The organism is Priestia sp. FSL W8-0524 (assembly GCF_038005965.1).
GTDB lineage: Bacteria > Bacillota > Bacilli > Bacillales > Bacillaceae_H > Priestia > Priestia zanthoxyli.
Genome location: NZ_JBBOUG010000001.1, coordinates 2249183 through 2363237 on the forward strand (window position 1 = coordinate 2249183; position 114055 = coordinate 2363237).

131 protein-coding genes, 2 riboswitches and 1 other annotated feature (2 of these 134 cut by a window edge) are annotated in these 114055 nt (G+C 37.0%); of the genes, 42 read left to right on the top strand and 89 right to left on the bottom strand.

What is annotated here, in order from left to right; all coding sequences use genetic code 11:
• Together NST66_RS11355 and NST66_RS11360 are read left to right on the top strand one after the other, a co-directional pair.
• A protein-coding gene (locus tag NST66_RS11355; RefSeq protein ID WP_340843369.1) for a DUF3862 domain-containing protein crosses the window boundary here: on the top strand, nucleotides 1–154 show its final stretch. The gene continues 530 nt to the left of window position 1, outside the view; 154 of the gene's 684 nt are visible here — the last part of the coding sequence; the start codon falls outside the window, past its left edge; its stop codon occupies nucleotides 152–154.
• A gap of 101 nt (nucleotides 155–255) precedes the next feature.
• Complete coding sequence (locus NST66_RS11360) at nucleotides 256–1140, top strand: TIR domain-containing protein (RefSeq protein WP_340843370.1); 885 nt, start codon at nucleotides 256–258, stop codon at nucleotides 1138–1140.
• Here the strand turns inward: NST66_RS11360 and NST66_RS11365 are convergent.
• Entirely contained in the window at nucleotides 1109–1336 is a 228-nt protein-coding gene (locus NST66_RS11365) for a hypothetical protein (protein ID WP_340843371.1), read from the bottom strand. The genes NST66_RS11360 and NST66_RS11365 overlap by 32 nt on opposite strands.
• A gap of 201 nt (nucleotides 1337–1537) precedes the next feature.
• Between NST66_RS11365 and NST66_RS11370 the strand changes: the two genes are divergently transcribed.
• Entirely contained in the window at nucleotides 1538–2728 is a 1191-nt protein-coding gene (locus NST66_RS11370) for a site-specific integrase (protein WP_340843372.1), read from the top strand.
• A 91-nt stretch (nucleotides 2729–2819) separates the two neighbouring features.
• Complete coding sequence (locus NST66_RS11375) at nucleotides 2820–4124, top strand: alpha-amylase family glycosyl hydrolase (RefSeq protein ID WP_340843767.1); 1305 nt, start codon at nucleotides 2820–2822, stop codon at nucleotides 4122–4124.
• Between the two features lie 386 nt (nucleotides 4125–4510).
• Here the strand turns inward: NST66_RS11375 and NST66_RS11380 are convergent, their stop codons facing one another.
• The 14 genes from NST66_RS11380 to NST66_RS11445 all read right to left on the bottom strand — a co-directional run bounded on the left by NST66_RS11380 (nucleotide 4511) and on the right by NST66_RS11445 (nucleotide 14822).
• Complete coding sequence (locus tag NST66_RS11380; protein ID WP_049164699.1) at nucleotides 4511–6079, bottom strand: 2-isopropylmalate synthase; 1569 nt, start codon at nucleotides 6077–6079, stop codon at nucleotides 4511–4513.
• A gap of 57 nt (nucleotides 6080–6136) precedes the next feature.
• Nucleotides 6137–6380, bottom strand: a binding site (T-box leader).
• 454 nt (nucleotides 6381–6834) lie between these two features.
• Entirely contained in the window at nucleotides 6835–7170 is a 336-nt protein-coding gene (locus NST66_RS11385) for a hypothetical protein (protein WP_049164703.1), read from the bottom strand.
• Nucleotides 7170–7325, bottom strand: a complete 156-nt coding sequence (locus NST66_RS29280; protein WP_098113182.1) for an EndoU domain-containing protein — start codon at nucleotides 7323–7325, stop codon at nucleotides 7170–7172. The genes NST66_RS11385 and NST66_RS29280 overlap by 1 nt, the downstream gene beginning before the upstream one ends.
• A 475-nt stretch (nucleotides 7326–7800) precedes the next feature.
• Nucleotides 7801–8070 (bottom strand): CPCC family cysteine-rich protein, encoded by a 270-nt coding sequence (locus tag NST66_RS11395; protein ID WP_034266396.1) that lies wholly within the window; start codon nucleotides 8068–8070, stop codon nucleotides 7801–7803.
• A 379-nt stretch (nucleotides 8071–8449) separates the two neighbouring features.
• Complete coding sequence (locus NST66_RS11400; RefSeq protein WP_049164711.1) at nucleotides 8450–9007, bottom strand: DedA family protein; 558 nt, start codon at nucleotides 9005–9007, stop codon at nucleotides 8450–8452.
• On the bottom strand, nucleotides 8994–10262 hold the full coding sequence (locus tag NST66_RS11405; protein WP_162200726.1) for a sensor histidine kinase: 1269 nt from the start codon (nucleotides 10260–10262) through the stop codon (nucleotides 8994–8996). The genes NST66_RS11400 and NST66_RS11405 overlap by 14 nt, the downstream gene beginning before the upstream one ends.
• Nucleotides 10263–10492: 230 nt before the next feature.
• On the bottom strand, nucleotides 10493–11179 hold the full coding sequence (locus tag NST66_RS11410; RefSeq protein WP_033579080.1) for a response regulator transcription factor: 687 nt from the start codon (nucleotides 11177–11179) through the stop codon (nucleotides 10493–10495).
• Nucleotides 11180–11235: 56 nt separating this feature from the next.
• Entirely contained in the window at nucleotides 11236–11793 is a 558-nt protein-coding gene (locus NST66_RS11415; protein ID WP_049164718.1) for a class I SAM-dependent methyltransferase, read from the bottom strand.
• A gap of 240 nt (nucleotides 11794–12033) precedes the next feature.
• Nucleotides 12034–12501, bottom strand: coding sequence for a CDI toxin immunity protein (locus NST66_RS11420; protein WP_049164723.1), 468 nt, complete (start codon nucleotides 12499–12501; stop codon nucleotides 12034–12036).
• Nucleotides 12502–12605: 104 nt separating this feature from the next.
• Complete coding sequence (locus NST66_RS11425; protein ID WP_049164726.1) at nucleotides 12606–12932, bottom strand: DUF6678 family protein; 327 nt, start codon at nucleotides 12930–12932, stop codon at nucleotides 12606–12608.
• Between the two features lie 49 nt (nucleotides 12933–12981).
• Complete coding sequence (locus NST66_RS11430; protein ID WP_049164730.1) at nucleotides 12982–13329, bottom strand: hypothetical protein; 348 nt, start codon at nucleotides 13327–13329, stop codon at nucleotides 12982–12984.
• A gap of 47 nt (nucleotides 13330–13376) precedes the next feature.
• Complete coding sequence (locus NST66_RS11435; RefSeq protein WP_049164733.1) at nucleotides 13377–13745, bottom strand: hypothetical protein; 369 nt, start codon at nucleotides 13743–13745, stop codon at nucleotides 13377–13379.
• 210 nt (nucleotides 13746–13955) lie between these two features.
• The gene (locus tag NST66_RS11440) at nucleotides 13956–14372 is read right to left on the bottom strand and encodes a DUF7832 domain-containing protein (protein ID WP_049166365.1); all 417 of its coding nucleotides are present in this window, start codon (nucleotides 14370–14372) and stop codon (nucleotides 13956–13958) included.
• Between the two features lie 213 nt (nucleotides 14373–14585).
• Nucleotides 14586–14822, bottom strand: a complete 237-nt coding sequence (locus NST66_RS11445; protein ID WP_049164736.1) for a hypothetical protein — start codon at nucleotides 14820–14822, stop codon at nucleotides 14586–14588.
• A 187-nt stretch (nucleotides 14823–15009) separates the two neighbouring features.
• Between NST66_RS11445 and NST66_RS11450 the strand changes: the two genes are divergently transcribed.
• Together NST66_RS11450 and NST66_RS11455 are read left to right on the top strand one after the other, a co-directional pair.
• A complete protein-coding gene (locus tag NST66_RS11450; protein WP_049164740.1) occupies nucleotides 15010–15849 on the top strand; it encodes a leucine-rich repeat domain-containing protein in 840 nt (279 codons plus the stop codon).
• Nucleotides 15850–15962: 113 nt separating this feature from the next.
• Nucleotides 15963–16235, top strand: a complete 273-nt coding sequence (locus tag NST66_RS11455) for a hypothetical protein (protein WP_049164742.1) — start codon at nucleotides 15963–15965, stop codon at nucleotides 16233–16235.
• Between the two features lie 84 nt (nucleotides 16236–16319).
• Here NST66_RS11455 and NST66_RS11460 read toward each other — a convergent pair whose 3' ends face one another.
• From NST66_RS11460 to NST66_RS11475, 4 genes are all read right to left on the bottom strand, one after another.
• On the bottom strand, nucleotides 16320–16730 hold the full coding sequence (locus NST66_RS11460; protein ID WP_049164745.1) for a hypothetical protein: 411 nt from the start codon (nucleotides 16728–16730) through the stop codon (nucleotides 16320–16322).
• Nucleotides 16731–17189: 459 nt separating this feature from the next.
• Entirely contained in the window at nucleotides 17190–18380 is a 1191-nt protein-coding gene (locus tag NST66_RS11465; protein WP_049164749.1) for an FtsW/RodA/SpoVE family cell cycle protein, read from the bottom strand.
• A 38-nt stretch (nucleotides 18381–18418) separates the two neighbouring features.
• Complete coding sequence (locus tag NST66_RS11470; RefSeq protein WP_049164752.1) at nucleotides 18419–18673, bottom strand: hypothetical protein; 255 nt, start codon at nucleotides 18671–18673, stop codon at nucleotides 18419–18421.
• A gap of 254 nt (nucleotides 18674–18927) precedes the next feature.
• The gene (locus tag NST66_RS11475) at nucleotides 18928–19389 is read right to left on the bottom strand and encodes an AraC family transcriptional regulator (RefSeq protein ID WP_049164756.1); all 462 of its coding nucleotides are present in this window, start codon (nucleotides 19387–19389) and stop codon (nucleotides 18928–18930) included.
• A gap of 251 nt (nucleotides 19390–19640) precedes the next feature.
• Here NST66_RS11475 and NST66_RS11480 point away from each other — a divergent pair, with 251 nt between their 5' ends.
• Both NST66_RS11480 and NST66_RS11485 read left to right on the top strand, forming a co-directional pair.
• On the top strand, nucleotides 19641–20168 hold the full coding sequence (locus tag NST66_RS11480; protein ID WP_080974255.1) for an RNA polymerase sigma factor: 528 nt from the start codon (nucleotides 19641–19643) through the stop codon (nucleotides 20166–20168).
• Nucleotides 20158–21489: a DUF4179 domain-containing protein gene (locus NST66_RS11485; RefSeq protein WP_049164762.1), complete on the top strand. Its 1332-nt coding sequence runs from the start codon at nucleotides 20158–20160 to the stop codon at nucleotides 21487–21489. Before NST66_RS11480 ends, NST66_RS11485 begins: the two co-directional genes overlap by 11 nt.
• Nucleotides 21490–21959: 470 nt before the next feature.
• Here the strand turns inward: NST66_RS11485 and NST66_RS11490 are convergent, their stop codons facing one another.
• The 3 genes from NST66_RS11490 to NST66_RS11500 form a co-directional block, all read right to left on the bottom strand.
• Entirely contained in the window at nucleotides 21960–22424 is a 465-nt protein-coding gene (locus tag NST66_RS11490; protein WP_049164766.1) for a hypothetical protein, read from the bottom strand.
• Between the two features lie 109 nt (nucleotides 22425–22533).
• On the bottom strand, nucleotides 22534–22992 hold the full coding sequence (locus NST66_RS11495; RefSeq protein ID WP_028413207.1) for a GNAT family N-acetyltransferase: 459 nt from the start codon (nucleotides 22990–22992) through the stop codon (nucleotides 22534–22536).
• On the bottom strand, nucleotides 22979–24412 hold the full coding sequence (locus tag NST66_RS11500) for a class I adenylate-forming enzyme family protein (protein WP_049164771.1): 1434 nt from the start codon (nucleotides 24410–24412) through the stop codon (nucleotides 22979–22981). The genes NST66_RS11495 and NST66_RS11500 overlap by 14 nt, the downstream gene beginning before the upstream one ends.
• 153 nt (nucleotides 24413–24565) lie before the next feature.
• Between NST66_RS11500 and NST66_RS11505 the strand changes: the two genes are divergently transcribed.
• The gene (locus NST66_RS11505) at nucleotides 24566–25123 is read left to right on the top strand and encodes a biotin transporter BioY (RefSeq protein ID WP_048019272.1); all 558 of its coding nucleotides are present in this window, start codon (nucleotides 24566–24568) and stop codon (nucleotides 25121–25123) included.
• A gap of 14 nt (nucleotides 25124–25137) precedes the next feature.
• Nucleotides 25138–26232, top strand: coding sequence for an acetyl-CoA C-acyltransferase (locus NST66_RS11510; RefSeq protein WP_028413204.1), 1095 nt, complete (start codon nucleotides 25138–25140; stop codon nucleotides 26230–26232).
• Between the two features lie 11 nt (nucleotides 26233–26243).
• Here NST66_RS11510 and NST66_RS11515 read toward each other — a convergent pair whose 3' ends face one another.
• The 6 genes from NST66_RS11515 to NST66_RS11540 form a co-directional block, all read right to left on the bottom strand.
• Nucleotides 26244–26900 (bottom strand): MtnX-like HAD-IB family phosphatase, encoded by a 657-nt coding sequence (locus tag NST66_RS11515; protein ID WP_028413203.1) that lies wholly within the window; start codon nucleotides 26898–26900, stop codon nucleotides 26244–26246.
• 17 nt (nucleotides 26901–26917) lie between these two features.
• Entirely contained in the window at nucleotides 26918–30124 is a 3207-nt protein-coding gene (locus tag NST66_RS11520) for a DEAD/DEAH box helicase (protein WP_340843373.1), read from the bottom strand.
• Nucleotides 30125–30256: 132 nt separating this feature from the next.
• The gene (locus NST66_RS11525; protein WP_328157033.1) at nucleotides 30257–31474 is read right to left on the bottom strand and encodes an MFS transporter; all 1218 of its coding nucleotides are present in this window, start codon (nucleotides 31472–31474) and stop codon (nucleotides 30257–30259) included.
• Entirely contained in the window at nucleotides 31474–32013 is a 540-nt protein-coding gene (locus NST66_RS11530) for an NADPH-dependent FMN reductase (protein ID WP_340843374.1), read from the bottom strand. The genes NST66_RS11525 and NST66_RS11530 overlap by 1 nt, the downstream gene beginning before the upstream one ends.
• Before the next feature lie 139 nt (nucleotides 32014–32152).
• Entirely contained in the window at nucleotides 32153–32791 is a 639-nt protein-coding gene (locus NST66_RS11535; RefSeq protein ID WP_033579092.1) for a response regulator, read from the bottom strand.
• A 15-nt stretch (nucleotides 32792–32806) separates the two neighbouring features.
• Nucleotides 32807–33925, bottom strand: a complete 1119-nt coding sequence (locus NST66_RS11540) for a GAF domain-containing sensor histidine kinase (RefSeq protein ID WP_335708317.1) — start codon at nucleotides 33923–33925, stop codon at nucleotides 32807–32809.
• A 340-nt stretch (nucleotides 33926–34265) separates the two neighbouring features.
• On the opposite strand from NST66_RS11540, the gene NST66_RS11545 reads away from it, so the two are divergent.
• The gene (locus tag NST66_RS11545) at nucleotides 34266–34604 is read left to right on the top strand and encodes a hypothetical protein (RefSeq protein WP_033579093.1); all 339 of its coding nucleotides are present in this window, start codon (nucleotides 34266–34268) and stop codon (nucleotides 34602–34604) included.
• A gap of 95 nt (nucleotides 34605–34699) precedes the next feature.
• Entirely contained in the window at nucleotides 34700–34984 is a 285-nt protein-coding gene (locus NST66_RS11550; RefSeq protein ID WP_028408390.1) for a hypothetical protein, read from the top strand.
• A 44-nt stretch (nucleotides 34985–35028) separates the two neighbouring features.
• Here the strand turns inward: NST66_RS11550 and NST66_RS11555 are convergent, their stop codons facing one another.
• Nucleotides 35029–35607, bottom strand: a complete 579-nt coding sequence (locus NST66_RS11555; RefSeq protein ID WP_340843768.1) for a helix-turn-helix domain-containing protein — start codon at nucleotides 35605–35607, stop codon at nucleotides 35029–35031.
• Nucleotides 35608–35686: 79 nt separating this feature from the next.
• Between NST66_RS11555 and NST66_RS11560 the strand changes: the two genes are divergently transcribed.
• On the top strand, nucleotides 35687–36664 hold the full coding sequence (locus NST66_RS11560) for a DMT family transporter (RefSeq protein WP_049164797.1): 978 nt from the start codon (nucleotides 35687–35689) through the stop codon (nucleotides 36662–36664).
• A gap of 46 nt (nucleotides 36665–36710) precedes the next feature.
• Here the strand turns inward: NST66_RS11560 and NST66_RS11565 are convergent, their stop codons facing one another.
• Nucleotides 36711–37499, bottom strand: a complete 789-nt coding sequence (locus tag NST66_RS11565; protein ID WP_047750885.1) for a DUF4240 domain-containing protein — start codon at nucleotides 37497–37499, stop codon at nucleotides 36711–36713.
• Between the two features lie 295 nt (nucleotides 37500–37794).
• Between NST66_RS11565 and NST66_RS11570 the strand changes: the two genes are divergently transcribed.
• Nucleotides 37795–38223 carry a GNAT family N-acetyltransferase gene (locus NST66_RS11570; RefSeq protein WP_028413194.1) on the top strand — a complete coding sequence of 143 codons (429 nt, stop codon included), beginning with the start codon at nucleotides 37795–37797 and terminating at the stop codon, nucleotides 38221–38223.
• A 67-nt stretch (nucleotides 38224–38290) separates the two neighbouring features.
• Here the strand turns inward: NST66_RS11570 and ilvD are convergent, their stop codons facing one another.
• The gene (gene ilvD, locus NST66_RS11575; protein WP_013057207.1) at nucleotides 38291–39967 is read right to left on the bottom strand and encodes a dihydroxy-acid dehydratase; all 1677 of its coding nucleotides are present in this window, start codon (nucleotides 39965–39967) and stop codon (nucleotides 38291–38293) included.
• 225 nt (nucleotides 39968–40192) lie between these two features.
• Between ilvD and NST66_RS11580 the strand changes: the two genes are divergently transcribed.
• The gene (locus NST66_RS11580) at nucleotides 40193–41137 is read left to right on the top strand and encodes an alpha/beta hydrolase (protein WP_028413193.1); all 945 of its coding nucleotides are present in this window, start codon (nucleotides 40193–40195) and stop codon (nucleotides 41135–41137) included.
• A gap of 18 nt (nucleotides 41138–41155) precedes the next feature.
• Here the strand turns inward: NST66_RS11580 and NST66_RS11585 are convergent, their stop codons facing one another.
• The 7 genes from NST66_RS11585 to NST66_RS11615 all read right to left on the bottom strand — a co-directional run bounded on the left by NST66_RS11585 (nucleotide 41156) and on the right by NST66_RS11615 (nucleotide 46158).
• On the bottom strand, nucleotides 41156–42082 hold the full coding sequence (locus tag NST66_RS11585) for a manganese-dependent inorganic pyrophosphatase (protein ID WP_014459925.1): 927 nt from the start codon (nucleotides 42080–42082) through the stop codon (nucleotides 41156–41158).
• Nucleotides 42083–42337: 255 nt separating this feature from the next.
• Nucleotides 42338–42796 (bottom strand): hypothetical protein, encoded by a 459-nt coding sequence (locus NST66_RS11590; RefSeq protein WP_340843375.1) that lies wholly within the window; start codon nucleotides 42794–42796, stop codon nucleotides 42338–42340.
• A gap of 104 nt (nucleotides 42797–42900) precedes the next feature.
• Nucleotides 42901–43182, bottom strand: a complete 282-nt coding sequence (locus NST66_RS11595; RefSeq protein ID WP_028413191.1) for a hypothetical protein — start codon at nucleotides 43180–43182, stop codon at nucleotides 42901–42903.
• Between the two features lie 137 nt (nucleotides 43183–43319).
• Nucleotides 43320–43547, bottom strand: a complete 228-nt coding sequence (locus tag NST66_RS11600; RefSeq protein WP_155008086.1) for a hypothetical protein — start codon at nucleotides 43545–43547, stop codon at nucleotides 43320–43322.
• Between the two features lie 224 nt (nucleotides 43548–43771).
• Nucleotides 43772–44845, bottom strand: coding sequence for a branched-chain amino acid aminotransferase (locus NST66_RS11605; protein ID WP_028413189.1), 1074 nt, complete (start codon nucleotides 44843–44845; stop codon nucleotides 43772–43774).
• A gap of 219 nt (nucleotides 44846–45064) precedes the next feature.
• Entirely contained in the window at nucleotides 45065–45550 is a 486-nt protein-coding gene (locus tag NST66_RS11610; protein WP_028413188.1) for a hypothetical protein, read from the bottom strand.
• A gap of 20 nt (nucleotides 45551–45570) precedes the next feature.
• A complete protein-coding gene (locus NST66_RS11615; RefSeq protein ID WP_098626572.1) occupies nucleotides 45571–46158 on the bottom strand; it encodes a lysophospholipid acyltransferase family protein in 588 nt (195 codons plus the stop codon).
• Between the two features lie 271 nt (nucleotides 46159–46429).
• On the opposite strand from NST66_RS11615, the gene NST66_RS11620 reads away from it, so the two are divergent.
• Genes NST66_RS11620 through uraH form a run of 3 tightly spaced genes read left to right on the top strand, consistent with a single transcriptional unit; the run spans nucleotide 46430 to nucleotide 48645 of the window.
• Nucleotides 46430–47752, top strand: a complete 1323-nt coding sequence (locus tag NST66_RS11620) for a nucleobase:cation symporter-2 family protein (RefSeq protein WP_154991276.1) — start codon at nucleotides 46430–46432, stop codon at nucleotides 47750–47752.
• A 12-nt stretch (nucleotides 47753–47764) separates the two neighbouring features.
• The gene (gene uraD, locus NST66_RS11625) at nucleotides 47765–48292 is read left to right on the top strand and encodes a 2-oxo-4-hydroxy-4-carboxy-5-ureidoimidazoline decarboxylase (protein ID WP_028413185.1); all 528 of its coding nucleotides are present in this window, start codon (nucleotides 47765–47767) and stop codon (nucleotides 48290–48292) included.
• Entirely contained in the window at nucleotides 48289–48645 is a 357-nt protein-coding gene (gene uraH, locus NST66_RS11630; protein ID WP_033579098.1) for a hydroxyisourate hydrolase, read from the top strand. Before uraD ends, uraH begins: the two co-directional genes overlap by 4 nt.
• Before the next feature lie 34 nt (nucleotides 48646–48679).
• Here uraH and NST66_RS11635 read toward each other — a convergent pair whose 3' ends face one another.
• Nucleotides 48680–49180, bottom strand: coding sequence for a GNAT family N-acetyltransferase (locus NST66_RS11635; protein WP_033579099.1), 501 nt, complete (start codon nucleotides 49178–49180; stop codon nucleotides 48680–48682).
• Nucleotides 49181–49597: 417 nt separating this feature from the next.
• On the opposite strand from NST66_RS11635, the gene NST66_RS11640 reads away from it, so the two are divergent.
• From NST66_RS11640 to NST66_RS11650, 3 genes are all read left to right on the top strand, one after another.
• The gene (locus NST66_RS11640; RefSeq protein ID WP_033579100.1) at nucleotides 49598–50092 is read left to right on the top strand and encodes a hypothetical protein; all 495 of its coding nucleotides are present in this window, start codon (nucleotides 49598–49600) and stop codon (nucleotides 50090–50092) included.
• 402 nt (nucleotides 50093–50494) lie between these two features.
• A complete protein-coding gene (locus NST66_RS11645; protein ID WP_230624648.1) occupies nucleotides 50495–51433 on the top strand; it encodes a PD-(D/E)XK nuclease family protein in 939 nt (312 codons plus the stop codon).
• A gap of 156 nt (nucleotides 51434–51589) precedes the next feature.
• Nucleotides 51590–52873, top strand: a complete 1284-nt coding sequence (locus tag NST66_RS11650) for an Nramp family divalent metal transporter (RefSeq protein ID WP_154991275.1) — start codon at nucleotides 51590–51592, stop codon at nucleotides 52871–52873.
• A gap of 94 nt (nucleotides 52874–52967) precedes the next feature.
• On the opposite strand, the gene NST66_RS11655 is transcribed toward NST66_RS11650, so the two are convergent.
• The 3 genes from NST66_RS11655 to NST66_RS11665 all read right to left on the bottom strand — a co-directional run bounded on the left by NST66_RS11655 (nucleotide 52968) and on the right by NST66_RS11665 (nucleotide 55278).
• Nucleotides 52968–53477, bottom strand: a complete 510-nt coding sequence (locus NST66_RS11655; protein ID WP_340843376.1) for a hypothetical protein — start codon at nucleotides 53475–53477, stop codon at nucleotides 52968–52970.
• Between the two features lie 184 nt (nucleotides 53478–53661).
• The gene (locus NST66_RS11660; RefSeq protein ID WP_340843377.1) at nucleotides 53662–54285 is read right to left on the bottom strand and encodes a hypothetical protein; all 624 of its coding nucleotides are present in this window, start codon (nucleotides 54283–54285) and stop codon (nucleotides 53662–53664) included.
• Between the two features lie 204 nt (nucleotides 54286–54489).
• Nucleotides 54490–55278 (bottom strand): HAD family hydrolase, encoded by a 789-nt coding sequence (locus tag NST66_RS11665; protein ID WP_154991272.1) that lies wholly within the window; start codon nucleotides 55276–55278, stop codon nucleotides 54490–54492.
• A 198-nt stretch (nucleotides 55279–55476) separates the two neighbouring features.
• Here NST66_RS11665 and NST66_RS11670 point away from each other — a divergent pair, with 198 nt between their 5' ends.
• Nucleotides 55477–55929, top strand: a complete 453-nt coding sequence (locus NST66_RS11670; protein WP_033579104.1) for a MarR family winged helix-turn-helix transcriptional regulator — start codon at nucleotides 55477–55479, stop codon at nucleotides 55927–55929.
• A 36-nt stretch (nucleotides 55930–55965) separates the two neighbouring features.
• On the opposite strand, the gene NST66_RS11675 is transcribed toward NST66_RS11670, so the two are convergent.
• The 9 genes from NST66_RS11675 to thiT all read right to left on the bottom strand — a co-directional run bounded on the left by NST66_RS11675 (nucleotide 55966) and on the right by thiT (nucleotide 66000).
• Nucleotides 55966–56400 carry a hypothetical protein gene (locus tag NST66_RS11675; RefSeq protein WP_013083346.1) on the bottom strand — a complete coding sequence of 145 codons (435 nt, stop codon included), beginning with the start codon at nucleotides 56398–56400 and terminating at the stop codon, nucleotides 55966–55968.
• 141 nt (nucleotides 56401–56541) lie between these two features.
• Entirely contained in the window at nucleotides 56542–57624 is a 1083-nt protein-coding gene (locus NST66_RS11680; RefSeq protein ID WP_154991271.1) for a tyrosine-type recombinase/integrase, read from the bottom strand.
• Nucleotides 57625–58004: 380 nt separating this feature from the next.
• The gene (locus NST66_RS11685) at nucleotides 58005–59201 is read right to left on the bottom strand and encodes a TcaA NTF2-like domain-containing protein (RefSeq protein ID WP_033579106.1); all 1197 of its coding nucleotides are present in this window, start codon (nucleotides 59199–59201) and stop codon (nucleotides 58005–58007) included.
• A gap of 47 nt (nucleotides 59202–59248) precedes the next feature.
• Complete coding sequence (locus NST66_RS11690) at nucleotides 59249–60178, bottom strand: TcaA NTF2-like domain-containing protein (protein ID WP_260506331.1); 930 nt, start codon at nucleotides 60176–60178, stop codon at nucleotides 59249–59251.
• A gap of 142 nt (nucleotides 60179–60320) precedes the next feature.
• Nucleotides 60321–61670, bottom strand: a complete 1350-nt coding sequence (gene eat, locus NST66_RS11695; protein ID WP_034266474.1) for an ethanolamine permease — start codon at nucleotides 61668–61670, stop codon at nucleotides 60321–60323.
• 21 nt (nucleotides 61671–61691) lie between these two features.
• Nucleotides 61692–62405, bottom strand: coding sequence for an ethanolamine ammonia-lyase subunit EutC (gene eutC, locus NST66_RS11700; protein WP_340843378.1), 714 nt, complete (start codon nucleotides 62403–62405; stop codon nucleotides 61692–61694).
• 14 nt (nucleotides 62406–62419) lie between these two features.
• Nucleotides 62420–63790 carry an ethanolamine ammonia-lyase subunit EutB gene (locus tag NST66_RS11705; RefSeq protein WP_340843379.1) on the bottom strand — a complete coding sequence of 457 codons (1371 nt, stop codon included), beginning with the start codon at nucleotides 63788–63790 and terminating at the stop codon, nucleotides 62420–62422.
• Between the two features lie 26 nt (nucleotides 63791–63816).
• The gene (locus NST66_RS11710) at nucleotides 63817–65235 is read right to left on the bottom strand and encodes an ethanolamine ammonia-lyase reactivating factor EutA (RefSeq protein WP_340843380.1); all 1419 of its coding nucleotides are present in this window, start codon (nucleotides 65233–65235) and stop codon (nucleotides 63817–63819) included.
• A 156-nt stretch (nucleotides 65236–65391) separates the two neighbouring features.
• Complete coding sequence (gene thiT, locus NST66_RS11715) at nucleotides 65392–66000, bottom strand: energy-coupled thiamine transporter ThiT (protein ID WP_099331372.1); 609 nt, start codon at nucleotides 65998–66000, stop codon at nucleotides 65392–65394.
• Between the two features lie 32 nt (nucleotides 66001–66032).
• Nucleotides 66033–66133: riboswitch (TPP riboswitch) on the bottom strand.
• Between the two features lie 174 nt (nucleotides 66134–66307).
• Nucleotides 66308–66492, top strand: a riboswitch (Lysine riboswitch).
• Between the two features lie 102 nt (nucleotides 66493–66594).
• Between thiT and NST66_RS11720 the strand changes: the two genes are divergently transcribed.
• Nucleotides 66595–68034 (top strand): amino acid permease, encoded by a 1440-nt coding sequence (locus NST66_RS11720; protein WP_047750873.1) that lies wholly within the window; start codon nucleotides 66595–66597, stop codon nucleotides 68032–68034.
• 113 nt (nucleotides 68035–68147) lie between these two features.
• A protein-coding gene (locus NST66_RS11725) for an IS3 family transposase (protein ID WP_310878861.1) occupies nucleotides 68148–69298 on the top strand; the annotation gives its coding sequence in 2 pieces (ribosomal slippage) (nucleotides 68148–68418 and nucleotides 68418–69298; 1152 coding nt in all).
• Between the two features lie 62 nt (nucleotides 69299–69360).
• Here NST66_RS11725 and NST66_RS11730 read toward each other — a convergent pair.
• The 5 genes from NST66_RS11730 to NST66_RS11750 form a co-directional block, all read right to left on the bottom strand.
• A complete protein-coding gene (locus NST66_RS11730) occupies nucleotides 69361–69729 on the bottom strand; it encodes a hypothetical protein (RefSeq protein WP_033579111.1) in 369 nt (122 codons plus the stop codon).
• A 103-nt stretch (nucleotides 69730–69832) separates the two neighbouring features.
• On the bottom strand, nucleotides 69833–70324 hold the full coding sequence (locus NST66_RS11735) for a GNAT family N-acetyltransferase (RefSeq protein ID WP_033579112.1): 492 nt from the start codon (nucleotides 70322–70324) through the stop codon (nucleotides 69833–69835).
• 94 nt (nucleotides 70325–70418) lie between these two features.
• Nucleotides 70419–71003 (bottom strand): cysteine hydrolase family protein, encoded by a 585-nt coding sequence (locus NST66_RS11740; RefSeq protein WP_033579113.1) that lies wholly within the window; start codon nucleotides 71001–71003, stop codon nucleotides 70419–70421.
• Between the two features lie 21 nt (nucleotides 71004–71024).
• Entirely contained in the window at nucleotides 71025–71333 is a 309-nt protein-coding gene (locus tag NST66_RS11745; RefSeq protein WP_013057236.1) for a cupin domain-containing protein, read from the bottom strand.
• Nucleotides 71308–72075: a YqcI/YcgG family protein gene (locus NST66_RS11750; protein WP_033579114.1), complete on the bottom strand. Its 768-nt coding sequence runs from the start codon at nucleotides 72073–72075 to the stop codon at nucleotides 71308–71310. The genes NST66_RS11745 and NST66_RS11750 overlap by 26 nt, the downstream gene beginning before the upstream one ends.
• 152 nt (nucleotides 72076–72227) lie before the next feature.
• On the opposite strand from NST66_RS11750, the gene NST66_RS11755 reads away from it, so the two are divergent.
• Nucleotides 72228–72869 carry a LysE family transporter gene (locus tag NST66_RS11755; RefSeq protein WP_033579115.1) on the top strand — a complete coding sequence of 214 codons (642 nt, stop codon included), beginning with the start codon at nucleotides 72228–72230 and terminating at the stop codon, nucleotides 72867–72869.
• Here NST66_RS11755 and NST66_RS11760 read toward each other — a convergent pair.
• From NST66_RS11760 to NST66_RS11775, 4 genes are all read right to left on the bottom strand, one after another.
• A complete protein-coding gene (locus NST66_RS11760) occupies nucleotides 72855–73676 on the bottom strand; it encodes an alpha/beta fold hydrolase (RefSeq protein WP_048019242.1) in 822 nt (273 codons plus the stop codon). The two genes, NST66_RS11755 and NST66_RS11760, sit on opposite strands and share 15 nt — an antisense overlap.
• Before the next feature lie 212 nt (nucleotides 73677–73888).
• Nucleotides 73889–76315: a DNA topoisomerase IV subunit A gene (parC, locus tag NST66_RS11765; protein ID WP_154991266.1), complete on the bottom strand. Its 2427-nt coding sequence runs from the start codon at nucleotides 76313–76315 to the stop codon at nucleotides 73889–73891.
• Entirely contained in the window at nucleotides 76312–78288 is a 1977-nt protein-coding gene (gene parE, locus NST66_RS11770) for a DNA topoisomerase IV subunit B (protein WP_028413163.1), read from the bottom strand. Before parE ends, parC begins: the two co-directional genes overlap by 4 nt.
• A gap of 333 nt (nucleotides 78289–78621) precedes the next feature.
• A complete protein-coding gene (locus NST66_RS11775; protein WP_048019240.1) occupies nucleotides 78622–79035 on the bottom strand; it encodes a CoA-binding protein in 414 nt (137 codons plus the stop codon).
• A 205-nt stretch (nucleotides 79036–79240) separates the two neighbouring features.
• Here NST66_RS11775 and plsY point away from each other — a divergent pair, with 205 nt between their 5' ends.
• Complete coding sequence (plsY, locus tag NST66_RS11780) at nucleotides 79241–79834, top strand: glycerol-3-phosphate 1-O-acyltransferase PlsY (RefSeq protein ID WP_014459891.1); 594 nt, start codon at nucleotides 79241–79243, stop codon at nucleotides 79832–79834.
• 379 nt (nucleotides 79835–80213) lie between these two features.
• A complete protein-coding gene (locus NST66_RS11785) occupies nucleotides 80214–80504 on the top strand; it encodes a HesB/YadR/YfhF family protein (RefSeq protein WP_013057245.1) in 291 nt (96 codons plus the stop codon).
• Nucleotides 80505–80539: 35 nt separating this feature from the next.
• Here NST66_RS11785 and NST66_RS11790 read toward each other — a convergent pair whose 3' ends face one another.
• The 3 genes from NST66_RS11790 to tlp all read right to left on the bottom strand — a co-directional run bounded on the left by NST66_RS11790 (nucleotide 80540) and on the right by tlp (nucleotide 82817).
• The gene (locus tag NST66_RS11790; RefSeq protein ID WP_049164856.1) at nucleotides 80540–80968 is read right to left on the bottom strand and encodes an acyl-CoA thioesterase; all 429 of its coding nucleotides are present in this window, start codon (nucleotides 80966–80968) and stop codon (nucleotides 80540–80542) included.
• 78 nt (nucleotides 80969–81046) lie between these two features.
• Complete coding sequence (locus NST66_RS11795) at nucleotides 81047–82462, bottom strand: phospholipase D family protein (protein ID WP_340843381.1); 1416 nt, start codon at nucleotides 82460–82462, stop codon at nucleotides 81047–81049.
• A 112-nt stretch (nucleotides 82463–82574) separates the two neighbouring features.
• Entirely contained in the window at nucleotides 82575–82817 is a 243-nt protein-coding gene (gene tlp / locus NST66_RS11800) for a small acid-soluble spore protein Tlp (RefSeq protein WP_013057249.1), read from the bottom strand.
• A 172-nt stretch (nucleotides 82818–82989) separates the two neighbouring features.
• On the opposite strand from tlp, the gene NST66_RS11805 reads away from it, so the two are divergent.
• Nucleotides 82990–83601, top strand: coding sequence for a hypothetical protein (locus tag NST66_RS11805; RefSeq protein ID WP_340843382.1), 612 nt, complete (start codon nucleotides 82990–82992; stop codon nucleotides 83599–83601).
• A gap of 31 nt (nucleotides 83602–83632) precedes the next feature.
• Here the strand turns inward: NST66_RS11805 and NST66_RS11810 are convergent, their stop codons facing one another.
• The 4 genes from NST66_RS11810 to acnA all read right to left on the bottom strand — a co-directional run bounded on the left by NST66_RS11810 (nucleotide 83633) and on the right by acnA (nucleotide 87692).
• Nucleotides 83633–83776, bottom strand: coding sequence for an acid-soluble spore protein N (locus tag NST66_RS11810; RefSeq protein ID WP_014459885.1), 144 nt, complete (start codon nucleotides 83774–83776; stop codon nucleotides 83633–83635).
• 44 nt (nucleotides 83777–83820) lie between these two features.
• Nucleotides 83821–83964, bottom strand: a complete 144-nt coding sequence (locus NST66_RS11815; protein WP_014459884.1) for an FbpB family small basic protein — start codon at nucleotides 83962–83964, stop codon at nucleotides 83821–83823.
• 212 nt (nucleotides 83965–84176) lie between these two features.
• Nucleotides 84177–84776, bottom strand: coding sequence for a TlpA disulfide reductase family protein (locus tag NST66_RS11820; protein WP_049164862.1), 600 nt, complete (start codon nucleotides 84774–84776; stop codon nucleotides 84177–84179).
• Between the two features lie 195 nt (nucleotides 84777–84971).
• Complete coding sequence (acnA, locus tag NST66_RS11825) at nucleotides 84972–87692, bottom strand: aconitate hydratase AcnA (RefSeq protein WP_033579123.1); 2721 nt, start codon at nucleotides 87690–87692, stop codon at nucleotides 84972–84974.
• A gap of 221 nt (nucleotides 87693–87913) precedes the next feature.
• Here acnA and sspO point away from each other — a divergent pair, with 221 nt between their 5' ends.
• The 4 genes from sspO (at nucleotide 87914) to ku (ending at nucleotide 89993) form a co-directional block, all read left to right on the top strand.
• Nucleotides 87914–88063 (top strand): small acid-soluble spore protein O, encoded by a 150-nt coding sequence (gene sspO / locus NST66_RS11830; RefSeq protein ID WP_013083371.1) that lies wholly within the window; start codon nucleotides 87914–87916, stop codon nucleotides 88061–88063.
• Nucleotides 88064–88275: 212 nt separating this feature from the next.
• Nucleotides 88276–88416, top strand: coding sequence for a small acid-soluble spore protein P (locus NST66_RS11835; RefSeq protein WP_013057256.1), 141 nt, complete (start codon nucleotides 88276–88278; stop codon nucleotides 88414–88416).
• 152 nt (nucleotides 88417–88568) lie between these two features.
• Complete coding sequence (locus tag NST66_RS11840) at nucleotides 88569–89009, top strand: Hsp20/alpha crystallin family protein (RefSeq protein ID WP_033579124.1); 441 nt, start codon at nucleotides 88569–88571, stop codon at nucleotides 89007–89009.
• A 150-nt stretch (nucleotides 89010–89159) separates the two neighbouring features.
• Nucleotides 89160–89993 carry a non-homologous end joining protein Ku gene (gene ku / locus NST66_RS11845; protein ID WP_034266498.1) on the top strand — a complete coding sequence of 278 codons (834 nt, stop codon included), beginning with the start codon at nucleotides 89160–89162 and terminating at the stop codon, nucleotides 89991–89993.
• 22 nt (nucleotides 89994–90015) lie between these two features.
• Here the strand turns inward: ku and NST66_RS11850 are convergent, their stop codons facing one another.
• The 9 genes from NST66_RS11850 to NST66_RS11890 all read right to left on the bottom strand — a co-directional run bounded on the left by NST66_RS11850 (nucleotide 90016) and on the right by NST66_RS11890 (nucleotide 100148).
• Nucleotides 90016–90414: a hypothetical protein gene (locus NST66_RS11850; protein WP_014459877.1), complete on the bottom strand. Its 399-nt coding sequence runs from the start codon at nucleotides 90412–90414 to the stop codon at nucleotides 90016–90018.
• A gap of 187 nt (nucleotides 90415–90601) precedes the next feature.
• A complete protein-coding gene (locus tag NST66_RS11855) occupies nucleotides 90602–92314 on the bottom strand; it encodes a DUF2357 domain-containing protein (RefSeq protein ID WP_033579125.1) in 1713 nt (570 codons plus the stop codon).
• Nucleotides 92268–93902 carry an MrcB family domain-containing protein gene (locus NST66_RS11860; protein WP_155008076.1) on the bottom strand — a complete coding sequence of 545 codons (1635 nt, stop codon included), beginning with the start codon at nucleotides 93900–93902 and terminating at the stop codon, nucleotides 92268–92270. The genes NST66_RS11855 and NST66_RS11860 overlap by 47 nt, the downstream gene beginning before the upstream one ends.
• 420 nt (nucleotides 93903–94322) lie before the next feature.
• Nucleotides 94323–94775: a hypothetical protein gene (locus NST66_RS11865; RefSeq protein ID WP_372454456.1), complete on the bottom strand. Its 453-nt coding sequence runs from the start codon at nucleotides 94773–94775 to the stop codon at nucleotides 94323–94325.
• Nucleotides 94776–94846: 71 nt separating this feature from the next.
• Nucleotides 94847–95326: a (2Fe-2S)-binding protein gene (locus tag NST66_RS11870; protein ID WP_155008075.1), complete on the bottom strand. Its 480-nt coding sequence runs from the start codon at nucleotides 95324–95326 to the stop codon at nucleotides 94847–94849.
• Between the two features lies 1 nt (nucleotide 95327).
• The gene (locus tag NST66_RS11875) at nucleotides 95328–96161 is read right to left on the bottom strand and encodes an FAD binding domain-containing protein (RefSeq protein WP_340843383.1); all 834 of its coding nucleotides are present in this window, start codon (nucleotides 96159–96161) and stop codon (nucleotides 95328–95330) included.
• Nucleotides 96148–98478 carry a xanthine dehydrogenase family protein molybdopterin-binding subunit gene (locus tag NST66_RS11880; protein ID WP_340843384.1) on the bottom strand — a complete coding sequence of 777 codons (2331 nt, stop codon included), beginning with the start codon at nucleotides 98476–98478 and terminating at the stop codon, nucleotides 96148–96150. The genes NST66_RS11875 and NST66_RS11880 overlap by 14 nt, the downstream gene beginning before the upstream one ends.
• Nucleotides 98479–98496: 18 nt before the next feature.
• Entirely contained in the window at nucleotides 98497–99141 is a 645-nt protein-coding gene (locus tag NST66_RS11885) for an NTP transferase domain-containing protein (RefSeq protein WP_340843385.1), read from the bottom strand.
• 2 nt (nucleotides 99142–99143) lie between these two features.
• Nucleotides 99144–100148, bottom strand: a complete 1005-nt coding sequence (locus NST66_RS11890; protein ID WP_155008073.1) for an XdhC family protein — start codon at nucleotides 100146–100148, stop codon at nucleotides 99144–99146.
• Nucleotides 100149–100332: 184 nt separating this feature from the next.
• On the opposite strand from NST66_RS11890, the gene NST66_RS11895 reads away from it, so the two are divergent.
• Together NST66_RS11895 and NST66_RS11900 are read left to right on the top strand one after the other, a co-directional pair.
• Complete coding sequence (locus tag NST66_RS11895) at nucleotides 100333–100563, top strand: hypothetical protein (RefSeq protein ID WP_033579133.1); 231 nt, start codon at nucleotides 100333–100335, stop codon at nucleotides 100561–100563.
• A gap of 12 nt (nucleotides 100564–100575) precedes the next feature.
• Nucleotides 100576–100809, top strand: coding sequence for a hypothetical protein (locus NST66_RS11900; protein WP_013057270.1), 234 nt, complete (start codon nucleotides 100576–100578; stop codon nucleotides 100807–100809).
• Between the two features lie 125 nt (nucleotides 100810–100934).
• Here NST66_RS11900 and NST66_RS11905 read toward each other — a convergent pair whose 3' ends face one another.
• On the bottom strand, nucleotides 100935–101174 hold the full coding sequence (locus NST66_RS11905; protein ID WP_033579134.1) for a hypothetical protein: 240 nt from the start codon (nucleotides 101172–101174) through the stop codon (nucleotides 100935–100937).
• Nucleotides 101175–101244: 70 nt separating this feature from the next.
• Between NST66_RS11905 and NST66_RS11910 the strand changes: the two genes are divergently transcribed.
• The 5 genes from NST66_RS11910 to NST66_RS11930 all read left to right on the top strand — a co-directional run bounded on the left by NST66_RS11910 (nucleotide 101245) and on the right by NST66_RS11930 (nucleotide 104086).
• Nucleotides 101245–101718, top strand: coding sequence for an Hsp20/alpha crystallin family protein (locus tag NST66_RS11910; protein WP_033579135.1), 474 nt, complete (start codon nucleotides 101245–101247; stop codon nucleotides 101716–101718).
• A gap of 147 nt (nucleotides 101719–101865) precedes the next feature.
• On the top strand, nucleotides 101866–102762 hold the full coding sequence (locus NST66_RS11915) for a hypothetical protein (RefSeq protein ID WP_033579136.1): 897 nt from the start codon (nucleotides 101866–101868) through the stop codon (nucleotides 102760–102762).
• A gap of 92 nt (nucleotides 102763–102854) precedes the next feature.
• A complete protein-coding gene (locus NST66_RS11920; RefSeq protein WP_013057274.1) occupies nucleotides 102855–102986 on the top strand; it encodes a hypothetical protein in 132 nt (43 codons plus the stop codon).
• A 78-nt stretch (nucleotides 102987–103064) separates the two neighbouring features.
• The gene (locus NST66_RS11925) at nucleotides 103065–103619 is read left to right on the top strand and encodes a PadR family transcriptional regulator (RefSeq protein WP_034266508.1); all 555 of its coding nucleotides are present in this window, start codon (nucleotides 103065–103067) and stop codon (nucleotides 103617–103619) included.
• Nucleotides 103616–104086, top strand: coding sequence for a DUF4188 domain-containing protein (locus NST66_RS11930; protein WP_033579138.1), 471 nt, complete (start codon nucleotides 103616–103618; stop codon nucleotides 104084–104086). The genes NST66_RS11925 and NST66_RS11930 overlap by 4 nt, the downstream gene beginning before the upstream one ends.
• Here NST66_RS11930 and NST66_RS11935 read toward each other — a convergent pair.
• From NST66_RS11935 to NST66_RS11950, 4 genes are all read right to left on the bottom strand, one after another.
• Nucleotides 104083–104283: a hypothetical protein gene (locus NST66_RS11935; protein ID WP_340843386.1), complete on the bottom strand. Its 201-nt coding sequence runs from the start codon at nucleotides 104281–104283 to the stop codon at nucleotides 104083–104085. The genes NST66_RS11930 and NST66_RS11935 overlap by 4 nt on opposite strands.
• Before the next feature lie 142 nt (nucleotides 104284–104425).
• Complete coding sequence (locus NST66_RS11940; RefSeq protein WP_034269246.1) at nucleotides 104426–105121, bottom strand: SAM-dependent methyltransferase; 696 nt, start codon at nucleotides 105119–105121, stop codon at nucleotides 104426–104428.
• A gap of 67 nt (nucleotides 105122–105188) precedes the next feature.
• Nucleotides 105189–105530, bottom strand: a complete 342-nt coding sequence (locus NST66_RS11945) for a DUF3147 family protein (RefSeq protein ID WP_034269243.1) — start codon at nucleotides 105528–105530, stop codon at nucleotides 105189–105191.
• Nucleotides 105523–105930 carry a MarR family winged helix-turn-helix transcriptional regulator gene (locus NST66_RS11950; RefSeq protein ID WP_154972978.1) on the bottom strand — a complete coding sequence of 136 codons (408 nt, stop codon included), beginning with the start codon at nucleotides 105928–105930 and terminating at the stop codon, nucleotides 105523–105525. The genes NST66_RS11945 and NST66_RS11950 overlap by 8 nt, the downstream gene beginning before the upstream one ends.
• A 170-nt stretch (nucleotides 105931–106100) precedes the next feature.
• Here NST66_RS11950 and pssA point away from each other — a divergent pair, with 170 nt between their 5' ends.
• Complete coding sequence (gene pssA, locus NST66_RS11955; protein WP_182029361.1) at nucleotides 106101–106592, top strand: CDP-diacylglycerol--serine O-phosphatidyltransferase; 492 nt, start codon at nucleotides 106101–106103, stop codon at nucleotides 106590–106592.
• A 32-nt stretch (nucleotides 106593–106624) separates the two neighbouring features.
• Here pssA and NST66_RS11960 read toward each other — a convergent pair whose 3' ends face one another.
• Nucleotides 106625–106852, bottom strand: coding sequence for a hypothetical protein (locus tag NST66_RS11960; RefSeq protein ID WP_047750857.1), 228 nt, complete (start codon nucleotides 106850–106852; stop codon nucleotides 106625–106627).
• A 219-nt stretch (nucleotides 106853–107071) separates the two neighbouring features.
• Here NST66_RS11960 and NST66_RS11965 point away from each other — a divergent pair, with 219 nt between their 5' ends.
• The gene (locus tag NST66_RS11965) at nucleotides 107072–107830 is read left to right on the top strand and encodes a TrmB family transcriptional regulator (protein WP_033579145.1); all 759 of its coding nucleotides are present in this window, start codon (nucleotides 107072–107074) and stop codon (nucleotides 107828–107830) included.
• A gap of 104 nt (nucleotides 107831–107934) precedes the next feature.
• Nucleotides 107935–109104 carry an MFS transporter gene (locus tag NST66_RS11970; RefSeq protein WP_340843387.1) on the top strand — a complete coding sequence of 390 codons (1170 nt, stop codon included), beginning with the start codon at nucleotides 107935–107937 and terminating at the stop codon, nucleotides 109102–109104.
• A gap of 345 nt (nucleotides 109105–109449) precedes the next feature.
• Here NST66_RS11970 and NST66_RS11975 read toward each other — a convergent pair whose 3' ends face one another.
• The 7 genes from NST66_RS11975 to NST66_RS12005 form a co-directional block, all read right to left on the bottom strand.
• Nucleotides 109450–109908: a DUF523 domain-containing protein gene (locus NST66_RS11975; RefSeq protein ID WP_340843388.1), complete on the bottom strand. Its 459-nt coding sequence runs from the start codon at nucleotides 109906–109908 to the stop codon at nucleotides 109450–109452.
• Between the two features lie 83 nt (nucleotides 109909–109991).
• Nucleotides 109992–110432 carry an Asp23/Gls24 family envelope stress response protein gene (locus NST66_RS11980; protein WP_034269226.1) on the bottom strand — a complete coding sequence of 147 codons (441 nt, stop codon included), beginning with the start codon at nucleotides 110430–110432 and terminating at the stop codon, nucleotides 109992–109994.
• A 27-nt stretch (nucleotides 110433–110459) separates the two neighbouring features.
• Nucleotides 110460–110669, bottom strand: a complete 210-nt coding sequence (locus tag NST66_RS11985; RefSeq protein WP_033579149.1) for a DUF2273 domain-containing protein — start codon at nucleotides 110667–110669, stop codon at nucleotides 110460–110462.
• Nucleotides 110670–110684: 15 nt separating this feature from the next.
• Nucleotides 110685–111227 (bottom strand): alkaline shock response membrane anchor protein AmaP, encoded by a 543-nt coding sequence (gene amaP / locus NST66_RS11990; protein WP_034269223.1) that lies wholly within the window; start codon nucleotides 111225–111227, stop codon nucleotides 110685–110687.
• 147 nt (nucleotides 111228–111374) lie between these two features.
• Nucleotides 111375–112205 carry a YihY/virulence factor BrkB family protein gene (locus NST66_RS11995; protein ID WP_033579151.1) on the bottom strand — a complete coding sequence of 277 codons (831 nt, stop codon included), beginning with the start codon at nucleotides 112203–112205 and terminating at the stop codon, nucleotides 111375–111377.
• A gap of 281 nt (nucleotides 112206–112486) precedes the next feature.
• Nucleotides 112487–112849: a YidH family protein gene (locus NST66_RS12000; protein WP_340843389.1), complete on the bottom strand. Its 363-nt coding sequence runs from the start codon at nucleotides 112847–112849 to the stop codon at nucleotides 112487–112489.
• A gap of 178 nt (nucleotides 112850–113027) precedes the next feature.
• Nucleotides 113028–114055, bottom strand: partial view of an alanine/glycine:cation symporter family protein gene (locus tag NST66_RS12005; RefSeq protein ID WP_373921267.1) — the 3' portion only. Its footprint extends 424 nt past the window's final position; only the last 1028 of its 1452 coding nucleotides appear in the window; the start codon falls outside the window, past its right edge — the gene reads right to left on this strand; the stop codon is at nucleotides 113028–113030.

Below are 114055 nucleotides of genomic sequence, written 5' to 3' on the forward strand. Positions count from 1 at the left end.
TGAAGGCGAAGTTGCTTCAGAGTCTGGAGAAAAAGGAACAAGTCTTCACACTGTCATGATTTCCTATACTGGTGAAGGCGATCTTGGTGCGAATGCTTCGCTTATGTTCCAAGGCGACAAGTTAATGAATAAAACTCAAATAGGACTGAAATAAAGAGTCTGCTTACAGCAAGTAAAAATTTAGCCCTTTAAATAGGGCTTTTCTTTCAAACTAAACGAGAGTTTCTATTTAATTTAATAAGGAGTTGATTTGTTATGTCTATCTCTACTATCCAGGGGAACATTCGGAGATCAAAAACTAAAATTACTGATTTAAGAAAAAAATTATCTAAAGAGCAAGACAATTACTCTAAAGCTATGAAAGAAATTTTAAATGTAAAAAAGACTATTAGACCTACAACATCACAATCAATACTTAAGACCAAACTCTCAAAAATTGATCGTCTCCAAAAAAATATTGCAAATTCATCAAAAGAACAGAGTGCTTTGAATAAAAAAATTACAGATGAAGAAAAAAAGTTACATATCTACGAAGAAAGACTACTTCGAGAAGAAACCGCTCAATTAAAAAAGATGGATGTTACGAGAACAAAAATGGAAAGAGAACATCAACAATCTCAACGAACATTGTTAAGCGAACTAACTAACTATAAACATTCCATAGCTCTTCAAACTGAAAGATTAGTTAACAGCTATGATGATGAGGAAAAATACGATGTCTTTATATCACACGCAAGTGATGACAAAGAAGATTTTGTTAAACCATTGGCATTTCTTCTTAAAGAGTCGGGAGTAAAAATTTGGTATGATGAATATGAGTTAACTTGGGGTAAAGGTACACGTCGCTCTATTGATAAGGGATTATCAAATTGTCGATTCGGCATAGTTGTATTGTCGGAGGCATTTATCCGCAAAGGATGGACAAATTATGAACTTGATGGATTGATGGGTCGTCATGTTGGTGAAAGTCAAAACTTAATACTCCCGATTTGGCATCAAGTCAACTATGAGACAGTAAGGAAATACAGTCCTTCTTTAGCAGATATAACTGCCCTAACATCAGATAGAATGTCAATTGAAGAAATCGCTGAACAACTAATTGCATTGCTCAAAGAATCTTCTTTTGATGAAGAAGAGTAATTATTCGATAGAAATCCATACTGTGACCACGCTCTTCAAAATTATAACCAGCTGATTTATATGCAGTGTATGCATCTTTAGCCCATTCAGGTACATTGGGGTTCATTAGCTCTTTTTTCAATATCATACGTTCTGCTTTACTGTGCAAATGAGCATTCTCAAGTTTCTTAATTCTATTTACAATTCGTTCTATCATTAGTTACACCACTTTCAAAAGAAGTTTTATATATTATAACAATAAGTTTATTATTATTAAACTTATTTATTTTTGGAATAGCCCTTTTACTGGGCTATTTTTTCCAAATAAAAGAGAACATATATTCCCTCTTAGGAGGTGATTTTTATGTTATAACTAACTATAGTCGATTTAATCAAAACTTTTAAGGAGGCGTCTACCTTGCATTTACGGAAAGTAAAATCTAAAACAGCTAAATCCGGCTATACATGGATGTTCAAAATTGATATTGGAATAGATCCTATAACGGGAAAAAGAAAGCAGACAACACGTAGAGGCTTTGCTACACGTCAAGAAGCTGTTGAAGCTTATACTAAATTAAAAAATCAGCTGTATAAAGGGGTTCAATTTTCTACAAAAGATGTACTATTTGGAGATTTAGCTGATGAATGGCTTAGATCCTATGAAAAAACAGTCAAAGTTAGTACAGTGTTAAACCGTAAAAAAAGCCTCAAGCACTTAAAATATTTTCTAGGATCTTTAAAAATTAATAAAATTAAACGAAATACGTATCAAAATGTACTAAATACGTTACATGAAAAAGGCTACGCTCATAACACACTTACAAGTATTCAAGCAGTAGCCAACATGATATTTAAGTATGCCATGGAGTTGGATCTTATCCACCAGAACCCCGCTTCATTGGTTAAAATGCCTAAAAAACAGAAAACCATCGAAGAGATTGAAAATACCGAAGAAGAAGTTAAATTTTTAGAAAAAGATGAGCTATTAGAATTTCTTCGGATTGCTAAAAATCACGGCTTATATTTAGATTATCAAATGTTTGCCCTTTTAGCCTATACAGGCATGCGCTCTGGGGAGCTATTAGCTTTAAAATGGTCTGATATTGATTTTAAGGGTTCAACTATTAGTATTACAAAAACGCTTTACAATCCCCAAAATAATATAAATGAGTATCAACTGCTAACACCTAAGACAGAAGGTTCTATTCGGACTATACCAATGGATCCGTTCATTAAGAACATGCTACACAAACATAAAGTTGAACAATCAAAAATTAAGTTACTTACAGGAAAAGATTATTTAGACGAGAATTTTGTTATCGCTAAACCAAGTGGTCATCCAGAGTTACCACAAATTATACGTTTTCGGATGACTCGTTTGTTAAAAAAGACATCGTTTAATAAATTTGTTACCCCTCACTCTTTACGTCATACAACTACTTCCCTCTTAATTGAGGCTGGCATTGGAGTTAAAGAGATACAAGAAATTCTAGGTCACAAGGATATTCAAACAACCATGAACATCTATGCTCATATGACAAATAGCATGAAAGAAAAAACTTCTCAAAAATTCACTGAATTCATGAGAAGTCTCTCTGAAAACCTCTAATTTTCTTCATCGGCGGTCAAATCGCGGTCAATCCTGATTTCAAAACCGCCCAACCCCTTATATATCAAGGTTTTCTTGGTATATTAAAGGCATTTGGATGATGCCGGTCAACCCTTCTCCTAGCTATCATAAATATGATGTAACGGACTATTATAACATTGATCCTCAGTATGGAAATCTGCAAGATTTTCGCAAACTAATGAAAGAAGCAGATAAACGAGATGTAAAAGTTATTATGGACCTCGTTGTGAATCATACGAGCAGTGAACACCCTTGGTTTCAAGCTGCGTTAAAAGATAAAAACAGCAAGTACAGAGATTACTATATTTGGGCTGATAAAAATACCGATTTGAATGAAAAAGGATCTTGGGGACAACAAGTATGGCACAAAGCTCCAAACGGAGAGTATTTTTACGGAACGTTCTGGGAAGGAATGCCTGACTTAAATTACGATAACCCTGAAGTAAGAAAAGAAATGATTAACGTCGGAAAGTTTTGGCTAAAGCAAGGCGTTGACGGCTTCCGCTTAGATGCTGCCCTCCATATCTTTAAAGGTCAAACACCTGAAGGCGCTAAGAAAAATATTGTGTGGTGGAATGAATTTAGAGATGCGATGAAAAAAGAAAACCCGAACGTATATCTAACGGGTGAAGTATGGGATCAGCCGGAAGTGGTAGCTCCTTATTATCAATCGCTTGATTCCCTATTTAACTTTGATTTAGCAGGAAAAATTGTCAGCTCTGTAAAAGCAGGAAATGATCAAGGAATCGCCACTGCAGCAGCGGCAACGGATGAGCTGTTCAAATCATACAATCCAAATAAAATTGACGGCATTTTCTTAACCAACCATGACCAAAATCGCGTCATGAGTGAGCTGAGCGGCGATGTGAACAAAGCAAAATCAGCTGCTTCTATCTTACTTACGCTTCCTGGCAACCCGTATATTTATTACGGTGAAGAAATCGGCATGACTGGTGAAAAGCCTGATGAGTTAATCCGTGAACCGTTCCGCTGGTACGAAGGAAACGGACTTGGACAAACTAGTTGGGAAACACCTGTATACAATAAAGGCGGCAACGGCATGTCTGTAGAAGCACAAACCAAACAAAAGGACTCTTTGTTAAATCATTACCGTGAAATGATTCGCGTGCGTCAGCAGCACGAAGAGTTAGTAAAAGGAACGCTTCAATCTATTTCAGTAGACAGTAAAAAAGTTGTTGCTTATAGCCGTACGTATAAAGGCGACTCCATTAGTGTGTATCATAATATTTCAAATCAACCTGTAAAAGTATCTGTAGCAGCGAAAGGTAAATTGATTTTTGCTAGTGAAAAAGGTGCTAAAAAAGTCAAAAATCAGCTTGTGATTCCGGCGAATACAACGGTTTTGATAAAATAATTTAAAACACCCTTTACGTGATTACTTGGTAATTACCTAAAGGGTGTTTTATTCCTCCTATGCTACAACTGTCGTACTCGCTCATCCGCCCTGCCCTCTTTTAAAAATAGTTACATGATTGATATAAGGTCTGTTTAGTTAATAAATTAGACCTTTTTGGACAAGCAAAAAGCAATTTACCTTTATAGCCGATATGTCATATTCAATTTTAGTTAAAGTAATTCAGGTTCCCGCAATACAAAAACCTTAGAAATCCATAGATTCCTAAGGTTTTTATATTCATGTTTCTTTTCATTCGTCATAGTAGCCTAACTTAATATCCAGTAAATATTGACAAGTCCATACCTTAACAAACTAAGTACATTCCATTAAATATTACCTTTTATTTATTCAATCGGAAGTAAAGTATCAACCACGATACTGTTTACAGCATTGATATACGCAAATGCACTTGCTTTCATAACATCCGTATCTGTTGCCTTGGCAATATACTTTTCGTCTTTGTATTCCACTTGGATCTTTACTTTTCCCAATGCTTCCTTACCTCTTGATACACTGCTAATATTATATTCGATCAATTTAATATCTAAATCACTAATTTCTGTAATAGCTGAATACAAGGCATCAATCGGGCCAGAACCGACTGCACTACTTTTCAATATTTGATCACCCTTTTTAATCTTCACACTTGCAGACGGGAAATTTGTATTACTAATCACTTGCAAATCGATTAGTTCATAAAAATGATGACTATAGTGCATTATATCCTGATTATGAATATCATTTTTCGCATAATAATTCTCAACGATGACATATAAGTCATGATTATATACTTCTTTTTTTGCATCTGCCAATGCAAGGAAAGCTTCAAATATCCCTTCAAATTGCATGTTAGTCATCCCATTAAAGCCTAATGATTCAAGGGCATTTTTCACCGCATGACGTCCAGAACGGGCGGTTAAAACAAGTTCCATATCGTCTAAACCGACTTCAATTGGGCTAATGATTTCGTAAGCATCTCTTGCTTTTAATAAGCCGTCTTGATGTATACCTGAAGAATGAGCAAAAGCATTATCACCTGTAATAGCTTTGTTTACTTGTACATCTAATCCCATTAAACTACTTACCAATCTAGATGTATTCATGATTTCTTTTGTATTAATATTTGTGTACGCATTATAAACTGATGAGCGCGTATTAATTGCCATGACGACCTCTTCTAGTGCAGCATTGCCTGCACGCTCACCAATGCCATTTATCGTACACTCGACTTTATCTGCCCCATTTTTAATTGCAGCTAACGTATTCGCAGTTGCCATACCAAGATCATTATGACAATGGACACTTAAAAGCACTTTATCATTCAAATTTTTCAAGCGATTATTTATTTTAAAGATTAGTTCACCAAACTCTTCTGGCTCGGCATAGCCAACTGTATCGGGCACATTAATAATGGTAGCTCCTGCCTTTACAACAGCTTCAATCGTTGCCCATAAATATTCAAAATCGGAGCGAGACGCATCCTCCGTTGAATATTGTACGTCTGGTAGAAGTGTTTTTGCATATTTTACTGCATCAACACCAAGATCTAAAATTTGACTTTTCGATTTTCCAAACTTCTTCTCCACGTGAATGTCTGAAGCGCCTAAAACTATATGGATTAACGGTTTTTTAGCATATTTCACACTATTATAAACAGCATCAATATCAGCCTTTACTGCTCTTGCTAACGCTGTAATGATCGTTTCGTCTGTATTTCCTATTTTCATAGCAATTTCTTTCACAGCATTAAAATCACCAGCTGAAGATGAAGGAAAACCAGCTTCGATAATATCGACTTTCAGCTTCTTTAGTTGCTGTGCTACTTCTAGTTTTTCATACAGGTTCAGCTTAGCCCCCGGAACTTGCTCGCCATCTCTTAAAGTCGTATCAAACATCCAAATTTTTCTCGTCATTTCAGAAACACTCCTTTGTCATATTAATGTATAAAAAAAGCCCCGTCTCTATAAAAACATAGAGACGAGGCGTTGCTCGCGGTACCACTCTAATTGATCAATCATTACATAATTAACCCACTCATTTTCGGCAGCTATCACCACCTATCTTCATAACGGTAGAAAACCGACATCCCCTACTTATAATATTCAGGGAGTAGCTCTTGGATGAGTTCAAAGGCAATAACTACCGATTCTCACCAACCATCGGCTCTCTGACAAGTTTATATATCCTTCTACTATTTCCAATCTTTGCTTATCATTATTTGATTACATGCAATATTATATCTATCTACTCATTTTGTCAACGTAGTTTTTTGAATAAAAAAATAATTCTTAATATAAAAATAACTATTTCTTAAATCATTAGTTTGCACATAAACATCTACTACCTTTGAGTAGTGTTTAAATTATTTACTTAAAAATAATTTTGTCTATTACATACTTTGTAGAAAAAGTTCATATTTTTCTACAAACTATATAAAACGATTATAAAAGTTCTGTGCTAGATCAAAGGCGATTTTATATGGTTTTTAAACCTAAACTGACATTGAAAAACGTTCGTTAATTAAGTTTAATTTTCGTTCACAAAGATATTCTTTTTTCTATTCTGAGACCTAGCATGATGGTAACCAAAAAGGAGCCTTTATACGAGATTTCTTTTTTCTTCATCTCGTATAAAGGCTCCACCATACTTTTAAGTTAATTAATTTCTATTATGCGTATTTATTTCTAACAGCATCATCCCACATAAGCAGAATCTGTTTTAGCTCATCTGTTTCAATTAGACAATACGCCTTTTGACCTTCTTCAGCATATTCATTCACAATTTTTGTTACATCATATTTAATTTCTATAGTACAGGCATTTCCAGTTAATTCTTCATAAGAAGATTGCTTTGAAAGTACTTTATCAATTAAATCTAGCCATAATTTCGATCCATCTTCTTGTACATCACTTGATAATAAATCTATAACTAAAAAAATTTCATCAGGTACATTTATCATAAGCATTCCCTGGTTATCTTCATAGATTTGAACATTATATTTCATTACTGGTTCCCTCCTCTTTCTCTTATTGGAAAAGCAGTATTTATCTTTCCTTCTGAATTTATATACATCCTAATTGTTAAACCCTCAGAAGTCCTTCCTGCATATAAACCTGATTGACGGTTAATAATGCGTTTATTTTCATAAGCTTCGTTAATTGCATTAAGAACTTGAGCTCTGTTCCAATCCTTTGGAAAAAAGTAGAAACAGGTATTTTTTCAATACCATTCACAGAAACTTTTGCACGATAAATTCCTCTGCTGTCAGGAGGGTCTATTACCTCTACAATTTTCCCTCCGCCCATCATACTTTCGTGATGATAACCTACTGCTTTTTGGCGTCGGTTCACTTGTCTACTTTTACCTTTGAAAAATTAGTTACGGAATTTAGTTCATCAATCTCTAATATTCTTGCCTCATTTTTTCTAACCAAGTTAAAGCATATATTTTTAAAATGTTTTTCATCTATTTTATTCGGCTTCTTATCTATTGAATTATAAAAGCCAGTTATTCCATTAGGGAGGTTCATTAAGTCAATAACTCCTTTCGGGATGCTTAGATACGTATATTCTATATCTATAAGGCATTCAATTCTAGTTACCCTAACAGGTATTCTAGGAATAAGGAGGTGAAATTATAAAGGTTTCCATTGCGAATCTTTCATATCAAATTTATTTGGGCTTCTTACAAATTTTAAACTTTCCTTATCACAGGCTCCGTATTTTACAAAGTTTTGTTGTGCTTGTCTCAATGATATAACATTTGCTCCACCCTCAAAGTCAGGATCTTGAAATTGCACGCCATCATCTTCCCAAAAGCATATTTCACAAATATCAAAGGTATCTGGTGGTTCTTCATCTAGTGTTTTGTATCCGCAGCAAGGACACGTATAGTTACCATTCATAAACTAACTAACCTCGTTTCATAATCCTATATACGTAAGTCACCATAATGTGCGTTTTCGGAACACATCAAAAAAGAACCCTTGCGAAATTGGGGTTCTGATTAAAATTCCTTTTGTGTCGTATGCAGCATTTTGCAACCATATAGCTACTGAATTCTAATTAATGGTTATTGTAAGTTACTTTTAACATGTAATAATAAATTTATAAATTCCCAAATCGCTAATATCACGCCTAATATTAACAAAAATAAACAAATTGAAGAGAAAAGTTGTTGTATCAATTTCACATCACTTTGCTCCTTTAATTAGATAAGTCCCGTATCACTTAGATCTTTTATAAAACAAGTTTTTTCATGAGCAGTATGAAGTAGAAATAATATCACGACTCATTTTTATTTCTTCTCACCTTGTAGAAGATGAAGCATAAAAGGGGAATAGCGACTAATGGTAGTACGATAGACAAGTGTTGATGTAACCAAATTAACACTAATTCGATCCCAATTTTTTGGTTAAACTTATAAACCATAAAAGTCCAACCGCCCGAATATAGGGAAGATGCTAAAAAGTTAGCTAGCAAGTATTTTTTTATCGGAAACTTTAAAATTCCGGCTATATAATGAATAGGGTGTCGAACTCCAGGTACAAAAAAAGCTAACATAATCGCCCCAGCCCCAAAATGATCAAGTAGCTTTTCAGCTTTTTGTAACCATTTCTTCGCCATCCATTTTTCAATTAGAGGCACCTGTCTAAAGAATCTTCCTACTAGAAAGAACCATAGAAAAGCTATAAAGAGTGTAATCCAAGACGATACCCACACTACATAAGGGTTGATGCCCTTAGAAGCCCAGATACCGACTTGAGTTAGCATTAGAACATCATCAGAAATAGGCGTAAACATAATTTCTACTGCCAATCTAATTAGTTCATAAATCTTCATAAATGGTCTCTTTCTCCTTCGTATCTTGGTGCAAAGGCAACACAACATACATCGTTATCTTGTTTTGCTCGCTTTCTGCCCATATTTCGCCTTGATGAAGTTCAACAATTCGTTTGGCAATGGAAAGGCCAATTCCCGACCCTACGACTTTGCTAGAGCGTGCTTTATCCATTCGATAAAACTTATCAAACAGATGGCTTAATTCTTCAGAAGCAATTTGATCAGTTGTATTAGAAATACGTGCAATGACTTGTTTTTCGTTAGTATAGAGGACTATCTCAATATCTCCACTTTCATGACTGTATTTTTCAGCATTCGAAAGTAAATTATCGAAAACGCGAATCATTTTCTCAATATCTATGGAGATAAAAACAGCCTCATCAGGAATCTCTACTTTTACGGAAAGCCCACGATTTTCAAACATGGGAGTATACTCTCCTACAAGCTGATATAACACCCCACTTAAATCGACTTCTTGAAATTGCATATCTACGTCAGGTAGAGACAACTTCGTATATTCGAATAGTTCATCCAATAAATTTTTCAATTTGAATGAAATACCGTAGGTGGTTTGAATGTATTGCTCCAGCTCTTCACTATTTTTATACTGTTTATCTTTCAAGAGTGTTAGATATCCAATAATAGAGGTCAATGGAGTTCGTAAATCATGCGAGAGATTTGTAATTAATTCATTTTTGGCTTGTTCCACTTCACGTTCTTTTTCAAAACGTTGCCTCATTTGTTCGGTCATCCAATTGATGTTTTTAGCTAAGAATGACAGTTCATTTTTTCCTTTCACCGGAATTGAATACGTCCAGTCCTTGTTCACAATCCTGTTGATTCCCTCTTCAATCTGCTTAATGTACCGTGTAATAGGCCTTGTCCATAATAAAAACAAGACAAAAAAGATGAGCACACTACCTCCAAGTCCCATATAGACTTGATAAATATATCTATTCGGACTGAAAATAGGATCAAAAGAAGGTCCTTCAATAACGAGGTATCCGATATCACCTTGAAGGGAAAGGAGCGATATAAAAGAAGAATAATGTGTATTAAATGATTGATTACCCGTAGATTCAGCTGTAAGCTTTTGTTTGAGTAAATACTTTATATTGGTACTTTTTATTTTTTTGTTATTTGAATGAAAAAGAACGTCTCCTTTGGCATTTGCTACTAAGAACCCTAAGTTAGGATGAGCATCCGTTATAGGATTTAGCGTTGAAGCAATGTTATCTATATCATCTAAGCTCATGTGCTTCCCTTCGATTGAATGAGTGAGCTGAACAAGGAGCTTTCTAATAGTCTCTTCCTCTTTTTGTTGCTCTATTTGTTGGTTACGGATATCCCCAAATTGGGGATTTATGAAGATAAAAAGAAAAAAGCTAAGGATAGATACAATCAAGGAGATAATAAAAATAAGGAATAATTTTGTGTTCAAATTGACTGATGGTCGTCCAATTTTGTCTGCATTATTTCTCGTTTTCATGCTTTATAGCCTACGCCCCATACAGTCTGAATATAGATTGGCTTTTTAGGGTTCTCTTCTATTTTGTCTCTAATTTTTGTCATATGGACCATAATCGTATTATCCGACTTATAAAAAGGTTCTTTCCATACAGTTTCATAAATCTGTTGAATACTAAATACTTGTCCTTGATGCTGAAGTAATAAAGAGAGAATTTGAAATTCTTTAGGAGTTAAACGAACCTCTTGATCTCTTACAAACACTTCATTTGTTCTTCCGTCCACTTTTAAGTCTCCTTTTTCTAAGAAGTGGGAAGAAACCTCTCTTTCAGGCGCCATATAATATCGACGAAGTTGAGATTTTACACGCGCCATCAGTTCTAATGGGTTAAAAGGCTTCGTAACATAGTCTTCTGCTCCACTGGCTAGGCCGTGAATTTTATCCATGTCTTCTGATTTAGCCGATAAAAAGATAATAGGCATGTTATATTCCTCTCTAATTTTTAAGCACGCATCTATCCCATTCATCCCTGGCATCATCACATCTAGAATAATCAGGTCAATTTTTTGTTTTTTTAACATATCTATAGCTGTTGCAGCATTCGGTACATCTACTACTTGATATCCTTCATTTTTTAAATAAATGGACATAAGATTTCTGATTTCGTCTTCATCGTCGACAATAAGGATGGTTCTTTCTGACATGTTTCTTCACTCTTTCTATTCTTAAATTCAATATAAACTAGAGAACATGAGTAGGATTAGTTATTACATACGAATACATAAGCTGGTGGAACATTTCTATACACTTTTTCATACTGAATCGTAGTAAAAAAAGATTCAAAGAAAGAGCGTTTTACTTTCGAATATTGGAATGTAATGAACTTGCCTTCTGGTCCCAGCAAAGATCCTGTCTCATTTAAGATCTGTGTAGAAATAGTTCCTGGTAAGCTTGTAAAAGGCAATCCAGATACGATATAGTCTACTTTTTCAATGCCATATTGTTTTAAATAGTCACTTACATTCTCAGCAGAGTCATGAATAATGTACACATTCTCGATATGTCCATATTTCTTCTTTAATATGTTATAGAATGTTTCATTGGCTTCTATCGCTAAGAAAATGGTGTCTTTCCGTTTATTTTGAACAATTTCTTCTGTAAATACGCCTGTTCCTGGACCATATTCAATGATACACGTTATTTCCTCAAATGGTATAGGCCTCATCATTTTCTTAGCTAATGATTTAGAGCTAGGCATAATAGCTCCAACTGCACGCGGGTGTCTCATATATTCTTGAATGAAATGCATGGCATTCATGTATTTCTCCTCGTTTCTTCAGGTGATAGGTTATAAACAGTAGTTTAATGCTAAAATCTTAATACGATACGAGGAAAAACCTTAACAATTCTTAAGAAATACTTATGAAAAGATAACTTTTATAAAGAATCTGCAAATAAATGTTACATGCTGGTCTTAAGAAAGGGGTGCCGCTAGTTCTTTTCCTTTAAGAACTAACGGTACCCCTTTTTGATTTTATAACTGTTAACATAAAACGTGTTATCGGAAATTATTTAAGAAACCTATTCTCATTTCTCCGTCATGATAAATTTCTATTACGTATTTATTTTCTACATAAAGAACAGTGTCACTACCTACAGCTACAACATCGTCATATACGCTTAAGATGTTCTCAAAGTTTGTCTTTAGTACAGGAAAATTGTTTGTACTCCAATATATCTCAAGATCATCGTCATTTATTAAGCTTTTTACATCTTCTAAATAAGTAATTACGCAGTATTTATCAAATTTATCCCATTCTATCCTTCCGTAAAATGTGAATGGAATCTCTTTTTGAAACGAGTAATATCTTTCTTCACTTTTTTCAGGAGAATAAATAATAACGCCTTTACCTAAGGCATTTACACATTCTGAAAAAAGAGGCCCTTTATCTTCTTTTTTCTCTAATTCTTTTCTCTTTGCCAATAGAAACTCTAATCTTTTTTGTCGGTCTTGTTTTTTCATCATACAATACCTTTCTTCATATTCTTGTCTTATTTGGAGGTTAAAAAATAGTTAGTATGAGATGAGATTCTAGTTATCGTAACTGGGATTATAAGAACCATTAGCTATTATAAATAATCTATGGGATTACTGTTTTGAACGTAGCCATAAACTTTTATAACATCATCTTTTGTTTCTCCTGGTATGTTAATTGTTCTAAGTATATTTATCACCTGATCCTTCTCTTCTAAATTTTCGACCTTTATTTCTAACCACTCAATGTTTTTATAATTACCTTTGAAATGATAAAACCAATCTCCATCCCAATTACTTATATACTTAGTTTTGAAATTCTGTATTCTCCAAATTGTATTTATAGAACAATCGTTCATTGTATTTCTAATTTCTTGCCATTTAGTGTTATTCATTACTGATTGATATTCATAAGAACTCATGAAAAACTCCCCCTTAGTGGCCCTAAGTGCGTTATTGGTAGTAGGTGTGCTAAAACTTAATGTCTATCCACTTTCCATTTACGAATTCCTCATAAGTCCCCCATTGAGGATTACAAGTATTTATAGCTTTAATTCTTACTGGTTTAATAATATCTTCCTGACAATCCTTAGTTGGATTTGGTACATAAATCCAGGAAGCTATACTATCTTTTTCTTTTGAAAATTCCTTGCTAAAAAAGTCTTCAGCTTCTTGTAATGTTTCAAAACTATAGTCTATGATTGAAGGTACATCATCTGACGTATTATAAAGAAACATATTTACTTCATCTTTGATGTCCACTATCATAACTTTCTTAATGTCATTTATAGGCATATCTAATATTATGTATTTTCTCATTAAATCTCCTTACTAAAGGTGTATAGCTTATATATTTTATGTTCCTTCTAGGAATCTGAAACCTCTTTTAGCACAACTTTAAATTTGGGTCTAAATACTAAATCCATAATCATTATAAAACGGTCAATTCCTTGATCTATAAATAATCGAATTGCTTTATTTTCTTTATTATCATTCACGATTTCGACCTTTGTAACCGACTCGAGACTGTAGTAAAAGATTTCATCGTCTTCTAAATCCGTTACTAAAAGCGAGAAAGAATTATAGAATGGTGAGATTTTTACTTCAAACTTGTTTATTTCGTTCGCAAAGATAAAAGTGGACTCATTGTACAAAAAGTTCTCATTTTGGTCCTTTTTAAGTGGAATACATTCAAATAATGACATAAAGTCTAATTCTTCGGGACAATCTCGCATTTGTTTCCTCCTTGGTTGAAACTATCTATTTAAATAGATCCTTTTACATAGTATTAAAAAACAAAAATTCCTCATTTATTTTCCCATATACTTTAATACTCTTCAATTACCCTATGTATACTCCATACAAAGTTAGTTTACATAACGGGTATTATCGGAAATAAAAAGCCCTAAGAAAGTAAATTTTCTAGGGCTTTAAAACTTATAAAACTACTCGCTTTTCCATTCTTTAAAACGTTCATTAAGCTTGTTTTTTACGATATTATAGTTATCCAACGTATCATTTACTTCATAAACAGAGCTAACATCAGGAAATAGCTCTGCATAGTCTTCAAAATATGTTCCTGAATCATAATAATCTTTTGTAAAATCATTTCCTTCTTTACTTAACATGTCACTAGCTAGTACGCCATCCCAATTCATATATATTTCGGTTCCTGATACCTGACTTTGTTTAAACTTTGTTATTTCATTAGAAGACACTTCTTTAAACTCCTTGCTATACAAGTTGTTATCTATAATCCAACCTAAATACATTCCTGTATGTACAAATCCTTGATCTTCATCCAATCCTTCTGGAAAATCACCTTCATAATGCCATTCTGCTTTATCATAAGCCATCGTCATATATTCTCCTTCTTCTTTATCTTCCTCTGCTAGACTTGGTTCTTCATTCCCCTGAAAAATTAAAAAAACAAATATTATTAGTAATGTGCTTTTCAGTTTATGCAATCTATTTCTCCAATCTAATAAACTCTTGAAGATATTATATACCGATGAAATTTAAATGGATATACTTAACATAATGTGATTTCTAAAAACAAAAAAAGCTTGAACTGATTAGTCCAAGCTTTTTTTTATACGTCGGTAAAGGAAAAATCCTATTGCTGCTCCCAGTAAAGCTATAACCACACTAAAGCGAATTAGAGGAATAATAAAATCAATAAGATCTAAATATGTTGTTTCTGTTGTACTATCATCTACCGATACAACCTCTTTATATGGAACTATTAAAACCCCTAATGATACTCCTAAGATCAATCCATAGGAGAAACCTTTTTCTATAAATTTTAACAAGCAACTTGCCCCTTACTATTATGAATTTAATTACATACAATGAATATTTTAACTTAATTTTATAATGGATACTATATACAAATCTAGTCGCCATAATCAAGATTATCGGTACAAAAGCATATCTTACCTTTTGATTATATGCTTTAATAAATAATAATTAATACTTTACGTGCGAAAGTGAGAATATATGGACTTAGAAAAAGAACAAGTAGATTACGTATTTCATGATAATCAAAGGCCTGATATTACCTATGATCTAAAAAATACAGAAAGCTCAGTTACTAAGATATGGATTCAAGGAAACACTAAAAATCTTTCGAGGTTGAAAGAACTGTCTGAGATCAAAAAAATATGGATTGAGTTTGTTAACCAGAAGGAATTCAATAAAATTATTGATTTTATTAACCCTGAATCTCTCTATATTTATGATATGAGAGTGGAAGATTTATCTGGATTAGAAACTTTAACAAATGTAAAAATTCTTGGGTTAGAATCCAATACAAGAGCCTCAAAGCTATGGGATTTAAAAGCTAATCCATCATTAGAGTCTTTATTGATAAGGGGATTCACCAAGCTTACTGACATACAAAATTTAAAGTATGGATTAAATCTAAGGATATTGGAATTAGAGGGGAACAATTCAAATCAATTAAAGCTCGAGAATTTACAACCAATAAAGTACCTTCAAAATCTAAAGTACTTAGGCTTATCTAATATTAGAATATTAGATGAATCTTTAGAACCTATTTCATTTCTGAAAGGCTTAGAATTATTAGAAGTATCTAATCAATTTCCAACTGAAGAATTTGCAAAACTGTCTGTCTTATTACCCAATACACAATGTAATAAATTCAATCCATATTTTAGATTGACTTATCCAATTGATGAACTCGATATTATGGTAGTTGGTAAAAGAAAACCATTATTAAATTATAAAAGAGATAAAAAAAAGTTGGACAAATATAAGGAGAATTTTAAAAAGATACAAGAAGAATATTCTACTTACATCGAAAATGGAGACGAATAGAGTATATAAAACAAGTTACCATAATGTAGCTTACCGGAAACCTAATGAAATATATATAATAGCTAAATAAAGTTATAATAGACCATAAATATAAAATAAGGTGAGATGTATTAATGATTGACTTTATATCTGATTTCCTTTCAGGTGGGGTAGGATTCAGTACGGGTGTTTTAGATACAAGGAAAATTGATAGTAATATTAGGTTACTAAGGAAAAAAGAATGGTTCAAAAAGATTTATGAAAATAACCAATACTATTCACTACTTATCGGAAATAGAGAAGTCAGAGCTTACTTACAAAGTAATTTCCGTGTTAAAAGAATGATTCGTAATGAGAAATCTCAAGCAAAGTTCTTATTGCTCTTAAATAAAAAGTTGAAGATATAATTACTAAGACATAGAAGTTAACATAATCCAGATTATCGGTAGAAAAAAGAGTCCTTGTATAAGACTATACAAGGACTCTTTTTTTCAATCCCACCAAACTCCAAACACTTTATGATTAGGGTACAATTCCGGAGCAATAGGCGGTTTACCAAACATATAACCTTCTTCGATCTCGTCAGGTTCTAAGATTTCAACCCATTCCTCTACTTCTTTTAGATTAGCGTTCGATAGGATATATACTCTTTCCGAAAATGGCCAATATTCCTTGTCTTCAACTTCCATAATTTCAACAAGTACATCTTGTACATTTGGCTTATCTTTAATCTCAAGTAAAACAGAATAAAAAGTATCAATACCTGGATGCTCCATAAGGTTGCAACCAATAGAACCTTCGTCATCATTTCCCTCAAAAAACTCTTTGAGAGATACTAAAGGTGCAGTTTTTTCATCAGGATAGCCTTGTTCATATATTTTCTTTATCAAGTTATCTTTCATAGAATATCGCCACCTTTAAGCAATTATAACTATGAATATCATATACAATCTAAGTTTACATAACAACTCTTTCCGGAACACATCACCAAAAAGAACCCTTGGTAGGCAAGGGTTCAAGGCTTGTTGTTCGAACGGGATCATGCAGCTTTTTATACATTGTTGATTTATCAGGCTTTTCATTAGGAGGATCAACCACGCGGATGCATAAAAAGCGCACCTTTTATTCATATGCTAACCAGTTCAATTAATTGATTTTATATGCAAATATGATATATTAAGGGCCAGACTATTTTTACAAATTTCAACATAACCCTATTTTTGAGCAACCTCCTGTCCATTGCAGAGGTTGCTCTTTTATTTTGTTAACTATGTTAAAGTAACAATATCTTCGCTCTTAAAATATGTTATTCTTGAATAAAAAAAAGGCGTCTTATAAAATAAGACGCCTTTTTCCTCGGTTTAAACACTCTTTAACTTACGTTGTTTAACTAATTCACCCTTATGTTTTTCTTCGAACTTATTAAACATAGAGATATTAGTCAATACGCCCATAGATAACATTAATAATGTGAGAGAGGATCCACCATAACTCACGAACGGTAAAGTTACACCTGTAATAGGTAAGATACCAGTTACTGCTCCAAGATTCACGAATACTTGAATACCAATCATAACTGAAATACCTATAGCCATTAATGATCCAAAAGGTTCTTTGCACTTCTGTGCAATTCTTAGCCCTTTAATAACAATAAAAAATAATAAACCCAAGACGATAAGTACACCCCAAAAACCTAGTTCCTCTGCAATAACAGCCATGATAAAATCTGTATGAGATTCAGGTAGATAACCAGCTTTTTGTACACCCTGACCTAGACCTAGCCCCTGTAGCCCACCGGTTCCTATAGCCAGATAAGAATTAACAAGCTGATAACCATTGCCTTGCTGATTTTCGAATGGATGTAAGTATCCTGTAAAACGAGAGATACGTACAGGAGAGAAGACGGTGTCAATATGGCCAGTTACTAATAAAACAACAAGCATAACTCCTATGCCTACTACCCCTAACATTGCAATTTTTAACATTGATTTTCCAGAAATACCAGAACATAAGACAATGGCTGCAACGATTGCTAAAATAAGAAGAATCCCACCATAGTCAGGTTGCATAGCAATTAAAAAGCAAAGGAAAAAGACAATAAGAATAGGTGGAATAATTGCACGCTTTAAGTCATTTATATATTCCTGTTTATTTGTAAAAACAGCTGCTAAATAGACAATAATGACGAGTTTTGTTAATTCCAATGGCTGTATTCTAACTGGACCAAGTACAAGCCAACTTGTTGCATTTCCTGCCGTATGTCCAAATACAAGTACCAGAACTAACAGGGTAGTTATTCCTCCTAATGCAAGCATCAAGAATTTTTTTTCTTGGTACATCTTATAAGGAATAACGGCTGTAACGCAGAAAAAGAAAAGCCCTGCTAAAAGTGCAAACTTTTGTTTTTGATAAAAGTAATCACCCGTGAATCCATATCGAGCGATAGCTGTTACCATACTAGCACTGTAAACCATAATTAAACCAATAATACTTAAAACAACTAAGGCTATGATAAACTTATAGTCATAACACTTTAAAACCTTTTTAAACATAGAAAGATCCTCATTCCTTGCAATATAAAAATATGTTTTTAAAGAAAAACTCTCAATAAATTAAACAACCCAAAGGTTGAACTTGCTACTATAGCCATAGTACCTACTGTTTTGTTCCTTCCTGCTAAATAATAATGTAAACTATGTAAGATAAATGCAACTGAGACAACCATGATGACTGCCTTGTACCAAAAAGAACTATCTAAATACCACCCTAAACTCATAAAAATAAGTAGTAGTACTAAAGATATTGTTCTTATTCTACTTTCTGTGACAACTTCTACGTACTTCATATAACACTCCTACCGTCAAATAAAATTCCTATCATATGGTTAATTACCATGTATTAACCATAAATGTAAACGAAGTTATAATTATACCATAATGAATCCTTAAATAAGACAAAGTATATTAGCCAAGCATATAATAGTGGCTTTATGTATATGGTATTCGTTAGCAGTTAACATAGTGGGTGTTATGGATAGGAAAAGAGTCTAAAAATTGAAAGAAAATGGATTTTTAGACTCTATGGATAAAAAACTATCACTTATTGCTGCTTTAATATTATAGGTATACAGATATCACAATAATCAACGTCATCTTCTTCACCGTAATATCTTTCAAACGTTGGCCTAGAATCAACCAGGTAACCCTCGTTTAACAATTCAACAAAGATTAGATCCCAAGCTTTTTTAATTTCCTCTGCAGTATGCTTAACTCGATAAACCCCATATTGACCGCCTATTAGTCTATCTTCACTAACACTATTATCAATTTTATATTCGTTAGAAATGACAATAGCAGCATCATAGCGACAATTTTTAGGAGATGTTACTTCAGGATTATCTCGTGGAATACTTAAGATTATTGAATTTTTATTAAACAACCCTTTCTTTTTAGCCCAACTCTTTAATTTTTCCATTACTTTAACATTATGAGGGCCATATGGACCCACTTGTCTTAAATACGCAATCCGATAATTCGGTAAACGATCAATTTTAATGTTCATCTAATCTAACTCCTTTTTTATCAATATTGACTACAATGAAAAAGTTATCACGATTTAAAAATATAATCACCCAAAATTTTAAAATATTTTAAAATTTTACCAATAAATATCATGCCATCTATAAAACTAATTAATATATGGAAGAAAAAGAAACTACTAATTGTTTATTCTTTTCTTTTTTATAGAAAATTTAAGCCAAATGCCAAGTAACGTTGTCTAATAGGTATAAAAGGAAAAAGTAGAAAGGATGAATTTCAATTATTAGGATCGTTAAAAAAGCTCAAAAAGGTAACGATAAAGCTTTTTTGAAGCTTTTTCAGACATATGAACAAGATATTTATCGAATGGCTTATGTCTATGTCAAAAATAAGGACGATGCTTTAGATGTGGTTCAAGAGGTAGCATACCGTTCTTTTAAAAACATAGACACTTTAAAAAAGCCAGAATACTTTAAGACATGGTTAATCAAAATTACTATTAGGTGTGCAATCGATCATCTAAGAAAGAATAGCAAGGTCGTTCAATTACATCCAGAACATGAGGAAATTATCGGTTCAGATATTGAAGATATTCCCCTTACATTATCCATTCATCAATTAGTAGAAGAATTAAATGAAGATGAAAAAAGTGTTGTTATTTTACGATTTTATGAAGGCTATTCTTTTAGGGAAATAGCTGAGACGTTGACCATTCCTTTAGGCACGGCCAAATCTATTTTATATCGTGCTTTAGCTAAACTTCGTAAACAAGTGAAAGGCGTTGGTATTTATGAAGAATAAACTAAAACAAGAACTTGAACAAATTGAAATTCCAAAAGAATTACATATGAGAGCCAAACTCGGTGTAGAAAAGGCTAAATCAGAGCAACCAAGAAGAACGTTTAAAAAAGCAATTGTATTTCCGGCTGCCGCAGCTTTATTCCTTATAGGTTCCGCAGGTGTAGGAGCAGCGACATTTCCAAGCTTCAACCACTTACTATCTCTTGTTAGTCCCGACATTGCCTTGTTTCTTCAACCTATTGAAACCACTAGTGAAGATAAAGGAATAAAAATGAAGGTTGTAGGTGCCATGAACGATGACGAAATGGCTGTTATTTACGTTACGATGCAAGATTTAACAGGTAATCGCCTTGATAAAACGCTGGATCTTTATGATTACACATTAACTGACGGGCATATGTTTAATAGCCAAATTGTTGACTACGATAAAGATACAAATACAGCCACATTACGAATTCAAGCAAATGGAGGCACAAACTTTAATAATAAAAAAATCAAATTGCGAATAAGCTCTTTCCTTAGCCAAAAGCATAAGCATGAAGGAATCAAGATAGATACTAATCTGTCGGAGCTAAAGAATAAAAATGTAGATACAATCTCTCTTAGCACAGATAGTACATCCGGAGGAGGTGGGGAAATTACTGACCAACTCGACACGGGCGAAAGTATAGAAATCTTAAAGTCTAACGAAACCATTCTGTCTCTGCCAAAAATAAAATTTATGCATGTATCAAATATTGGATTTGTGAATGGTCAACTTCACGTTCAAACAAAGTGGTCCGATGAAGATATAGATAGCCATGGAGATTTGTATTTAGTTGATCCTTCCGGAAAGAAGATAAATGCTGCTTCTAACATCTATTATGGGGTAGATAAATCAGGAAAAACCGTTTACGGAAATAACTATGTGGAGTATATTTTTAATGCAAATAATGAAGATTTTAGTAAGTTAAAATTAATGGGAGACCTTGTATCTAACGGTAATTTTACAAAAGGTGATTGGAGCACTACGTTTAAGCTGCATTCTGTAGAGAATGAAAAGAGTCTGAGCTTTAATGAGGACTTTGGCAGTTGGAAAGCAACTAAAATGACTCTTTCATCACTAGGTGTAACGCTATACGGAAAAGGGCATTTTAAAGACACTGATAACATAAAGGTGAGTGTTAAAATGAATAATGGCAGCAGTCAATCACTCGATTCGTTACAAAACTTTAGTGATAATAAAAGCGTTAAAGCTAAATTTCTATCTTCTTCTCCTTTAGATTTATCAAAAATCAAAGCAATCAATGTAAATGGTACAGTTATAAAAGTATCTAGATAAAAGAAAAAGCTAAGTTTCTTAATCCTATGAGTAAGTAACTTAGCTTTTTTATTGTTCACTATTTCAGGGCTACCTTAATATTAATTAACTAAGATTACAACAAACACAGTCCGTAAAAGTATACTTTTGCGAACTTTTGATTTATATAGAAAATCTATCATTTTCACCGTTCGTTTAAGTTTTGAAATATTATACGAACGTTCTCTAAAACACATAAAACTTTGCGAACGTTCTTGTTAGAAAAAAATGATGGATTCAAATCGCATCTTGATAGTGCGTTAGAACAAAACACCCTTAATCATGTGGAAACCAATAAGTGCAAAAAAACTGCACCTAGATTTAAAATAATCGAAGGTACAGTTTTTATTAAACATTGTAATTTAATCTTCTTTATTCAATTCCCCAATAGAAAATTGAGTCCATTCCATACTCATCTTCACTGATGAAAATGCCAAATTTCTCATCAACATTTATAAGTATGAACAGAAATAAGCTTCAGAATTATTAGCTTTTGTATAACCTAATACACTTTCTAAGTTTTCATAAAAATCTTTTAATTTAATTATTAAATTAGGCAGTTGTTCATGTTTTCTACCATTGTAAATTACAACTTTTTGATTGAGATCACCCTTTATTTTGTTTTGAAATTCTTCTAATTCAACTTTTATTCTTTGTTCATCATGTTTGAAGAATGCCTTAAGTTTAAGCTCTAACGAATAAATAAACTCTAGTTTGTCCAGGTAAACTTTTTCGTTATTTATCTCAAACGATGAAATATCTGGAATCCATTTTTTGAAATCTTCTTCAGCTCTTTTTAAGTAGTTTTTTCTCTTTAATTCAGCTATTTTTTCTTTTCTTAAATAGTTATCTATTGTTCTTCCCTCGCTTTTTGTATCCTGAACGATTTTCTGGGTAACGGGTGCTTCTTTAATCATATCTACCTTTTTTATAAGGATTTACCCCATCTACCACGTGAAAATACGGACCTCTTCCATTTGCATTCCAGTACAGTAAAAAATCCGCGGATATAATCCACAGATTTTCTTACAGTTCTTTTTCCAAACAGTTAACTTGATTATGATGCAGCGGCTTAGTGGCATACTGTGTAAAACCAAGGCGCTCCCAAAACAGCTTGGCTCTAGGATTTTGAGACAGGACACCAAGGCGTAGAACAGAAATTCCTTCTTCTTTTAGCTTGTCTTCGAATGCTAAATATGCCTGCGTTCCGAAACTGAAATTGTGATAGGCGCTATGAATAATGAAAGCTCCAATCCACGGATGATCATCGTTAGGATTTTGTTTCATGTAATCAATAACCCCTACGTATGTATCGTCGGCTTTTATAAAATAACTGTCTGTTTTTTCGTTCATGTATTCTTTAAAAAGCTCTTCTTCCCTCCGCTCTTTCTTGCCGTTTTCTAACACGTTATAAGCTTCGTTTGAATTGATAATCTCTGACACAATATACATCGTGTCAGCTGTAACGGGTTCAAATGAAATCATATGTCTTCCCTTCTTTCTCTGTAAAGTAGCTGTATATTGTTGCTTTGTCAATTTTACCATTTTTCATTCGCGGAAAGGACGCTAAAACTCTCCATACGCGCGGGATTTTATAAGAGGATACTCGTTTTGTCAGCGCTTGTCTTACATCAGAAAGAGAAATGTTCTCTAAGACAATTGCTGCACCTACGACTTCTGAACGTTCAGCATCTGCTACGCTAAAAACGGCTGCTTCGCTAACGCCTGGTATTTGTAGTAGCAGCTCTTCAATTTCTTCAGCATATACTAAGCTTCCGCTGCTTTTGATTACATTTTTGTCTCTTCCTACGATGGTAATGTTTCCGTCTGGAAGCTGAACCGCAATATCATGCGATGTAACATATCCGTTAAAAAATGAGCGGTTCGTTTCTTCGCTGTCCTTAACAAACCCTTCGAATGCTTGAGTTGTTTTCACAAACAGTATTCCTTTGTCTCCTTTTTCTACTTCTTTTCCACGTTCGTTCAGGATTAAAACGTCTACACTGTCAACAGGATAGCCTACTGTATGAGGCAGCGTTTCAGCGGTATCTGGTGAAAGTACCGTAACAAATCCCATTTCAGAAGATCCGTAATATTCATAAAGAGAGGAGTTAGAAAACGCTCGTGAAAATTTCTTTCGAACGGAAGGCGATAATTTATTTCCTACTGAAATCACGGTTTTTGGCAAAAGTCGTTTTTCTTTCGGTCTGCTTTGTATGTACCGAAGCAAAGGAGAAATTAACGCGGGTGTAATAGACATACAGCTAGCTTCCTTGTTAAAAACAGCAGAAGGTGTAAACGCTTCTAGCATGATAGCGTGCATCCCGCTGCAAAGCGCGTGCAAAACCGGATAAAGCTGGGCGGAATACGAAATATGTAAGGGGATAAGTACTTTTTCATGTTTCTGTAAAGAAAATACGTCCGACCATTCTTGAAATGATGAAGACCAAGAATGATGCGATTTTACAAATCCTTTCGGTCTCCCTGTTGACCCAGAGGTAAATCCAAATAAAAATAGATCGGACAGTGCATTCACTTGCCGTATAGGCAGGATTGGTTTTTCTTTTGTTATGTTAGTTAAAGAAGACGTTTTCCATAGCCAATTCGGGGACTGAATAGAAAAATAGGTATCCACTTCAGCCTCTGTTAGCTCATTATGTAAAAGCATCACAATTCCACCAGCTTTTAAAATCGCTAAAAATGACACAACAGCTTCTGCATTGTTTGGCATACTTAACGCAACGAGCTCTCCTTTTTCCATCCCTTTTTCTTTCAGCTGATTTTCGGCTTTGCATACATGATCCCACATTTGACCGTAGCTTAGTTTATTAACAGAATCCGATAGTGCGAGTCTGTCCGGCGTTTGTTGACACTGATTAAAAACTAGTTCTTCAATTCGATTCATTACTCCGTAAGCTCCTTTTTATTTTACTTTTAGTGTACCGTAAATACGGGTTTGAGAAAAGAAAAATGTAAACTTAAATAAAAATTAAGTTGACTAATTTAAGTTTAATAAGATACGATAGTCATGTTTTATCCTACATAGCGGAGGTTTACGATGAAAACAAAAGATATGACGTACGTTGCTTTATTCACGGCTATAATGGGAGCTCTAGGACTCGTCCCTCCTATTTTTTTATCTTTTACACCTGTTCCAATTACTCTTCAGCCTATGGGTGTTATGCTGTCGGGAGGAATTCTTGGCGCTAGATTAGGAGCTTTAAGTCAATTTCTTTTTTTATGTTTGCTAGCAGCTGGCGTTCCTTTACTTGCTGGAGGACGCGGAGGAATTGGGGTATTTTTGAGTCCGAGTGCTGGATATATCATTGGCTATGTGTTTGCCGCTTTCTTTATTGGCTGGACGTTAACAAAGTTAAAAAATGTAACGGTTGCAAAAGTTTTTGCTGTCAATGTGTTATTTGGGATTGTGTTAGTCTATGCCTGTGGTATTCCTGTGCAGGCAATGCAGCTTCACATTCCGTTTCTGAAGTCTCTTCAGCTAAGCTTTGTTTACCTTCCAGGTGACTGTATAAAAGCAGCGGTCGCGGCTTATTTAATTACAAAAGTTCGAAAAGCAGTAGCGGTACCTGGCCGTTCGAACACGGCTTCTATGTAAGGAAGTGATGACTTATCTATCAAGCAGCAATTGTAAAAGCGAAGCGTACGGTCATTGGAAAAGAAAACGGTCTACTGAAAGATTTTCATGTTCAAGAGCTAGCAGCTCCTTTATTAAAACAGCTTAGCGCTGGAATTGAACATGAAATTGATGACGTTATTTTAGGAAATGTTGTAGGTCCAGGAGGAAATGTAGCCAGGTTATCCGCTTTAGAAGCGGACCTCCCTTTTTCTATCCCGGGAATGACCATTGATCGTCAGTGCGGAGCTGGCTTAGAGGCGATTCGAATGGCCAGCTATTTGATAAAAGCAGGTGCAGGAACGTGCTATTTAGCTGGAGGCGTTGAAAGTACAAGTACTTCTCCATTTGAAAAACGAGCACGTTTTTCTCCTGATAAAATTGGTGACCCTGACATGGGAATTGCAGCAGAAAACGTAGCTCAGCGATACAATATATCTAAAGATCAGCAGGACAGATATGCTCTTTTAAGTCATAAAAGAAGCTGGGAGGCTTTTGAAAAAAGATGGTTTGAAGAAGAAACGCTTCCTCTTCCAAACGTGATGCACGATGAAGCATTTATGAAAAAACGAAACCTAACAAAGCTGCTGCAAAAAGCCAGCCCCGTCTTTTTAAAAAATGAAGGCACCGTCACCGCAGCCAACAGCTGTGGAATTAACGACGGAGCCTGCATTGCGCTTGTGATGGAAGAGCAAAAAGCACGCGCTTTAGGCTTTCAGCCCGTTTTGCGTTTTATTGACGCTGATATTTCAGGAGTGTCACCTCTTTACCCTGCTATTGCACCAGTTTCTGCGATTAAAAATATCTTGAAGCGAAATTCTCTTACGGTAGATGATATTGATTTATTTGAAATCAATGAAGCATTTGCTGTTAAAGTTGTCGCTTGCATGCAAGAACTGGGAATATCAGAAGAAAAAGTGAATATTCGCGGAGGAGCATTGACCTTAGGACACCCTTACGGAGCATCAGGAGCTATTTTAGCTACGCGTCTTTTTTATGAGAGCAAGCGCCGTGACGTGCGATATGTCATAGCAGCTTTAGGAAGCGGAGGCGGAATAGGAACAGCGGTATTATTTGAAGTAATCAAATAATACCGCTGTTTTTATGCCTTTTTTATTACATTATGTTGCATCAAATATTGCTCAATATCTTTAAATGTCTCAACCGGAACAAATGAAACGTTTTGTTCGCGCAGTAAATCTTGCAAAGAATCTTTCGCAAAGGTAACATCTGCATGTTTTGCGGGATGTGAATCCGGTTCGCTGTCTCCAGCAAAATAAATCGTTTCGTATGCCTCTTTTAGTTCTTGAATAACAACAGATTTATCAATGCCGTAGCGTTCTGAATGCCATCTGTGAGCAGGATCTAGACGCAAGTGAACGTTGTTTTGATGGAAATATCCTTCATTCGAATAAACTTCCACTTTTTCAACACCGTATTTATCTAACAGCGGTTTAATATAGTACGTTGTTCCAGCGCTTAAAATATAAAAATCCCCGCCGTTTTTCTGAACAGCTTTAATAAAAGCGGGCACGTATTTATCAATTGGAATATTCGCTACTTCTTCTAAAATTTTCGGTTCTTCTTGGTGAATGGATTGAAAAACAGTAGATAAAAAATCAATATCTTTCATTTCTCCTGCTTTCCACCGGCGGAAAAGCTCTTCACCTTCTGGAAAATACTTTTCAATCACAATCCAGTAAAAATCTTTTTTTGAAATCGTTCCATCAAAATCTGATACAAACGCCCATTTTTTCATTCCTCACACATCCTTTGCTACATACTAAGCAGTTCTCGGAGCTCTTCTTCTGTCAAACTAGAAAGCATTGTTTCTCCCGGTTGAATAACCTGTTCGATGAGTTCTTTTTTCTTTTGCTGCAAGGCGTAAATTTTTTCTTCGATGGTTCCTTGAGAAATAAGCTTGATGACCTGCACAACATTTTTTTGTCCAATGCGGTGTGCACGGCCTGCCGCTTGTTCTTCAATCGCGGGGTTCCACCATAAGTCGTATAAAATAACCGTATCGGCTCCCGTTAAATTTAAACCCGTGCCTCCGGCTTTTAATGAAATTAAGAAAATGTCTTGTTCTCCATTATTAAACCAATCCGCCATTTCCACTCGTTCTTTTGATGGCGTTTGACCGTCTAAATAAAAGTATGAGAGATTTTCTTTTTGAAGCTCTTCTCGAATAATATGAAGCATGCTTGTAAATTGAGAAAAGATTAACAAGCGTTTTCCGTTGGCAACCGCATTTCTTGTAATCTCAAGCAGCTGCTCTAATTTGCTTGAATACCCTTCGTAATTTTCAACGAATAAAGACGGATGACAGCAAATCTGGCGAAGTCTTGTTAATCCCGCCAAGATCTTCATTCGGTTTTTATTAAAATCTTCACCGTCTAAAGATGATTTTAACTGCTCTAAATAGCCTACATACAACTCTTTTTGTTCTTTAGTTAGCTCAGATAAATGAGTGGTTTCAATTTTATCAGGCAGTTCTTTTAACACATCCTTTTTTACTCGTCGCAGTAAAAATGGTCTTACAATTCGGCCGACCTGCTCCGATGACATGTTTTTAAACTGGCGAAGCCCTGGAAATAAACCTGGAAGAATAGTCTGGAATATTGACCAAAGCTCGTCAAGTGAGTTTTCAATAGGCGTACCGCTCAGCGCAAAACGTTTTTTAGCTGAAATAGTCCTAACAGCTACTGCTGTCTTTGTTGTATGATTTTTAATACTCTGAGCCTCATCTAGAATTAAAGCATGAAAATGAAGGTGCTGATACAAATCAATATCTTGACGCAGCGTTGGATAAGATGTGATCCATACGTCAGCTGTGCGTTTTAGCTTCTCCTCACGCTCACTCGGCGTTCCTGTAATGGTTTGAACCGTTAAATTCGGTGCAAATCTCTCCAATTCGTTGCGCCAGTTATAAATCAAAGAAGCCGGCACAACAATTAAAAAGGCACTGCTGTCTTCATCAAGCTCTTTTTCAGATAAGATATAGGCAATGCTTTGAAGCGTTTTTCCAAGCCCCATATCATCAGCCAGTACGCCTCCTAAAGAGTAGTGAGACAGAGATTTAAACCACTTAAATCCATTACGCTGATAATCACGCAGGGATGCCTGTAAGGATTCCGGTACTTCCCAATCCATTTCCTCTGGAGATTTGAGCTGTGTAAGTAATGTTTTAAATGCTGAGCCAAACTTAGCCGCTGATTTATCACCTGCACTCATAATTTCTTCCACTTGCATTCCTCTGTATAAAGGTACTTGCAATGAGTTATCCTTTAAATCTTTTTCCGTTACGTTCAGCTCCCGAAACAGATTTTGAATATGTTCAAAGCCCTCATTTTCAAGAGGGATAAACGCACCGTTATCTAGACGATGATAGCTTTTCTTTTCTAAGACAGATTTTAAAACATCTTGAACGGTCTGATGATCAATGTCTCCTAAATCAAAATTAATTTCTAATAGCCCATTGCTATTTTGAATGTCAACCGTTGTTACTGGCGCAGAAAAATCCGTATAAGCATAATCTTTCATCTCATCCGTAATATACACATCCGCTATTTCATCAAGCTTTGGAACAATATGAAACAAAAATTCATATAGAGAGTATTCGTCTTGATTTAAGTACAGCTGGTTTTTATAAATATTTAAAGGAGCCGTTTCAATTAAGTCCATAACGCGGTCTTCTTTTTCTAAATCTCGTATCAAGATTTTATCGTATTTTTCAGACTGGGTTGAAAATGGATTAATCGAAATCTCTCCGTAGTTGTACCGAAGCGTCACAAACAGCTGTTCTTCCTCACGGTCAATAAATACTTTTGCTTTTAGTTCAGGCGCAATAATTTGATGGGATACTTCTTTTGCGATATCCACTTTCCCCACTTTTTTCAGTCCCGGAACGACGTGAGATAAAAAATTGCCCATCTGCTCTTCTGCTATAGGTACGACTGGCTTCAAAGGAGCCGTTTTCCGAAGGCCTTCAAGAAGCATACGCTGATCTTGAGATAGCTCATAAAACGTCCCGTTTAAAAATAACCATCCATATCGATCAAAAAATGAAGCTTGATGAAGTTCCGTAAAGTCTAGCTCAAATCCAGCTGCCGAGTGCTTATTTATTTGAAATGAAAAAGGAGCTGAACTTTCAGCAAAGATAATATTTTCATATGAATGCCCTTCATGAATAAATGTAAAGTTCCGATCTTTAAGGAGTTGAAATAACTCTTTGGCTACGATAGATGGAATGATTAGTTCTCTGTTATTTGCGGACGAACGATACATAGAATAGGAATTTTTATAAAATGATTCATTCGTCATAATATCCATCAGCAGCTCAATGATTTTCTTATCTTCGTCTATAAAAAAATGTTCTGCAGGATCATATTCGAAGCGCTTGGTAAATTCGTGAGTTTGGAATTCTTTAGCGTCTGTTAAAAATCCTTGAATGTTTTTTACTACATACGTCCGGTCGACGCCTACTTTCATTTCAAGCGCTACGTACATTCCTTCTGAACGTAAAAATTCTTCTGAGTAAGACTTGCAAATAAATTCTACTTTCAACGGATCTTTATCTGCATATTTCTTATGGTCGCTTATGGTTTGCTGATAGCTCGAAAATAAGTCGATAAAATGATTTACATTTTCGTATTCTTTGCTTTGGCGAAAAGGCTTTGTTTTAATTGGCTGCGGCTTTGCGCGCTCATCGCAAATGGTTAATAAAACAGCTACTTCGTGTTTGCATTCTGAAAACTCGTGATAAGCAGGACAATCGCAGAATGAATAAAAAGAATTTCCTTTTTGTTCAACCATTACCGTATACATTTCTGCACCTCGAACGGATGCTGTCCACGTAGTGGTCTGTTCATTGTATTCCAAATCAAGCACACGCCCCTGCTTGTAATACGTGTGTCCTCTATAGTACGTTCTGCTTGAGTACGAATCTTTTAATTGTTCTTTGTTTAATGTTTTATTTATCATCGCTTCACAATCTTCCAATCGCATAACAGTCAATGCTGTTGCTGTTTAATTTCTATTCAGAACAAATAATGTCCAACGTCATAAACGTTGAACATTATTTGTCAATTCTTCTATTATAACATGCAACAGACATTATAAAACACTCTTAAGCAGTGCAGACTGTTTTCGCTGTTTTCTTTTGTAAAGTATCCAGCCTGCTCCGGCGGTTGATAATAAAAGCAGGCTAAGTCCTAAAAAAGCAAGTCCTATACGATCATTAGCCGTAACGTACGTAAAGAAGAAAATCAATAAAATACGAATCCCTAACGTGATAAAGCGAAAACAGCTGTCGACTCTTCCCACGATAATATTCGGTATTTTTTGCATCATAAACGTATTTCGAGCTATTCTTGTACCTGCATTTGCAAAAGCAAGAAGAAACACAATAGAAAAGTAAACGGGCAGAAGCTTCATAAAGAAGATGATCGATATTCCAAGTGCAAAAAGGCTTATATTAAGCATAATGGCTAGCTCAGTGCCTGTTCTTTTCATAATAGATACAATCAATATCCCTGCCGTTAACGCCCCGAAACCATATACAGCACTTTCAATCCCGTATGCTGCTGGACTTGCGTTCAATTCTTGAGTCAGATAAATAGGAAACAAATAGTTCGTCATCATCACAGCAATGAAAGGCATAAAAGAAAGCAGTAAAAAAAGAGATACCGAGCGATTTTCTTTTATGAATGCTAATCCCTCTTTCATCGCAGTGTGTTTTTTATCGCTTCGTTCACTGCTTTGTTTATATGGAATACTCAATAGAAAAAGGAATGCAGCTATGTACGTAGCTGCATCTACTGTTAAAATCCATTGAAGCGACCAACGGGTAATGACTAGACTCGCTGCAGCCCCTGCAAGCATACTCGATAGCTGGCCTTGTATTTCCATAATACTGTTTAATGATTGAAACACATCTTTTGAAAAAACTTCTTGATTTAATGCAAAAATCGTTGGATAAAAAAACGTGTAGTAAAGGTTTCCGGTTCCGTACAAAATGATGTAGTGAATGGTTGAATAGTCTGTCATAAAACCAACGATAACAAATAGCATGACCGTGATAAAACCTATCAATTCTACGGTTAACAACATTTTCTTTCGTGACATTCGATCAATAAGAACACCTATATACGGAGTAGCCACAAAGCTAATCACCGTCATAATCAGCATAATCGTGCCAAATAGTTTATTTCCATCTGGAGATGCAACTAACAGTAAAGGAATGGCAAGCATCGTAATACCGGAACCAATAGAGGATAAAACATTCGCAGCAACTACGGCTTGAAAGCGACGGTCCTTATAAAGCGCCTTCATCAAACATGTTGCTTAGCTTCTAAAATTTGCTTAGACACTTGTGTATACAGAGTCAGCTCATTAACTAATTCATGAATTCCGTCAGCGGCGTTTTTTCGTAAAGTTCCTTTTTCCACGATGTCTGCAGGGTCTAATACCAACTGCTTAGATAGAACATTCGCATACAAAGCGCGTGTAACGGTTCTAAGGTTGTTTAAAGCATTGATACCTCCTTTTCCTCCTCCTGATACGGCTACAAGTGCTACGGGCTTATGTGCAAAATACGCACTGTTTAAAAAGTCAAACGCGTTTTTTAATGCTCCGCTCATAGCGCCGTGGTACTCAGGCGTCGCAAGTAAGATACCATCCGCTTTTTCTATTGCTTCAGTCAGCACTTTCACTTCTTCTATTTCATACTGATGAGGTTCACCGGTGAATATAGGAAGTGATAATTGACTTAAATCTAGAAAAGAACTTTGATAGCTTTTGTGAAGTTCTCTCGTTACTTGTGTTGTTCGGCCTGTTTCTCTAGGACTTCCGTTAATAATAAGTATATTCATATTTATCTACCCCTCTGTCGTTTGGTTATATGTATAGTATAGGGATGATTGAACTTTTTTTCGTCATGCTATTGATAGAAAGAAAGCTACCAATATAGACTGAGGTGAACAGAGAAAAACCTACAACTAAAGTCGTAGGTTAGGAAATTCCATGCTGAACAGCATATAGAGCAGCTTGCGTGCGGTCTTGAACCCCAAGCTTCGATAAAATATTAGACACATGTGTTTTTACTGTTTTTTCTGTAATATGTAAGGCAGCACCAATTTCTTTGTTGCTTTTGCCTTTTGCAATTTCTTTTAATACGTCTTTTTCTCGTTTTGTTAAGTGATCAATAAAATTGACTTTCTTTTCGCTGCTTTTGGTTAACCGTGTTAGCAAGTGCGTAGTGACTTTGGGATGAAGCTGATTTTCTCCGTTCATTAGCTTTCGAATAGCCGCTACAAGTTCATCTGGATCGCTTTCTTTTAGCTGATAGCCTGAAGCTCCTGCTTCTAATGCCGGTATCACGTGATCTTGATCTGAAAAGCTTGTTAGAATCATGACTTGTATATGCGGTGCTTGTTTTTTTAGTTCTTTTGTTGCTTCGATTCCATCGAGAACCGGCATCGATAAATCCATTAACACAATATGAGGCTCTAGAGATGTCGCTAACTTTATAGCTTCTTCCCCGTTAGAAGCTTCTCCTACAACTTCTAAATCAGGCTGCGTTTGTAAGAAAAAGACAAGTCCTTTTCGGACAACGTGGTGATCATCTGCAATTAAAATCTTTATTTTCATGTGCGCTCCTTTCCGTTATGAAAGAGGAATAGATACTTCCACAATCGTTCCGTTTCCTATGCTGCTTGTAACAGATAGTTTTCCATTTAATCTTTTTATTCGCTCCTGCATGGTTTTTAGCCCAAGCGTCGGCAATTCTGCTGAAGGGCTATACATAAACCCATTGCCGCTATCCCGGACTTTCATAATTACTTGGTCTTTGCTTATATTTACGTTTAGATGTACCTCTGCCGTACCCGCATGCTTTCGGCAATTATTAAAAGCTTCTTGTCCGACTCTCCACAGTGTCTCTTCAATCACAGCAGGCAAAACGGACACTCCTTTAATTTGTTCTTTTACGTTAAGCCCTAGCATTTGACCATAGCTTTTTAACGCGCTGACAATGCCGTTTTCTAATCCTTGAGGACGAAGCTGCCAAATTAAAGCTTTCATTTCCACTTGAGCATGCTGAGCGGTTTCTTGGATTAAGGAAAAAGTCTCTTTTAACTGCACATCTTTTGCTAAGCTGCTTCCGGCTTTGGCCGTGACATTAATTGAAAACAACAGCTGATTAACAGAATCGTGAAGGTCTTTTGCCAGCCTGTTTCTTTCTTCAATAAGTTTTACTTCCTGCTGAGATTGAGTCAGCTTAATCCGCTTGATAGCCGTGCCAATTTGAAGAGCGACGGATCCTAATAAATCAAGCTCTCGCTGTTCAAAATGAATTTTATGAGGGGCAGCTACATTTAATAATCCAAAGCGTTCATCCCCTGCTTGTAAAGGAACCGTTGCATGATGAGTAATGTCATGTGTATCTCCCCACTCATGAATGACGGAATCTTCAAGTCTCTTACACTCCATAATATTAGACGCTTTTTGAAGGCGGCCATCCATATACCGGTCAACACACCAGCAGCTTCCATTACACATAGGCTGAGCGGTTTTATTTAATAAAGCTGGCGGCAAATGCTGAGCGGCAATCATCTCATGCTTTCCATTTTCATCAATAAAAAAGATCCATCCTGTTTGTAAATCTGTGATTTGCAGCAGTTTTAAAAGCGCATCATGAAGCATGGTATGTAAATTAGTGCCTTCATTTAAAATCTCGGCAATGTCTTTTAAAATCTTCAGCTCTGAAATATGATCTTTTTCCATAGCCTCTCTCCTATATTATATGATGTATTTTCCATTTTTTATTTTATCACAATTAAAGCTGCTTCCGACTCACAGAACGTTATTTTTAAAGCATTTCCGCTTAAATATGTAAGACCTTCTAACATCAATAATAAAATTTTCAAAAAGTATGTCAGGTAGTTTAACAATTAGCTAGAGTCTTTACGTAAAACGAACTATACTACAGATAATTCAAGTAAGAACAGAAAAAATGAAGGGAAATGAGAAGAAAAAATATTAAAATTAATACATTGAAAACGCTTCCAAATATGAAGGCATAGTGCTATTATATAATTATTAACAGAATAGGGATGTGAGAAAGATGAATAAATTATTTTTAGAAGAGTTACGATACATTATCTTGTGTGAAGTGCCTATGACAAAGTACCGAGTAGAGCAGCTTCAAGACAAATTTGATCAAAGCCCATACTTAATTAATGAACTTTATCAACTCCTATTCGAAAAGCGTCACATTTTAGCTTTTGTTGATGATATTGAATCATCCCTGTATGACTATATTGTGAATAAAGAAATGATGGATGCTAAAACGTATTACGGAGCTATTGCACATGCAGCAAATCTTTTCGGCGAAACGCCTACATATATAAAATGCAAAATAAAAAAATATAGACAGTCTTCGATTTCAAGTATTAGTGCCTAAAAGTTGTGCACAGCTGATTCAAATAAAAAGCAAAAAAGAAATCCTAGCACAAGGGTTTCTTTTTTGTACCACTAACCTATAGGGAGGAAAATAAGATGAAGACATTTTTTATCACAAATCGCTATTCGTTTCTTGAAACGCAAGTAAATGAATACATGCAATCGTTACTGGTAAAAACGCCTGAACAAGTTATTTTATATTTCGAAAGACAAATTCGAAAGTATAAAGTGTATTTACAGAAAAAACATCATTACCCAGAGTGTATGGTTCAATCTATCCACCGATTAATTGAAGAATATTCATTAAGTATCATTAAAGTAAAAAAATATATTAGCTATCAAAACAAGCTGATGAATAAACAGCTATTAGAGCCGCAGTAAAACGAATCATTTTTTATGGTTCGTTTTACTGCGGCTCTGCCGTTTTACGCCTCATATTTTAGCAGTAAATGCAGAACAGCGGGACGTTCTTCAAGATTTTTGTATGAGTGTACATGACTTCCTTCAAATTTTATAGAGTCAAATTGTTTTAGCTCGTATAGCTCTTCTTCGATTTTCATTTCGATTTTTCCTTCCATTACCGTTGCTACTTCAATTAATCCTTTATGATGAGGTTCGGGACAGTATGTAGCAAGAGGAGAAAGAAAGGCTCGGTACATTTCAATTGTCGAATCTATCTGATTTTGAAAAATAAATTCTACTTTCCAAGTTTCGTCCGGTCCTTTGAGAGAAAAACCTTCTCCACACTTAGATACAGCCACTGAAGGTTCTACTGACACTAATTTAGTTAAAGGGATATTTAAGCCTGTTGTTATTTTCCACATTACTCCTAGGGTTGGATTAGTCTCCCCTCTTTCAATTTTCCCTAACGTGAGTTTGCTGACTCCCGTCCTATCTGCTAATTCATCGAGTGTGAATTCTCGCTGTGTTCTTATTTTTCTAAGCTCGTTGCCTACCTTTTTCATCATTTCTTCTGAATGCATTTTTACCTTCCTTTCTTTTATATATTATGGTACACTTTTTTTGTATCTAAGTATACTATAATATATATTTAGGTATTTTTATTAATTAGGAGGAAAAAGTATGAAAGCAATTTTATGGGGGCTTCTCTCGTCCATGTTCTTTTCTGCTACATTTATTGTGAATCGTGCCATGAATGTATCTGGAACAAGCTGGGCTTGGACAGCATCTCTTCGTTTTTTATTAGCACTACCTATTTTACTCATTTTAGTACTTTTACAAAAGAAGTTTACACCATTATGGATGGAAATGAAAAAGCATCCTTTCGCTTGGTTAGGCTGGGGAACTCTTGCAGGAATTGGATTTTATTCATTATTAAGTTTTTCTTCACTTTTTGGACCATCATGGCTCATAGCTGGAACGTGGCAAGTAACGATCTTGGCAGGTGCGCTCATTTCTCCACTTTTCTATGTAACTATTCAAACTGCAGACGGAAATAAAAAAGTAAGAGGAAGCATCCCACTCAAAACGCTTGGTATTTCAACGTTTATTTTAGCGGGTGTGATTCTCATGCAAGTTAAAGAAGCTGAAAACATCACGCTTTCACAGTTTGTGTTGGGTTTTCTCCCTGTCGTCATGGCTGCTTTTTTATATCCGCTTGGAAATCGAAAAATGATGGAAGTTTGCAAAGGGAAATTAGATACATTTCAACGTGTTTTAGGTATGGCTATCGGCAGTATCCCGCTAAGTATCATCTATGCGATATATGGATTTTATACAACTGGTATGCCAACAGCTCCTCAATTTTCTCAAGCCTTTATCTTAGCAATGAGTTCAGGTGTAATTGCTACGATGACGTTCTTTTACGCAACAGACTTGGCAAAAGAAAATTTAGGTTTGCTTGGAGCGGTTGAAGCAACTCAATCAGGCAGCATGATTTTTACCGTGCTTGGCGAAGTGTTTTTATTAAATGGACGTATGCCAACAGGGATTGCGTTAGCTGGTATGACGATAATCGTAATTGGAATGATTATGAACAGTATGCTAAACAAAAAAACAAAACTGTCTTCGGCCGCCCCGTCACGTACTCTATCAAAATAAAAAAAGAGGAGATGAAAATCTGTTTAAAGGTTTTCATCTCCTCTTTTTAATATTCGAGATGATTGTTCCAATAGCGGCTCCAAAGCACAGGGAATCGCATCTGTAAACCATCCTCATCATCTTCATCCCAATCAAGATCCAAATCTTGCTCATCGTACCACACTGGATCAAACTGGTCATATTTATCATAATAATAGTCGTTATCTAAACCTGTCTTTTCTTCGTAAGCTTCACACGCTACAGAAAGTAATTCTTCTAATTGAGGAGCATAGCCTTCTGCTTCTAATGGTTTAAGTACAGAAATCATCGTCTCAGGAGATTCAATCGCTTTATAATATATGTCTTTTCCCTGATATAAAAGCCACGCTCTAAAATAATCAAAACAATCATCTGAACAACCGCCCATTACAATATAAGCTGCTGCCCACAATGAAGAAGTATAGGATTGATCAAAATGCTGATTTAGTAGCTGATCAAAGCGAAAAATGTCCTTTTCAGAACGCTTCGCTAGCGTGGAGCGGAGCCATTCCATTTGCTCATCGACATCTAATTTTGTCTTCGCCTTTTTTATCAATTCCCAAAAGAGAGACTCTGACATCGTGCTGTCTTTCATTACTTGCATCGAACAAGTTAAAGGCTTATATCCTTTCTTCAATTTTGCACGAATCAGCTTTTCAGCTTCTGCTTCACAAGCTTCTGCGGAAGCAAACTCTTTCACTTGCATGCGACCGGCTGTATCAACTTTTCCAAAGTGAATGATTAACTTGCTGTCTCTTCTTTCAACTTTCCAAAATTTATTCGATTGCTCATCTTTATACACTAAGGTTATTTGCATGATACATTCCCCTTTTTCATCCCACTACTATTGTGAATAGTTCTCTTTTTACAATTTATGTAGATTCACAGCGCTTCATAATCCATTTTCTTTGCTTTTTTAACATGTTTCAGTTGATCTTACTATTGCTGAGGTCGTTTAAACAGTGAGTAATGACCACAAATTTGTGTAAAATGTTCATTGGTTGCTTTTTGTTGCATTTACAACATTTTATTTTTCCTTTATACTCTTTTTATATCACGTATTTTTATTATACAAAAAAGAAGCCTAAATTCGTAGAAAAGGAAGGATTTTAATGAAAATTAAGCATGTTACAACAAAAGAGCAGCTTGAAGAAGTATTCCATATACGTAAAACAGTGTTTGTTGAAGAACAAGGAGTGCCGTTAGAAGACGAATTTGATGAACATGAGGAAACGGCAAAACATATGTTAATTTATTATAACAACGAACCAGCTGCTTCTGGCAGATTCCGCATAGTAGACGATTACGCCAAAATAGAGCGAATATGCGTATTAAAGGAATTTAGAAAATATGGGCTCGGAAAAGAAGTGGTGACCAGCTTAGAAGAAGCAGCGAAAAAAGAAGGCTTAACTCAATCTAAGCTTCACGGTCAAGTTCAAGCTGAACCTTTTTATCATAAATTAGGGTATAAGACTGCTTCTGATGTCTTTATGGAAGACGGTATTCCACACGTTATTATGAAAAAAGAGTTTACGTGTTAAAAAGGCTTCTTTGCACAGTTGCTTTAGTAAAGAAAAAGGCTCTCCGTAGAGAGCCTTTTTTGTGCTATTAGATTTTCATAATTCCGCCTGTGCTAGCAGAAGTTACAAGTTTAGAATATCTTGCAAGATAGCCTTTTTTCACTTTAGGCTCAAAGCCTTTCCAGTTTGCTTTTCGTTCTTCCCAAACATCTGGAGAAACTTGAACATTCATCGAACGATCTTCAATGTCAATCACGATGTGGTCGCCATCTTCCACAAATGCTAGCGGGCCGCCTTCAGCAGCTTCTGGAGATGCGTGGCCAATTGATAATCCACGTGAAGCGCCAGAAAAGCGTCCGTCTGTTAATAGCGCTACTTTTGCACCTAGTCCCATTCCCATAATTTGAGAAGTTGGAGCTAACATTTCAGGCATTCCCGGTCCGCCTTTTGGTCCTTCATAACGAATGACTACGACATGTCCTTCTTTTACTTTTCCGTTAGCAATACCGTGCAGCGCCTCGTCTTGAGACTCAAATACAATTGCTGGTCCTTCGTGGCGAGTAATGCCGTCTTGAACACCGCCTGTTTTAATGATCGCGCCGTCTGGAGCTAGGTTACCAAACAATACAGCAAGTCCGCCTTTTTCAGTGAACGGCTTATCGATTGGATGGATAACGTTATAGTCTTTTACATCGCATCCTGCAATGTTCTCGCCTAGCGTTTTTCCAGTAACTGTCATCGTATCTAAGTGAAGAGCCCCTTCTTTTTTAGATAGCTCGTTTAAAGCGGCCGATACGCCTCCTGCTTCATGTAAGTCTTCAATAAATACATCAGAAGCCGGAGCCAGTTTTGCCAAGTGAGGCACGCGTTCTGCTACTTCATTAATACGCTCTAATGGGTACTCAATTTCAGCTTCATTCGCAAGAGCTAGCGTATGAAGAACTGTATTTGTAGAACCACCTAACGCCATGTCCAAAGCAAACGCGTTGTCGATTGCTTTTTCTGTTACGATATCACGTGGTTTTAAATCTAATTTAATTAATTCCATAAGCTGTTTAGCTGATTTCTTAACGAATTCTCTACGTTCAGGAGCAACTGCTAAGATTGTACCGTTTCCAGGTAAAGCAAGTCCTAACGCTTCAGCTAAGCAGTTCATTGAGTTCGCTGTAAACATTCCTGAACAAGATCCGCATGTCGGACAGCCGAATTGTTCTAATTCAAGTAATCCTTTATCATCAAGTTTACCAGCTTGATGAGCTCCTACGCCTTCAAATACTGAAGAAAGAGAAATCTTACGACCGTCGCTCGTTACGCCAGCCTTCATTGGTCCGCCGCTAACAAAAACTGTCGGAATATTCAGACGCAATGAAGCCATTAACATCCCAGGTGTGATTTTATCACAGTTTGGAATACATACCATTCCATCAAACCAGTGAGCAGATACTACCGTTTCAACTGAGTCAGCAATGATTTCACGACTTGGTAATGAATAACGCATACCGATATGTCCCATCGCAATACCGTCATCTACACCGATAGTGTTCATTTCAAAAGGTACGCCACCAGCTTCGCGAATCGCATCTTTTACGATTTTACCAAACTCTTGTAAGTGAACATGACCTGGTACAATATCAATATATGAATTGACAACCGCAATAAACGGTTTGCCGAAATCCTCTTCTTTTACACCAGCTGCACGCAGTAGGCTGCGGTGCGGTGCTCTGTCGAATCCTTTTTTGATCATGTTACTTCTTAATTCTGCCACAATAATTCCCTCCGTATTCATCTAACCTATTAAAAACTAAATCTTTTTAAATTGTTTAATAATTTTTAATATAAATACTAATTTAACAAATCACACAAAGGTTTGTAAAGGTTTATGACAAAATAATCATTTTTTATTTTAAAATAGTAAAATCACCTGCATAAATTAGTATAATATATACATATATCCCTTATTTTACAGGAAAACAGAAGGTGGATGCTGAGCATGAAACAATCCTTTTATTACAGAGGTCATCAAGAAAAAGAAATATTTGCACAAAAATGGAATGTTGAAAACCATTCTGCAAAAGGCGTTGTCCAAATAGCCCATGGGATGGCCGAACATATTGGACGCTACGAGTACTTTGCTAATGTATTAACGCAACATGGATATATCGTATATGGGAATGATCACCGAGGTCACGGTCAAACAGCTTTAAAAGATGAAGACAAGCGTTTTTTTGCTGAAGAAAATGGTTTTGATACAGTAGTCTACGACATGATTGCTCTGACTAAGCACATTTCGACGGAACACTCCGACCTACCGATCTTTCTTTTCGGTCACAGCATGGGGTCTTTTCTAACGAGAAGATATATTCAATTGGATACAGAGCACATTCATGGTGTGATACTCTCAGGTACTGGCAGCATTCCTTCCCTTTCACTGCAGGGCGGTATATTAGCTGCGCAAATAGAGATAAAGAGAAAAGGGTTACGATCTCCTAGCCCTTTGCTTGATAAACTCTCTTTTGGACAATACAATAAATCATTTCATCCTGCTCGGACACCTTTTGATTGGTTAAGTCAAGATAATGAAGCTGTAGATTTATATGTAAATGACCCTTATTGCGGTGGGGTTTTCACAGCGGGGTTTTTCTATGACTTACTAACAGGAATCAAACAAATCTCTAACTTAGCTAATATAAAGCTAGTTCCATCAAGCCTGCCTATTTATTTGGTATCTGGAGAACATGATCCAGTAGGCAGCTATACAAAAGGCGTAGTCAAAGTATATAACGACTTTAAAAAGGCAGGATTACAGGATGTAAGTTACCGTTTTTTTAAAGAGTGCCGTCATGAGTTGCTGAATGAATTAAATAAAGATGAAGTGATAGAAGATATACTAAATTGGCTTAACGTGCAAATAGACAAAAAAACGGTTCGTGTGTAGACACGAACCGTTTTTTTATTAAGCAAATACAGATGTTAATACAGGTACTACTTGTTTTTTACGTGATACAACGCCTTCTAAGACAGCTGTATTGTTTTCAAGCGTTACGTTGTATGCTTCTTCTACTTTTGAAGCAGCAGAACCTAATGCTAATGCAGTAGAGTTGCTGTTTAAAATATCTGTAACAACTAAAAGGAATAATTGTAATCCTTTTTCTTCGATTGTTTTAGTAATCGCTTCTTCCAATTCAACTTTGCGCACTAAAACGTCGTTTACGTCAATTGCATTCACTTGTGCAATTTCAACTTTGCTTGTGCCCATGCTGAATTCTTTAGCATCTAATGAAATTAATTGTGAAGCTGTTTTATCACCTAAGTCAGCTCCAGCTTTTAGCATTGCTAATCCGTACTCTTCTGCATCTACGCCTGCAATTTCCGCTAATTCTTTAGCAGCTGCAACGTCTTGGTCTGTGCAAGTTGGTGATTTGAATAATAAAGAATCAGAAATGATAGCTGATAGCATAAGACCTGCGATGTTAGGTTCGATTTCTACGCCGTTTTCTTTATACATCTTGTTTAAGATCGTTGCCGTACATCCAACTGGCTCTGCACGATAGTATAAAGGATCTGCTGTTTCGAAGTTAGCAATACGGTGATGATCAATTACTTCAAGCACACGAACTTGATCAATATCGTTTGCACTTTGCTGGCGTTCGTTGTGGTCCACTAAAATAACTTCATTTGTTTCTTTAGATACTTCATCAACGAAACGTGGTAGTTCAGCGTTGAACTTTTCAAGAGCGAATTGCGTTTCACCGTTAATATCGCCTAATCGAATTGGTTCAGCGTCTACACCTAATTTATTCTTTAAATCAGCGTATGCAATTGCAGAACAGATTGTATCTGTGTCAGGATTTTTATGTCCAAAAATTAACGTCTTTGCCATCTTAAATCTCTCTCCTTCTTACGTATGTAAATAGCATTCTTGCGTAAAGTTAGTTAATTCGTTCACGCAACATTGCCATTTTAACATAAACTTTTACATTATTTTAATTTTTTTGCGAAAAATGATGTTCATCCGCAGATATTTTGCCATTTTGTATCTTTTTCACAGTAAAAACACCTCTATTTCCGATATAAATAGAGGGTTTTATACGTTCATTATATAAAAGTTAACGATAAAACACAACCTGTCTCTCTATCACTTGATAGATAACTTAAACGCAGTATCTTGCCACTTTTGATAAAGAAAAAGTAGAACAGCAATAACCATCATTAGTACAAATAATAAAAAATGATTCATTCCCTTCAGTGTATAAATGTCTAGTTTTTCAAAGATAGGACTCATGACAAATGCCTGAAATAAATCGAACGCTGCATTGATAATCATAAACATCCAAAAGTCAGGATAGGTAAAATAAAAAATAAAAAGCGTTCCTATTATAAATATGCCAAAAGGAAAAGGCGTCATATTAACAAAGAAAAAAAGAGTTTCATTGACTTCCCACCAGTTAAAGCGATCTGCAATTTGAAAAACCACGGTTAACAATACCACTCCGAATAGCAATACAGCCATATACCGCTTTACTCGCTCTTTATCAACTGCAAAAAGCAATAGCCAAGGACCGATAAAAAGCACCCACATTACGATTTGCGCCATGAGCTTTCCACCTTTCACTTTCAAAAAGAGAATATATATTATTCTGTCCTTATTTATGTAAAATAACCAAGAAAAGCACCCTTGTTAAAGGATGCTTTTCTTGGTTATCGTCGCAGTGTAAAGTTGAAATGTTCATTTACTATAGCTCCTAGCTCTTCAAGAAACTGCTGAGCAGTCATTTCCTCTACGCTTTGGGTATACCAAGCAAGCTGAGATTTTTTATGAACATTGTTGTAATATACATCTCTTGACCAATATGTTTTTGATCGGTATGTATAATTAAAGTGAATGAATAGTTCACTCCCGTCTGGACACTGCAACAACACGCGGTAATGTGGATTACGACGATTTTTATCTAAACTCATTTCTTTAATCTGCGCTAACATTATTCACCTCTAAAGCCATTACTTAATCATTTAAAGGTAAATGCCACACCACGCTATATCCTAGCTCTGCCATCAACTAGAAAATCATATATTTTCTAAAATTCTACACGATATAGGACAAAAGAGGAAGAGATAATTTATTGGTGGACGTGTAAAGTTTCATATAAATCTTTTAGCTGCTCAGGGTATTGAGACCTTACGTAATAACCTGTAGGACGGTGCTCGATTAAATGAGAAGCAAACAAATAGCCGATGAGCACGTGCATTTGTTCATCTGAGGCTTCTTGGTTTAATTCCCATTCGAGTCGTTCAGCTAAGTGTGAAGCCAGCTGTTTAATTTTTTCATCATGTGATAAAAAAAGCATTTTGTTCTCCCCCTTATAACGAATAAGTAATGCTGTGAATTTCAATAAAGACAACGTATTGCTTTTATAAGGATAATTATATTTTATTTTACAATAAAAGTATATAAATAGTTCTAAATATTCAAAATATAATTTGTTTCTTTTGAACTACTCGACAATCAACAAAAAAAGAAGCGGGAGCTGTCCCGCTTCTTTTACGTAAAAAGATATTCGATTACCGAAATTTATTCTACTTCCACTGCCCAGCCGAATGGATCTTCCACTGTACCATTTTGAATACCTGTTAGAGTGTCATACAGTTTTTGTGATACTTCTCCTGTGTTTCCACCGTTGATGACCATTTTCTCGTTATTCCAAAATAGCTCGCCAATCGGAGAAATAACTGCAGCTGTACCTGTTCCAAATGCCTCTTCTAGTTTGCCTTCCGAATAAGCTTGCTTAATTTCTTCCATAGAAATACGGCGCTCAGTTACAGGCATATCCCAGTGTTTTAGCAGCTCAATGATGGATTTACGCGTAATTCCTTCTAAAATGCTTCCGTTCACAGATGGCGTTACTACTTCTCCATCAATTTTGAAGAAAATATTCATGCTTCCTACTTCTTCAATGTACTTGCGTTCAACTCCGTCTAACCACAGTACTTGTGAATAGCCTTTTGAGTCAGAAAGCTGCTGAGCTTTTAAGCTTGAAGCATAGTTTCCGCCTGTTTTAGCAGTCCCTGTCCCTCCGGCTACAGCACGAACAAATTCGCTTTCAACCGCAATTTTTACAGGAGCAATTCCTTCTTTATAATATGAGCCAACTGGAGATAGAATAATGATAAATTGGTAGCGGTCAGATGGCGCTACTCCTAAGTAAGGCTCTGTCGCGATGACAAATGGACGAATGTATAGTGATGTACCTTCAGCAGTAGGAATCCATTCGCGGTCAATTTTAATCAGCTGTTTTAACGCTTCTAATGCTAAGTCTTCGTCAACATGAGGAATACAAAGACGATCGTTTGATTTATTTAAACGTTTGAAATTCTCATCTGGTCTAAATAATAATACTTGCTCTTTTTTTGTTACATATGCTTTTAGTCCTTCAAAAACAGACTGCCCGTAATGAAAGATCATAGATGCCGGATCTAATGTGATAGGTTGATAAGGTACAATACGAGCATCGTGCCAGCCTTGGCCTTCTGTATAATCCATAATGAACATATGGTCCGTGAAGATTTTCCCGAATTGCAATTGATCAGATTGCGGCTTTTCTTTTTTTGTTTGACTTAGTGTCACATCGATTGAATAAGTTGTCATAGTTGTTTCTCCTTGCTCTTTATATTTACGGGTTTTTCGCTTAAACCTCTATATAAGTTACATTGTACAACTTTAGGGAAGCGTGTCACAATAGTTAGAGACGAAAAATTCTAAAAATTTTATAAAAATTATAAAGAAATAGCACCTAATCGAATTAAGTGCTGAATTGAAAAGGTTTTCTTTCTAAAAAAACTATTTCTACATTTTATTTACAACCATTTATAAACCAATTTTCACTCGAAGCTTTTCATCTTGTATTGAAAATTGTTTGATTTTTCCTACTGGAATGACTTTCACTTTATCAATTTCATTGAGGTTGATATGAATTTGTTTTTCTTCATACGTAGTAACAGGCGGCTTATGAAAAATTCGATAGTTGATCCAATTTTGATTAAGAGGTTTCATTTCATGGATTTTGAATACAAGCGTACGTTCTTTTGCTTCAAGAGGTTCTAGCACAATAGAAAATGGAATTCTCACCAGAAATTTTTTAATAATTCCATTCACGTGAATATAGGAGTCTTGAAATGAAATAGAAAATTGCTGAATTTGATCTTGCTTTGTCATTTGCTTTTGAAAAATCCGCATGAGCATAGAAGCGGATATAGGAACGGTTACACCGCTTTCAGCCATCTTTTCTTTCATTTTTGCCTGCACATCATCACTAATCACATCGTTTAGCTTTCTCTGTACCCAATCCTTCATGATGCACCTCCGCTATGAAGTTATGTTTCTGTTTCCTCTAACGCACGAATCGAAGCTGTTAAGTGATTTGACACGTCGGCGAGCCGATCTTTTGTCAGCTTTCCTTCAGCAAGGTAGATGGGCTTCCCAAGGGAAATGACAACGGGCTCCTTTGAAAATAGCTCTTTTACATTTGCGGGTCCTTTGTAAACTGCGGGTACAATAGGAACCTTTGCCATGCTTGCTATAGTGACTGCTCCTCTTTTTAAGGGAACGTCTTCCTCTGTTCGCGTGCCGCTAGGGAAAATCCCGACGATATGTCCTTCTTTTGCTAATTTAATAGGTGTTTTAATGCTGCTGGGTCCCGGGTTGTTACGATCTACTGGGAATGCGTTAAGTTTTTTTAATACATTACTAGTGAGTATATGATTAAAAAGCTCCTTTTTTGCCATAAAATGAATTTGGTGAGGCAAAATAGCCGCACCAAGCGCTACAACGTCTACCCATCCCTTATGCGAACAAGCGATCACAAAGCCTGTATCCGCTGGCAGATACTCTCTGTTCCTTACCTGAAACTTCCCTCTTCTTTTTAATAAAAATTTACATGTGTGAGCCGCAATATTATACATAAGTGTTTCCTCTTCTCTCTATTAGTTGAAAATATATACAAAAATTATATCACTTGATATTAAGAGTTGGTACTAAAAAAAGGAATGTAACATCTTTTTACACGGTAGCTTACCTACTTCTCTATATATTGTAAAAAAGGAGATATTGAAACCTCTGTTTTTGGTCAACTTGACTAATGACATCCCTTAAAAAACATTTTACTATTAATGTATCATTCTAAATGTAATATTTATTAACATTACATGTGATATAATTAAAGGAGGTTTTTAGGTGAATAACCAAAATCGACCGTTTCGACTAGCTTCATTGGGATTACAGCACGTACTCGCTATGTATGCGGGTGCCATTCTCGTTCCGCTGATGGTAGGACGCGCATTAAATTTAAATGCACATGACTTAGCCTATCTCGTAGCCATTGATTTACTGACCTGCGGACTAGCTACGCTGCTGCAGGCTTGGACGAACAAGTGGTTTGGGATTGGTCTTCCTGTTGTACTTGGAAGTTCATTTGTAGCGGTGACTCCTATGATTGCGATTGGAACTCAATATGGAATTAGCGCTGTTTACGGAGCGATTATTGCCGGTGGTATTTTCATCGTACTGGCAGCAAGTTTTTTAGGCAAAATTATTAAATTTTTTCCTCCAGTTGTCACAGGAACGGTTGTGACGATGATTGGTTTATCACTTGTACCATCCGCTGTCCGAAATATGGCAGGAGGAGTAGGAAGTAAAGATTTTGGTTCTCTTTCTAATCTTCTTTTATCTTTTGGTGTTCTAGCGCTTATTTTAATTTTAAATCGATTTTTCAGCGGTTTCCTTCGTTCTCTTTCTGTGTTGATTGGAATTATAGCCGGAACAATAGCCGCTGTATTAATGGGAAAAGTTAATTTCACTAACTTTAATGAAGCTTCTTGGCTGCACATTCCCACTCCTTTTTATTTTGGGATGCCCACTTTTGAAATTGGACCGATTTTAACGATGATTCTCGTATGCTTGGTCATTATTATTGAGTCTACAGGCGTATTTTTAGCGTTAGGAAAACTGTGTGATCGGGAATTAACTGAAAAAGATTTTACAAAAGGCTATCGTGCCGAAGGAATCGCCATTGTTCTTGGAGGGCTATTTAATGCTTTTCCTTACAATACATTCGCTCAGAATGTAGGACTGGTTCAATTATCGAAAGTAAAAACAAAAAATGTAGTGGTAGTAGCCGGCTTTATTCTCGTATTATTGGGACTTGTTCCTAAAATAGCTGCTTTTACAACCATTATTCCTACTCCTGTTTTAGGAGGAGCAATGGTCGTGTTGTTTGGTTTAGTTATTTCATCAGGCATCAAAATGCTAAGCGCTGTTGATTTGGCTAAACAAGAAAATTTGCTGATTATTGCGTGCTCTCTTTCACTGGGTCTTGGTGTAACGGTGGTACCCGATTTATTCGCCCAGCTCCCAAATGCTTTGCGTGTGATTGTAAGTGATGGAGTTATTACTGGAAGTTTAGCTGCCATTTTATTAAATCTCTTTTTTAACGCATCGGTTGAACGAAAAGTACCTTCTGTCTCTTTAGAGAAAACAGATTATTCAGAAGTAAAGTAAAGGTGGTTTAGTATGAATAATGTATCTGTGCAGTATGTAAATCAGCTTAGCAAGCAGCATTTTGTCTCATTAGTTGGCGATATATTTGAACATTCACCTTGGGTTGCAGAAGAAGCTTATTCTAAGCGCCCTTTCTCTTCCGTTGAACAACTTCACGGAAAGATGAAAGAAATTGTAGCGCAAGCATCTGTAGAAAAACAGCTTAAGTTGCTGAAAGCTCATCCAAATCTAGGTGAAAATATCGCTATGACATCTGCTTCTACTGAAGAACAAACAAAAGCAGGCTTACAAAACTTAACACAAAATGAGTATGAACAGTTTTCTTCTCTTAATGGAATGTATATGGAAAAGTTTCCTTTCCCTTTTATTTTGGCAGTACGAGGTAAACAAAAAGAAGATATTTACGAGGCAATGCAAAGTCGCTTACAGAATACCAAACAAACGGAGTTTGCTACAGCGTTAGAAGAAGTATATAAAATTGCTTTCTTTCGTTTAACTGATAAAATTACTGAAGATAAGGAGACAAAGAAACGAGCATGACTAAAATTACAACGCATATTTTAGACCTCACTCACGGATGTCCGGCTGCTTTTGTCAAAGTTGATTTCTATCACATCCAGTCAGAAAGTAAACGAATAAAGCTTTCTCATGGTACTACAAATGAAGACGGAAGATTAGCAAACCCGCTCTTCTCTTCTGAAGCGTTTGAATCAGGAGATTATGAACTTTTGTTCCATATTGGGGAATACTATAAAAAACAAGAAGTCCAAACAACAAATCCCCCCTTTTTAAATCAAGTTTCTGTTCGAGTCGGATTGTCTTCTGAACAAGAACATTATCACATCCCTTTGCTTGTATCACCGTGGGGATACCAAATTTATAGAGGAAGTTAAAAAAGAAACGGCGTCTTTAAACGTCGTTTCTTTTTTAATTCAGCAATTTAGACATATAGTACTCATCAATAAACAAACCGCCAATTCGCAGGGAATGTTTTTTCGTTCCTTCAATTTCGAATCCTACTTTATGATATAAAGAAAGAGCCTTTTCATGCTGTACAGCGACTGTGAGCTCAAGACGGTGAATATGGTGTTCTCTTGCCCATTCCTCAAGCGCAGCGAATAAAGCCGTACCAATCCCTTGATTTTGAAACGTTTTTCGAATACCTAATGTCAGAGCAGCGATGTGAGCGTTTCGGTTAGCTTCACCCCCTGTTGCAGCTATATATCCCACAAGCATCTCGCTTTCTTCTGCTACAATAATCGTAGAGTTTGGCTGCTGCTTAAAGATTTCGATGTTTTTCTCCTGCTGATCCGTACTCAGCTTTCGCTCTCCGCTTTCGAACAGCATAAACTTACTTTCTTCTTCAATCTGTTTAAGCAAATCTACAAAGTTTGCAGCATCATGTAATTCTAGTTCTCTAATTTCCATGCTGATCCCCCTTTTTTTTGTGTCCCTTTTCTTTGTATATGTATTGGTTCACCTTTATAAAATATAACTTTACAGTTTCTTACGAAAAATACGACTTTTTAAGAAGTGGAAGTAGAACAAAAAACCTACTAATCTCCCTTTTTTTGAAATGCTTTTTTCCTCTGTATAATTTTAAATCACTTATCAACTTCTGTAAATTTTTTAGATTCCCTCTTTTAATTTCCATTTATCTTCCTTTTCTGCGGGGTTGATTTTGATCTAAGGGGATCTTTTATAGAAAACACATGACTATTATCCTGTTTTTTGTGAAGAAAGAAAGCAATAAATGTAATTTCACTTGTAATCGTTTAGAATAGAAAAAGTGGAAATTTTATGTACCTATCCTCCTTAATTATTGGTCTGTGAAAGGAAATTATTATGAAAGTACAACCCGCAAAATGTGGTGTATATGTCTTAAGCGGTCTAGGAGCTGTTACGGTGTTCTTCTTACTTTTACTTAAGAACAGTGCTTTCTTTCTAGAGGAAGAATACGACCAAAACAAACCTGAAGCTGCGCTTGCGGTGAGCGAACATACCTATCACCTTCACAAAGGTTCTATTAACTGGTCAAACGGCCGTTCAACAACAAAAAAAGAAATAAATGTATATGATTTATATACATACATATCGCAGCAAAAAAGTATCCCTTTAAAGCAGCAACAATTGGTTAAGCTCCATTTTTCCAACCTAGACGGCGCTTATATTCGCGGCGTGAGCGTGCATATATGGAAAAATAACGGTGAAAAAACCAAGCTGTTTGTCAAAAATAATGAATTTAAGATTCCTGAAAATCAAGGTTTTTACGTTGTAGATATCGTGATTAACTCTACAAGAGGAACAATGCAATATGCGGCAAATGTGCAAATACAGTAAGTTTGGCTGCAGTAAATAAAAGGGGCAGAAATTATAGAAGGGATCAAAAAGTTACCACAAAAAAAGAGAGCAATATGCTCTCTTTTTTATAAAATGAAAAAGACGTCCACGCAGGACGTCTTTGATGCGTTTGTGGCGGGGACCGTGTGACCACATTCACACGTTTAGCTCGAAAGCATGTCCTTCGACTTACACAAATTAGCTCATCGCTTTATTAATATAACATCTGCCATAGAAAAAAGCAACCAATTTTTAAATAGTTTTTTCTATTTATACATATTTCGCAAGAATCCACAAAATAATATGCATGCGTAGCTATTCACTCTCTACATTTTTAGTCTATTTTAACTCATATACGAATACACTAATAGACCAACCTATGCGCAGTTTTTGAAAAAGGATGTGAATAGCTTGTTTCAAATCACTGATTTCCCTGAATTTTCATGGTCCTATTCCAGGCATAAAATGATCACACAGTGCAAACGAAAGTATGCATATCATTATTATGTCTCACACAACGGATGGCTTGACAGCGCTTCTGCACAGTCTCAAAGCGCTTATCGTTTAAAAAAGGTTTCTACTTTATCTATGTACGCAGGACAAGCCGTCCGTCAGGTGATTACAGAAGCCATTTCTGACTATACATCTACACAGATTGTCCCGGGTGAACAAAATTTAGTGAAGAAAGTACAGCAGCTACTAAATAACGCACTGCGTGATTCTACTGACTATGGAGAGCTTTGGTATCATAAGCCCGCTCAGTATAAGATGCTTTTAGAATTCTACGAAAACGGCTATATTTCTAAAAAAGATCTTAAAGACATGCAAAAGCGGGTACACATTTGTGTACATAACTTTTTACAAAGTAAATCGTTTTGCGACGTGGTGTCTTCACCTTCTTTAGAAGTAGATTCTCCTCAGTCGTTTCGTTCTATAAATGTGTATGACCATAAAGTATATGCGCCTTTTCATTCCCTTTTTAAAAATCCAGTCACAGACGAATTTACGATTGTTGATTGGAAAACAAGTAAACAAACAAAAGATGATTTGTTTCAACTGGCAATTTACGCTCTCTACGTGCTAGCTGAATATAATATTTCCGTTGATCAGATAAAAGTCCGAAACGAATACTTGCTTTCAGGCAGTGCGCGTACGTATCAGCTTACTCTTCACGAAATTGAAGCTGTTCTTCGGCAAGTCGATACAAGCATTGACTATATGAAAACTTTTTTGGAACACTCAGAGGTAAATCAACCTCTTCCGCTTGAGCATTTCCCTCAAGCAGATACGCCTTCCTCCTGTCACGGGTGTGCATTTAAAGAATTGTGCCAAACGGGATAAAAAACAGCTGAAGATGATTTATATTTTTTGCTAAACTTTTTTATTGTCAAAAGAACCTTTACTAGCATATAATTTGCATTAAGGAAACATTTTATACTTCATATAAAAAAATTAGCTTGGGCTATTTATTGTTCATCAAAGAAAGGAGCACTAGACATGAAAGATCAAAACGGCAGTAAAGCATTATCAGCTATGCAGCTAAGTGCTCAAGACGTATTGTCGGGTAAAACAAAAGGAATTAAGCGATTATTACCTTTCTTAGGGCCTGCCTTTATCGCAGCGGTTGCTTATATTGACCCAGGTAATTTTGCTACTAACATCGCAGCAGGCTCTCAATACGGATACATGTTGCTTTGGGTTGTATTAATTTCTAACTTAATGGCTGTCTTAATTCAATCGTTATCAGCTAAATTAGGTATTGCAACAGGCTTGAATTTACCTGAGATAGCACAGGAACACTTCCCGTCCTTCGTTTCTTTTGGGCTTTGGATCCAAGGGGAATTAGTCATTATGGCGACGGATTTAGCAGAATTTATTGGGGCTGCTCTTGGAATTTATTTATTATTTCATATTCCTTTGTTCCCAGCTGCACTCATCGCAGCGGTAGGTTCTTTTGCTATTTTAGAGTTACAAAGACGAGGTGTTCGACTGCTAGAAGCAGCGATTGCGGCAATGGTTTTTATTGTGGTATTAGCTTTTGGGACTCAAATGTTTCTTGCGCATCCAGACGGCGCAAGTGTTGTCCACGGCTTATTTGTCCCTCAGTTTCACGGGACAGACAGCGTGCTGTTAGCTTCTGGGATTTTAGGTGCTACAGTTATGCCGCACGCGATTTATTTGCACTCAGCTCTTACGCAGCGCCGCGTGGTAGGAACTACTGAAGCGGAGAAAAAAGCGATTTTCCGCTTTGAATTTATCGATATTGTGATTGCCATGATTATCGCTGGTGCAATTAATGCAAGCATGCTGATTGTCGCAGCCGCTCTATTCTTTAAAAACGGACTAAACGTGCAAGATTTGGACGTGGCTTTTACACAATTTGAACATTTAATTGGTCCTTTTGCAGCTATTGCGTTCGGTGTTGGATTATTATCTTCAGGACTTTCAAGTTCTTCGGTCGGAACAATGTCTGGAGATGTCATCATGCAAGGATTTATTAAACGCAGAATTCCTTTATATCTTCGTCGTTTCATTACAATTATTCCGCCGCTTTTGATTATCGGACTTGGCGTAAATCCAACAAGTGCACTAGTTGTCAGTCAAGTTATTTTATCGTTCGGAATTGCATTTGCGCTTGTACCTCTTATCATGTTTACAAGTAATAAAAAAATCATGGGCGGGTTGGTTAATCATAAAGCAACAACTACTGTAGCTTGGGTGATAGCTGCATTAGTCATTTGTTTAAATATCTTTTTGATTTATCAAACGTTAGCGCAGTAAAGCAAATAACTTAGCCAAATGGTGTTTTTAAAAAAAGAGACCTCAATTGTTAGGCGGTACCTAACCCTTTGAGGTCTCTTTTTTAGCATTTTTATTAGCCGATAGTAGAAATGAAATGGACAAGAGTTCCAATAATAGCCGACACCACTAAGCAAACCAGTGGATATAAATAAGTGTAGCTTTCTTTACGGATTGAAAGAATACGGTCAACAATAAAAATAAGAATGACGCCCATCATTCCAAATTCAAACATTAAAAATCCAAAAATACCATGAAATAAGAATGACATGATAAAATCAATTTTTTTACTGCGTTCTTTAACAAAAGCGCTGACTAATAAATCAACAATAACTGTGCCTAACGTCCCCATTATTAAAAAAAAGGGCGTAAAGAACAAAAGGTATAAAGGAAATAATTCGCTGAAATGCGAACTGTTTTTCTTTATAGTAAAATTGGGAATTGACTCTTTTATCCCTGTTATAAAACAAAAAAGCAAAGCGAAAAGAAAGGCAGCTATGATAGCCGCTGATAGTTTTCTATTTAAATGCATGTTTATTTTTTTATTACTGAATTCAGTATTTGTTTTTGTATGTTTATGATTCATATGTCTTTAACGTGATGTACGCACCTTTTCCTTTCTCGTAACTTTTTATCCACATTTTATGTCCAACTTTTGTTACCAGCACTTACAATGATACACGTTCTTTTTAAAATTGACTACATCAACACGTTTAATGTCTACTCTCTTTTTCTATAAAACAAAAGACAGGCGTTTTTTCTATATGTAATTAATACTCTTGTTTAGCTTCTTCAAACTTGAATACATCTGCTCGTTCTGATTGTTGTGTAATCAACAGGTTATACGTATGGTTGGACTTTTTTGGAATTTTAAATGCAACATCGAGGTTAAGTGGTTCGTCGTCAGATAATGACGGTGATGAAAAAGCTGTCCACAAGGTGTGCGAGGTTTCTGTCGATAAATTCCCTCCATCAGACGGTTCGTAGATTTGATAAGTTGTTGTGTCTTGTAATGTAAACGTTGTGTCGTTTAATACTACAGTCGAATGTTCATTAGGTGTTCGCTGAAACTGAACGGATACGACAACGTACTGAGTGTTTACTTGTTTAGCTCCTTTAACAGGAAAAAATTGTGCATCCGTTGTGGAAACATAATATTGACCGTGTTTTGATCGTTCTCCAAACGCTAATCGATCATCGGTTTCATCTTCTGTCGCTACCCGGCTTACAGGCGCCATCGTTTCATCTGTTGCTGAAATGGTGTCTGCTCCAGGGGCATGTTTAGGTTGAGGATTTTTGTAAGTGACGTGCGTATCGCCTTGTTTGTCTTCACAAGCGGCGAGACTTGTGAACAAAACAGCCGCTACAAGGCTTCTGGTAACTATTTTATTCATGTTATTCCTCCAATGACTAGTCTATATACTATGCTACATGGTATTTATCTGGGAATCAAGGATAAGATTGGTTTACTATGCAGGAAGAAGAAAAAGTGACTGAAGTCAGTGAGATTTGGAACGGATATAGGACTTTCAGAGACTTTTGTACTTGTTTTTACAACAAAAAAAGAGACGATTTACGCCTCTTTTTGTTTGTTCGTATTACGAATTTAGTTCATCTAAAATTGAATGCAGTTCACTTAAATGGGTAATTTCATAAGTAGGAATGACTTCATTTCGCTCTTTATCGTGACGATTAATCCATACAGATTTCATTCCAACGCGAGAAGAACCCAGTATATCTGTCATTAAATTATCTCCAACCATGATCGCTTCATCTTTCTTTAAATCCATAAGTGATAAAGCATGGTCGAAAATAGATGGATCAGGCTTACCCCGGCCAAATGCCCCTGAAATCACAATCTCATCAAAATATGGAACTAGTTCTGATGTAATATCTAATTTGGTATTTTGTAAGTCAGGTGAACCGTTTGTTAACAGCAGCAGCTTGTACTTTCCTTTTAATTGATCAAGCACTTCAAACGTTTCTTCGTATACAAAAGGTGTTTTGCGGCGCTCTAATGGAAAACGTTCAGCTAATTCCGCTCCAAAAGCATCGTCGTGAATTCCTAGAGCACGAAGGCCTCGAGTCCAAGCTTCTTTTCGATAAGTAGGAACAATATCTTTCATTTTTCGGAATTGATCATGATCGTCTAAAAAATTTCCCCATAACCCTTCAAATGGATTAATGCCAATCATTTGCGTAAATTCATAGGTTTCATACGAAGCATATAATTCTCTTGCTTCCTTACGCACCGTTTCTTCTAGTTCTTCAGGTTTTAGATTATATTTTTCACTTGCATATGTACATGTTGCAACGAATGCTTCTTTTACGCTTTTTTGATCCCAAAGTAGCGTGTCATCTAGGTCGAAAAAAACCGCTTTAATCATGGATGTGTGTACCCCCTACTGTTTTTGAAAAAGTTTAACTATTCTTACACTAGATTACAAGGATACACACAATAAGTCTAGTGTATTTGCAATTTATTGTGTAAATTTATTTTTATAAAGGATCACCTTTACAAACAAATTTACAGAAATAAAAACAGCTGATATAATCACAGCAGGTATATATGCAGGAGGTTTTATATGGAATCGTTAGAAGAAATATTCGGCATTCCCACCGTTCGTACAAGTAAGCGCTTAAGCAGAGTCGTTGCCGCACACTTACGTCCTTTTGGGATTACGCCAGAACAGTGGACCGTTTTAAAGCGCGTATCAGAAGCTGAATATAGTACACAGAAGCAATTAGCTGAGCGAGCAGATAAAGATCAAGCGACGCTGACTAAAATTTTAGATTTACTAGAAAAACAAAATTGGATTCAGCGTGTTAGAAACCCAGAAGATCGCCGCTCGTTTTTTATTCAAATAACAGAAGACGGCCTGCGTTTAAAAACAGAAGTGACGCCTGCTGTAGAACAGGTATTTTCCGAATTAACGTCCCAGCTAAACGAGCAGCAGGTAAAGATTTATACCGACACTTTACAAAAACTTGAATTCCGCGCCGAACAATTGCTTCAAGACGCAGAAAACCTGCGTTAAATACCCAAAACCCCACAGGTAACATTCTGCGGGGTTTTATACGTAGTTGGCAATACATAATACTTCTTTAATTTTTGAAATCACTTGTTTGGTTTCATCTGTTAAAGAGGTGAATTTAAACGCGATGGATTCTGCATTTGGATTAATGAAGGGTTCTTTATTTGTGTCTTTGCGGTAGTCTTCAATTTGTTCTAAACAATATTTTAAAATAAACGACAAGTTTGCACGTCGAAATCTCAAACTGACGGTAGAAGGCCATCTTTTTTGAAACTGATTGCTCCCTTCATATTGAATCGCTCCGATGTAGCGTTCTCCGGATAAAAAAGATTCTTTACTTCGATATAGCTGAACGGTTTGGGCTGTTCCGCTCCAGTCAATATAAATACCTGCTGTTTCACAAACTTCGTATATGTAATGAAAAAGCTCCGTTACTTCTCCGAAATGGTAGTGAAGCGGATGTTTAGCCGTCATAGGTAGCTCCCTCCTTTATCGACTTTCTACCAGTATATTGTAGGAAAAGTAACTTATTCATTTATACAACTTATTTCATACGCATAAGCAGTAAAAATGAAAATATATATTTTTTAGTTTACATAAAAATATTATAAGTGATTAGCGATAGCCCGACTTTCGAAACGCGTCGTATACCATATCCTCTTGAAGTTTTTCAAGATAAACGTTCGTTGTAGCAATAGAAGAATGCCCTACTACTTGTTTCACAACCGCAAGCGGAACGTCATTAGCTAAACTATTTGTAATAAAGGTATGACGAAACCAATGAGGAGAAATAGACGCGTTTCCTTTCACTTTATAAACAGCTGATTTAATCGTTCGATACAACGTTGTATAGGATAATCGCTTTTTTTCGCCGGTACGATAATACTCTTTAATGGAGTAAAAAAGCGGTTCAGTGTCAAAAGGACTTAGTTCGGTGCTTTCATTTAACGCTTGCCGATAAGTGAAAAGCGTTTCTTTCACATCATCAAACACGGGAATAGTGCGTTCTTTTTTTCCTTTACCAATCACATCTACAACCAAATTTCCGCGGCGGTCTTCGCGGAAGCTTCCCCAATTTAAACTTAGCAGTTCACTTGAACGCATTCCACTCATATACAAAAGCATTCCCATTAAGCGATTGCGCGCTTTGAATTCCTTTTCATGCTGGCGAATGCGCACGACGGATTCTAACGCATTTACAATCACCTGGGCTTCGCGATCGGTTAGCTCTCGGTATTCGGTACGATTTTGTTTTTCCTTATCACTGTAATGTCCTTTTGCGATAGATGGTTTTTCAATCCACGTCGTATACAGCGAAGGATAAAAATGAGTAGCGTGTCCAAACTCTAGCATTCTTCTAAAAAATTCTAGTTTTCTTGCAGCAGTGCGATTGGCATATTGATTTATCATTTCTTCATTAAATAATTTGACTTCCATAAATCCAATCGATTTTAATGTAATCTCTCGTTCATAGAAAAAAGACAGAATCGTTTTCATGTCTTGATTGTAAGATCTGATCGTATGAGGAGAAAGTGATTTTTTGATAATACGCATTGAAAAAAAGAGCTGAATAAATTCTTCATCTGAAACGTGCTTTAAATTCAAGTTGTTATCTTCATCTAAGAGCTCTGCCTCTTCCCACTGCTCTTTTAGCTGGCGAAACGAATTTTTCGCAGGCGATAATTCAAATTCTTCCATTTTAACCCTCCTAATTACCACAAATAAATGAATACCTTTTAAATGATCCAAAATTGTATATAATGAATTTTTATCAAACTGCAACAAATACCATTAAAATTTTTCAAAAACCTCTCAAAACTCAATTTAGAAAGCCGTTTTTTTAAGATTTTAATAAAAACATCCATTATATGTAAAATAAATTCTATTTTCTGCTTATTACTCTACTTTATCATGTGAACGCTTGATAAGGAAGAGTTATCTTGCGTTAGTTTAGTAAAGTATTTTTCAAAATGCTCTTTCTAAAGATTTGCTTTTTATGGTGGAACGTTAAAATCTATCATGATAGGAATTACACAAATTGTGTATACATAAAAACATCACGCAGAACGTGATGTTTTTTAAAGTGATTCAATTTTTGTCAGATACAACTGTTTGTTGCTGTAAGAAACGGTATACGTTCGGTAATACTCTTTTTCTTGACTTTGACCGTTCGTTGTAATGGAAATAACTTCTTTTGTTTGGATTGTATAGACCGTTTCATCATCATCTTCTTTTTCACTCACAGGTTCAACGTCTAATACCGAATAATCAACGAGTTCTTCTCGAATGTCTCTTTCATACAGCATTTTCACAAGCTGCTTTTGATCATTCCACAAAACACTGTCACGCTGGATATAAGGCTGTACGTGTTCGAATTTATTTGTGTTAATGGACTTTGTTAAATCTCGCAAATAATGTTCAATAAAAATATCTGCTGTTTCTTGATCAACTTTTGGGATATTTTTTAAATTAAACTCTTTTTCTTCCTTCTCTTCTTTTTCTTTTTCATCTTCTTTAAAGTCGTCGATTCGCTGAGAGCTGTTTTTGCTGATGGCATACTTTGTATGGTTCTCTTTGAAAACCATGATTTCTTCCTTTTCCCCTTTTTCATTTGTGCGGGTTGTTTCGCCTTGGTATGAAATATCACTAGAAGGATTAATTGACTTCACGTATTCCATATATTCATCGGCCGTAATGTTGAGGTATTTTTGATGATAGGTAACTTCATCCCATTCATTTAACTTCCATTGCTTATTAACGTATTTAAAATTCATGTAAATGGTCAGTCCGCCGCTTCCTTCTTTACTAATTGGTTCAATGGCTGACACCGAAAATTGCCCGGCGTGATTGTTAATAAGTTCAAAGCGAATAAGATGATTAACATCAGGGAAAAAGCTCATATTACATTCTTTACAGTAATAGTTAGTGGAGATACTTTTTAACTTTGTTGCAATTAAAGATGATGTTGCATATGGCGTTAGCGCTTTTTTTAACGTTTCATAATCAGCAGGGTTAGATTCATTATCCCATTCATACTCTTCACCTAATTCTTTATAGGTGCTTGAAATTTTATTCATCGTCTCAACTGCAGTTTTTTCTGCTTTTTTTTCTGATACAAGATCAGGCTTGATAGATGACTTAGCTTGATCTTTTGGGATCACTTCATCTGAGGAAGGTTCAGTTGGTTTGGATAACTTAACTGTTTCTTTTTCTTCACAGGCCGTCAAAACCATTAGCAGCAGTAGAACGAATGCAATCGTCCATTTTTTATGCATAAGGTGTCCTCCTCAATGCCGAATTTAGTCTATTCTTAAAAGGATCTTTAATTTTCGAACGTATCAAGTACGTAATCACCGCTTGGAATTCCCCATTTTGCCTTTTTATGTTGATCTGTTTTAGCGAGTAACGAAATGGAGTTTTCTTTAAGCGTAATGACAATGGTTCCTTTATTTCCTTGTCCATCATTTTCATATTCAATGACGGCTTGGTTATTTTCAAAGCGAATATTTTTTTGTTCAACGGTTGACACGCGGATTTTGCTAGGTGGCTGGTACGAATTTATTTTAATCGTCGCTTCCGAGTTGGATATAGCAAGAAATTGAATGATAGGAGATCCGTTATCATTGCCAGTGGTCCATTTTCCATCGTAGTCGTGTAAATCTGTTGTTTGTGTAGTGGGAGTTTCAGTGTGTGTATTTGGTTTAGATGAAAAGTCGAATGGTTCTACACTCGATAGCTTTAACGTATCGTTTTGGTAAACAGCTGTATAAAGGCGGTCGCAAACTTTGCTGTAAGGATCTTTGCCGGGCTGTTTTAATAAGCTTTCCTCGTGGGTTTGTATTTTGAACACATGGTTAGGTTCTTCATACCAATTGACAATATGAAACGTTTGCTTCTTCTGCTCGATGCCTTGTCGTGTGAAATTTTCAACAAGAAGGTTCTGCTCTTTATAAAAAGAACTGTCCGCTTTCAAAAAAGCTTTTAGATCATTAAAAGAGTTGTCATCAACTGCTTTTCCAAACGCTGAAAAGTAATCAGTCATCCAGGCTGTGATAAATTTTCCGCTCATTGCTTCTTTATTCAAATCAATTGATTGAATGCTTTCTACCTGTGTTTTTGGTTCATTTAGTACTTTTTTTGCATCTTTTTCTACTATCATTGTATTTCCGTCTTTTATTGTCTCTTCTTGCTGACAGGCTGATAACAGAATAGATGAAACAACCGTGATAATGATTGTATTACGTTTGTTCATCATAATTGCCCCTTCTTTATCTAATATAAATGTATGTATATTCTTCCAACAAACAGACCTAGTATATCATTCTACAAAAAAACGCTCAACCCTTTAATTTCACAAGAAAAACGGCTTGCTCTTACAGCAGCCGTTTTTCTTCTTATTTAATAGATGCTTCTTGATATGAATTGGATGCCTCTTTTTTAAGCTGTCTTGAACCATAAAAAACATAGTAAATAATTGAAAGAAGGAAAATGCCAAGAATCACATACATTAAAGGTAGAGAAACACCAAACAGCATTAAACTTGTTGTAAGCACACTGTATTTTATAATGCTGTATAAGCACAGAATCCCTAATACTAAAGCAACGCTTGGCACTACCGGGTAATTTACTTTAAAAGGACGAGACAAGTTAGGTTCTTTTTTGCGTAAAATAAAAAGAGAAACTAAACTGATGCAGTACATCATCATTGCTCCGAATACAGATAAGATAATAAGGGCATTGGCAAACGTGGCAGATCCAGCACAAATCACACCGATTGCTCCCGGAATCAACAAACCGCCGACAGGAACTCCTTTTTTATTCGTTTTAGCAAGAAATTTAGGGAAGTAACCATCTCGTGCAAGCGCATAGGTTTGTCTTGAAAATCCCATGATGATTCCATTTAAACTAGCAATCAATCCGAATAGCCCGATAATAGCAACAACGGTTGAAATGCCGTTTCCGTATACAGAAGACAGTGCCTGCGGAAGTGGATAATCGGCTAGCTTCCCGCTTCCTCCGCCAAGTCCTGCTGTTACAAATAGCGTAAACAACGTTGCGGTTGCAAGAGTAATAATCGCTCCAATAAATCCTTTAGGAATGTTTTTCTTAGGGTTTTCCACTTCTTCCGCTGCCATTGCTCCGCCTTCTATTGCAAGATAGAACCAAACAGCGAATGGAATAGCCGCTAGTACCCCTGTTGGCCCGTTAATAAATGAATGATCGTTAAAAATATTTGATGTTTGTACATGAGGCAAACCAGCTACATAAAAAATAGATAAACCAATTAGTGCAACAATGGTAGCTGTAAGCTCAATCACCGCTACTTCTTTTACCCCGATTAAATTTAGTAAAACAAAGAAAATAAAGGCACCTACCGTTGCATATACAGGGTTAACGGCTGGGATAAGAAAGTGCAGGTATGCTCCTGTTGATACCGCAATAGCAGGAGGAGCAAAAATAAATTCAAGCAAGCATGCAATTCCGGCGATATATCCGCCAAAAGGTCCAAGTGCTCTTCTTGCATAAGCTGAAGGTCCACCAGCTTGCGGGATAGATGTTGAAAGCTCTGCATAGCTGAACATAAACGTTGTGTAAAACACCGTTACAATTAAGGTTGCAATTGCAAGTCCGATAATCCCGCCTTGTTCAAACCCGTAGTTCCACCCAAAGTATTGTCCTGAAATAACCATACCAACTGAAATAGCCCATAAATGAATAGGTTTTAATTGTTTTTGTAACGCCATACGTTCTCCTCCTTTTGATGTTTAGACAATAAGATGTACACCGCTTGTTTGCTGCTTAATCATTTTGTCAATCATGGTACCGATATGTGCGGCTGCCTCAATAGGAGGCGTTCCTCTTTTATGAATATTAGAAATAACCATACGATCAGACTCTTTTTTGCCTTTGCTAGGTTCATAGCACATGTAAGCACTCATGGATTCAGCACTGACCAGCCCAGGTCGCTCTCCAATCAATAGCACAAGTGCTTTTGGCTTTATGACTTCACCAATTTCATCCATACATGCAACTCGTCCTCCTTTTACAAAAAACGAAGTCCCGATACGAAGTCCATATGACTCCAGTGAATCAATTAAAGCAGGATACACGTCGCTCATGTTTTCTTCAATTGCCTTAGCGCTCAGTCCATCTGATACCACTACTTGTACATCAGGCTGTGGCACGCAGTTTTTTAAAATCTCTTTCTTAGCGCCATCTGCTAATAACCTCCCTTGATCCGGCCGTTTTAAATAATGTTCTTTTGACTCCGCGCGTGTATTCACAGAAAAAAGGTTAAACTCAGATAGAATATCTTCTGAAACTGAGCCGTATACAGAGTCTACGGCTGCGGCATGATCTGTGCGAAAAGATAAAACGTCTTTTGTTAGCGGCCTTGTTCCCGTACGACCAACACCTATGCGGGCAGGGGTAAATTGTTTCAGTGTTTCAAGCGGATCGCGATTTGACTTTGGTATCATAGTAAGCACCTTCCTTAAATCAAATTCATAAAAATAGTTGGGTCTCCAGCTCTTGATGTGAAGCGTCCGTTTTCCATAATACGCTGATCTTCAAGCCATTTTTGAAATAACGGAGTTGGGGTACGGCCGAGTACATTGCGCACGGTTGCGATATCATGATAACTAAGAGACTGATAGTTTAGCATGCAGTCATCAGCCATGGGCACTCCTATTACAAAGTTCACCCCAGCTGTTCCTAGAAGCATACTTAAATTATCCATATCGTTTTGATCAGCATCCATGTGATTGGTGTAACATACGTCTACTCCCATAGGCAAGCCGTGCATTTTGCCCATAAAGTGATCTTCTAGCCCAGCTCGCAGGACTTGTTTGCTGTTATATAAATATTCAGGTCCAATAAATCCAACAACCGTGTTAACTAAGAAAGGCTTGTAGTGGCGAGCTAAGCCGTAGCATCTAGCTTCGAGCGTTACTTGATCAATATTATAGTGGGCTTCTGCTGACAGTTCAGAACCTTGTCCTGTTTCAAAATACCAGCGGTTCGGACCTTTTGCTGTCCCTTTTTCATGAATTAACGCTGTCGCTTCATCGAGCATAGACAGTGAAATCCCAAATGAATCATTACCGGCTTCTGTGCCTGCTAAACTTTGGAAAATCAAGTCAGCAGCTGCTCCTTTTTCGATTGCTCTCATTTGACTCGTCACATGTGATAATACACAGTTTTGAGTAGGAATTGACCATTGGTTGATTATATTTTTTGTTTCATTTAAAAGCGCGTAGATATTATCCGTTGTATCAATAACAGGGTTAATTCCGATAACCGCATCTCCAATTCCATAGCTTAACGCTTCGTAGAGAGATGCTCTCATTCCTTTTAAGTTATCTGAAGGATGATTAGGCTGGGCTCTTGAAGCCAATACGCCTTTTTGACCGATAGTCGTTTGACAAGTAGTTTGCACTTCTATCTTGGCAGCTCCTTGAATTAAATCTAAATTGGACATAATTTTAGTAGCTGCCGCAATCATTTCGCTGTTTAATCCCTTGCTAAGCGCAAGAAGGTCTTCTCCGGTATGCTCATCAGATAAGATGTATTCTCTTAACTCCCCTACTGTCCAATTTTTAATAATGTCGTAAACCGATGAATCAATCTGACTTTCGATTAATGCCGAGACGTTGTCTTCATCTGCGCTTAGCAGCGGGTAATTTCGAATATCAGCAAGTGTGATATCAGCTAGCACTTGTTTGGCTGCCATTCGTTCTTTCATTGACTCAGCGCTAACTCCTGCGAGCTGATCTCCAGAACGTTCTTCGTTTGCTTTGGCCATAATTTCTTTCAAGCTATAAAATGAAAATGTTTCTCCTAACAACCGGGTAGTTTTAAACATCGTTTCCTCCTTGTATGTTCAGTTGATTATGATGAAAAAGCGAGTGTTTTAATCGAAACAGAGATTGCCTCTCCAGCTACGCGTAACCCTAGATCGATATAATCTCCGTGGGTAAAGTCAATTTGATCTAAACAAATAATTTCTAATTCGTTCTCCTGTTTGGCTAGTGCTTGTCCTAAAGCTTTAGCAATATCCTGCTCGCATAAAACAACGAGGCACTTAGCTCCTTTAAAACAAGCACCAAATTCAGCGCTTATTACTTTTGCTAATTCTTGCAGCATTATATAGCTGCAGTAAGGGAAATGAGATAAAGCAATAGCAACGGGAGGATCTTCTGCGCTGAAAACAGTTGAAGCCTGCATACATGCCGTTCGAGCTCTTTCTTGAAACAGCTGCGGATTCCACTCCTCCTCTTGCTGTACGGGTATCTCTATAATCGGAATATTTTTTAGCGGCAGCCGCTTTGATTTAATGTATACGGTTGATCCGCTAACTTCTGTATTTTGCATACCAGCTCCAATGACAGTGGCTCGCGTTGTTTCAGCGGCTTGAGATACCTGTATGGCTTGAAACTGATAAGCTAGCAGCGGACCAATGTCTCCGTGTATGGCCACTTCCTTCACTGTTTTTGGTTTCTCCTTCTCTATCATGGCTCCTACTCCTCCCGAGACCATGATTGTCTCTGGCCGAGTAGAAGATCTTGTATGAGGGGAAACGAGCAGCAAAGAGGTTTGCTTCAGTGCGCTCACATAATCCACGGTTTCTTTAGCTAGCAATTTGCAAATAGACGAGAGTTTTTCAAATGTTGCTTTTTCGCCTTCTTGAAGCATCAGAGAATTATTTTTTAAAAATTCAGTTAAATAAGACGAAACGTAGGTAACAATACCATCTTCGTTTAGTCGAATTAATCTTCCGCCTACATGCAGGGTAAACGTTTCAATCACTTTTCCATTTTGACATAAGGCGATGTTAGCAGTGCCTCCACCTACATCAATATTGGCAATCACTTTATTGGTTTCAGCAGAATGTTCGATTGCTCCCGATCCTTTTGCCGCTAACATTCCTTCTAAGTCAGCACCAGCTGTTGCAACAACAAAATTCCCAGCGTGTTCAGCTAGATAGTGAACGATACTCTCTGCATTTTGCTTCCGAGCCGTTTCTCCTGTGATGATCACAGCACCCGCCTCCACTTGATCTAAGGAGATCCCTGCTTTTTTGTACTCTTTTTCTAGTAATAGCGTTAACCTTCGAACATCGATTTCAACCTCGTTTACCATAGGTGTTGTATAGATGGAACTTGCATACGTTACGCGACGATCAATAATTTGACAGCCTGGCAGCGTAAACTGATTTTGTTGATTTGCTATTAACAGTTTGCTTACAATCAGTTTTGTTGTGCTTGTTCCAATATCTAAACCTATGCTCGTGATCCATTTCTGTAGCATACGATCAATCCTTTATCTCGTTTGAATATGTTGACTATCATAAAACAGTTTTTTGAATATTTCACTAACTATGTTATCAAACCTGACACACTTTTGTGTAAACAAAGGTGACAAATAAGAAAAAAGACTAAATCTTGGCAGATTTAGTCTTTTTTCTTATGATGAGTGTGATTTAGTTACAATCATTCTTGATGCCGATGGAATTAACAATGAAAGGATAATTAGACATGATAGCAACGACCCAATCATCGAAATCCCATTCATCGAGAAAGAATACCATAGAACAGGCATTCCTTTTGGTGCAGCAAATCCCCAAAATATTAAACCGGCAATAAAATGGCAAAAATAACGAGCAAAACTTCCTATAATTAAAGATAAGATAATAAAAAAGAAAGCTTTTGATCTTTGATTATTAGCTAAATATCCTTTAATAGAACTAGAGAAAATCCCGCCAAATCCAATAAAGGTAACAGCGATAATATACTCTATAAAAGCTTGCAACGGGGTTAAAATATACGCATTTCCTAAAGCTAGTTGCAATATTCCCCATAGAAATCCAGATAAAGCTCCTCCTTTAACTCCCCATCGAAAACACATAATAAAGATAGGAACCATAGAGAACGAAATGCTTACACCTATTGCAATTTTTATAGAAGGTAAAAGATCAATCAAAAAAGCCAATGCTGCAAAAATAGCTATTTCAATTTTAGCCTGTAAAGGTAATGCTTTATTCACGTTTCTCACTCCTGTTTTTGAATCATTCATATCAAACGGTTTACACAGGAGTAAGCAAATATATGCTACTATTCCCACATTCCTACGCTAGCGTTAACTAACAGGTTCGAAGGGTCTGAACATTTCGTTCACTCTCAGCACGGCGGCTCCCCCTGTGGTACGTTTGGATATTTATGTAGTATAAAGACAATGTTTATTATACCATACGTAACAAAATAGATTCGAGAGATTTCAAAGATGTTTCTATTTTCTGAATCTATTTTTTATAATGACAATCGTTTTAGTATTTGTTATACTTCTTTTATGTCAATTGAATATAAAAAACCCTCATCCTAATCGATGAGGTAGAGGTCGCAGTTTTTAATAGTAAAGTAACGGAAATGCAGAGAACATTGAGGATGTTGCTTGAAAGGAAAAATTGCCGAAGTTTAAATCACTTCTCGGTTGATTTAAGCTGGGGCTGTCTCCGAACAGGAACAGAACTGTCACATCATGCGAGTGATGTGAAGAGCTATCTTCACGGAAGGTTGACGCGGTTTTCAGATTTAAAAGCGCGCACATATACTGCGGGCTTTTTTTATGTTATCCCGTCTCTTTCCGTACATTCGAAAGGAGTATTTATCTATGCAAGAGCAGCAAGAATTAAAACGTGGGTTGAAATCTCGCCACTTAACGATGATTTCATTAGGAGGAGCCATCGGAACCGGCTTATTCCTAGCAAGTGGTGGAGCAATTCACACAGCAGGACCTGGGGGAGCGCTTTTAGCTTACGCTATTATTGGCGTAATGGTTTACTTTTTGATGACCAGTCTAGCAGAGCTCGCAGCTTATATGCCTGAAGCTGGTTCATTTAGTACGTATGCGTCTCGTTTTGTAGATCCATCCTTTGGTTTCGCTCTCGGCTGGAACTACTGGTATAACTGGGCTATTACGATTGCAGCTGAATTATCCGCTGGAGCCCTTATTATGAAATTTTGGTTCCCGAACTCTTCTTCTATTTTATGGAGTGCCCTGTTTTTATTAATTATGTTTGGGCTTAACTACCTTTCTGTAAAAGGATTTGGTGAATCTGAATTTTGGTTTTCGTTAATTAAAGTAGTAACGGTTATTATCTTTTTAGTTATTGGTATTATGATGATTTTTGGTATCTTTAACAATGAAGCACCAGGTTTTAAAAACTTCACGCTTGGTGATGGACCGATTCACGGTGGATTCTTCACTGTACTAGGTATCTTTATGGCAGCTGGTTTTTCATTCCAAGGAACAGAGTTGCTTGGAGTCGCAGCTGGAGAAAGTGAAGATCCGGAAAAAACGGTTCCTCGCGCAGTTAAACAAGTCTTCTGGCGCATCTTGTTATTTTATATTTTAGCTATTTTTGTTATTGGAATGCTTATTCCATACACAGCGAATTCATTAGCAAGTGATGACGTGCGAGTAAGTCCGTTTACTTTAATATTCGAACGAGCAGGTCTGGCGTTTGCAGCATCAGCGATTAATGCCGTTATTTTAACAGCTGTTTTATCTGCTGGTAACTCAGGCATGTATGCTTCTACGCGTATGCTGTGGAACTTAGCGAAAGATGGAAAAGCACCAAGGTTCTTAGCAAAAGTGAATAAACGAGGCGTTCCAGTTAATGCCTTAATCGCAACGGCACTTGTCGGTACACTTGCATTTGGTGCTTCATTTTTTGGAGACGGTGCGGTATATACGTGGTTACTTAACGCTTCTGGTATGTCTGGTTTTATTGCTTGGTTAGGAATTGCGATCAGCCACTATCGTTTTAGAAGAGCATTTGTTGCTCAAGGTCATGATTTGAGTGAACTTCCATATCATGCAAAACTTTTCCCATTTGGCCCTATCTTTGCCTTTATTTTATGTGCCGTTGTTATTTTAGGCCAAAACTATTCGGCGTTTATGGGTGACTCGATTGACTGGTACGGTGTACTTGTTTCTTATATCGGACTTCCTTTATTCTTAATTGTGTGGTTAGGATACAAATGGACGAAAAAATCGAAGCTTATCCCGTTAAAAGAATGTCAAGTAACAGTGAAAAAATACGAATAAAAAAAGCTCTCTATTCTTTGGGACTGACCCCCTAGAGTGAGACAAATAAAAAACACCTTTAAGTTAAAAAACGGGTATGTAGTACCTAACAATAACTTGGAGGTGTTTTTTCTATGGGGACAAGAGTCAGTTATCCGGTAGAAATAAAATTAAAAGCGATTGAAATGAGATTAGCTGGTATACCTGTAAAAGAAGTATTGTCACAGCTGAATATTCGTAATCATACCCAATTGAAAACGTGGATGACATGGTATAAAAATGGAGAAATGCATCGATTTGGACAGCCTGTAGGCAAGCAGTATTCATATGGAAAAGGTCCTGAATTTAAAAGCGAGACGTCTAAGTTAGAGGCAGAGAACCGGCAGTTAAAGCAACAGATTGAGATCTTAAAAAAGTACAAGGAATTGGAAAGGAAGTGGTACCAGAAATTGTAGTAAACACAGTGGAAGAGCTAAAAGGTCAGGTGCCTATTTATCAAATCTGTTTACATCTTAATATCCCTCGATCCACTTACTATCGTTGGAAGCAACATACAAAACGGGATACATTAAAGAAATGGATGGAACAACAAGTTGGTGAACAATGTCATAAACACAAGTTTCGATATGGCTATCGAAAGATTACAGCATTACTCAATCGAACGATGAAGATTAATCATAAGTTTGTGCAGCGTGCCATGCAGAAGTATGGTTGGCAATGTCGCGTAAAACGGAAGAAACGTCAGCGAACAGGGCAACCTTATCAGGTTGCAGAGAATGTATTAAATCGTGAATTTCGAGCTGATCGTCCTCTTCAAAAACTAGTGACGGATATTACCTACTTGCCTTTTGGACCCAAACAGTTGTATCTTTCAAGTATTCAGGATTTATTTAACGGAGAAATCATTGCGTATTCCATTGGTGATTGTCAAAACGTAGCGTTTGTTTTAGATACGTTAAGTCAACTTCCTTCTTTGCCTGAAGGATGCACGCTGCATAGCGATCAAGGTTCCGTGTACACATCGTATGCTTATCAACAAAAAATCAAAGAAAGAGGCATTACCATGAGTATGTCCCGCAAAGGGACTCCCGCAGATAATGCCTCTATCGAATCGTTTCATTCCTCGCTAAAGTCTGAAACGTTCTACCTTGACGAGTTGACATATACTACGACCACCATCGTAGAGCAAACCGTCAAAAACTATATTACTTATTATAACAATGCCCGTATTCAAACAAAACTAAACAACCAGTCACCGGTACAATATCGGCAACTGGTCGTTTAAAAGGTGTTTTGATCCCTGTCTCAAAAACAGGGGTCAGTCCCCTTTTGAATAGAGAGCTTTTTTTATATGAGCTGATCGGCAAAATGAAGAGATATATAAGCGGGTTGGTTTTTCATAACAAGCATATAACCTTTGAGGGGACGGTTATAGTAATCAGCAGCTTCGATATAATAAATACGCTGAATTAACCTGCTTAAATGAGTTGCAAAAGATGGAAGTTGGTGATTAGGAATGGTTTGGATGTAGTCTATGATTTCTTGTTTAGTTTGAAGGCCTGAACGGGTACATTCTAACAGATGAAAAAGCGGATCTGCTGCTATAGTAGATAGTTCAGAATTGTGTTTGATTCTATTCAGCTGGATATGCAGTTCTTTTTGGGACCATCTTTTCGGCACAGCTCTTAGATGTTGATATTGAAAATGTGTACTCATGATAGCTAACACCTTTCGTATTAAAATAATAAAACAACTTATTATTTTAATAACCTTTACACATGAAACTAAAACGTTACAATGTGTAAAGGTGTCATACATCTTATAAAATAAGCTGATAAAAAAGTACATCTTGCCACTGATCAAATTTCCAGCCCACTTCTTTAAACTCTCCGCAAAATGTAAAATTAAATTGCTCATGCATTTTGATACTGATATCATTCCCTTTTGTAATTCCTGAAATGACAACGTGATGGTCGAGCTCTTTAGCTAATTCCAAAATGCGCTTCATAAGCTGTTTCCCAATACCATGCCCTTGTTGATTTTTATCAATATAAATCGATAGCTCTACTGTTTGAATGTACGCTTCTTTATCTCGATACGAGGAAAGCGAAGCATAGCCCGCTACTACTCCATCTTTTTCCGCGACAATAAGTGGAAAAAGTTCATTGCTAATATGATTATTAAACCAGCCCCTTCTTTGTTCTACTGTTACAGGCGTTAAGTCAAAAGTAGCAGCACTTGTTTGAACGGACTGATTATAAATTTCAACAAGCATAGGTAAATCTTCTTCTTTAGCATAACGAATGATCATATGTACAAACTCCTTATAGTATAGAATTATCTTTATTTTACTTCTTTTAAGAAACATAATCTACATAAAAAACCGATGTGCGTATGCACATCGGTTATTGGTTTTGGGCATATTGAAAGGTTTGAAGGACTTGAAGAGTCTCTTTTGTAGAAACGACCGTTGCAAACTCTCCGTGCAAGGAAGACAGTGCGAATGTATGTACATCTTCTGCAAGAAGTCTGGTTTTTCCATCGTAGGACATACAATCAAAACAGGCCGTTGCATCGTTCACAACATACGTCCTATACCCTAGATTTCCAGCCATGCGCGCAGTCGTAGAGACGCAGTGATTAGTAGTTAGTCCTATTAAGATAAGCGTATCATAGCCATTTGCTTTTAAATAGCTATCTAGCTCTGTTCCAATGAAACAGCTGTTCACGTGCTTGCGAATTAAGTATTCGTCTTCTTGTGGACCAAATCCTTCTTTGAACTGAAACCCCTTTGAACTTGGATGTAAAGGAGAGTCTGGATTTTCTGATGCATGCTGCACGTGAATGACAGGATAGTCTTGGCGCCTCCATGCTTGCAGTAGCGTCAGCATATTCTTTTCTGCATCTAAATTGTTTCTTTCTCCCCACTGGGGTGAATAAAACCCTTCTTGTACATCGATAAGTAGCAACACTGGCCGGGAACGTAGCATAAGCATCATCTTCTTTCGTCTTTATTTTAAAATGGAAATAACGTATGTGCATCCATCAGGACCGGCTTTTGAAGAATGAACCGTTTGTTTCGGTAAATGTATCCGATCTCCGGCCTGACATAGAACCGTATCACGTTCAACTGTAAAGTAAATAGATCCTTCAAGGATATGAAGAATTTCATCAGTTGGATGCGTATGAGACGGATGTGTTTGAAAAGCAATATCGTGCTGTACTTCAACGTATCCAGTATACGCCGGAAGCAGCTCTTTAATTACTTCTTCAAACTTTCCGCCAACTCCTTTTTTAATAGAGGCTTTTTTTACGTCCATGCTGCTCACTCCTTTTTAATTTAAATGGACACTGTCCGGTAGTATGGTTATTATCATCGTGTAAAAAATATTGCTTCCACTCTCTGTTTTCCTGCTGTCCATACCAGCCTAACTCAGGGTGAGCTGATACGTCATCATATGTTTTTAACCGATCGCGGACGACTTTTTGTACATGCTTCCCTATTTTTGAATCTCCTGTCATACCTTCAAACACCCACCGCGGCTGAAATGTAATCATAAATCCTCTGCTCTTACGGCTTTTACGTAGAGAATGAGCAGGCGTATTACAGACGACAAAAATAGGTTCTCCGTGAAAACAAAATTCCCATAATGCATCTTTTGGGTCTTTCGGAATATCTTGCGGCCATTTCTTTTGATCAATTTGATGAAGAAACGTCAGCGTATCCCAGAACATCGTTTCGTACTCTTCCATTGACCGTTCTTTATGTTCAGGCTTAAAGAATAACACAAAGGATGTATAGCGACCTATGGTCTTAAATGTATCTATGTATTCTCTAAGTGCCGCCGCTGCATGTTTAATATCTTGATAGTTATAAGGAGTCGTCACAAATGAAAAACGCAGTAAATCTTTTTTAAAGCCTTCTACCCCTAATATACAGGGAAATGGATTTTCTTCTGATAATATATCGCTTTGGAAATATTGAAAAGCATCTTTCCCCCAGAACGGGACATGCGTTGACTCTAAAATCTCATTAGCTCGAAAAAGCATTTTTGATGCCATTAAAACCCTCCTTATGGAACTCAACGTTACATGTGTATTAAAAAAAAGAAAGTTTATGAGTATTTTTAACTAAATCTCGCTTCTAAATTATAAAATTCTAATCTATATATATATAAGCTACTATTGGACAAGTTAGAAAGGAGGCTGTGTTTGTGGAGTGGTTTTTGATTGCTATAAAACAAATAATTCTAGGTATTAGTCTCGCAGCACCGGTAGGTCCAATTAATATAGAGATGATTAAAAGAGGTCTGACAAAAGGATTTTGGGCTTCTTGGCTAGTTGGTTTAGGAGGAATGACAGCCGATATCTTATTTATGCTTCTCATTTTAATAGGGTTAACCCCTTTTGTTCAGATGCAGGCTGTTACGGTTGTCCTGTATGCAACGGGTTTTGTCATGCTCACATTTGTTGGCTTTCAAAGTATGAAACAAGCTGTCTCTCGTTCCTTTTCAGTAGATGTAAATAACCCTTCTGCTAAAAAAGATAAGTCGTTTTTTACAGGTTTTTTTATTGCTCTTATGAACCCTTTAAATATTGTGTTTTGGTTTGGTGTATTTGGATCAAGCTTAAGCGAAAGCCTTCAAAGTCAAACGTGGCTATCCGTCTTTTTTCATAGCTTCTTTATTATTTTTGGCATCATTCTTTGGAATTTAAATATTGCGAGCAGCATTCATTTTACAAGAAAATTTATCACGCCTAAGCTTTTTCGCCTCATTACGTTAGGTGCTGGTTTTTTACTTTTTTTATTTGGCTGCCAATTCGGTTTTAAATGTGTATCCTTACTTATCGGCTGAGCTTTTATTGATGAGTTCAATAAGGGTGTCATTTACTTTCTCACGTTCATCATAAAAAAGACCGTGTCCACTATTTTCAAATGGGATCAGTGTAGAAAATGAAATGTGGCGATTCATTACTTTTGCAAGATCAAATGGACAAATTTGATCTTTTTTTCCGTGTAATATATATGTCTCAGCGAAAATTTGACTCAAATCTTCCCGTAAGTCTTCGTCTCGTAAAGACACCGCAGTTTTAATCGTTCCATGGCCAGATGCCTCTAAACCTAAATCTTGAAACCATCCTCTAAAAGCTGCGCTGACAGGCTGATTAAAAAATTTTTTCCCAAAGTCTTCAAGCATGTTAGGACGATCTCTATACGTATTTTGAATAATTGTATTTACTTCTTCAGAAGGAAGTCCGTATGGAAAATCAGTTTTTTGAATAAAGCTTGGAGCCGCTGCCCCTAATAAAATTAACTTCTTCACGCCATATCCTAAGTGTCTACTCATATATCGAATGGCAATGGCTCCCCCCATAGAAAAGCCTACTAGCGTATAATTTTTAAGTCCTAATTTTTCTACTAACATACGAATATCATCCGCTAATTGATTGTAAGAATAGCCGGTGAAAGGCGTATCTGATTTTCCAAATCCCCGAAGATCAGGAGCAATACACCGAATACCGCAGGCCGGCAGCGTTGTAAATTGGTATTCGTACATTTTAGCGTTAACAGGCCACCCGTGAAGGAAAAGAACGGGTTCCCCTTTTCCAATATCCCGAACAAAAAGTTTAGTCTTAGGAGTTACGTGAATAAAATAGTTCATATATAACACCTCCTAGATGTTCTTATATATATATGTTTTGGACAATTTGAACATTCAAAAGTTTCTTAGAGGCTTGTGTAGGAGATGCATGATGTTTATTTGGAATGAGGAGTAGGAAAATCATTTTATATTGTTTATTTAGAACATAGTTTAATTTAAAAATATTGGGTAAAAAAAAGTAGTAAAGCTTTAAAAACTTTACTACTTTTTTGTTATTTTTCTTCCAGCCACATATCAACTAAATTGCCAGCTTCGCTTTGGTCCAATACGAATGAACCGTTGCTGTATCGGTCACTAGCTCGCATTGTAGATGGATCAACCTGCTCGATTTGACCTTTAGATGATTCCACTATCATGTAATGCTCTTTAGAGATTACTTTTACTTTTGCAATTTGATGCGGATTAGATTTTAGTTCTCGGACCATCACTAGCCCTCGTTTTGCTCGTGCTGATTCTTCAAACTCAGCAATTTTTGTCTTTTTCACAGCTCCTCGCTGCGTGGCGATAAATAATTCAGTTGATAGAGCTTCATCTTCATCGAAGATAACGCCGCTTACAACATAATCATCGTCTTTTAAGTTAATTCCTTTTACACCAGAAGCGCGAGTTCCTACAATATTAATTTCTTCTTCCCGGAAACGCAGTCCGTAGCCAGAGCGAGTGGCAATAAACACTTGTTTTTTACCATCCGTTTGATATACGTCCACTACTTCATCATCGCCTTTTAAATTAACGGCGACAAGAGCTTTGGAGTAGCGCTGTGCTTTATATTGAAGTAATTCTGATTTTTTGACCATACCATTTTTCGTAAAGAAAAGCAGATACTGATTTTCTTTAAATTCTTTTACCGGTATCGCTCGTACAATCTGCTCTTCTTTATCAATTGGAACAATGTTCATGATATGCTGACCCATGTCTTTCCACCTGATATCAGGAAGTTCGTGCACTGGCATATATAAATAATTCCCTTTGTTTGTGAAGATGAGCAGCGTTTCGGTTGTATTAATTTCATACTTCGCTAAAATTCGGTCCGTATCTTTCATACCGAAGTCTTGCCCGTTAGACGCGGCGTAAGAACGAAGACTTGTTCGTTTTACATATCCGTCTTTTGTGACTGTTACCATCACTTCTTCAGATGGAACCATCACTTCTAGATTAATTTTAATCTCTTCGATTTCCGCTTCAATTTTTGAGCGGCGTTCTGTACTGTATTGCTTTTTTACACGGCGTAATTCTTTTTTGATTACATTAAAAAGTTTTTTCTCGCTATGTAAGATTTCTTCTAACTCGTTAATTTTAGCACCTAGCTCTTCAGCTTCCGCTTGTAGAGCTGTAATGTCCGTGTTTGTCAAACGGTATAATTGAAGCGACACAATCGCTTCTGCTTGAGGTTCTGTAAATTCATATTTGCCAATTAAATTATTTTTAGCGTCGCGCTTATCTTTAGAAGCTCTAATCGTCGCAATAACTTCATCTAAAATCGACAGTGCCTTAATCAATCCCGCTACAATATGTTCACGTTCACGTGCTTTTTGCAGTTCGTATTTAGAACGATTTGTTACTACTTCTTTTTGATGATCAATATAAGCATCAAGAATGTTAGCCAAACTCATAAGCTTTGGTCGCTTTTTAGCAATGGCAACCATGTTAAAATTATACGGTACTTGCAGATCCGTATTTTTATAAAGGAAGTGAAGTACTCCTTGAGCATTTGCGTCTTTTTTTAATTCTACTACGATGCGCAGACCCGTACGATCCGTTTCATCGCGAACTTCAGCAATACCTTCCACTTTTTTATCTAAACGAAGCTCATCCATTTTCTTCACAAGGTTGGCTTTGTTTACTTCAAACGGAATTTCCGTAATGACAATTTGCTGTTTTCCGCCGCGAATGGACTCCACTTCCGTTTTTCCGCGAATAATAATTTTCCCTTTACCTGTCTCGTAGGCTTTCTTAATCCCGTCTACACCTTGAATGATTCCCCCTGTAGGAAAATCAGGACCTTGGATAGCCGTCATTAATTCTTCAATTGTACACGCTGGTTTATCAATTCGCATGATCGTTGCGTCAATTACTTCACCTAAATGATGAGGAGGAAGTTCTGTAGCATAACCAGCTGAAATACCCGTGGATCCATTCACTAGCAAGTTAGGAAACATAGCTGGTAACACAGTTGGTTCGCTGCTTGTATCATCGAAGTTAGACACAAACTCAACCGTTTGTTTGTCAATATCTCGTAGAAGTTCTGCAGCAATCGATGAAAGGCGAGCTTCTGTATAACGCATTGCTGCTGGGGGATCTCCATCAATACTTCCGTTGTTTCCGTGCATTTCGATTAATACATTTCTAACTTTCCATTCTTGACTCATTCGAACCATGGCATCATATACAGATGAATCACCATGAGGGTGATAGTTACCAATTACGTTCCCTACAGTTTTGGCTGACTTACGAAACCCTTTTTCTGCTGTATTTCCATCTACGTGCATTGCATATAAAATACGACGCTGAACGGGTTTTAACCCGTCTCTTGCATCCGGCAGTGCACGCTCTTGAATAATATATTTACTGTATCGACCAAAACGGTCGCCTAGTACATCCTCAAGAGGTAAATCTAAAAAGCGTTCTGTTTGTGTCATTGTACGTCCTCCTCTGCGACCGTTAATACATTTTCATTATCTAAAATATTTGGATCTTCTTCTAATCCAAACGCTACGTTGCTTTCAATCCATTTTCTGCGTGGTTCTACTTTATCGCCCATCAAAGTGGTCACACGACGATCAGCGCGAGCAGCATCATCAATACGAACACGAATCAGCGTACGCGTCTCTGGGTTCATTGTTGTTTCCCAAAGCTGATCTGCGTTCATTTCACCGAGACCTTTATAGCGTTGAATCATATACCCTCTTCCTACCTTATCGATAGCACCTTGCAACTCTTCGTCACTCCATGAATATTCAACCACTTCTTTTTTACCTGACCCTTTACTTACTTTGTAGAGCGGTGGAAGAGCAATAAACACTTTTCCTGCTTCCACAAGCGGTTTCATATAGCGGTAGAAAAACGTTAGAAGAAGCACTTGAATATGAGCCCCATCCGTATCCGCATCGGTCATGATGACTATTTTATCGTAGTTAATATCATCGATTGTAAAATCTGCGCCTACTCCTCCGCCTATCGCGTGAATGATCGTACTAATTTCTTCGTTTTTAAAAATATCTTGAAGTTTGGCTTTTTCGGTATTGATAACTTTCCCTCGCAGCGGCAGCACAGCTTGAAAGCGGCGATCCCTTCCTTGTTTTGCTGAACCTCCGGCGGAATCCCCTTCGACTAGGTACAGTTCGTTTCGCTGAGGATTTCTTGATTGCGCAGGCGTTAACTTCCCGCTTAGAACAGTTTCTTGACGCTTTCGTTTTTTTCCGTTTCTTGCGTCTTCTCTCGCCTTACGTGCCGCTTCACGCGCTTGAGCAGCTTTGATTGCTTTTTTTACAAGAAGAGAGCTTACGTCTGGATTTTCTTCTAGGAAATAGGCAAGTTTTTCAGAAATAACTGCATCTACCGACGAACGAGCTTCACTTGTACCTAACTTTCCTTTGGTTTGTCCTTCAAACTGAAGCAACTCTTCAGGTATTCTAACGGAAACGATGGCTCCTAATCCTTCTCGTATATCCGTTCCTTCTAAGTTTTTGTCTTTTTCTTTTAGCAGGCTTACTTTACGGGCGTATTCATTAAACGCACGCGTCATAGCGCTTTTTGCACCGGACTCATGCGTTCCCCCGTCTTTGGTACGAACATTATTAACAAATGATAAAATGGTTTCAGAATAACCATCGTTAAATTGAAATGCAAATTCAACTTCAATATTATGATGAATCCCTTCAAAAAAGACGACTGGATGAAGTGAATCTTTTTCTTCATTTAAATATGAAACGAAGGCTTGAATACCTGTTTCATAATGAAAGATATCTTGACGATCATGCCTTTTATCGATTAACTCTATTTTGAATCCTTTTAACAGAAAAGCCGATTCGCGGAGCCGTTCACAAAGCGTATCATAATTGTACACGGTTGTTGAAAAAATCGTGGCATCCGGTTTGAAATGAATCGTTGTTCCCGTTTTTTTTGTTTTCCCTATTTTTTCTAGCGTCGTAACCGGCTTTCCTCCATTTTCAAAACGCTGTTCATAAATAAATCCATCTCTATGAATAGTTACAGTCAACCATTCAGACAGCGCATTTACAACAGATGCACCTACTCCGTGTAAGCCTCCGCTTGTTTTATATCCACCCTGTCCGAATTTACCTCCTGCATGCAAGATGGTTAAAATAACTTCAGGCGTTGGTTTTCCTAGTTTATGCATGCCCGTTGGCATACCTCGACCTTTATCTTGTACAGAAATTGAATTATCTTTGTGAATGGTTACAATAATTTCTTCTCCGTAGCCTGCTAGAGCTTCATCGACAGAGTTGTCGACGATTTCATATACTAAATGATGCAGACCTCGTGTATCCGTACTTCCAATATACATACCAGGACGTTTACGAACGGCATCTAATCCTTCTAGTACTTGAATTGCATCTTCATTATAATTAAATTGTTGTTTCCGAGCCATTCATACTACCCCTTTCATCACAACGAACATTACTACATTATGTATGAAACACAAACGTTTGCGCTTCGTGTCTAAGAATAAATGATCATGTATCCTATCTTTTAATTTTATAGTGTTCGCATCAACAGAACGTATGTTTCTATTTTTGCGTACTTACAAGATTTTAGCACAAATTTCCGTATTATAAAAGCAATATCTTGTGTATTCATGGATTATAAGCCTTATAAAGCTAGCTGTCTAACGTCTATTGTAGCGGAAACTCTCTTACTATTTCAACGCATGGTGAAACCCATGCAAGCAGTGTGCATGGGTTGGTTGTTCTGCTTATAGATCTTACTTTGTTAAAGCATGCTCGACTTTTATACAACGATCCATAACTACAGTATACCCTTTTTTAGCGAGCAGGTCATATGCTTCTTCATTAATTAAACCAGATTGTGCCCAAAATACGTCTGCATCTACTTTTAAAAACTCTTCTGCAACTTCAAGCAAATGCTCAGAGCGACGAAATACATTAACGATATCAATATGCCCTTCAATTTCTTTTAATGAAGATACGGCTTTTACGCCGAGCGCTGAGTTGATTGTTGGGTTCACCGGAATTATCTCGTAACCTTGCTGCTGCATGGCTTCTGAAACCATATAAGACGTTCGATGAGGATTATCTGATAAACCTACTACAGCAATGCGCTTGCTTTTTTTCAATATTTTGCCAAGCTCTTGACGGGAAGGAATTTTAATGGACATGTCTATTACCTCTCTTAGCTATATAATATGTACTGAACAACATTCGCGATTTACAGTTGATTTCCTGCATATAGTACCCGTTTTCTCTATTTTTGTAAACGTCTTCTTTTTTAAAAATAATTGGCTCTCACCCAAAACTAACTATGTTTTTTTAAGTATCTCATGGTAAAATAGAAACGATATAGAAATAAAGGAGCTTTCAAACATGAATTATTTATTACCTATTCTTGCCTATATCTTGGGCTCTATTCCTTTTGGACTAGTTGTTGGAAAACTAGGATACGGCATCGATATACGAGAGCATGGAAGTGGCAATTTAGGCGGCACCAACTCATTTCGTACATTGGGTGTAAAAGCCGGAATTATCGTTACGCTTGGAGACATTCTAAAAGGCACCCTAGCAGCTTCTTTACCGCTTTTATTTGATACAAATCAAAACATTCTCTTCATTGGTTTATTTGCTGTCATTGGTCATATTTTTCCTATTTTCGCAAAATTTAAAGGCGGGAAAGCTGTTGCCACATCCGCCGGAGTGATTTTATGTTATGAACCTCTTTTATTTGTTTTCGTGCTATTATGTTTTTTTATCTGCTTATACATAACGAAGTATGTATCACTGTCATCAATGGTTACTGGGGTATTAACCTTTATCTACACGCTATTTAAACAAGACTACATGCTTATTATGATTATTGGTGTAATTGTAGCCTTTGTCATTTACAGACACCGCGCAAACATTACGCGAATTCTTAACAAAACAGAACCGAAAGTCACATTTTTATCAGGTAAAAAGAAATAAGAGGAAGATCCTCTTATTTCTTTTTTTATAACCACTTTGTAAGCGAATACATTTCTTGTTTATTAGTTATACTGATACTAAAATAAGGAGGTGAATAATGTGAAGAAAAAATGTCCCATTTGCAAACGTAATAAGAAAATGGATTCACAGCTAGAAGGAAGCCGCTACTGCGTTCACTGCTGGGAAACCATTGGAAAACAATATGATTTTAAATGAAAGAATGAAACGATTTAATATAGAAATGAAGCATTCGCCTCTATATTAAATCGTTTTATTTTATTTTATCTTATTCCTTCCTAGCTGGATTCGTATATATTGGTAATTTATCTATCTTTCTACTATAATAAATGTATCCGCAGTATTGGAAGGAGCATAATTAATGAAATTAACAGTAACAGAAGCAGCAGCTACGTGGTACAAAGACGAAATGATGCTAGAAGGAAACGAAACAATTCGCTTTTTTGTTCGCTACGGCGGATGCAGCAACGTTCAAAAAGGTTTTTCTTTAGGTGTAAACACAGATTCTCCTAAAAACGTTGGCGTTGAAACAAAAGTTGACGGTTTAACATTTTTCGTAGAAGATGAAGACCTTTGGTACTTTGATGGTCATGATTTGACCGTAAATTATAATGAAGAAACAAAAGAACCTGACTTTCATTACGAAGCGTAAGAAAAAAAGCATCGATTTATCGATGCTTTTTATTCTTACGCTTGACCCTGCTTTTTGGCGTCTTCATAGGCTTTATGCCATTCCGGATAATTACGGCGAATCGAAATAGGCTTAAAGTTTTCTTTTTTTACACATACGTGTGACGATGTTCCTGTTAACGCAAGTTCTTCATTTGAATTAAAAATTTCGTATCCGTACACAACGCGTAGACCGTCATAGTTCTCAACCCAAGTATGTACCACAGCTGTCTCGCCATAATGAAGCGGCTTTTTATATGATGCCTGTATATCAATAACTGGCGACAGCACACCGTCTCTTTCCATTTGTGCATAGCTAAAACCTAAATCACTGATAAACTGTGTTCGGCCTATTTCCATCCATACTAAATAGTTAGCATGATACACAACGCCCATCTGATCGGTTTCTGCATAGCGCACTTCGATTTCTTTCTTCGATACTAGCATGATTCTACCTCCTCTTGCACTGTTCCTGTTTTATCTTACCATATAAGGAGAATATACTCCTACTAGTTTGGTTATTACTCAATATGTTGTAAGACTAAGCGCATCTTGAATACGATATATCAGTGTTTCCAGCCTCGTCATCTTATTTTCATACCTTTTATAAGGAAGTGTGTATGTGTAGTCTTTATTTGTCCATAGGCGGTCAAAATAAGCGTTTAGTTCCGTCATAACCTTTTTGTTAGGAGGTCCTGATACTTTAATATCCGTTTCTAAGTTCAAATCATCCAAATTTCGTTTTGTGAAATTTGCTGCTCCTGCAATAATCATTGCCTTTCTTTTGTTTCGAATAAATAAAGTTTTAGGATGATACTGCTCTTTTCCCGTATGATACCAGCGAACTTTAATATCGCCTTTAGATTTTTTCACAAGTTCTGCTGCGACTGGACGGTTAGGCAGTCCGAACTTTTTTCTTCCGAACGCATTTTCATTAGGGTCTAAAATTAATCGTACGTTTGCCCCTTGTTCGGAAGCTTTCAAAAGCGCCTTTATTACGTCTCGATCTCCAAGATAAAACATGCCAATCCACACATCGTCGCCTTTTTTAGCATGACGTAAATCATTTAATACGTGCTTATAGATTTTGCCTTCTGTTAACAGCTGAACATAGAGGTCTCCCTTTTCTTTTTCTTTCTTCTTATACCGAGGTAAATCTCCTCCGTAAGAAAAATCAGACACGGCTTGTTCGCTTTTTACAACATCTCCAATGATATTCCCTTTTACTTCAAAGGCCATGTTGGAATTATAAAAGCTTGCATCATGAGGATTGGCAGAGGAGATAATAACGCTTTGATCGGTTGCTACTACTTTTCTGTGATTAGCTTTTACATTTAACAACTTAAAATAAGCACGGGCCGTCACGTTAGGCGCATTATTTCCGAAAGGATTCGTGATCCATCTAGTTCCTTTTTCACCAAACCACTGAACAAAAGTTCTCCACACTGAAGAATATAGTGGAATGGAGTCTCTGAGCTTAGATAAATTGGTTTGCACCACTTTGATTCCGTTTAGCCGCAGTGAATCTAACCACTTTGAATCATGTGAGCCGTAGGTTGTATTGATTTCATCTGTAATAAAGACGATTTCGATAGTAGGATGTTTTCGTTTCTTTTCAATCAGCTTACTTGCAAGCGTATCACTAAGGTGAGGAAACGTTTCACCTTGGTTATAGTAGCCATTAAATAGAAACATATCCATAATAATAAAAGCTTTTGCGTCATCAATCGCATTCGTAACTGCTTGAAAAATATGTTGTTCGGAAACCGACGTCTGCTGGTCTTGATACGTTAGGTCCGATAAAAGAAATACATCTTCTACTTTGTGAGGCCTACTTTCGTATGAAACTCCTTTTGGCAAGGGCTTATGCGTGTGATAAGAGCCCACAATAATCAAAACGACAAGTAAACTGACCAAAATTCTTACTATTTTCTTTTTCACCTACATAAACCTCTTCGCTAGTTTATATTATTATTCACCTTACTAAAAAAATATAGAAAGAAAGCAGCTAAAACCGTTTATTTTTAGCTGCTTATTGTCGCTGTTTTACTTATTAAATCGTACCTTCGTAACCATTTTGACGAGCTTCTGATTCATCTTTTATTTCGCTGCGCATTGCTTCAATGCTTACTTCGCGATTGTGATTTTTTTGCTGAATGCGCTGACGTTCTTCTTCAGTGCTGCATGCAGCAGCTTCTTCTGCTTCTTCAATGTTTTTCATTGTATTTTGTACCATTGTTTGTAATTTTTCAACGTTATCACTGCGATCGTCTGGATTCGGTTTATTCCATGCCATTGTATCTTCCTCCTCAAAATAACTTTGTTACAATTGTAGTATGCCGGATTTGTTCATCTCTATAAGTGGAAAAAAATGATTTTAGTTTACATAATATAATTATAATTAAGTTAAAATGTATATATAAAACATACATAATATGGTAATATATACATACAAAGGGGGAATCGCTATGACCAAACGAATGATAACATTACTAAGCGTCATCTTTATTGCAGTGCTTGCCGTATTTTTTATGTCGCAAACTTCATTGGCATCAAAATTGACAATAAGTGCCTCTATCAAGCCTCACCATTACTCAAAACATGAAGAAAAAATGTTAGCCGTGACAAACTTAGACTACAAAAGCAATATCATGGCATACGATGTTAAAGCTCCTAATGGAGCAAAAGAAGCTTATGTAAAAGCTACTTATTATGAAAAGGGAAAAGCCAAACAACCTTTATTCTCAGGAGGGTTGACTGTTTCAAAAGAATTTGACATGTTTGCTATTACATATAAAATCGATGATGATACTCACAAAGTAATGTTTAATGTGGGAAGCAACGATACAAACCTAGGGATAGAAGCGGAAAAGCCAAAGAAAATGAACGGCTATTCCTTTACTGGATTAGAGAAAAAACAAAAAGTGAAAATGAATAAACCATATCCAGTTTCTGCTTTATTTGGTGACGATGGCAGTGGCATACGAGTTGCTCCGCTTTCAACCGATGACGGAGAAGTTGTTAAACAGCTTATTTCGAGCAACCCTTACGTTTATTTATTCACAGTAGAATTCAAATAATAAAAAGTCGCTGAATTCAGCGACTTTTTATTCATTCACCTTTGGTTTGAATAACTTGAGGATGCTTGCCGGATGTATCTTGCATTTGTTTTCCGTTATTTCCACCAGCTTCTCTCGGTTGAGTGCCGATGTGATTCGGAACAAAACTTTTGCTTTGTTTTTTAGGATTTCCCATGCTTATCCCCTCCTCACCGTTACTCTAACCAACTTACTTTAAAGTTATTCAGCTCTTTCAAGCATACGATCTTCTAACCGCTTTTCAATTTCCAATTCAATGCGTTCAATTTCTGACTGATCTTTTAACAGCTGCGTTTTATTTTCTTGCACTAACTCTTCAAATGAACGTTTGCGTAATTTTCTCATGATTCCAACACCTACTTTATGTAATTTTTATGAAAAATCTGAAAAATCAAAAGAAACTGATATCATATAACTATCTATATTGTAACCAATTTGTCAGATAAGTAAACATACTTTTTGAAAAGTTGTAAGAAAGTTTGACATATTTACTGACTTATCTATATATACGATGGTAAAGTAAATAAGTTTCATTTTTAATAAAACAAGCAGCGAAGTTAATTCGCTGCTTGTTGAGCAAAGTTTTCCATTTGTTTAAGCGTCATTGGACCATTCACTCGCTGAACAATTTTCCCTTCTTCATCTATAAAGTAAGATGTCGGAATGGTGGACACCCGGTATTTTTTACTTCCCACAGTATCTTGGTCGTCCAATAATACATGAAACGTAAACTGTTTTTCTCTCAGAAACTTAGATACTGCCTGTTTACTACCTTCTGATGAAGTTAAATTAACCGCAAGCAGCTGTACGTCGTTTCCATATTTCTTATAAAATGCTTGCATATCGGGCATTTCTTTTTGACACGGCGGACACCATGTGGCCCAAAAATTTAAAATAACTTTTTTTCCTTTAAAGTCCGATAATTGAACAGTTTTTCCGTTCGTATCTGAAAGTGTAAACGGAGGTGCTGTATCTTTTGGTTCTAACCCATAAGCTTGACCAGAAGCCTGACGAGCACTATCGCCTTTTTTAATATTTAAATCCTTGTATTCGCTTAAGTTAGAATTATCGGATGCTTCATTTGGAGAAAGCCCTTCCCAAAGTGCGTAGCTAAGAAAGCCTACTAGAAGCAAGACCGCAATTATTTTTTTAACCATATGATCGGCTCCTTTATTTCTTCTAAAAAGTGATAATCTATGTACTAATAGATATGTGCAATATCTACTAAAATAATCCTTTTATCGGGCATTTTCTTTTATAATATAGCATATTTCCCTCTCACTTTTTGTCGAAAACGGTGCGTTTGCATAAAAAAAGAGCGGCTCACGAGAACCGCTCTTTTTCTTTATACCTTACGCATGTGTTTTAGACTGTAATTTATCACGAAGCACCATTTGAAGGATACCACCGTGACGATAGTAATCAATTTCAACTTCACTATCGAAACGAACCAGTACTTCAAATTCTTTTTTGTTTCCAGCTTCATCAGTTGCTGTTACTTTTACAAGATCACGTGGTTTTACTGTTTCATCAACTGCTACTGCAATTGTTTCTTTTCCAGTTAAACCTAATGTATCCGCGCTTTCACCATCTTTAAATTGAAGAGGTAAAACACCCATTAATACTAGGTTTGAACGGTGAATACGCTCAAAGCTTTCAGCGATTACTGTTTTAATACCTAAAAGATTTGTGCCTTTTGCTGCCCAGTCACGAGAACTTCCCATGCCGTAATCTTTACCTGCAAGTACAACAAGACCTGTACCTTGCTCTTTGTATTTCATACAAGCATCATAAATGCTCATTACGTCATTTGTTGGCCAGTACGTTGTCCAGCCGCCTTCTGTACCAGGAGCTACTTGGTTTTTAATGCGGATGTTTGCAAACGTACCGCGCATCATCACTTCATGGTTACCACGACGAGAACCGTATGAGTTAAAGTCTTTTGGTTCTACACCGTTTTCTTGAAGGTAAAGACCTGCAGGTGATGTTTTTGCAATTGAACCCGCTGGTGAAATGTGATCCGTTGTCACTGAGTCACCAAATTTCGCTACTACGCGAAGATCATTTAACGGTTCTACTTCACCTGGCTCTTCTGATAAGCCTTCAAAGAACGGTGGATTTTGAATGTATGTTGAATCATTCTCCCACGTATAAAGAGCATCTTCGCTCGTTTTAATTTCATTCCAGCGCTCATTGTCATCGAATACACGCTCATACTCGTTACGGAATAATTCAGGCGTTACGGTACGGCTAACAACTTCTTTAATTTCATCTTGAGAAGGCCAGATGTCGCTAAAGAATACTTCATTGCCGTCTGTATCAATGCCGATTGGATCTTTTTGTAAATCTACATCTACCGTTCCAGCCAGTGCATATGCTACAACAAGCGGTGGAGAAGCAAGGTAGTTACCCTTTACTAATTGGTGAATACGTCCTTCAAAGTTACGGTTTCCTGAAAGAACAGACGTTACAAGCAAGTCGCTGTCTGCAATCGCTGCTTCAATTTCAGCTTCAAGTGGACCAGAGTTACCGATACAAGTCGTACAGCCATAGCCTACGATGTTAAAGCCGATTTTATCTAAGTATGGAAGCAATCCTGAATTTTGAAGGTAAGCCGTTACTACTTTTGAACCTGGTGCTAAAGAAGTTTTCACGTAAGCTGGAACATCCAATCCTTTTTCTACCGCTTTTTTCGCAACTAAACCAGCTGCTACCAATACGTAAGGATTTGATGTGTTCGTACAGCTTGTGATAGCCGCAATAGCGATGGCACCTGTTTTCATTGTTGTTTCTGAACCGTCTGCAAGCTTAAACGTAACTTCTTTATCCACGTCTTTAGCATCAAGTCCGAAGCTTTGATTGCTAACAGGAGCTGTTAAAGCTTTCTTGAATTCTGTTTGCATTTGAGAAAGTGGAATTAAATCTTGCGGACGCTTTGGACCTGAAAGATTTGCTTCAATCTCAGCAAGATTAATCTCAACAACATCAGTGAAAATTGGATCTTCATTTTCTGGTGTAAAGAATAAACCGTTTGCTTTTGTATATTGTTCGACAACCTGAATGTCTTTTTCATCTCTTCCTGTTAAACGCATGTATGCTAATGCCTCTGCGTCAACTGGGAAGAACCCGCATGTTGCACCGTATTCAGGAGCCATATTAGCAATTGTTGCACGGTCAGCTAATGGAAGTTCTGCTACGCCAGGACCGAAGAATTCAACGAATTTTCCGACTACTCCTTTTTGACGAAGCACTTGCGTAACTTTTAACGCTAAGTCTGTAGCTGTAGTACCGTTTGGTAATTCACCAACAAGTTTAACACCGATTACTTCAGGAACTGGGAAATAAGAAGGTTGACCAAGCATGCCTGCTTCCGCTTCAATACCGCCAACACCCCATCCTAAAACACCGATACCATTAATCATCGTTGTATGAGAGTCAGTACCTACTAGAGAATCAGGGAAAGCTACGAATTCGCCATCTTCTTCAACAGCATGAACAACGTTTGCTAAATATTCTAAATTTACTTGATGCACGATACCAGTAGCTGGCGGAACTGCACGATAGTTATTAAATGATTTTTGAGCCCAGCTTAAGAAATTATAGCGCTCTGTATTACGTTGAAACTCAAGGTCCATATTAATTCGTAATGAGTCAGCTGTACCTGCTTTATCAACTTGTACGGAGTGGTCGACAACGAGGTCTACTGGAATTTCTGGATTGATTTTGTCAGGATCTCCTCCTAAATCAGCCATTGCTTTACGAAGTGACGCTAAGTCTACAACCGCTGGAACTCCAGTGAAATCTTGAAGAATAACACGAGATGGTTTGAAAGGAACATCGATATCTTTGATATCTTTTGTTCCCCATTTTGCAAGGTTTTCGACGTGTTCTTTTGTAATAACACGGCCATCTACCTGACGAAGAACAGATTCTAATAATACTTTAATTGAATACGGCAGCTTAGATACGTTACCTAAACCTGCTTCCTCTAAAGCTTGTAAGCGGTAATAATTATATGTGCTGCCATTAAGATCGAATGACGAACGAGCGTTAAAAACGTCTTTTTTAGTCATTGCTTTTACCCCCTTAAAATTCTATGTATAAAGGATTTACTTACCCCATCCTCTATTCCCTTCACCATCTATCTTAATATAATATTATACATAAGTAAATAAAAAGAATGTTATTAATTAACATAAGTTTCACTTATAACCTTTTTCCATCTGCCTTTTATTTTTCTAATAATTCATATTTCATTGATTTTTACGCATGCTAGAAACGGAGGTGATTCAACATGGCTAAACGCAAGTCAAACCACGTCATTCCTGGAGCTAACGCGGCTAGCGCTCAAGGAAAAGGAGCGGGTTATAATGAAGAATTTTCAAATGAACCATTAACCGAACAACAGAAACAAAATAATAAAAAACGCAAAAAAAATCAATAAAACATTCTCTTATTGGATATACTAATCACTAGTTAGAAAAGCAAAATCGTTTAACTCCATGAAATCTAACGAGAAGGCGTCATTATATATGGCGCTTTTTTTCTGTTCCCATTTCCTGTTTTTGCTAAACCTATTTTTAGAAAGGGGAATTTTTCATCGGATAAATCCCCTGTCACTATCCCACCCTAATAAATGAAAGGGAGGGTTTAACTATGAACAAAAACAGCAGCAAAGACATCAGAAGAAATGCGCCAAAAAGCAATTCTGGACAGCCCGAACCGCTAAGCGGATCTCATAAAGTAAAGAACCGTAAGCATTCTCGCCAAAAACACAATAGCGGACATGATATGTAAAACAGCGGCAAGCTCTCTACAGAGCTTGCTTTTTTATGCATAGAAAAGGCAGCTAGTACTTCAAGCTTATTCTTTGCACAGGAGTTCACTAAGTACATAAACGCGCATATGATAGTAAAGTGAAACAGTTTAAATAATGGAGGAACGTAGAAATGAAAAACAAGCGTCTGCCAGCAGACCAAATGTTTGTAAAAGGCTTTCAAGAGTTGTTAGAAGTCATGCTTTCAAATCCCTTTATGAGTTATTTAGATTATGATTCCGTTCGTATAGATTTATTTGAAACAGAACAATCATTTATTGTCGAAGCTGAATTATTAGGGTATCACCCTAAGGATATTATCGTTCAGATACAAGCTGACCACTTACAGCTCACAGCCAAAAAATACTGCCTTAGAGAATTTCATGATGAAAAGCAAGGAACGCTTGCAAGAGAACAAATGGAAGAAAGCGTTGAACGTACAATTGACTTTCCGTTTCCATTGATGAATAAAAAGATTACCGCTACATTTAGTAACGAAATTCTTGAAATTACGATTTCCAAACATGAGACAAATGAATCTAATCAGCCAATAGTCCCTATTGAGTTCCAATAAAGCTGCAGATGTTGTCTCTGCAGCTTTATTGGAACTATTTAATTGTTTATTTAGCACATAGTTTTTTTAGAAAGTTTTCCTTTTCAAAACAATTGGATATCTCATTTGTTTTACGGCACACTACTAAAAAAGAGTAAAAGGAGAACATTTATGCTTCATACTGCTTGGAAAGGTAAAATCAGCTTTGGATTAATTGACATCCCTATTAAACTGCACGGAGCAATTGAAGAAAAAGATGTAAAGCTGCGCACACTGCACTCCGTTTGCCATACACCCATTCATCAAGAAAAACATTGCCAAACGTGTGGACGAGAAGTAGAATCCGATGAACTGGTTAAAGGATACGAAACCGCGACCGGTCAGTTTGTTGTACTTTCACAACAGGAAATTGACCGTGTCAAAGAGCCCTTTGCAGCAAACAAAGCTGTTGAATTGTTGCACTTTGTTTCGTTAGATGACATTGATCCCCTGTTTTTTGATAAGCCCTACTATATTTCTCCTGAAGAAACGAGCCTAAAAGCTTATTATACGTTATTAAATGCACTTGAAATAACGAATAAAGTCGGTATTGCCAATGTATTTTTATATTCCAAACAGCAAATCGCCATTATTCGTTCCGTGGGCGGCTCTCTCGTTCTTCACACGATGCATTTTGAAGAAGAACTTCGTTCAGTCACAGATGTGCCTAACTTATCTACTACTTCTTCTGTTAATGAAAGTGATACACAAGTGACGGTGGAATTAATTGATAAGCTATCTACTTCTTTTAATCCATCTATTTACAAAAACAACTACCGAGATGCCTTACAAAGCGTCATTCAACAAAAAATAAAGCAAGGCGAAGTTACAAAAGTAAGCGGAAGCGAAGAACGAGATATTCGACATTTAATGGAAATGTTAAAGGTGAGCATAGATCCTTCTACTTTACAACCGACAAAATCAACAGCAGAGAAAAAAACGTCATCCTTAAAAAAGAAAGCATAAAAAAAGCTAACGAAGAAGTTCGTTAGCTTTCATTTGCAACAGAAGTCTTAGGAACAATAGCTCCATATGACGCCGGTATTTTTAAATATTGCGTTACTTGATCATTTTCCACAAAAACAATAAAGTTATCTTTTTTATCTTTTCCAATACCTTTTGCTTTTGCTTCAGACCAATTGAAGCCCAGCTTTTCATTTACCTCACTGCGGGTCGTTTCCGGTCCAAAAACATATACTTTATCCCATCTAAAATCACATAATTCATTAAAATCAAGGATGGAAGCTTCTTCTTTACTTTGATTTGTTTTTTTAATTTCATTAATTACGGTTTGCTGAAGTTGCGCTTGGTTGCGTTCGCTGTATACCCTGTCAATAAAAAAAGTTGCCAATAGCGCTACTAACGTGAATAGTAGAATCTTTTTCACTTCGTTGTCCTCCTGATACGTTCTCTGCACATGATACGACTTCTTTTCGATACGGTTTTATTCTCTACTATTCTAGAAAATTCAACAGGAAAATACAACTAAAATCTCGAAATGTCATCAAAACATAAAAAACTTAACACTATGTCAACGCATAAAAAAAGGGCTTGTTCACGTTCTACCTATTTACCTAATCAGCGCTGAAAAGATTTGGTTCTTCCGTACAAATAGTTTTAATAAATTCTTCTACTAGCCCTTCCTCTCCCGGCAAAAAAGGCAGCGCACCCACTCCAACGCGTTCAATACTTTTATAAAAATGATGCTGCTTATAGCCTTCTGCTTTCCCTGGAAACAGCACAACCGCTGTTTGTACCGGTTTTATTCCATTTTCCTCTACAATAGCGTCTCGGTAACGGTGCATGGTATTAATATCTTCTTCTCTAGGAGAGGGCGTATCGTGATTTGGTTTGATACGATACTTAGCGTCAAAAAGATATACACTTTTTTTCTCCCCTTGCTTTACTTCAAGCAGCAAGTCCGGCTTTTGGATAACAGTATGAGTATGATGGTATTCTTTTTGATACCATAGCGTTACTTCTGCTTTTCCCACCTGAAAACGATGGTAAGAGGCCTGCACTCTGACATTCAACCCTTGTTCTGTCGTTGTCATGATGTTTTGTTCTATTCGTTTGCCGTAAATTTGCAACTTCTTTAAAAGACTAACATACGTCCAGTATTCATAGAGAGTTGCGATATCTTTTAATGAAAGGTGGTAAAACTCTCCGTTAAGAGCCAACCCTCGCGTTAAGAACATAAAGTATCTGCTTGCTTCCCGGTAGCGGGGTGCCGTACGGAGTGTAGAAGGAAGAGTTGAAACTTGTATGGTCTTCACTCTTTGCCAGAACACATTGTTTAGCAGCCTTTTTAATTCGGTATGATTGGTTTCTAGAGCCGACACCGCTTCTTTTTTTACATATCTATCTTCTATCAATTTGTCAATTAGTGTAGTTAGCTTGTGATACAGCTGCGTCATCATCCATTTAACACTTTGATTTTCCAAATTATCATAGATAGCTACATGTCTTGTGCCAATTGCTTTTGTAGGTACTACTTTTATATGCCGATTAATTTTAATTCCTCTGCTTGAAGATGCAAGATAGGTAGGGTGTGTTCGGACAAATGATATAGCCTGGCTATCTTGTTTTTTTATTTGATCTCCTCTCATGAGCTCATGTTCAACTTTTACCGATTGAAACGGCTGATTCTCAATCTGACGAACAGAATGAAGAAAGGGTTTCATATAGTGAGAGAGCACATGATAAAATTCCGTCCATGTTGCTTGTTTAGACCAAACCGATTTTGCTTCAATATACGTTTTACGGAGCATATCGTATGCCAAATCATGAATGTATCCGTTCACTTCATCAACCATGCGTACATAATCTGTCTTGTAGCTCATCTTTGACGGGAAAATTTCAAGAGTAAAAGACAGCTCTTTTTCTATTTCACTGTAGACATGAAACGTAGAATACCCTACCTCATTTTGAAAGCTTATATTTCCTGTTAAAATGTAGGGAAATCCTACGGTTTGAAAACTTTGTTCAACTGCTTTTGAGTCGTGATTAACAAACAGACTTGTTTCATTTTTTGAAACAACTGTAATTTGATAGGTTTCATTTTCAAAAAATAAAGGCTCAAGCGGCGGTTTGGAAGTCATCATGCCTTTTGTTTGATTTAGTACTTTTACATGTGTGATTCCTTTTCCCGTACAAGAAAAAAACATCACTTCTTCTGCAGATTTTATTTTTTTCTTATTCTTTCCTTTTATAACCACCGTACACGTATCGGTTTCAATTTCAACGTACGGTATTAATCCAAAATGACGTGTATCCGTATACTTCAAAACGTCTCATCATCTCCATTATTTTGCGTGCACTTTTAGGAAATCTCATCCCGTCTGCGTTGACAACAGCTGTCTCAAATTCATCATCGAGCAGCGTATTTGTACAGTAATAATAAAGATTTTTTAATAGGTCAAATGTGTAAGCATCGCTTCCTGAAATACGAGGCAAAACTTTTTGCAATATCTGAAAATCAAACGCCTGATCAAATGTAAACACTCCGCTTTTCACTGCGTAAATTAGATAAAAGCATATTTCGTCGCGTACGCGGTAACCTATTTGCAAATCGACTTCTGTAAGCATCTCGTTGACGGTTAGCAGTTCATTTGTTACTTCGTGAATGAGCTCAGCATGTTCAACATACGCATCTTTTAAGTGAACGTATTGACTTTGAATTTGTACATTTTCAATACTGTGCCGAGATGGATCTCTATCATCTAAAAAATCAAAAGAATCTAGCTGAATCTTATTCAGCTCAATGGTGTTGGTACGATCTAACAACTTTTGACTAAACCCATGAGTTGTTTCATCCATATTAATGGTACCGATAATGAGAAGGTTAGATGGCAAATAAATATCTCGGAACATCTTATGTCCAGGAAATAACGGAGCCGTTTTGATTTTCCCTTTTGACCAGCTTCTGCTTTCCATCACGCTTAAAATATCGCTAAAATAATGTTCAACTCGAGCTAAGTTCATTTCATCCAATATGGCAACATATGTGTAAGCTGGATGCTGAATGGCTTGCTGCATAATCGACAGAAACGATCCTCTGCGAAAATCTCCTCTTAAATCAATATACCCTAATAAATCTGAACTATCGTGCCAATCGGGCCGAACTGGAATAAGCACTTGTCTGCCATTTTCAATCGTGGCACCGATACTATCTGCTAAGAGCTGCGCAAGCTTTGTTTTTCCCGTCCCGCTCATTCCTGATAAAACAATAAAAGGCTTGGTCTTTAAAGCAAAGTAGGCGTTGGCTATATCTTGTCGTTCGTATGTAAATCCAGATTTCTTAATATACTCATGAATGTGGACGATGGCGTCTTTATCGCCAATCATCTCTTTGCTCATTCCGTATGTTTTTATATACTGTTCATGCATACTCAGCAGTAAATGCAAATCATCTTGAAGCTGATCATTATTAGGTAAGTCTGCTATATTGTAAGGAAGGTAAAGAGCTACTCTATCCTCAAAGCTTTTCGCTTCCATGCTTGTACCAATGACAATATGATTATCTTTCAATACGCGGGCATGTTCAGGAGTAAAAAAACGAATGTCTTTCAGATCAGTTCCTTCCCCTGCATCTCCTTTCATCATGACTAAGTAAATGCGCTGACCGTCTTCACTGAATAAATATGCTACTATCACATCACTCTCTATATTCTTATTAGCAAGAGTCACGTAAGGAAATGTTTCAGCGTGGTGGCCCGATATACGCATTTCTTCTCGATTTATATGCTCCAATCGATAAAGAGAAATCGGAAGCCGGCGTGTAATCATATTTTCTACTTCGTGTTTTACAAGTACGTCTCCACCCATTTGTTTATAATGTTCAGCTACATAAAGCAGCCGATCGCGCAAACTCATCGAATTCTCTCCTTTCTGCCTTCACTGCAGTTTGTAAAAATAAAAAGCATCGTCAGTTGACCACGCAAAAGTTTCGTTTCTTTTATTATAGACGCTTTCTTCGTATCGTAAGCTATTTTATAACGTTAGAAAACACTACATTATTCTTTTCTCTACATATATGTTTATGTTCATTTTAATGAAACATGACCGAAAAGAAAAGCGTTAGGGGCTTAATGAATGAAGAGGTAATGATACGAACAGAAAAATAGGCAGCTTCTGTACACAGTGATACAATCGCCATTATGCTACATGATTATTTGATGTCTGATGCTTTTGGCTGAGTAAAGAAAAAAATAAAAATAATCAGCGGTAGCGCGATAAGAAAAATACTCGTCTCTGAAGGTCTTACTGTAGGTATATCCGTTAATGACATCTTAATCAGTCCTTTGTAAATTTTTCAACTAAGTCAGGATTTACATAAAAATGTTTTGATACGGTACGATGAAAAAACTGAGAGGATTGATTTAGTTCACTTAATGCAGGTTCTGTTTTAGGAACGCCAAAAATAGGTCCACTTACATTAATGGTAAACCTTCCAGAAGAAATAAAGGCGCCCGACACATTGATCTGGTTATTAAGCAGCAACGCCGCAAGAATCACATCAATCATATCAATAATGATATTAATTCCCGCATCTCCGTCTTTTCCTTCTATTCGGCTAGTTCCTGTAATAGGTCCCCCTACTGAAATACGAAAAGCTCCGGGTGTCACAAATACGCCTATAATTGTTATTTGGCCAGTTAATAATAATATAGCTGTTACTACATCCAGATTTCGTTGAATGGCAAAGATCAGTTCCCTTTCTTTGTCAAAGCCGCTTTTCCATTCCACATTCTCCACACCCTTAGCACATACTATTCTAAACACGTGTAAATGTTATTCTATTTTTTCTTTTTCCCGTCTCACTCCCGCTCCGAAAAGTGTAAAACAGATTTTACTGCGTCTTCAATTTCTTTATACCCTGTACATCTGCATATATTGGAAGCAAGCCACTCCTTTATAATATTGTCACTGCCTGAAGGATGGTGTTTGGAAAGCAAATGAGCATTCATGATAAAACCCGATGTGCAATAACCGCACTGAAAAGCAAAGTGTTCAATAAAAGCTTTTTGCATAGGTGAACTCTTCAGCCCTTCTATAGTCATTATTTCTTTCTCTTCTGTTTCTGCCGCTAACATGAGACAAGATTTCATTGGCCGCTGATTTATCCCTACTGTACAAGCCCCACAGTCCCCGTTTAAACAGCCTGGTTTTGCTCCGGTAAGGCCCAGCTTTTCTCTTAATACGTAAAGCAACGTATCTGCTGTTCGGATATCAACCATTTTTTCTTCACCGTTAACCTTTAGCTTAATTGTTATTCTATACCGTTCATCTTTTAGCACGTTACGTTCCTCCCAGCTCTGTGAAAATATCAAACAATAAATTTTTAATCACAAATTTGCGATAGCGATTCGACCCTTCCCCATCATTTAAAATTGGAGCCGGTATATAATCAAGAGCATTTTGAATTCGAGCTTCTAATGGCGTTTCTTTATGATTTAGCACTTCTTCTATTTCTGCTGAGCGAAAAGGAAACGAACATACTCCGCTGAAAGCTACTCGGATGGTTCCTTCTGTTTTTAACGCTGCTATTGTCACTAATGGATATCCTGTATCCCACTGCTGGCGTTCTTTTATACTCATATATGGCAGGGCAGCGTACTTCTTTTCAACAAACACCTGAACAAGAAGTTCTCCGTTTTCCAGCTGCAAACGCCGGTTAAAAAGGTCGTGAATCGAATAGATATTGGTTCCAGCCGGACCTGCCACTGCAAGTTGACTATCTGTTAAAAGCAGCGGCAATACCGCTTCTCGATAAAAAATATGCCCACAAATATTTCCTCCTAGCGTTATTTTATTTCGAGCCGTGTGATCAGCCGCTTCGCTAGCAGACTTACTTAATAAAGGAAACAAATTTTTATCTTCCAGTTCAGTTAACGTTACTCCTGCACCAAAAATCATCCAATCTTCATTAGCTTCGGTTTGTTGAAATTCAGGTATATTTTTTATATCAATAACAGCATGGGTAACAAACAAACCCAATCTGCCTAATGTCAGAATTTCGGTACCGCCAGCATAATACCGCGGCTGTTTGCCTTGATTCTCTAACTCTTGAAACAAGGCAACTGCTTCTGAAACAGTTCCAGGTTTGTGATATTCAAAGTCAAATGAAATCATCAGCATTCCCTTCTTTCATTCTCCAAATCAATTCTGGAATAAGCGGAAGTTGGTTTAATTCTGTTTCTGCCGCCACCGTTAAGCTGTTTCCTAAAGAAGCCGGCATACCAAGCAGCCCGTGTTCTCCGACTCCTCTAGCTCCGTACGCCGCATCTAATTGAGGCGTATGAATAAAATCTACTACGTACTCTGGATGCTCTCCGTAGCGAAGAGGACGATATTTCCGAAGCTGAGGATTTAAAATACGGCCATTTGAATCAAACCAAAATGTTTCTCTGCCTGCAAACGATAGCCCCATACTCATCGCACCCATGACTTGCCCGCGTGCCATTTTCTCGTTTAGCACGGTTCCTATATCAATAACAGAGACAGCTTTTACAATACGATATCTATACGTTCTAGGATTATATTCCACTTCAACTCCTTCAGCTGCTACCGTCCATTCAGGCCCCGGACGCCCAGCTCCCGTTTCTTTATCCAAGTAGGTCATCCCTCTTAAAATATAGTTGCCTCTCCCTATAATTTGCCCTCCAATTGCATTTCCGTTCGGATATTTATAGCCATATACAATTTCTTTAAAGGCCAAGGATGTTTCAGGCTCATCCCGTAAAAAAACTTTTTCATTTTTTATTTCGATATCTTCCTCAGAAGCTCGAAATATACAAGAAGCTATCTTTTTTAATTGATTAATCACATCTTCAGCGGCTTCTAAAACCGCTCTTCCTGCCATAAAAGTGCCTCTGCTAGCCACCGTTTTCCAATGTTCAGGAGTCGTTTGAGTATCTACTTCCATTCGCACATGAATGCGTTCCACGCGCATCTGCAATTTTTCAGCCAGTATTTGCGCGAGCACGGTTTTCGTTCCCGTGCCTAATTCAATAACGCCAGACATCAAATTCACGCTTCCATCCGGATTGAATGTTAGAATAACACCGGAACCTGCGTTTGTTTCAATGGTAGAGGTTTTCCAGACGCAGCTAATCCCCTTAGCAGTAATAAGGCCGTTTTCATGCACCGTTCTCTGTCCTTCCTCCCATTTGATCAGCTGCTTCAAGCGACGAATACATTCTGGTAAGTTACCCACGCTGCTAGACGTTAAACGTACTTGCGTAGGCGTAGTATCGCCCGGCAAAATAGCATTTTTTTCTCTAAACTCCAAAGGATCTATACCTGCTTTTTTAGCAAGGATGTCCATCGTGCGCTCGAACGCAAATAATAGTTCTGAGTGGCTGAATCCTCGAAAAGGAGAAGCGTAAGGGTGATTTGTATATACACATAATGAATCACAAAAAATATGTTCAAGACGATAAGGTCCTGTACAGTCAGCTGCTGCAGCTTTACTCAGGTCCGTTCCTTTATCTGCATAAGCACCGCTGTCAAACAAATAAAGAATGTCAGCAGCCTGCAAGAGTCCCTCTTTAGAACAACCTAACTTGATTTTGGCATCTAGACCTATGTGAGCAGGCGAAGTGAGCATATCTTCTTCTCTTGTATTTAATATTTTAACCAGTCTTCCACCAACAGCTTTTGAAGCTATATATGCAAGCAACTCCAGCTGGACAGCTGCTTTTCCTCCGTAGCCTCCTCCTACTAGCGGTGTTTCAACGATCACTTTTCCCGCTTCAATTTCAAAGTACTCACTAATTAATTTTTTCACCATAAAAGGAGCTTGAGAAGAAGTGATAATTTTAACTAATCCATTCGGAAGAATTTCAGCAGCGGCACTTCTTGTTTCCATTGCCGCGTGATCTGAAGGAGATAGAGAAAACGTTTCTTCAACTATTAACTCACTTTTTTGCCAACCTTCTTCCATATTGCCTTTTCGTATTTTGACTCTGTTTGCTACGTTGGTGCCGGGCTCTGGATACACCGTTTCATCATGCTTGTAGATGTGCATATGTTCATGCACTAAAGGAGAATCCGGCTCAATAGCGGCGCTAGGAGAATGAACGACAGGTAACGGCTCATATTGAATATGAACAGCACTCGCCGCACGCTCAGCGAGTGCAGGAGTCTCTGCTACTATAAGGACTACGGCTTCTCCGTGATACCGCACTTTTTCAAACGCAAGCGGTCGCCGGTCACGAACTCCCTCTCCGGTTAACGGCAAATGCTCACCCGTCACAACTGCATGAACACCGTGAGTAGCGATCGCTGCTTGAATGTCTATTGCTTGAATTCTTGCATGAGCGTAAGGACTGACTACTATTTTGACGTGAAGGGAACCTTTAAAACTGTAATCATTCGTGTACCGAGCTGTTCCCGTCACTTTTTCTAACGCATCTTTTCGAATCACGCTTTTCCCAATAACATCCACTCTTTTCACCTCCGTCAATCAAACCCGTCTACATTTCTCTTTATATATCTTTTTAATGCGTTCATACGCTTGTTTTGTATCAACATCCATGAAAAGAGAAGCGTCGGTACATTCATAAGACATTCCATTTCCAGGTCCGTTTTGTCTTATGATTTTTCTTGCTCCTTGATCTCCTTGCAGCTTATCCAAGCTTGAAAACATTTGTTTTGAAAATAAAACCGGTGCTCTGGCAATTCCTTGATAAAAAGAAGAAATAAACGGAGCGGAGGAATGGTTCTCAAACAGCGAAACAAATGTATCTATCAGCACGATACTTATAAGAGGCTGATCTGCCAGCAGCACAATAATAGCATCAGCGCTTAATTCTTTTGCTTTTTTTAATCCGCATTTTAAAGACGCAGACTGACCTTTTAAGGCGCTACTACAAGAAGTATGACTCCACTTCTGCTGATATGCTTCTGAAAAAAGAATATGGTCAATCCACTCAAGAGAATCTCCTTTCTTTGTGACTACTATCGTATGATTTATTTTTGAACAAACCGCTGTTCGTAAAGCTTTACTCCCTAAACATCCATTCCCTAAAGGCAGCAGCAGCTTATTGCTGCCCATCCTTTTACTAGCTCCCGCGGCAAGATAAACAGCAACAATATTTAACCCGGACATTTTCACCCCTTTTTTTCATCATACATTCGGAGGATCTCAATTAATTCAGCTACAATACTAACCGCAATTTCCTGCGGTCCTACCGCTCCTATAGAAAGTCCCACGGGCGAATGAATATGGGAAGGAATATCGGTATTCAATAATCGAAGCGTTCGCTTTTTAGACCCTAAAACTCCTATATACTTCACAGGACTTGATTTTAATAGCGAGAGAATTTCTTGATCGCGATAAAAATTATGCGTCATAATCACAACAAAATCATCGCTCTGAACGGACAAGTGTTTCTCTACTTCCTCCGGGAATCCAATCTGTATTTCCTCTGCTAGCGGAAAATGTTCCTTATTACATAAAGCCGGTCTCCAGTCGCATAAAGTAACAAAAAACCCCGTATTGGCAGCAAGTGATACTAAATATTTTGCATCAGCACCTGCTCCCCATATAATTAGACGAGGCTTCGGTTTATATAGATGAGCATATGTGAGCAGAGAGCAATTTGAAAGTTGAATACCGCTCTTTCTCCCATTCCAATCATCTGTTGCAAAAGATGATTCGTCGCTATTTGCACCAAATGTTTGGCCCGTCTTTTCTACATAAAAAGAGGTTGTTTGAACAAAGTCTTTTTCTAATTTTTTAATATGCAAAACAGGATTTCGGTTATCTAAATGGCGTTTTACCCGCAAAAGATCTTGCTTCGTCTTCGCAGTTACAGGCTCTAGGAGAATATAGAGAATTCCATTGCAGCCTGCTCCTTGTCCCCACCCCGCATCACCTCCTTCTTTTAAATTGTACGTAACGGTTAATACGTGCTCAGTGTCGAACAACTCTTTTACGCGCTCAGCAAGATCTGCTTCCACACAACCAGCGCTTAACATCCCAATGTTCTCCCCGTTTTCTTGAAACAGCATGGACGTTCCTTCTTTTAAATAAGAGGATCCTTCTACATGAATAATCGTTGCCAACACGCTTTTTACTGTTGATTTTTCTACAGTATGTAAAATGTCGTGCATTTTTATTATTTCCTCCTTTTACTACTGATTTTTTAAAATCTTTTCACGTTTTGTGGAGAACTAAAATACGCTACAGTAGACTACTTCTACTCTCGGAATGAATCCATGTATTATTCATATTTTCAACGAAGTTACAATAAGCTTTTAAAGACTTAGAAGAACTGTCGTTTGAAAGGAGAATAGTATGCTATTTGACTCAACAAAAATCAACTTAGGAAAATTGAACGTTCGCAGTGCTGATCAAGCAAGCAGTATTTCTATTGGAAATACGTCAAAAGTTACAAGGTATGTCACAGCAAAGAAAAATCAGGCCTTCGGACAGCAGCTCGCTGATCAATGTTTTTCAGCAGGATCTGCTTACAAAACTGTAGATAATGATTATGTGGATGCATTTGCAACAAAAAATGATAAATAAGGAGGAAACCATATGATTTTTTCACCTATGGTCATTAACTTACAAGCCTTCAAAGTGAACGTTCTGGATAATTCATCCGTTTTAAGCATAGGACCTAATCAGCAGCTTGACGTGTTCGTATCTTATAAACGTAATCAAGGACTAGGAGAATCAAACGGAGATTTTTCTCCAAACGTAACTCCGTTCTCATGGATTATAGATTCAGACGTAAACGATTCAAACTCAGTTAAAAACAGCGTAATTTAAGCTTCTACACCGCCTCTAACGAGCATGACTAGCAGCATACCTTCATCTATTCGTCTACTAGTATTCAACCTGATGCCTAATAAATATAACCTGCGTCTGAACTGGCTATATTTATTAGGCTCTTTCTATGAAATGGGTACTTTTTGAAAAGACGATGGGCTATCAATTTGATCACGATCATCAACACAGCTTCTCGTTCCTATAAACCCGCTATCATCACCGAAATTTTGCCCAAACCCCTGTGTTTTTTTATCTGAATTATTCCAGTCTGCTAGTAAATTCTGTCCGATATTTACCGCAGACGCATTTTCAAAGGAATTTATCTTTAGCATTAAAATATTAATATTTATAGATGCACCTGACATTTAAACCACCCCCTTTTCAAACTATATTCAAATTCCATCTTTTTATGATGTGTGGTAAGGAGGAAACCATATGGACTTTGATAAACTTATGCAGTGGATGGAATTCGCTAAAAAATATCAAACAAACGACTTTTGGAACGGTGTTTTTGATCAAACTGCTTTTAACGAATTTATGAAAGAAAATATGGATATGACTGCTCAGGATTCGCATCACGCTCCTCAACCTCCTAGAAGTAATTTTCCACCTATCGACATTTATGTTACTCCTCACGAGATCATTGTTATCGCTGACCTGCCTGGTTATCTAAAAGAAAACTTGCACGTTTCTGTTTCAGGCAGCCGGCTTCTATTAAAAGGCTCGCCCCACCCTCTCATTACAGGGCAGCCTGTTGTACAAGAACGACCTTCTGGAGATTTCAACCGAATTATCGAATTGCCTGAGCCTACAGATGCGCATCATCTGCGTGCAAAATTTGAAAATGGACTGCTTATTCTTTCTTATCACAGGCAGTTTTTTCAAGAAGAGCGTATTCATATTGAATAAGGTTTAGTAGTTTTACGAATGAAATGTAATGCTGCACATAAGCATTTATAAATGCAAAAAATTTAATATTAACTCCCAAACTGAATCAATATTTATTTATCTAACTGTGATTACAGAGGAAATAAGCCCAAGATGAGGAGAAGCGAAATGTCTATGAAAGGATTTTTCAACCCCAAACAGACTAACCAACATCTTCAAACTGAGCTAGCGGACTTCAAACATCAAATCAAGCGTATTAACACGCTTGAAGTTCACATGAACCGTTTTTTAAAACTCGAACCGCAGATGGGTTCTCTCATAATGTTCAAAAAAAAGCTGGAGGCTCAGCCAGTGCTTTCCAACGATTCTTCATCTTCACAAAGAAGTGCTCACAAAAACACTGAACAATCATATACAAAAGACATGCAGGATACTGCTAGGCAGCTTCATTTTTTAAAAGAAAAAGTAGCACAATTGGAACAAATCATCTCCACGCAAAACCCTCGCGATAAAAAGAAAGAAGCTGTGCCTTATCCGGATATAGCTAGCTTAGTAGAACAATCTGTAGAGAAACAAATGGCTCCTTATGTCGAAAAAATGACCGAACTAGATAACAGAGTTTCAGCATTAGAGCAAAGCATGTCGCTTTTAACTGAAGTACAGGTGGACATGCTAAAACGTACGTCTTCTCTTCAAGAAGAAGTAAGATTGATTCATCAAAAAGCGGCACTTTTAGAAAATGCTCCTCCGCCTATTCATATTGATAAATTTTTTCTTGATAAATACGAACAAAACAACAATATTGGCCAAGTGGGCATTAAGGAGCTCGGCGGTGCTTTAAACATCGGAGCTACATACGGAAGCGGAGCTATACCAAAGGATTTCACGGACCAAATTCAAAAAGATATGGAAGAGTTAAAAAACGCTAAATCAGATATTTCTTCTGGTAAAACGAAGCCTGCACAAGAGGATAAAGAGAATTCTTCTTCCGCTTTCGAAAAAGAAGAAGCGTATACAGAAGTTCCTATTTTTGATGAAGATGATCCAAAGGAAGAGTCAGTCTAAAAAAGTTATAAAATTATATTTAGTTATGACTAGAATTTTTGCAAGCTATTCTTTACACTATAGGTAATAACTTCAAAAAAGGAGATATGCTGATGCCAAAGCTTTTATGGAGAATAGGTGCTGTCATGTTGCTAATGTGTGGAGGCTTTATCTTTTTATTTATTGCTGCTTCGCAAATGATGGTTCAGCAATACAAACCTTTTTTTAGACGCGAGAGTGCATAATTCTCGCGTTTTTTCATTGAATAATATCCTGTTTATGGTAATATATATATATCAAAAAGATATAGGTGAGGAAAGTAAATGAAGGAAAATCAAACAACATATGCGATTTTAGGACTGCTTACCACTGAATGCAGAACTGGTTATGAAATTAAGCGGTTAATGGATCGAAGTTTAAATCATTTTTGGAAAATTAGCTATGGTCAAATTTATCCCACTTTACAAAAGCTTGTGAATGAAGAACTAGCAACGGTAAATTCCGTTGCTCAAACTGATAAACCGGATAAAAAAGTGTACGCAATAACAACTAAAGGAAAAGAAGTTCTGCAAGATTGGCTGCGTGAACCTATTAAGCAGCTCCCCTCAGAACGAAATGAACTTTTGTTAAAACTATTTTTTAGTAGTCACCAAGAAAAGCAGCTCACAATTTCGCAGTTAAAAAACGCTCAGCAGAAACTAACTGAACGCTATCACATGTATTGCGGAATCGAAGACAGCATTTCTAAAAGCCCTTCTCCTGACAGAACGTATTGGCTTATTACCCTAGACTACGGTAAACGAACAACTCGTGCTTCGATGGAATGGTGCAAAGATACGATTAATAAATTATATGATGAGGAGGCGCAGAATTTATGATTCATTCCAATCGTGTAATGGCTAAGCCCGGTCAGGATCTGGTCGTCTTTGTTATAGGAATGCGTATTAATAAATGGACAGCCGTACACAAATGGCTCCCTGTATTTAAAGCAATGCCTCCTATGATTCGAGAGTTGTATGCAAACAAAAATCTTGGCTTTTTATCTTTGCAAGGATCTTTTAATTTAAGAACCATTACGCTGATTCAATATTGGGAGTCAGTTGATCAATTGACCTCCTATGCCAAAGGTCCTCAGCACTTAAAAGCTTGGAATTCTTTTTATAAACAGGCTTCAAAAACGAATGCAGTTGGCATTTATCATGAAACGTACGTTATTCCTGCAGGAAATTATGAATCAGTATATGTGAATATGCCTTCGTTCGGCTTAGCTAAAGCGCTTGGATGTGAAACCATAACGAAGCATACTCAAACTGCTAAAAAACGTTTGAATGTTAAAAGAGGTTAAGACATGACGAAATGAATCCAATCTAAAGACGAACAAATGGGATACATGAGCTGAACCGCTTGTGACGCCGCAGTTGATTTCCATGCAAGGCTTCGCTTTCCGGGGGCGGTCGGTGAGCCTCCTCGTCGCTTCCGCTCCTGCGGGGTCTCACCTGTTCCGCTTTTCCCGCAGGAGTCTTCGCCTTGCCCTCCAATCAACTGCTAAAAGGAATGGCGCAGATGAAACATACGTTCACCCTAACAAAAGAAAAAAAACGAACCCTTGATTAACATGTTTGATCAAGGGTTCGTTTTTCACTTGGGCTAAAATACTTTTTCCTCAGCTTCTTCATTACATTTGTTATACATATATTTTCAGCATTTGATTGGCACCTTTTTGAAATTCATACGGGACATCTGCTATTTCTGTTCCTTTTACTAGAGGCGCAATCTCTTCTAAAAGCTGCGGCAAATAGGTAGAAATCTTGCCGCTCAGGTCCGTTAAAGGAAACAAGCGCACTTCCTCTTTTGTAACGCGTATCAGTTCTTTTAAAGCCTCTAAATGAAACGTATAATCTAACCGGTCGCTGTACATAAATAAAAAGTTTGCACAAAGCGTTAAATCAAACTCGTTCTTTTGAAACGGCAAATTAGGAAGGGCTCCGTACTGATAGGCTTCCGGGTTCTTTTTCATATGAGCAATACAATCTTTTAATGCTCTTTTTCGATGTTCCGTTAAATCATCAATAGACGAAAAATACGTCCACACATATTGCTCCTGTACGTGCTGCATTTGATTCATCGTATGAATTAAATCTAAGCTTCCCTTCTTTTCAAGCTCTTCTGCCGTAAATTTATAGGCAATATCACAGCTAGTAGCCTTCGTACCTTGCTGCAAGGCATGAGCAGTAAAAGAACAGGCTCCGCTAGCACAATCTAACACTTTTTTTCCTTTTAAACGCTTGTCATTCAAATTAAACATAGCTCTATACTCTTCAAACGTTCTGCCGATAAAAACAACTCGGTCAATTCCTAACTTTTTCTCTGCTAAACTCAACTCTACTCAGCTCCTATCTTTTACTTAGACCTTTATTTTACAGAAAATTGGATTAAATTCCAATAGTTTATGTAGTAATTAGGTTAATCACCATCTTTTGAAGCACTAAAAACAAGGCCCAACACATAACTCCTATGGATAAACTCACAAACAAATGAAGGGAGTTTTTTACACAAATATAGACGACAGCAAGTAATAAAATAGTGCCTGGGAGTCCATAAAGAACGCCAAGTGTAAACTGACTGACCACTTCCTTTTTTTCTCCTTGCACTGACAACCATATAATACTTAGTAAGCTCACAATTGGAAGAGCAGCCACGATTCCACCGTATGCCGGATATCTTTTGGCCATTTCTGTTACCCCTGCAATAATAAGAGCCGACATTAAAATTTTGATGATACTATACATGTTCTGCACGCTCGCTCAATAACTGAAAAGCCTGTTGAATCAGCTGTTTTTCAGATGCTGTCATTTCGCGTAAAATAGCTGATACTTTTTGTTCATCCAAGCTTGAATTCCGTTTTAAGATGTCTTTTCCTACTTCTGTTAAATGCAGAATTACTTTTCTTTCATCCTGTATATCTCTATTTTTATACACATATCCTTTCTCGATGCTTCTCTTTACATGTTCAGATGCCGTATTATGTGAAATAGTTAAATAATCTGCGACTTCTCTTATTCCAACCGAAGATGATTTGTCGATATGCTGCAAAAGACGTATGGTTTGGTGCGTAATTTTCTCTTGATGCGTATAGTGCAAATGATAATAAATAGACGTCCAATAGCTGTTTAACTCCTCTACTTTCATGATCCTGCTCCTTTATATCGTATTTTTATTTATTATCGTATTATACGATATATATTACAGAAACGACAGCCAGTTTTCAATACTCCTTTCTTTTTATCTTGCATCTCACATAATAATACGATTTAACAGTTACACTAATTGTACACACTGTGAAAGGCGGTTGTATGACATTGATTCTTCGACTGTTAAAATGGGTTCCGAATCTCTTTACGATTGGAAATTTGCTAAGCGGCGTATTTTCCATAGCCTTTAATATGAACAGCTACGAACGCTTAGCTGCTCTTTTTATTTTTCTAGCCGCTTTTTTCGATTTATTTGACGGCAAAATTGCGAGAAAGCTAAAAGTTAACAGTGAGTTTGGTGTAGAGCTAGATTCTTTGGCTGATATTATAAGCTTTGGCGTAGCGCCTGCAATGCTATTTCATACTCTTTCTCCCCACTCTTGGCTAACGGTACTCGCTTTTATGATTTATCCAAGCATGGGTGCATTGAGATTAGCTAAATTTAGCGCAAATCCAACCGTAGGTTATTTTATAGGGCTTCCTATTCCTTTTCCTGCTCTAATTATCGCACTGCTTGGCATGTTTTATTATGTGAATCCTTATCTTATGATTATTTTAGCTATTTTGATGGTGAGTCCTATCCGGGTCATAAAAATTTAGATGCAATGAAAGACAGACAAAATGCCTGTCTTTTATAGTGCATTCCATTCTTCACACAGCATTTTATGCTTAAATCTCAGCTCATGTTCTCTTTTTTCAAGCTGAGCTTGTAAAGAAAGCCACTCGCTATTATCAGGTGCTGAGCATAATTTTTCTTCAAGAGACAGTAAGGAATCCAGTACGTCTTCAAGCTGAGCAGCCACTTCTCTTTGCTGTTTCATGTTCATTTTTTTCAACAGTAGTTTTTCATTTTTCTTCATTTTTTTCACCTCTTTCTTTTCTTTACCCGATGATGAGTGTTTTAGTATGAAAAGCACATGATTAAAAATAGTTTTATCGTAGTAAAGACCCTTTAATAGCCTATTTTTTATCTTTGTTGATTATTTAGAACATAGTTTAATAAGATATAGTTACAATTAGTAATACTTTTACAAACCGTGATATACTAAAAAAAAAGAAAGGATGATGAATAGAGAATTATGCTGCAAAAATTTGGTTTTTCTCAGTATGAAAGTCAAGTATATGAAGCGCTGCTTGCGAATGAAGGTCCGCTGGATGCTAGTTCGATTGTCACGTATTCGCATGTTCCAAAAGCAAAGATTTATGAAGTACTTAATCGTTTAATTGATAAAGGCATTGTAGTAAATACATTGTCCGGGAAAAAGAAACTTTATTCAGCGGTAGCCCTTCAAACCGTCATTCAAAAACTTACTGCTGATTTTGAAAATGACATTAATGAATTAAAAACATATAAAATTAAAAGAACGTTTACAGATGATCATGTTTGGAGTTTAAAAGATAAATCCTCTATTTCTGCTCACATTGAACAGTTGATTCAAGAAGCGGAATCTTCTATTATTTTATCGGCTTGGAATGATGAGTTGGAACATTACCGCTCATTGCTAGAAGAAAAAGAGAAACAAGGCGTAAACGTCGAGGTCTTAACCATAGGAAACTTGCAGACTGCCCTCAAACATTTACATACATTAAATCCAATAGATGATCATAAAAACCTTGAGCCGTCGCAGTTGATTATTGTTGACGATGCCTACCTTTTATTTGCCGGCATTGAACATGAGACATGGAAAGCAATAAAAACCATGTCGCAGCCGCTTGTAAAAGTTTTTGCTGATTTCTTTTATCATGATGTCGCACTTACCCATATTACAAAGAAATATCAAGAGCAGCTTCTTCAGGATTCTGAGATCATGGAGCTGCTTACTCGACTGCGATATTAAAAAGGTTACTAATTCATTAGTAACCTTTTTAATATTACCTATTGAAATCCACTCTAAAAAAGGTTACTATTCTAGTTGTAACTTTTTAAAGAGGGGGTTTTTTGATGAATAAAAAAGTTTACATACTTGCGATTGCTTCTTTTGTTGTTGGAACGGTCGAATTAATTCTAGGAGGCATCTTGGACTTAATTGCCGATGCATTTCATGTATCACTAGCAAAAGCAGGTTATTTAATCTCTATTTATTCGTTTGTTTATGCTTTGTCTGCGCCGATTTTACTAAATGTGACGGCTAAGATAGAGCGGAAAAAAGTTTATATGTGGACATTATTTATTTTCTTATTGAGCAATGTATTTTCAGCCTACAGTTCAGGTTATTATATGCTATTAATCGGGCGTATCCTCGCTGCTGCGAGCGGCTCTTTTATTATTGTCCTATCTACCACAATGGCCTCTAGAATGGTAAAGCCTGAATATCAAGGCAGAGCAATTGGCGTTGTGTTTATGGGAATCAGCGGCTCACTTGTTTTGGGTATTCCTCTTGGTATTTTGATTGGAAATGCGCTTGGCTGGCGTCAAGTATTTGTTATGATTGCAATCTTAACTGCTATTATTATGATTACCGTTTGGTTTACAATGGAACGTCTAGCTCCCGCTCCAATTGTACCTTTAAAGACTCAGGTAAAAGCTTTACGCAATAAAAAAATGCTTGCTATTCACCTAGCAACATTGTTTGTACTGGCGGGTCATTTAACGCTTTATGCGTACTTCACGCCATTTTTACAAGAAACGCTAAGATTAAATACAACGATGGTGACCATTATTTATGGTATTTTCGGTCTTGCTGCAGTGGCAGGAGGAGGACTTGGAGGAGCTGTTTCTGATAGATGGAACCCTTCTTCGTCTGTTATCACCATGATTGCTCTCTTTTTTGTTAGCATGATTGCTATGCCTTTTGGCGTTCATTTGCCATTCGTTGTGTTCTTGCTTCTTATGATTATTTGGAGTGCGCTCAGCTGGGCGGTCTCACCGGCTCAAAGCAATTTAATTATTCATAGTGCACGCGACACGTCGGACATTTTAATCAGCACCAATGCAGCGATTTCACACGTAGGAATTGCGATCGGCTCCTATGTCGGAGGAATTGTCGTTAATCAATACTCTGTTATTTATAACGGCTGGGTCGGGTCTATTTTTGTATTGCTTGGTCTTTGCTTCTCTCTTTATGCGGTAACACGAACAGAAAGCACAGCAGATACGCTTCACAGTAAATAAGCTTTTACAAAAAGAGATTGGATAAAAATAATTTCATAAAAGTGAAACACGAACTATCTATCAAAAATGGATAAATAGTTCGTGTTTTTTTATAATCATGGTGAACGCAGGTACTTATAGCTGTTGGTTGGAGGGCAAGGTGAAGACTCCTGCAGGAACAGCGAAACAGATGAGACCCCGCAGGAGCGAAGCGACGAGGAGGCTCATCGGCCGCCCGCGGAAAGCGAAGCCTTGCACGGAAATCAACAGCGGTCGAGCAAGCAGTCCAGATCATGCATCCAAATTGTTTGTCTTTGAGTTGGATTCATTTCGTTCTGTCCCATCCTCTTGTCATTGTGATTGCTCTTAATACATTTTAGCTGCAAATTGAGATTCGGATATAACGATAAAACCATGCTTTCTTAACAACGCAGTCGTTACCCCTTTACCGGCTATTTTAACACCTAGAAATGCTCCGTTATATATATGTTCACTTCCGCATGAAGGACTGTTTTCTTTTAGTACAATAACAGTAGCTTTTATTTCTTTTGCGATGTTCAGTGCCTTATAGGCCCCGTCTATGTATATATCTGTCACGTCTTTTCCCGATCGTTCAATAACTCGCGCATTTCCGTTTATTACGTCTATTCCCGTTCCTTTTATAATTTCTGCCGGTTCTCTAGGCGTGTGAAATCCACCTAACAGTTCCGGACATATCATCACCGCTTCTTTATTTTCAACGAGCGCTTCCATTTCCTTAACTAAGGCACTGCTTCCATTATATCTGCAAGCTTGACCTGCTAAGCAAGAACTAACCAATATCACAGAATTCTCCCTCCCATAAAAAAACACTTCTCATTCATCATACAAAGAATATATGACGAATGGAAGTATTTACCTTTTATATTTTATTCAAGATCACGCTTTGACTCCTGCTCTTTGTCTCGATCCGTTTTTGCTTCAAATTCAGAGCGAGTCATTACGTCCTCTACGTGCATATTTACTTCTACTACTTCTAAGCCCGTCATATCGTGAACTGATTTTTTCACGTTATGAACAGTTTCGGAGAAAATCGCTGGAACATTTTTTCCGTATTCAACAATTACTTTTAAATCAAGAGCAACTTGCTTTTCTCCAACTTCAGCGTTAATCCCTTTTGTGATGTCTTCCGTGCTGCGGAAGCGATCTGTTAACCCGCTCATAAATCCACCGCTCATTGATAAAATCCCTTTAATTTCATTAGCTGCAATTCCAGCAATTTTTTTAATGACTTGATCTTCAAATGTTAATGTATTTTGATGTGTATTTTCCTGAGGTTTTACTGCTGTATTTGTTTCATTAACTGCCATAACGAACATCTCCCTTAAAGTGATTTTCTATCTTCCTCTAGTAAAGAATCCTACCCAGGCATGTATGTCTAAATGACCGTCTCGCCACTTCCCAATTACATAACCAATTCCCATAAAAGCTACGATTAGCAGCGTGGGGCCAAAACCAATTGTTAATAGTAAAATTGCCAACACTAAACCTGCCAGAATACCAAGTACTCGGCCACGGTATGGAATCAATTTATCTGGAGTACCCATTATGTCCCTCCTTCATCACACAACACGTTCTTTCTTTCGTGTTTGTGTATCTGTTAAGTCAATACGAACGGAGTGAACGGGAAGCTCAAGTAAGGCCTCCACGGCGCGTTTTGTTTCAAGCTGCATCTCTTTTCCTAGTGTTGGTAGCCCATCTCGTCCAAACAGCGAACAGTTAATATATAGACTAACTCTTTCTTTGCGAGAATGAATAGATGCTTGGACTTCAGGAGAGCGTATTCCCTGAAAGCCTCTAATTGCTCGCAAAGCTGTAGATTCAATCGTGGCTTTAGAAATGGTTATTTTGCCTTCGCCTGTTACAATTGCTAAATTCTTTTTAGGCGGTCTGCTAAATATGCCTGTTAAAAGAAAAATAATAAAAATAACAGCTAAAAATGCGCTTATTGATAATATCGTGTAGTAAAACCACTCCTGATGCTGCCACTTTTCTACCCAGTTCGAAAGGTGAGGAACCCTATAAACCATCAGTGCTAACATACCGGAACAAATCAGTCCTGCAATTCCAATAACTGCGATTAAAAACCGATTAAAATTATTCAATTTTCCACCTCATCTCAACGTGAACTCCTACTGTTTTTTAGTTATGTGTATAGGAAAGGCAACGAGATATTCAATAGTTACCCGCGATATTTTTTTAATAAACCTTTTAACTGTAAAACTGAATATAAAAAAAACGACTAGGTTTCCCTAGTCGTTTTCCACGTCTCTATACGTTGTCTTGTGAGCTTTGATGAACTTATTACCGTTTATTAAACCGCCAATTAATAAAATAGCGGCCGTTAAATAAAACCAGACCATTAAAATAATAATACTTCCAAGCTGACCATAGATTTGCGAGTAGCTTCCAAACTGGACATAGTATCCAAATCCGGTAGATACAACTTGCCATCCTAGCGTGGAGAAAACAGCTCCTGGAAGTACATCTTTCCACGTTACTCTTGCGCTTGGCATCAGTTTGTAAAAAAGAATAAAAAAGCCTAATAAAAATAATGTCCCAATTCCCCATCTAATTGTCGTCCAGCTTTGAAACCATATGTCAGGAACATGGACTTTTGTTAGGACCAAATGTCGAATGACCTCTTCAATAATTGGTACAAATAATGAAATAGCTACTACAACCATAAAACCAAAAGTTAAAATTAAATCATTGATTAAACCGCGCAAAAACGTTTGTTTTCTTTGAATATGATACGCGTCATTTAACGAACGAACCAAAGATTGTATAGCCATAGATGCGAGCCAAAAAGTCGCCAATAAACTAAAAGATAAAACTTTTTTCCCGCTATTGTTAACTGTTTCAATTGACCGTTCAATTACGTCGTAGGCGCTTTTAGGTGTAAATGGTTCAATAAATATCAGCAAATTGTTTGTATCAATTGGAAAAAAACTCAGCAGAGAAAAAAGAAAGATAATAAACGGTACAAAAGATAACAAAAAATAGTAGGCTGTTTGAGCAGCCTGATCAAAGAAACGCTCCGTAAAAAAACGAGCGGCAACGGTCTTAGATGTTTGAATCATACAGCGTTCTCCTTTACTTTCGCTTCACCCTACAGTGAAATTCATATTCAATTTTTTATGTTCAACATGGATTGGATAAGTTTCGGCTTATAAAGCTTTCCTTTTCCATTATCCGCGGTTAACAAAGAATTTAACCTGTAAAATTATACAGCCGGTTCATAAAGAAGATATTATTATAATTACATCTGCCATTACCACCATATCAATAGATCTTCTTTTTCTTTCATAAAACCGTAAATTCTTTGGGGGTGTATTCCCTCTTTTCTTACACCTTAAACTTTTTACGCTATGTTAAAAAAGTAAAACATAAGAGCCCCGATCAGCATCAGCATAATCATTGAAACGAAAAGAACCAAAGCGTGAGAAGATCGATACGTTTGGCTGTTAATTTTTTTACGTGTTGAAAAATAATGATAGGTTGAGAAAAGAAGCAAACCTGCACTTGCAGCTAAAGAAAAGATGATAACAGCAATAATAAGAGTATCGGCTGCTTCACTTAATTTTTTTCCGGAATTGAAATGCAGGCCTCCTGCAACAAAACCAATGCCGAGTGTAGCAATAGACGTTCGAATCCACGCTAAATACGTTCGTTCATTTGCTAAATGCTGCTGAATATAAATAGATTCATTTTCTTTTTTAGTCATGCACATACCACCGTCCTTTTATATGTCTTCTATTATAAATAAATGCTCAAACGAAAATAAATTGAGGACGCTTCATGCCACATTATACCCGAAAAAAACGAATCATTACCATTTTCAAGCGGTCGAAAGAGCTTCTTCACAAACTAAAAAAAGCCAACCCCAGTTGGCTTTTTTTAGTTTATGAAACATTTTCTTTATCTTGATCATGCTGATATTCCTCGTCCCAATAATCAGCGTTTTGAATTCCTAATTTCCCAGGAGAAAAGACAGGATCTATTCCTTGTTTTCTCTGCTCGCGATAATCTTTTAAGGTTATTAAAGCAGGCTTAGCTAAAATCAAAATTGCAATCAAATTGAGCCAAACCATTATTCCAACTCCGATGTCTGCTAATGCCCATGCAGTTTCAGCTGTTCGGATAGACCCGTACAAAGTAGTGGCTAAAAGAGCTGCCTTAAGGATCATGGATACTATTTTATTTTGTTTGCCTTTCATTACGTAAGCTAAGTTCGTTTCCGCAATATAATACTGTGACATAATCGTAGTAAAGGCGAAAAACACGAGAGAAATAGCTACAAATCCTGATCCGAACCCAGGAAGCACCGTCTCCACTGCTTGCTGCGTATATTGAGGCCCCGCTTCAACTCCTTTTAAGTGGTCCACAATGAACGAACCGTCTGGCCCTTGGGTGCTGTAAGAACCTGTAATTAAAATCATAAAGGCAGTAGCAGAACATACAAGCAGCGTATCAATATAAACCGAAAAAGCTTGTACCAAACCTTGCTTGGCAGGATGTGAGACTTCCGCTGCTCCCGCGGGATGAGCTCCGGTACCTTGACCCGCTTCATTTGAATATACACCCCGCTTGACTCCCCACGCTATAGCCATGCCAATAATCCCGCCAAACGTAGAATCAAGTGCAAACGCACTTTTAAAGATTAAAGCAAGAACTCCTGGTAAAGCTTGAATGTTCAATCCGATAATCACTAACGAAACAAGAACATATCCAATGGCCATAAACGGAACAACATATTGTGCCACGGCAGCGATACGCTTGACTCCTCCAAAAATAATTAATCCTAAAATAATAACAAGTACAATTCCAGACGTTAAAGGCGGAATTGAAAATGCATTATTTAGCCCTGCTGTAATTGAATTTGCTTGCACTCCTGGCCCAAGTACACTCATAGCTAGCAATGCCGCAAAAG

Coding starts and splice junctions, on each gene's coding strand:
- NST66_RS11360 (WP_340843370.1), top strand. CDS start 256: ATGTCTATCTCTACTATCCAGGGGAACATTCGGAGATCAAAAACTAAA.
- NST66_RS11365 (WP_340843371.1), bottom strand. CDS start 1,336: ATGATAGAACGAATTGTAAATAGAATTAAGAAACTTGAGAATGCTCAT.
- NST66_RS11380 (WP_049164699.1), bottom strand. CDS start 6,079: ATGACGAGAAAAATTTGGATGTTTGATACGACTTTAAGAGATGGCGAG.
- NST66_RS11385 (WP_049164703.1), bottom strand. CDS start 7,170: ATGAAATATAATGTTCAAATCTATGAAGATAACCAGGGAATGCTTATG.
- NST66_RS11395 (WP_034266396.1), bottom strand. CDS start 8,070: ATGAATGGTAACTATACGTGTCCTTGCTGCGGATACAAAACACTAGAT.
- NST66_RS11400 (WP_049164711.1), bottom strand. CDS start 9,007: ATGAAGATTTATGAACTAATTAGATTGGCAGTAGAAATTATGTTTACG.
- NST66_RS11405 (WP_162200726.1), bottom strand. CDS start 10,262: ATGAGCTTAGATGATATAGATAACATTGCTTCAACGCTAAATCCTATA.
- NST66_RS11410 (WP_033579080.1), bottom strand. CDS start 11,179: ATGTCAGAAAGAACCATCCTTATTGTCGACGATGAAGACGAAATCAGA.
- NST66_RS11415 (WP_049164718.1), bottom strand. CDS start 11,793: ATGAATGCCATGCATTTCATTCAAGAATATATGAGACACCCGCGTGCA.
- NST66_RS11420 (WP_049164723.1), bottom strand. CDS start 12,501: ATGATGAAAAAACAAGACCGACAAAAAAGATTAGAGTTTCTATTGGCA.
- NST66_RS11425 (WP_049164726.1), bottom strand. CDS start 12,932: ATGAGTTCTTATGAATATCAATCAGTAATGAATAACACTAAATGGCAA.
- NST66_RS11430 (WP_049164730.1), bottom strand. CDS start 13,329: ATGAGAAAATACATAATATTAGATATGCCTATAAATGACATTAAGAAA.
- NST66_RS11435 (WP_049164733.1), bottom strand. CDS start 13,745: ATGCGAGATTGTCCCGAAGAATTAGACTTTATGTCATTATTTGAATGT.
- NST66_RS11440 (WP_049166365.1), bottom strand. CDS start 14,372: ATGACGATGGCTTATGATAAAGCAGAATGGCATTATGAAGGTGATTTT.
- NST66_RS11450 (WP_049164740.1), top strand. CDS start 15,010: ATGGACTTAGAAAAAGAACAAGTAGATTACGTATTTCATGATAATCAA.
- NST66_RS11455 (WP_049164742.1), top strand. CDS start 15,963: ATGATTGACTTTATATCTGATTTCCTTTCAGGTGGGGTAGGATTCAGT.
- NST66_RS11460 (WP_049164745.1), bottom strand. CDS start 16,730: ATGAAAGATAACTTGATAAAGAAAATATATGAACAAGGCTATCCTGAT.
- NST66_RS11465 (WP_049164749.1), bottom strand. CDS start 18,380: ATGTTTAAAAAGGTTTTAAAGTGTTATGACTATAAGTTTATCATAGCC.
- NST66_RS11470 (WP_049164752.1), bottom strand. CDS start 18,673: ATGAAGTACGTAGAAGTTGTCACAGAAAGTAGAATAAGAACAATATCT.
- NST66_RS11475 (WP_049164756.1), bottom strand. CDS start 19,389: ATGAACATTAAAATTGATCGTTTACCGAATTATCGGATTGCGTATTTA.
- NST66_RS11485 (WP_049164762.1), top strand. CDS start 20,158: ATGAAGAATAAACTAAAACAAGAACTTGAACAAATTGAAATTCCAAAA.
- NST66_RS11490 (WP_049164766.1), bottom strand. CDS start 22,424: ATGATTAAAGAAGCACCCGTTACCCAGAAAATCGTTCAGGATACAAAA.
- NST66_RS11495 (WP_028413207.1), bottom strand. CDS start 22,992: ATGATTTCATTTGAACCCGTTACAGCTGACACGATGTATATTGTGTCA.
- NST66_RS11500 (WP_049164771.1), bottom strand. CDS start 24,412: ATGAATCGAATTGAAGAACTAGTTTTTAATCAGTGTCAACAAACGCCG.
- NST66_RS11505 (WP_048019272.1), top strand. CDS start 24,566: ATGAAAACAAAAGATATGACGTACGTTGCTTTATTCACGGCTATAATG.
- NST66_RS11515 (WP_028413203.1), bottom strand. CDS start 26,900: ATGAAAAAATGGGCGTTTGTATCAGATTTTGATGGAACGATTTCAAAA.
- NST66_RS11520 (WP_340843373.1), bottom strand. CDS start 30,124: ATGATAAATAAAACATTAAACAAAGAACAATTAAAAGATTCGTACTCA.
- NST66_RS11525 (WP_328157033.1), bottom strand. CDS start 31,474: ATGAAGGCGCTTTATAAGGACCGTCGCTTTCAAGCCGTAGTTGCTGCG.
- NST66_RS11530 (WP_340843374.1), bottom strand. CDS start 32,013: ATGAATATACTTATTATTAACGGAAGTCCTAGAGAAACAGGCCGAACA.
- NST66_RS11535 (WP_033579092.1), bottom strand. CDS start 32,791: ATGAAAATAAAGATTTTAATTGCAGATGATCACCACGTTGTCCGAAAA.
- NST66_RS11540 (WP_335708317.1), bottom strand. CDS start 33,925: ATGGAAAAAGATCATATTTCAGAGCTGAAGATTTTAAAAGACATTGCC.
- NST66_RS11545 (WP_033579093.1), top strand. CDS start 34,266: ATGAATAAATTATTTTTAGAAGAGTTACGATACATTATCTTGTGTGAA.
- NST66_RS11550 (WP_028408390.1), top strand. CDS start 34,700: ATGAAGACATTTTTTATCACAAATCGCTATTCGTTTCTTGAAACGCAA.
- NST66_RS11560 (WP_049164797.1), top strand. CDS start 35,687: ATGAAAGCAATTTTATGGGGGCTTCTCTCGTCCATGTTCTTTTCTGCT.
- NST66_RS11565 (WP_047750885.1), bottom strand. CDS start 37,499: ATGCAAATAACCTTAGTGTATAAAGATGAGCAATCGAATAAATTTTGG.
- NST66_RS11570 (WP_028413194.1), top strand. CDS start 37,795: ATGAAAATTAAGCATGTTACAACAAAAGAGCAGCTTGAAGAAGTATTC.
- NST66_RS11580 (WP_028413193.1), top strand. CDS start 40,193: ATGAAACAATCCTTTTATTACAGAGGTCATCAAGAAAAAGAAATATTT.
- NST66_RS11585 (WP_014459925.1), bottom strand. CDS start 42,082: ATGGCAAAGACGTTAATTTTTGGACATAAAAATCCTGACACAGATACA.
- NST66_RS11590 (WP_340843375.1), bottom strand. CDS start 42,796: ATGGCGCAAATCGTAATGTGGGTGCTTTTTATCGGTCCTTGGCTATTG.
- NST66_RS11595 (WP_028413191.1), bottom strand. CDS start 43,182: ATGTTAGCGCAGATTAAAGAAATGAGTTTAGATAAAAATCGTCGTAAT.
- NST66_RS11600 (WP_155008086.1), bottom strand. CDS start 43,547: ATGCTTTTTTTATCACATGATGAAAAAATTAAACAGCTGGCTTCACAC.
- NST66_RS11605 (WP_028413189.1), bottom strand. CDS start 44,845: ATGACAACTTATTCAATCGATGTGACACTAAGTCAAACAAAAAAAGAA.
- NST66_RS11610 (WP_028413188.1), bottom strand. CDS start 45,550: ATGAAGGATTGGGTACAGAGAAAGCTAAACGATGTGATTAGTGATGAT.
- NST66_RS11615 (WP_098626572.1), bottom strand. CDS start 46,158: ATGTATAATATTGCGGCTCACACATGTAAATTTTTATTAAAAAGAAGA.
- uraD (WP_028413185.1), top strand. CDS start 47,765: ATGAATAATGTATCTGTGCAGTATGTAAATCAGCTTAGCAAGCAGCAT.
- uraH (WP_033579098.1), top strand. CDS start 48,289: ATGACTAAAATTACAACGCATATTTTAGACCTCACTCACGGATGTCCG.
- NST66_RS11635 (WP_033579099.1), bottom strand. CDS start 49,180: ATGGAAATTAGAGAACTAGAATTACATGATGCTGCAAACTTTGTAGAT.
- NST66_RS11640 (WP_033579100.1), top strand. CDS start 49,598: ATGAAAGTACAACCCGCAAAATGTGGTGTATATGTCTTAAGCGGTCTA.
- NST66_RS11650 (WP_154991275.1), top strand. CDS start 51,590: ATGAAAGATCAAAACGGCAGTAAAGCATTATCAGCTATGCAGCTAAGT.
- NST66_RS11655 (WP_340843376.1), bottom strand. CDS start 53,477: ATGAATCATAAACATACAAAAACAAATACTGAATTCAGTAATAAAAAA.
- NST66_RS11660 (WP_340843377.1), bottom strand. CDS start 54,285: ATGAATAAAATAGTTACCAGAAGCCTTGTAGCGGCTGTTTTGTTCACA.
- NST66_RS11665 (WP_154991272.1), bottom strand. CDS start 55,278: ATGATTAAAGCGGTTTTTTTCGACCTAGATGACACGCTACTTTGGGAT.
- NST66_RS11670 (WP_033579104.1), top strand. CDS start 55,477: ATGGAATCGTTAGAAGAAATATTCGGCATTCCCACCGTTCGTACAAGT.
- NST66_RS11675 (WP_013083346.1), bottom strand. CDS start 56,400: ATGACGGCTAAACATCCGCTTCACTACCATTTCGGAGAAGTAACGGAG.
- NST66_RS11680 (WP_154991271.1), bottom strand. CDS start 57,624: ATGGAAGAATTTGAATTATCGCCTGCGAAAAATTCGTTTCGCCAGCTA.
- NST66_RS11685 (WP_033579106.1), bottom strand. CDS start 59,201: ATGCATAAAAAATGGACGATTGCATTCGTTCTACTGCTGCTAATGGTT.
- NST66_RS11690 (WP_260506331.1), bottom strand. CDS start 60,178: ATGAACAAACGTAATACAATCATTATCACGGTTGTTTCATCTATTCTG.
- eat (WP_034266474.1), bottom strand. CDS start 61,670: ATGGCGTTACAAAAACAATTAAAACCTATTCATTTATGGGCTATTTCA.
- eutC (WP_340843378.1), bottom strand. CDS start 62,405: ATGATACCAAAGTCAAATCGCGATCCGCTTGAAACACTGAAACAATTT.
- NST66_RS11705 (WP_340843379.1), bottom strand. CDS start 63,790: ATGTTTAAAACTACCCGGTTGTTAGGAGAAACATTTTCATTTTATAGC.
- NST66_RS11710 (WP_340843380.1), bottom strand. CDS start 65,235: ATGCTACAGAAATGGATCACGAGCATAGGTTTAGATATTGGAACAAGC.
- thiT (WP_099331372.1), bottom strand. CDS start 66,000: ATGAATGATTCAAAAACAGGAGTGAGAAACGTGAATAAAGCATTACCT.
- NST66_RS11720 (WP_047750873.1), top strand. CDS start 66,595: ATGCAAGAGCAGCAAGAATTAAAACGTGGGTTGAAATCTCGCCACTTA.
- NST66_RS11730 (WP_033579111.1), bottom strand. CDS start 69,729: ATGAGTACACATTTTCAATATCAACATCTAAGAGCTGTGCCGAAAAGA.
- NST66_RS11735 (WP_033579112.1), bottom strand. CDS start 70,324: ATGATCATTCGTTATGCTAAAGAAGAAGATTTACCTATGCTTGTTGAA.
- NST66_RS11740 (WP_033579113.1), bottom strand. CDS start 71,003: ATGCTACGTTCCCGGCCAGTGTTGCTACTTATCGATGTACAAGAAGGG.
- NST66_RS11745 (WP_013057236.1), bottom strand. CDS start 71,333: ATGGACGTAAAAAAAGCCTCTATTAAAAAAGGAGTTGGCGGAAAGTTT.
- NST66_RS11750 (WP_033579114.1), bottom strand. CDS start 72,075: ATGGCATCAAAAATGCTTTTTCGAGCTAATGAGATTTTAGAGTCAACG.
- NST66_RS11760 (WP_048019242.1), bottom strand. CDS start 73,676: ATGAACTATTTTATTCACGTAACTCCTAAGACTAAACTTTTTGTTCGG.
- parC (WP_154991266.1), bottom strand. CDS start 76,315: ATGACACAAACAGAACGCTTTTTAGATTTACCTCTTGAGGATGTACTA.
- parE (WP_028413163.1), bottom strand. CDS start 78,288: ATGGCTCGGAAACAACAATTTAATTATAATGAAGATGCAATTCAAGTA.
- NST66_RS11775 (WP_048019240.1), bottom strand. CDS start 79,035: ATGTCCATTAAAATTCCTTCCCGTCAAGAGCTTGGCAAAATATTGAAA.
- plsY (WP_014459891.1), top strand. CDS start 79,241: ATGAATTATTTATTACCTATTCTTGCCTATATCTTGGGCTCTATTCCT.
- NST66_RS11785 (WP_013057245.1), top strand. CDS start 80,214: ATGAAATTAACAGTAACAGAAGCAGCAGCTACGTGGTACAAAGACGAA.
- NST66_RS11790 (WP_049164856.1), bottom strand. CDS start 80,968: ATGCTAGTATCGAAGAAAGAAATCGAAGTGCGCTATGCAGAAACCGAT.
- tlp (WP_013057249.1), bottom strand. CDS start 82,817: ATGGCATGGAATAAACCGAATCCAGACGATCGCAGTGATAACGTTGAA.
- NST66_RS11805 (WP_340843382.1), top strand. CDS start 82,990: ATGACCAAACGAATGATAACATTACTAAGCGTCATCTTTATTGCAGTG.
- NST66_RS11810 (WP_014459885.1), bottom strand. CDS start 83,776: ATGGGAAATCCTAAAAAACAAAGCAAAAGTTTTGTTCCGAATCACATC.
- NST66_RS11815 (WP_014459884.1), bottom strand. CDS start 83,964: ATGAGAAAATTACGCAAACGTTCATTTGAAGAGTTAGTGCAAGAAAAT.
- NST66_RS11820 (WP_049164862.1), bottom strand. CDS start 84,776: ATGGTTAAAAAAATAATTGCGGTCTTGCTTCTAGTAGGCTTTCTTAGC.
- acnA (WP_033579123.1), bottom strand. CDS start 87,692: ATGACTAAAAAAGACGTTTTTAACGCTCGTTCGTCATTCGATCTTAAT.
- sspO (WP_013083371.1), top strand. CDS start 87,914: ATGGCTAAACGCAAGTCAAACCACGTCATTCCTGGAGCTAACGCGGCT.
- NST66_RS11835 (WP_013057256.1), top strand. CDS start 88,276: ATGAACAAAAACAGCAGCAAAGACATCAGAAGAAATGCGCCAAAAAGC.
- NST66_RS11840 (WP_033579124.1), top strand. CDS start 88,569: ATGAAAAACAAGCGTCTGCCAGCAGACCAAATGTTTGTAAAAGGCTTT.
- ku (WP_034266498.1), top strand. CDS start 89,160: ATGCTTCATACTGCTTGGAAAGGTAAAATCAGCTTTGGATTAATTGAC.
- NST66_RS11860 (WP_155008076.1), bottom strand. CDS start 93,902: ATGAGTTTGCGCGATCGGCTGCTTTATGTAGCTGAACATTATAAACAA.
- NST66_RS11875 (WP_340843383.1), bottom strand. CDS start 96,161: ATGATTTCATTTGACTTTGAATATCACAAACCTGGAACTGTTTCAGAA.
- NST66_RS11885 (WP_340843385.1), bottom strand. CDS start 99,141: ATGTCCGGGTTAAATATTGTTGCTGTTTATCTTGCCGCGGGAGCTAGT.
- NST66_RS11890 (WP_155008073.1), bottom strand. CDS start 100,148: ATGCACGACATTTTACATACTGTAGAAAAATCAACAGTAAAAAGCGTG.
- NST66_RS11895 (WP_033579133.1), top strand. CDS start 100,333: ATGCTATTTGACTCAACAAAAATCAACTTAGGAAAATTGAACGTTCGC.
- NST66_RS11900 (WP_013057270.1), top strand. CDS start 100,576: ATGATTTTTTCACCTATGGTCATTAACTTACAAGCCTTCAAAGTGAAC.
- NST66_RS11905 (WP_033579134.1), bottom strand. CDS start 101,174: ATGTCAGGTGCATCTATAAATATTAATATTTTAATGCTAAAGATAAAT.
- NST66_RS11910 (WP_033579135.1), top strand. CDS start 101,245: ATGGACTTTGATAAACTTATGCAGTGGATGGAATTCGCTAAAAAATAT.
- NST66_RS11915 (WP_033579136.1), top strand. CDS start 101,866: ATGTCTATGAAAGGATTTTTCAACCCCAAACAGACTAACCAACATCTT.
- NST66_RS11920 (WP_013057274.1), top strand. CDS start 102,855: ATGCCAAAGCTTTTATGGAGAATAGGTGCTGTCATGTTGCTAATGTGT.
- NST66_RS11925 (WP_034266508.1), top strand. CDS start 103,065: ATGAAGGAAAATCAAACAACATATGCGATTTTAGGACTGCTTACCACT.
- NST66_RS11930 (WP_033579138.1), top strand. CDS start 103,616: ATGATTCATTCCAATCGTGTAATGGCTAAGCCCGGTCAGGATCTGGTC.
- NST66_RS11945 (WP_034269243.1), bottom strand. CDS start 105,530: ATGTATAGTATCATCAAAATTTTAATGTCGGCTCTTATTATTGCAGGG.
- NST66_RS11950 (WP_154972978.1), bottom strand. CDS start 105,930: ATGAAAGTAGAGGAGTTAAACAGCTATTGGACGTCTATTTATTATCAT.
- NST66_RS11960 (WP_047750857.1), bottom strand. CDS start 106,852: ATGAAGAAAAATGAAAAACTACTGTTGAAAAAAATGAACATGAAACAG.
- NST66_RS11965 (WP_033579145.1), top strand. CDS start 107,072: ATGCTGCAAAAATTTGGTTTTTCTCAGTATGAAAGTCAAGTATATGAA.
- NST66_RS11970 (WP_340843387.1), top strand. CDS start 107,935: ATGAATAAAAAAGTTTACATACTTGCGATTGCTTCTTTTGTTGTTGGA.
- NST66_RS11980 (WP_034269226.1), bottom strand. CDS start 110,432: ATGGCAGTTAATGAAACAAATACAGCAGTAAAACCTCAGGAAAATACA.
- NST66_RS11985 (WP_033579149.1), bottom strand. CDS start 110,669: ATGGGTACTCCAGATAAATTGATTCCATACCGTGGCCGAGTACTTGGT.
- NST66_RS11995 (WP_033579151.1), bottom strand. CDS start 112,205: ATGATTCAAACATCTAAGACCGTTGCCGCTCGTTTTTTTACGGAGCGT.
- NST66_RS12000 (WP_340843389.1), bottom strand. CDS start 112,849: ATGACTAAAAAAGAAAATGAATCTATTTATATTCAGCAGCATTTAGCA.